Source organism: Sphingobacterium wenxiniae (genome assembly GCF_900116225.1).
GTDB classification, from domain to species: Bacteria; Bacteroidota; Bacteroidia; order Sphingobacteriales; family Sphingobacteriaceae; genus Sphingobacterium; species Sphingobacterium wenxiniae.
On sequence record NZ_FOZZ01000001.1, the window covers coordinates 1 to 115343 of the forward strand.

The 115343-nt window shown below is 40.6% G+C and carries 100 protein-coding genes, 1 tRNA gene, 1 pseudogene and 1 riboswitch (1 of these 103 running past the window's edge); of the genes and pseudogenes, 29 read left to right on the top strand and 73 right to left on the bottom strand.

The window, feature by feature from the left end; genetic code table 11:
* From BM375_RS00005 to radC, 6 genes and pseudogenes are all read right to left on the bottom strand, one after another.
* Window positions 1-244: pseudogene (locus BM375_RS00005) on the bottom strand (IS256 family transposase); the annotation flags it as partial.
* Between the two features lie 86 nt (window positions 245-330).
* A complete protein-coding gene (locus BM375_RS00010; RefSeq protein WP_139227460.1) occupies window positions 331-1191 on the bottom strand; it encodes a hypothetical protein in 861 nt (286 codons plus the stop codon).
* A gap of 5 nt (window positions 1192-1196) precedes the next feature.
* Complete coding sequence (locus BM375_RS00015; RefSeq protein ID WP_093363131.1) at window positions 1197-2423, bottom strand: DEAD/DEAH box helicase; 1227 nt, start codon at window positions 2421-2423, stop codon at window positions 1197-1199.
* A 36-nt stretch (window positions 2424-2459) separates the two neighbouring features.
* The gene (locus BM375_RS00020) at window positions 2460-2663 is read right to left on the bottom strand and encodes a hypothetical protein (RefSeq protein WP_093363132.1); all 204 of its coding nucleotides are present in this window, start codon (window positions 2661-2663) and stop codon (window positions 2460-2462) included.
* Between the two features lie 10 nt (window positions 2664-2673).
* Window positions 2674-3501 (bottom strand): carboxypeptidase-like regulatory domain-containing protein, encoded by an 828-nt coding sequence (locus BM375_RS00025; RefSeq protein WP_093363133.1) that lies wholly within the window; start codon window positions 3499-3501, stop codon window positions 2674-2676.
* On the bottom strand, window positions 3485-4174 hold the full coding sequence (radC, locus tag BM375_RS00030) for a RadC family protein (RefSeq protein ID WP_093363134.1): 690 nt from the start codon (window positions 4172-4174) through the stop codon (window positions 3485-3487). The genes BM375_RS00025 and radC overlap by 17 nt, the downstream gene beginning before the upstream one ends.
* 162 nt (window positions 4175-4336) lie before the next feature.
* Here radC and BM375_RS00035 point away from each other — a divergent pair, with 162 nt between their 5' ends.
* Together BM375_RS00035 and BM375_RS00040 are read left to right on the top strand one after the other, a co-directional pair.
* A complete protein-coding gene (locus BM375_RS00035) occupies window positions 4337-4795 on the top strand; it encodes a peptidylprolyl isomerase (RefSeq protein ID WP_093363135.1) in 459 nt (152 codons plus the stop codon).
* A gap of 13 nt (window positions 4796-4808) precedes the next feature.
* On the top strand, window positions 4809-5213 hold the full coding sequence (locus tag BM375_RS00040; RefSeq protein WP_093363536.1) for a DUF5606 family protein: 405 nt from the start codon (window positions 4809-4811) through the stop codon (window positions 5211-5213).
* Window positions 5214-5377: 164 nt separating this feature from the next.
* Here BM375_RS00040 and BM375_RS00045 read toward each other — a convergent pair whose 3' ends face one another.
* Complete coding sequence (locus BM375_RS00045) at window positions 5378-6445, bottom strand: PA0069 family radical SAM protein (RefSeq protein WP_170852539.1); 1068 nt, start codon at window positions 6443-6445, stop codon at window positions 5378-5380.
* 43 nt (window positions 6446-6488) lie between these two features.
* Window positions 6489-7208: a carboxylesterase family protein gene (locus BM375_RS00050; protein WP_093363137.1), complete on the bottom strand. Its 720-nt coding sequence runs from the start codon at window positions 7206-7208 to the stop codon at window positions 6489-6491.
* Window positions 7209-7317: 109 nt separating this feature from the next.
* Between BM375_RS00050 and BM375_RS00055 the strand changes: the two genes are divergently transcribed.
* Entirely contained in the window at window positions 7318-8478 is a 1161-nt protein-coding gene (locus BM375_RS00055; RefSeq protein WP_093363138.1) for an MFS transporter, read from the top strand.
* A gap of 4 nt (window positions 8479-8482) precedes the next feature.
* Here the strand turns inward: BM375_RS00055 and BM375_RS00060 are convergent, their stop codons facing one another.
* Both BM375_RS00060 and BM375_RS00065 read right to left on the bottom strand, forming a co-directional pair.
* Complete coding sequence (locus BM375_RS00060; RefSeq protein WP_170852540.1) at window positions 8483-9577, bottom strand: DUF3810 domain-containing protein; 1095 nt, start codon at window positions 9575-9577, stop codon at window positions 8483-8485.
* Window positions 9561-10616 (bottom strand): nucleoid-associated protein, encoded by a 1056-nt coding sequence (locus tag BM375_RS00065; protein WP_093363140.1) that lies wholly within the window; start codon window positions 10614-10616, stop codon window positions 9561-9563. Before BM375_RS00065 ends, BM375_RS00060 begins: the two co-directional genes overlap by 17 nt.
* A gap of 166 nt (window positions 10617-10782) precedes the next feature.
* Here BM375_RS00065 and BM375_RS00070 point away from each other — a divergent pair, with 166 nt between their 5' ends.
* Together BM375_RS00070 and BM375_RS00075 are read left to right on the top strand one after the other, a co-directional pair.
* A complete protein-coding gene (locus BM375_RS00070) occupies window positions 10783-11826 on the top strand; it encodes an AI-2E family transporter (RefSeq protein ID WP_093363141.1) in 1044 nt (347 codons plus the stop codon).
* Window positions 11827-11888: 62 nt separating this feature from the next.
* Window positions 11889-13136, top strand: coding sequence for a PQQ-dependent sugar dehydrogenase (locus BM375_RS00075; protein WP_093363142.1), 1248 nt, complete (start codon window positions 11889-11891; stop codon window positions 13134-13136).
* Window positions 13137-13182: 46 nt separating this feature from the next.
* On the opposite strand, the gene BM375_RS00080 is transcribed toward BM375_RS00075, so the two are convergent.
* On the bottom strand, window positions 13183-15528 hold the full coding sequence (locus BM375_RS00080) for a hypothetical protein (RefSeq protein WP_093363143.1): 2346 nt from the start codon (window positions 15526-15528) through the stop codon (window positions 13183-13185).
* Window positions 15491-16477, bottom strand: coding sequence for a hypothetical protein (locus BM375_RS00085; protein ID WP_212611591.1), 987 nt, complete (start codon window positions 16475-16477; stop codon window positions 15491-15493). The genes BM375_RS00080 and BM375_RS00085 overlap by 38 nt, the downstream gene beginning before the upstream one ends.
* A gap of 135 nt (window positions 16478-16612) precedes the next feature.
* On the opposite strand from BM375_RS00085, the gene BM375_RS00090 reads away from it, so the two are divergent.
* From BM375_RS00090 to BM375_RS00100, 3 genes are read left to right on the top strand one after another with little or no spacing between them, the layout of a single operon-like run.
* Complete coding sequence (locus BM375_RS00090; protein ID WP_244525773.1) at window positions 16613-17362, top strand: 5'-nucleotidase C-terminal domain-containing protein; 750 nt, start codon at window positions 16613-16615, stop codon at window positions 17360-17362.
* Window positions 17337-18302: a bifunctional metallophosphatase/5'-nucleotidase gene (locus BM375_RS00095; RefSeq protein ID WP_093363144.1), complete on the top strand. Its 966-nt coding sequence runs from the start codon at window positions 17337-17339 to the stop codon at window positions 18300-18302. Before BM375_RS00090 ends, BM375_RS00095 begins: the two co-directional genes overlap by 26 nt.
* Before the next feature lie 15 nt (window positions 18303-18317).
* Window positions 18318-19523, top strand: coding sequence for an MDR family MFS transporter (locus tag BM375_RS00100; RefSeq protein ID WP_093363145.1), 1206 nt, complete (start codon window positions 18318-18320; stop codon window positions 19521-19523).
* A 12-nt stretch (window positions 19524-19535) separates the two neighbouring features.
* Here the strand turns inward: BM375_RS00100 and recR are convergent, their stop codons facing one another.
* Window positions 19536-20150 (bottom strand): recombination mediator RecR, encoded by a 615-nt coding sequence (gene recR, locus BM375_RS00105; RefSeq protein ID WP_093363146.1) that lies wholly within the window; start codon window positions 20148-20150, stop codon window positions 19536-19538.
* A gap of 160 nt (window positions 20151-20310) precedes the next feature.
* Here recR and BM375_RS00110 point away from each other — a divergent pair, with 160 nt between their 5' ends.
* Complete coding sequence (locus BM375_RS00110; protein WP_093363147.1) at window positions 20311-21015, top strand: LOG family protein; 705 nt, start codon at window positions 20311-20313, stop codon at window positions 21013-21015.
* 40 nt (window positions 21016-21055) lie between these two features.
* Here BM375_RS00110 and BM375_RS00115 read toward each other — a convergent pair whose 3' ends face one another.
* The 7 genes from BM375_RS00115 to BM375_RS00145 all read right to left on the bottom strand — a co-directional run bounded on the left by BM375_RS00115 (window position 21056) and on the right by BM375_RS00145 (window position 27910).
* Window positions 21056-21853, bottom strand: a complete 798-nt coding sequence (locus BM375_RS00115; protein WP_093363148.1) for a siderophore-interacting protein — start codon at window positions 21851-21853, stop codon at window positions 21056-21058.
* Complete coding sequence (locus BM375_RS00120; protein ID WP_093363149.1) at window positions 21850-22797, bottom strand: siderophore ABC transporter substrate-binding protein; 948 nt, start codon at window positions 22795-22797, stop codon at window positions 21850-21852. Before BM375_RS00120 ends, BM375_RS00115 begins: the two co-directional genes overlap by 4 nt.
* A 7-nt stretch (window positions 22798-22804) precedes the next feature.
* Window positions 22805-23587: an iron ABC transporter ATP-binding protein gene (locus BM375_RS00125; RefSeq protein ID WP_093363150.1), complete on the bottom strand. Its 783-nt coding sequence runs from the start codon at window positions 23585-23587 to the stop codon at window positions 22805-22807.
* On the bottom strand, window positions 23560-24513 hold the full coding sequence (locus BM375_RS00130) for an iron chelate uptake ABC transporter family permease subunit (protein ID WP_093363151.1): 954 nt from the start codon (window positions 24511-24513) through the stop codon (window positions 23560-23562). The genes BM375_RS00125 and BM375_RS00130 overlap by 28 nt, the downstream gene beginning before the upstream one ends.
* Window positions 24510-25475, bottom strand: coding sequence for an ABC transporter permease (locus BM375_RS00135; protein ID WP_244525774.1), 966 nt, complete (start codon window positions 25473-25475; stop codon window positions 24510-24512). Before BM375_RS00135 ends, BM375_RS00130 begins: the two co-directional genes overlap by 4 nt.
* A gap of 213 nt (window positions 25476-25688) precedes the next feature.
* The gene (locus BM375_RS00140; protein ID WP_093363152.1) at window positions 25689-26735 is read right to left on the bottom strand and encodes a YncE family protein; all 1047 of its coding nucleotides are present in this window, start codon (window positions 26733-26735) and stop codon (window positions 25689-25691) included.
* 38 nt (window positions 26736-26773) lie between these two features.
* On the bottom strand, window positions 26774-27910 hold the full coding sequence (locus BM375_RS00145) for an alpha/beta hydrolase (protein WP_093363153.1): 1137 nt from the start codon (window positions 27908-27910) through the stop codon (window positions 26774-26776).
* A gap of 168 nt (window positions 27911-28078) precedes the next feature.
* Between BM375_RS00145 and BM375_RS00150 the strand changes: the two genes are divergently transcribed.
* Window positions 28079-30466: a TonB-dependent receptor plug domain-containing protein gene (locus tag BM375_RS00150; protein ID WP_170852541.1), complete on the top strand. Its 2388-nt coding sequence runs from the start codon at window positions 28079-28081 to the stop codon at window positions 30464-30466.
* Between the two features lie 23 nt (window positions 30467-30489).
* Complete coding sequence (locus BM375_RS00155; RefSeq protein ID WP_093363155.1) at window positions 30490-31755, top strand: hypothetical protein; 1266 nt, start codon at window positions 30490-30492, stop codon at window positions 31753-31755.
* Window positions 31756-31809: 54 nt separating this feature from the next.
* Here the strand turns inward: BM375_RS00155 and BM375_RS00160 are convergent, their stop codons facing one another.
* Together BM375_RS00160 and BM375_RS00165 are read right to left on the bottom strand one after the other, a co-directional pair.
* Window positions 31810-34035 carry an alpha-L-fucosidase gene (locus BM375_RS00160; protein ID WP_093363156.1) on the bottom strand — a complete coding sequence of 742 codons (2226 nt, stop codon included), beginning with the start codon at window positions 34033-34035 and terminating at the stop codon, window positions 31810-31812.
* Entirely contained in the window at window positions 34035-34850 is an 816-nt protein-coding gene (locus tag BM375_RS00165; protein ID WP_093363157.1) for a glycoside hydrolase family 16 protein, read from the bottom strand. The genes BM375_RS00160 and BM375_RS00165 overlap by 1 nt, the downstream gene beginning before the upstream one ends.
* Window positions 34851-35001: 151 nt before the next feature.
* On the opposite strand from BM375_RS00165, the gene BM375_RS00170 reads away from it, so the two are divergent.
* Window positions 35002-35853, top strand: coding sequence for a universal stress protein (locus BM375_RS00170; RefSeq protein WP_093363158.1), 852 nt, complete (start codon window positions 35002-35004; stop codon window positions 35851-35853).
* 5 nt (window positions 35854-35858) lie between these two features.
* Window positions 35859-36095, top strand: a complete 237-nt coding sequence (locus BM375_RS00175; RefSeq protein ID WP_093363159.1) for a hypothetical protein — start codon at window positions 35859-35861, stop codon at window positions 36093-36095.
* Window positions 36096-36423: 328 nt separating this feature from the next.
* On the opposite strand, the gene BM375_RS00180 is transcribed toward BM375_RS00175, so the two are convergent.
* Window positions 36424-37281: a bestrophin family protein gene (locus BM375_RS00180; protein ID WP_244525775.1), complete on the bottom strand. Its 858-nt coding sequence runs from the start codon at window positions 37279-37281 to the stop codon at window positions 36424-36426.
* A gap of 159 nt (window positions 37282-37440) precedes the next feature.
* Between BM375_RS00180 and BM375_RS00185 the strand changes: the two genes are divergently transcribed.
* Entirely contained in the window at window positions 37441-38568 is a 1128-nt protein-coding gene (locus tag BM375_RS00185; RefSeq protein ID WP_093363161.1) for a Gfo/Idh/MocA family protein, read from the top strand.
* 761 nt (window positions 38569-39329) lie between these two features.
* Window positions 39330-40259 carry an alpha/beta fold hydrolase gene (locus BM375_RS00190; RefSeq protein ID WP_093363162.1) on the top strand — a complete coding sequence of 310 codons (930 nt, stop codon included), beginning with the start codon at window positions 39330-39332 and terminating at the stop codon, window positions 40257-40259.
* 672 nt (window positions 40260-40931) lie between these two features.
* On the opposite strand, the gene BM375_RS00195 is transcribed toward BM375_RS00190, so the two are convergent.
* The 6 genes from BM375_RS00195 to BM375_RS17070 all read right to left on the bottom strand — a co-directional run bounded on the left by BM375_RS00195 (window position 40932) and on the right by BM375_RS17070 (window position 45875).
* Window positions 40932-41687 carry a hypothetical protein gene (locus tag BM375_RS00195; protein ID WP_093363163.1) on the bottom strand — a complete coding sequence of 252 codons (756 nt, stop codon included), beginning with the start codon at window positions 41685-41687 and terminating at the stop codon, window positions 40932-40934.
* Window position 41688: 1 nt separating this feature from the next.
* Window positions 41689-42450 carry a DUF805 domain-containing protein gene (locus tag BM375_RS00200; RefSeq protein WP_317614810.1) on the bottom strand — a complete coding sequence of 254 codons (762 nt, stop codon included), beginning with the start codon at window positions 42448-42450 and terminating at the stop codon, window positions 41689-41691.
* A 183-nt stretch (window positions 42451-42633) separates the two neighbouring features.
* On the bottom strand, window positions 42634-43218 hold the full coding sequence (locus BM375_RS00205) for a thermonuclease family protein (RefSeq protein WP_093363541.1): 585 nt from the start codon (window positions 43216-43218) through the stop codon (window positions 42634-42636).
* A gap of 10 nt (window positions 43219-43228) precedes the next feature.
* The gene (locus BM375_RS00210; RefSeq protein WP_093363164.1) at window positions 43229-43894 is read right to left on the bottom strand and encodes a response regulator; all 666 of its coding nucleotides are present in this window, start codon (window positions 43892-43894) and stop codon (window positions 43229-43231) included.
* A gap of 13 nt (window positions 43895-43907) precedes the next feature.
* Entirely contained in the window at window positions 43908-45596 is a 1689-nt protein-coding gene (locus BM375_RS00215) for a tetratricopeptide repeat-containing sensor histidine kinase (protein ID WP_139227461.1), read from the bottom strand.
* 102 nt (window positions 45597-45698) lie between these two features.
* Complete coding sequence (locus tag BM375_RS17070; RefSeq protein ID WP_170852542.1) at window positions 45699-45875, bottom strand: hypothetical protein; 177 nt, start codon at window positions 45873-45875, stop codon at window positions 45699-45701.
* Window positions 45876-46323: 448 nt separating this feature from the next.
* Between BM375_RS17070 and BM375_RS00230 the strand changes: the two genes are divergently transcribed.
* The 3 genes from BM375_RS00230 to BM375_RS00240 all read left to right on the top strand — a co-directional run bounded on the left by BM375_RS00230 (window position 46324) and on the right by BM375_RS00240 (window position 48119).
* On the top strand, window positions 46324-47175 hold the full coding sequence (locus BM375_RS00230) for a hypothetical protein (RefSeq protein WP_093363168.1): 852 nt from the start codon (window positions 46324-46326) through the stop codon (window positions 47173-47175).
* A 103-nt stretch (window positions 47176-47278) separates the two neighbouring features.
* Window positions 47279-47485 (top strand): DUF6965 family protein, encoded by a 207-nt coding sequence (locus BM375_RS00235; protein ID WP_093363169.1) that lies wholly within the window; start codon window positions 47279-47281, stop codon window positions 47483-47485.
* A 106-nt stretch (window positions 47486-47591) separates the two neighbouring features.
* Window positions 47592-48119: a YceI family protein gene (locus BM375_RS00240; RefSeq protein WP_093363170.1), complete on the top strand. Its 528-nt coding sequence runs from the start codon at window positions 47592-47594 to the stop codon at window positions 48117-48119.
* A 259-nt stretch (window positions 48120-48378) separates the two neighbouring features.
* On the opposite strand, the gene BM375_RS00245 is transcribed toward BM375_RS00240, so the two are convergent.
* From BM375_RS00245 to BM375_RS00270, 6 genes are all read right to left on the bottom strand, one after another.
* On the bottom strand, window positions 48379-49539 hold the full coding sequence (locus tag BM375_RS00245; protein WP_244525777.1) for an ABC transporter permease: 1161 nt from the start codon (window positions 49537-49539) through the stop codon (window positions 48379-48381).
* A 12-nt stretch (window positions 49540-49551) separates the two neighbouring features.
* Window positions 49552-50508: an HlyD family secretion protein gene (locus BM375_RS00250; RefSeq protein ID WP_093363171.1), complete on the bottom strand. Its 957-nt coding sequence runs from the start codon at window positions 50506-50508 to the stop codon at window positions 49552-49554.
* Between the two features lie 6 nt (window positions 50509-50514).
* Complete coding sequence (locus BM375_RS00255; RefSeq protein WP_244525778.1) at window positions 50515-51909, bottom strand: TolC family protein; 1395 nt, start codon at window positions 51907-51909, stop codon at window positions 50515-50517.
* A 71-nt stretch (window positions 51910-51980) separates the two neighbouring features.
* Entirely contained in the window at window positions 51981-52541 is a 561-nt protein-coding gene (locus tag BM375_RS00260; RefSeq protein ID WP_170852543.1) for a Crp/Fnr family transcriptional regulator, read from the bottom strand.
* 48 nt (window positions 52542-52589) lie between these two features.
* Window positions 52590-53150, bottom strand: a complete 561-nt coding sequence (locus BM375_RS00265; protein ID WP_093363173.1) for a DUF1543 domain-containing protein — start codon at window positions 53148-53150, stop codon at window positions 52590-52592.
* Window positions 53151-53279: 129 nt separating this feature from the next.
* Entirely contained in the window at window positions 53280-53603 is a 324-nt protein-coding gene (locus BM375_RS00270; protein ID WP_093363174.1) for a hypothetical protein, read from the bottom strand.
* A gap of 346 nt (window positions 53604-53949) precedes the next feature.
* Between BM375_RS00270 and mazG the strand changes: the two genes are divergently transcribed.
* The 3 genes from mazG to BM375_RS00285 all read left to right on the top strand — a co-directional run bounded on the left by mazG (window position 53950) and on the right by BM375_RS00285 (window position 56556).
* Window positions 53950-54753: a nucleoside triphosphate pyrophosphohydrolase gene (gene mazG, locus BM375_RS00275; protein WP_093363544.1), complete on the top strand. Its 804-nt coding sequence runs from the start codon at window positions 53950-53952 to the stop codon at window positions 54751-54753.
* Window positions 54754-54811: 58 nt separating this feature from the next.
* Window positions 54812-55810 carry a tryptophan--tRNA ligase gene (trpS, locus tag BM375_RS00280; protein WP_093363175.1) on the top strand — a complete coding sequence of 333 codons (999 nt, stop codon included), beginning with the start codon at window positions 54812-54814 and terminating at the stop codon, window positions 55808-55810.
* A gap of 131 nt (window positions 55811-55941) precedes the next feature.
* Window positions 55942-56556: a deoxynucleoside kinase gene (locus BM375_RS00285; RefSeq protein ID WP_093363176.1), complete on the top strand. Its 615-nt coding sequence runs from the start codon at window positions 55942-55944 to the stop codon at window positions 56554-56556.
* A gap of 34 nt (window positions 56557-56590) precedes the next feature.
* Here BM375_RS00285 and BM375_RS00290 read toward each other — a convergent pair whose 3' ends face one another.
* The 5 genes from BM375_RS00290 to BM375_RS00310 form a co-directional block, all read right to left on the bottom strand.
* Window positions 56591-57097, bottom strand: a complete 507-nt coding sequence (locus BM375_RS00290) for a GNAT family N-acetyltransferase (protein WP_093363177.1) — start codon at window positions 57095-57097, stop codon at window positions 56591-56593.
* 119 nt (window positions 57098-57216) lie between these two features.
* Window positions 57217-58656: a TolC family protein gene (locus BM375_RS00295; RefSeq protein WP_093363178.1), complete on the bottom strand. Its 1440-nt coding sequence runs from the start codon at window positions 58654-58656 to the stop codon at window positions 57217-57219.
* 12 nt (window positions 58657-58668) lie between these two features.
* Window positions 58669-61830 carry an efflux RND transporter permease subunit gene (locus BM375_RS00300; RefSeq protein WP_093363179.1) on the bottom strand — a complete coding sequence of 1054 codons (3162 nt, stop codon included), beginning with the start codon at window positions 61828-61830 and terminating at the stop codon, window positions 58669-58671.
* A gap of 33 nt (window positions 61831-61863) precedes the next feature.
* The gene (locus tag BM375_RS00305; protein WP_093363180.1) at window positions 61864-62946 is read right to left on the bottom strand and encodes an efflux RND transporter periplasmic adaptor subunit; all 1083 of its coding nucleotides are present in this window, start codon (window positions 62944-62946) and stop codon (window positions 61864-61866) included.
* Between the two features lie 718 nt (window positions 62947-63664).
* Window positions 63665-64570, bottom strand: a complete 906-nt coding sequence (locus BM375_RS00310; protein WP_170852568.1) for a histone deacetylase family protein — start codon at window positions 64568-64570, stop codon at window positions 63665-63667.
* A gap of 109 nt (window positions 64571-64679) precedes the next feature.
* Between BM375_RS00310 and BM375_RS00315 the strand changes: the two genes are divergently transcribed.
* Window positions 64680-65339 (top strand): YceH family protein, encoded by a 660-nt coding sequence (locus BM375_RS00315; protein WP_093363182.1) that lies wholly within the window; start codon window positions 64680-64682, stop codon window positions 65337-65339.
* A gap of 182 nt (window positions 65340-65521) precedes the next feature.
* On the opposite strand, the gene BM375_RS00320 is transcribed toward BM375_RS00315, so the two are convergent.
* The 4 genes from BM375_RS00320 to BM375_RS00335 all read right to left on the bottom strand — a co-directional run bounded on the left by BM375_RS00320 (window position 65522) and on the right by BM375_RS00335 (window position 69921).
* The gene (locus tag BM375_RS00320) at window positions 65522-66862 is read right to left on the bottom strand and encodes a Na+/H+ antiporter NhaC family protein (RefSeq protein WP_212611592.1); all 1341 of its coding nucleotides are present in this window, start codon (window positions 66860-66862) and stop codon (window positions 65522-65524) included.
* Window positions 66847-68328: an alanine/glycine:cation symporter family protein gene (locus BM375_RS00325; RefSeq protein WP_093363545.1), complete on the bottom strand. Its 1482-nt coding sequence runs from the start codon at window positions 68326-68328 to the stop codon at window positions 66847-66849. Before BM375_RS00325 ends, BM375_RS00320 begins: the two co-directional genes overlap by 16 nt.
* A 602-nt stretch (window positions 68329-68930) precedes the next feature.
* Window positions 68931-69302, bottom strand: coding sequence for a hypothetical protein (locus BM375_RS00330; protein ID WP_093363184.1), 372 nt, complete (start codon window positions 69300-69302; stop codon window positions 68931-68933).
* Entirely contained in the window at window positions 69280-69921 is a 642-nt protein-coding gene (locus BM375_RS00335) for a hypothetical protein (protein ID WP_093363185.1), read from the bottom strand. The genes BM375_RS00330 and BM375_RS00335 overlap by 23 nt, the downstream gene beginning before the upstream one ends.
* 110 nt (window positions 69922-70031) lie before the next feature.
* Here BM375_RS00335 and BM375_RS00340 point away from each other — a divergent pair, with 110 nt between their 5' ends.
* A complete protein-coding gene (locus tag BM375_RS00340) occupies window positions 70032-72038 on the top strand; it encodes a M13 family metallopeptidase (protein ID WP_093363186.1) in 2007 nt (668 codons plus the stop codon).
* Window positions 72039-72073: 35 nt separating this feature from the next.
* On the opposite strand, the gene BM375_RS00345 is transcribed toward BM375_RS00340, so the two are convergent.
* Window positions 72074-72520 (bottom strand): DoxX family protein, encoded by a 447-nt coding sequence (locus tag BM375_RS00345; RefSeq protein ID WP_093363187.1) that lies wholly within the window; start codon window positions 72518-72520, stop codon window positions 72074-72076.
* A 134-nt stretch (window positions 72521-72654) separates the two neighbouring features.
* On the bottom strand, window positions 72655-73356 hold the full coding sequence (locus tag BM375_RS17385) for a DUF1801 domain-containing protein (RefSeq protein WP_244525779.1): 702 nt from the start codon (window positions 73354-73356) through the stop codon (window positions 72655-72657).
* Window positions 73357-73602: 246 nt separating this feature from the next.
* Between BM375_RS17385 and BM375_RS00360 the strand changes: the two genes are divergently transcribed.
* A tRNA-His gene (locus BM375_RS00360) sits at window positions 73603-73676 on the top strand.
* Between the two features lie 1082 nt (window positions 73677-74758).
* On the opposite strand, the gene BM375_RS00365 is transcribed toward BM375_RS00360, so the two are convergent.
* From BM375_RS00365 to BM375_RS00395, 7 genes are all read right to left on the bottom strand, one after another.
* Window positions 74759-75694, bottom strand: a complete 936-nt coding sequence (locus tag BM375_RS00365; protein WP_093363188.1) for a carbohydrate kinase family protein — start codon at window positions 75692-75694, stop codon at window positions 74759-74761.
* 255 nt (window positions 75695-75949) lie between these two features.
* Window positions 75950-77461, bottom strand: a complete 1512-nt coding sequence (locus tag BM375_RS00370; protein WP_093363189.1) for a glycoside hydrolase family 32 protein — start codon at window positions 77459-77461, stop codon at window positions 75950-75952.
* Window positions 77462-77510: 49 nt separating this feature from the next.
* Complete coding sequence (locus BM375_RS00375) at window positions 77511-79106, bottom strand: glycoside hydrolase family 32 protein (RefSeq protein ID WP_093363190.1); 1596 nt, start codon at window positions 79104-79106, stop codon at window positions 77511-77513.
* Between the two features lie 128 nt (window positions 79107-79234).
* The gene (locus BM375_RS00380) at window positions 79235-80344 is read right to left on the bottom strand and encodes a DUF5018 domain-containing protein (RefSeq protein WP_093363191.1); all 1110 of its coding nucleotides are present in this window, start codon (window positions 80342-80344) and stop codon (window positions 79235-79237) included.
* Window positions 80345-80400: 56 nt separating this feature from the next.
* Complete coding sequence (locus tag BM375_RS00385; RefSeq protein WP_170852544.1) at window positions 80401-82083, bottom strand: RagB/SusD family nutrient uptake outer membrane protein; 1683 nt, start codon at window positions 82081-82083, stop codon at window positions 80401-80403.
* 35 nt (window positions 82084-82118) lie between these two features.
* Window positions 82119-85244: a SusC/RagA family TonB-linked outer membrane protein gene (locus tag BM375_RS00390; protein WP_212611593.1), complete on the bottom strand. Its 3126-nt coding sequence runs from the start codon at window positions 85242-85244 to the stop codon at window positions 82119-82121.
* Window positions 85245-85319: 75 nt separating this feature from the next.
* Window positions 85320-86648, bottom strand: a complete 1329-nt coding sequence (locus tag BM375_RS00395) for a sugar porter family MFS transporter (protein WP_093363192.1) — start codon at window positions 86646-86648, stop codon at window positions 85320-85322.
* 297 nt (window positions 86649-86945) lie between these two features.
* Between BM375_RS00395 and BM375_RS00400 the strand changes: the two genes are divergently transcribed.
* Window positions 86946-89702: a substrate-binding domain-containing protein gene (locus tag BM375_RS00400; protein WP_139227462.1), complete on the top strand. Its 2757-nt coding sequence runs from the start codon at window positions 86946-86948 to the stop codon at window positions 89700-89702.
* Between the two features lie 36 nt (window positions 89703-89738).
* Here BM375_RS00400 and htpG read toward each other — a convergent pair whose 3' ends face one another.
* Window positions 89739-91628: a molecular chaperone HtpG gene (gene htpG / locus BM375_RS00405; RefSeq protein ID WP_093363194.1), complete on the bottom strand. Its 1890-nt coding sequence runs from the start codon at window positions 91626-91628 to the stop codon at window positions 89739-89741.
* A gap of 211 nt (window positions 91629-91839) precedes the next feature.
* A riboswitch (SAM-I-IV-variant riboswitch) is annotated at window positions 91840-91934 on the top strand.
* 67 nt (window positions 91935-92001) lie between these two features.
* On the opposite strand from htpG, the gene BM375_RS00410 reads away from it, so the two are divergent.
* A complete protein-coding gene (locus BM375_RS00410; protein ID WP_093363195.1) occupies window positions 92002-92265 on the top strand; it encodes a hypothetical protein in 264 nt (87 codons plus the stop codon).
* 19 nt (window positions 92266-92284) lie between these two features.
* On the opposite strand, the gene BM375_RS00415 is transcribed toward BM375_RS00410, so the two are convergent.
* Window positions 92285-93403 carry a DUF2891 domain-containing protein gene (locus BM375_RS00415; protein ID WP_093363196.1) on the bottom strand — a complete coding sequence of 373 codons (1119 nt, stop codon included), beginning with the start codon at window positions 93401-93403 and terminating at the stop codon, window positions 92285-92287.
* Window positions 93404-93469: 66 nt separating this feature from the next.
* On the opposite strand from BM375_RS00415, the gene BM375_RS00420 reads away from it, so the two are divergent.
* Complete coding sequence (locus tag BM375_RS00420; RefSeq protein ID WP_093363197.1) at window positions 93470-94126, top strand: DUF937 domain-containing protein; 657 nt, start codon at window positions 93470-93472, stop codon at window positions 94124-94126.
* 52 nt (window positions 94127-94178) lie between these two features.
* On the opposite strand, the gene BM375_RS00425 is transcribed toward BM375_RS00420, so the two are convergent.
* The 14 genes from BM375_RS00425 to metA all read right to left on the bottom strand — a co-directional run bounded on the left by BM375_RS00425 (window position 94179) and on the right by metA (window position 107542).
* Entirely contained in the window at window positions 94179-95030 is an 852-nt protein-coding gene (locus tag BM375_RS00425; protein ID WP_093363198.1) for a 4-hydroxybenzoate octaprenyltransferase, read from the bottom strand.
* Window positions 95031-95651, bottom strand: coding sequence for a ribosome biogenesis GTP-binding protein YihA/YsxC (gene yihA, locus BM375_RS00430; protein ID WP_093363549.1), 621 nt, complete (start codon window positions 95649-95651; stop codon window positions 95031-95033).
* A 56-nt stretch (window positions 95652-95707) separates the two neighbouring features.
* Window positions 95708-96274 carry a CinA family protein gene (locus tag BM375_RS00435; protein WP_093363199.1) on the bottom strand — a complete coding sequence of 189 codons (567 nt, stop codon included), beginning with the start codon at window positions 96272-96274 and terminating at the stop codon, window positions 95708-95710.
* Complete coding sequence (locus BM375_RS00440) at window positions 96223-96900, bottom strand: DUF421 domain-containing protein (RefSeq protein WP_244525780.1); 678 nt, start codon at window positions 96898-96900, stop codon at window positions 96223-96225. The genes BM375_RS00435 and BM375_RS00440 overlap by 52 nt, the downstream gene beginning before the upstream one ends.
* Before the next feature lie 11 nt (window positions 96901-96911).
* Window positions 96912-97196 carry a hypothetical protein gene (locus tag BM375_RS00445; RefSeq protein ID WP_093363200.1) on the bottom strand — a complete coding sequence of 95 codons (285 nt, stop codon included), beginning with the start codon at window positions 97194-97196 and terminating at the stop codon, window positions 96912-96914.
* 78 nt (window positions 97197-97274) lie between these two features.
* Entirely contained in the window at window positions 97275-98036 is a 762-nt protein-coding gene (locus BM375_RS00450; protein WP_093363201.1) for a TIGR03915 family putative DNA repair protein, read from the bottom strand.
* Complete coding sequence (locus BM375_RS00455) at window positions 98033-99289, bottom strand: putative DNA modification/repair radical SAM protein (RefSeq protein ID WP_093363202.1); 1257 nt, start codon at window positions 99287-99289, stop codon at window positions 98033-98035. Before BM375_RS00455 ends, BM375_RS00450 begins: the two co-directional genes overlap by 4 nt.
* Before the next feature lie 92 nt (window positions 99290-99381).
* The gene (locus BM375_RS00460; RefSeq protein ID WP_093363203.1) at window positions 99382-101019 is read right to left on the bottom strand and encodes a PepSY-associated TM helix domain-containing protein; all 1638 of its coding nucleotides are present in this window, start codon (window positions 101017-101019) and stop codon (window positions 99382-99384) included.
* A gap of 10 nt (window positions 101020-101029) precedes the next feature.
* On the bottom strand, window positions 101030-101311 hold the full coding sequence (locus BM375_RS00465) for a hypothetical protein (RefSeq protein WP_093363204.1): 282 nt from the start codon (window positions 101309-101311) through the stop codon (window positions 101030-101032).
* A gap of 6 nt (window positions 101312-101317) precedes the next feature.
* Window positions 101318-101650: a hypothetical protein gene (locus BM375_RS00470; RefSeq protein WP_093363205.1), complete on the bottom strand. Its 333-nt coding sequence runs from the start codon at window positions 101648-101650 to the stop codon at window positions 101318-101320.
* A 331-nt stretch (window positions 101651-101981) separates the two neighbouring features.
* A complete protein-coding gene (locus BM375_RS00475; protein ID WP_093363551.1) occupies window positions 101982-103202 on the bottom strand; it encodes a DUF4374 domain-containing protein in 1221 nt (406 codons plus the stop codon).
* Window positions 103203-103238: 36 nt separating this feature from the next.
* The gene (locus BM375_RS00480; protein ID WP_244525781.1) at window positions 103239-105566 is read right to left on the bottom strand and encodes a TonB-dependent receptor domain-containing protein; all 2328 of its coding nucleotides are present in this window, start codon (window positions 105564-105566) and stop codon (window positions 103239-103241) included.
* A 143-nt stretch (window positions 105567-105709) separates the two neighbouring features.
* Entirely contained in the window at window positions 105710-106420 is a 711-nt protein-coding gene (locus BM375_RS00485; RefSeq protein ID WP_093363207.1) for a DUF4198 domain-containing protein, read from the bottom strand.
* 183 nt (window positions 106421-106603) lie between these two features.
* Complete coding sequence (metA, locus tag BM375_RS00490; RefSeq protein WP_093363208.1) at window positions 106604-107542, bottom strand: homoserine O-acetyltransferase MetA; 939 nt, start codon at window positions 107540-107542, stop codon at window positions 106604-106606.
* Between the two features lie 186 nt (window positions 107543-107728).
* Here metA and BM375_RS00495 point away from each other — a divergent pair, with 186 nt between their 5' ends.
* Window positions 107729-110161, top strand: a complete 2433-nt coding sequence (locus BM375_RS00495) for an alpha/beta hydrolase family protein (protein WP_093363209.1) — start codon at window positions 107729-107731, stop codon at window positions 110159-110161.
* A 113-nt stretch (window positions 110162-110274) separates the two neighbouring features.
* On the opposite strand, the gene BM375_RS00500 is transcribed toward BM375_RS00495, so the two are convergent.
* Window positions 110275-111249 (bottom strand): 1-acyl-sn-glycerol-3-phosphate acyltransferase, encoded by a 975-nt coding sequence (locus BM375_RS00500; protein WP_093363210.1) that lies wholly within the window; start codon window positions 111247-111249, stop codon window positions 110275-110277.
* Between the two features lie 55 nt (window positions 111250-111304).
* Entirely contained in the window at window positions 111305-113089 is a 1785-nt protein-coding gene (locus tag BM375_RS00505; RefSeq protein ID WP_093363211.1) for an ABC transporter ATP-binding protein, read from the bottom strand.
* 105 nt (window positions 113090-113194) lie between these two features.
* Between BM375_RS00505 and kdsB the strand changes: the two genes are divergently transcribed.
* Entirely contained in the window at window positions 113195-113932 is a 738-nt protein-coding gene (gene kdsB / locus BM375_RS00510) for a 3-deoxy-manno-octulosonate cytidylyltransferase (protein ID WP_093363212.1), read from the top strand.
* A 291-nt stretch (window positions 113933-114223) separates the two neighbouring features.
* Here kdsB and BM375_RS00515 read toward each other — a convergent pair whose 3' ends face one another.
* Both BM375_RS00515 and BM375_RS00520 read right to left on the bottom strand, forming a co-directional pair.
* Window positions 114224-114574, bottom strand: coding sequence for a hypothetical protein (locus tag BM375_RS00515; protein WP_093363213.1), 351 nt, complete (start codon window positions 114572-114574; stop codon window positions 114224-114226).
* Window positions 114575-114986: 412 nt separating this feature from the next.
* Window positions 114987-115343: the 3' portion of a hypothetical protein gene (locus BM375_RS00520; protein WP_139227463.1), read on the bottom strand. It continues 165 nt past the right edge of the window; the window shows 357 of its 522 coding nt (coding positions 166-522); its start codon lies beyond the right edge, outside the window — the gene reads right to left on this strand; its stop codon occupies window positions 114987-114989.

The following is a 115343-nucleotide window of genomic DNA, read 5'->3' on the forward strand; positions in this document are numbered from 1 at the left end:
GTTCAAAATGACCCGATTGGAGGCTTCTTACGGTCTTTTTTGTCTTCCCGTTTTTACGGTTCGACTCTCCGGAAGCTTTATTCTCCTGCAGGTGGTGATCAAGCTCTCCTTCTAACATCGATTCCAATAAGTGTTTTAGCATAGGGGCAAAAACACCGTCTGTACCACCCATTTTCTTGCCTTTATAAAGGCCTTTCATTGCTTCTTCCTTGAAGCGCTCAAAATCAAATTCCTCTTTTTCCATTTGCTGTGTCTAATATAAAAATTCTTTATTTGACACAGTTTACTTTACACCCTCCTGTTATTGAGCTTTAAGAATAGATATTCTCCTTATTCATACACCATAACATCTTCCATGTTCTCTTGTTGGAAATGCACCATTAACTTTTGAAACAGCTGGTCGAGACTATCTGGTTCTAAAAAAAGACACATAAAGAAAATACTTGTCATCACATCGCCTCTATTTTCCAATTCATGATACGCATTCAATTCACTGTCTTTATCAAAATTAACAGGAACTGTTAAACTAGCAATAAGATTATCCTCTTCAAAAACGTCTATTTTTAAAATTCCGTTTGGCTCTGAAATATGTAGTTGTACCGGACTTTGCATCTCCGTAACTATGAGCTGTCCATCACTTTTTGTAAAGGTTAACCTGTTAAAATAATGCATGGCGAAGAGATTAACATCAAAAGCATTGATTTCACCTTCTTCATAGTAAAACGTATTTAATCTTTCCCGACCAACAAGTTTATAATCCGGACCGTTAACAATACGGCCGTCTTTATATGTAGTCTCTTTGTCGTAGATATAATGCATATAGCCTTCCAATTGCTCTAAAAGCTCAAAGGAGTAACGGTATTTTAACTGCCCTTCTTCATAATAATCTATAAGCTGGATATCATCAATCAATCTATACAGCTTAAAGTATCCAGAAAAAGGCGCCCCACCTTGATAGATACCTTCATAAGAGTCCTGCGGGTTATCCGCAATCGTGAAGTCGTAATAGACTACCGATTGGAGCTGATCGTCTACATAACGCTCCAACAGTTGAACCGTTTCCGGCTCAAATCTGGACATTACTTTCTTTTCAGCTATGCGACCATCATCATGATACGTATAAAGCGTGTCTTGTGCCATAATATGCAGGTAAAATGGTACGAACAAAAATAGAAATACCCATTTTTTCATACAGCTTATCCTTGTTTTGGTTTCCGATTGTATTGCTGTGGCTTCTTCTTACGAAACGGTTTTCTATTACCATTGTACCTTGACCCGGGCGCATATCGAGGACCTTCCGGAAAGCCTTCCGGCAGCGGACGTTTTTCAATTTCATATTCCACCAGTCTCTCGATTCGGGAAAAACGATTCTGATCCTTCTCATTGATAAAAGTAATTGCGGTTCCTGTCGTAGCAGCTCGTGCTGTACGTCCTACCCGATGCACATAATCCTCTGGATCTGGTGGAACATCATAATTCACGACCAGGCTTATGCCAACAATATCAATCCCCCGTGATATCACATCTGTTCCGATAAGGACGCGCAAACGACGTGAACGAAACTGGTTAATAATATTTTCACGCTGGCTCTGTTCCAAATCCGAGTGAAACCCTTCGGCTGCAATACCTTGTTTCGCCAGATCCCGCGCAAGCGTTTTGACAATACTTTTTTTGGAAGCAAAGATGATGACACTTTCATAATCCGGATTTTTCAGCAAATGATGAATAAGTGTATCCTTCTGCGGATCATAAACCATGTATGCATGCTGATCTATGCCTTCCGATGGTTTAGAAATCGCAATATTAACTTCTTCAGGCTCATGCAGGATTTTCTTCGCTAATGCTCTGATTTTAGGTGGCATGGTCGCTGAAAACAACAGGCTTTGTCTTTTTTTCGGCAGATAGCTGATGATACGGATGATATCATCATAAAATCCCATATCCAACATGGTATCAGCTTCATCCAATACCAAATGCTGCAGATGGCTGAAATCAAATTTACCCGAAGACATGTGACTGATAAGCCTTCCGGGAGTTGCCACAATGATATTTACACCTTCGCGCATGGCACGCTTTTGTTGCTCATACCCCATTCCATCACCGCCACCATATACGGCAATAGAAGTTGCACCTGTAAAGTATCCCAAGCCCATAATCTGTTGGTCTATCTGTAAGGCTAACTCTCTAGTAGGTGCTAAAATGAGGGTATTTATACGTTCTTGCGGATTTTCAGCAAGTTTGTGCAAAATGGGCAACAGGTATGCTGCTGTCTTTCCTGTACCTGTCTGTGCGCAGGCAATGATATCTTTATGCTGTAAAATAACCGGGATGGTCTGTTCTTGAATGGGGGTTGCATCGGCAAATCCCATGCTGTCTAAGCCTTCTTCCAATGTGGAAACAAAGCCAAATTCACTAAATTTCAATGTGCTTTATGCTTAATTTGTTAAAATTACACTAAGTTAAGGATTTTTATTGGAAGGCCAATAATCAAAAGGCAGCATATTGGATAATTTGGAATGCCAAGACCAATATCCCTGCAACATCCAGTCTACACCTGGGTAGAAATTCCCCTGCGGATCTATCCATATTTCCTGAACTGTAATAATAGAGAGTTCAGAGTGCCCCATCCCATCTCGATTTTGTTCAAAATAACCATTTTCCATCTCAAGGTTATTATGGGGTATATTGTACGATCCTATTAACTACTTTCAAAATACTGTCAGCCTCAAATTTGTCTTCGTTTCTTAACTTCTTTAATGCTCTAACGGTATAACCATCTTGCGCCCAATGTGCATTGTATATACTGCGAACAAACTTCATAAATGAACTATTATAGGTCTTCTCCCTATTCCTTCTTATACTTCTCTTATCGCTCAGCACCGTATAATTCGCATAGCCTGAATACTGAATGGTACGTTCTGCAAAATCTGATTCATAATGCCCCAAATCATATTTGATATGGTAGCCCAGCGCTTTATTCTCGATTTGCAGTGTCTCAACTGCCCATACACGCAGCTTCTTTGCTGCTTTATTGTACCGGAAACGAAGCACATCAGGATTGAGAATTTTAGTCTTTTCAGCATTTTCCCCCAGACCTATAAAGGTTTCGGTAAAATACCTGCCCCATTGTTGCCAACCGTCTTTATCATAAGCCTGTACTACAACTTCCTCAATTTCGATAGATTTGGGTTGAAGGACAATTTGAAGAGATTGGTCGGTAGGCAACACCAAATTCACGGTTTGAGTTTGAAAACCGATACTACTTATCACCAGCTCGATATTGCCCTGCAAATTGGTGACAAGCCGAAAACGTCCATCCTTATCGGAGCTGCTACTCACCGTACTGTTATTTATATAAACAGATGCACCAGCTACCGGCACACCCCGCGCATCGATAACCTTACCTTCAAGCCCTTTTTGTGCAAACGAACTAGAATAAATCACTATCCCTAGAAATAAGATGAACCATCGGAGCATTTGCGCGCTAAAATAATCCCTCATCTCTAAAACTTAAATAAGCCGTATCGGTAAAAATAATATGGTCATTGACCCTTATGTCCATAAGCTGAGCAGCCTTAACTAATTTATCGGTAATATCCCTATCTGCGCGGCTTGCCCTCAACGTTCCAGAGGGGTGATTATGCACAAGAATCATCGAGTGTGCCTTGGCCATCAATGCATGCTGTAACACCATGCGTATATCTACAGGTGTAAAATCTGCTCCACCACGACCTATCAACCGACGGTCAACTAATTTACATCCAGCATTTAAATAAAGTACCCAAAATTCTTCATGGGGTAGGTCTTGCAACTGATCCCTAAAATATTCATACACGCGTTTGCTACTGTTAAGAACAGGCTCTTTCACTTCTTCTTCATCCCGCCTCCTACGCCCCAGCTCCAATGCTGCAACAATACTAATCGCTTTCGCTTCGCCTATCCCTTTGTACTGGCAAAGATGCTCCACATCAAATTTCGAAAGCACACTCAAATTATTACGAGCATCCGAAAGGATACGACGACACAATTCGACCGCAGTCTCATCCTTTGAACCGGAGCCAATCAGAATGGCTAGCAATTCTGCATTTGTAAGTGCTCTCCTGCCCTGTTCCATTAACTTTTCACGCGGACGGTCTGCTTCATCCCATTCTCGAATAATCAATTTACCTTGCATAGGCTCGAATCTTTGTCAGTCCTTCTAAGATACAAAGATTTGCCTAAAAACAAAAATCAAAGACCTGTACACAAACACCTTAACAATTCTTAACCTCTTGAGAACTCCCTTTTCGGCAAGAAATTTTATCTTTGCAGTTTCGTAGGTTAAAAATTAAAGATTATGAGCAAAGCAATTATCAAGACAGAAAAAGGCGACATGACTGTGCAGTTCTACACAGAAGACGCTCCAAATACAGTTGCTAATTTTATTAAATTGGCAAAATCAGGTTATTACGACGGATTGACTTTCCACCGTGTTATCCCAGATTTTGTGATTCAAGGCGGTTGCCCCAACTCACGTGAAGGTGCTACAGGCATTCCGGGAACAGGTGGTCCCGGTTATCATATAGACTGTGAGTTGACAGGGGAAAACCAATACCACGATCGCGGGGTGTTATCAATGGCGCACGCAGGTCGTAATACAGGTGGTTCTCAGTTTTTTATTTGCCATAGCCGCAATAATACTGCTCACTTAGATAGAAACCACACTTGTTTCGGTAAAGTTATCGAGAATGTTGACGTAGTAGACGATATCCGTCAAGGCGATCGTATTTTGAGCATTGAAGTTATTGAAGATTAAGAGCAAATACGATATGAATTTAAGAGCTTTAGTTTCTGTAACCGGAAAACCGGGATTGTTTAAGTTAGTAGGTCAAAATAAAGGCGGTTTTATCTTAGAATCGTTGGACGAGAAAAAAATCAAAACTTCTGTTAATTTGTCGACCACTAAAATGGCGACTTTGGAAGATATTACCATCTATGGTGATGAAGAAGAGATCCGTCTACTGGATATCTTTGAGGCTATCAAAACAAAAGGTGGAGAGACACCAGATGTAAAAGCTGATGGAAACACACTTCGCGAGTTTTTCCGTGAAGTTGCTCCGGGCCACGATGAATCGCGCGTGTACAGTTCGGATATCAAGAAAATTGTCACTTGGTATAACATCATCAAAGAATTACCTCTATTTGAAGAGGAAGCTCCGGCTCCCTTACAGTAAAAGAATAATGAGGATGTCCGAAAAGGTTGTTAATCATTAAAAAAACGCGTTCCCGAAAGCATTCGGGACGAGGAAAAATGACGAAGCAATCTGCGTTTTTACCGTCATCAGATTACTTCGTTCCTCGCAATGACGATGACGGCGGACTTTTCGGACACCCTCGTTTAAAACAACCTCAACTGCCCACCAGTAGAAGGCCGTTCAAAGATATCCGTACGGAGTACAGGCAAATCATCCTTTCCCATATATTTCTTAACGCCCATTTTAAAAAGCTGTCGAATACCCTCGGCTACATTACCATCTCCTCTAATCCTTCTTCCCCATTCGGAATCATTTAGTTTTCCGCCATGACAGGACATGATACCATTGAGTACTTTATCGGCTCGATCCGGATAATTCTTGTGTACCCAGTCTTTAAAAATATCGGCTATCGCCCCGTTTAACCGTACAATGGTATAACCAGCCCATTTTGCTCCGGCATCGGCCGCCTGCTGAATCAGATACGGCATTTCATCACTGTTAATCCCTGGCACTATAGGTGCAACCATCAGGTGTACCGGAATCCCGTTTTTACTCAATTGTTCTATCAGTTTCAGGCGTGCTTGTGCCGTGGCTGTCCGTGGTTCCATTTTTCGTCGTACTTCTTCACGCAGACTGTTGATAGTAACAGATATGGAAATCAACTGCAATCGAGCCAATTCGGTAAGTATATCCAAATCCCGTAACATTAGCACGTTTTTACTTATCATGGACACCGGATGTTTATAACGTAGCATAATTTCCAATAGGGATCGTGTCAGTCCTAATTTACGCTCAATGGGCTGATAACAATCAGTATTACCCGACAGGAAAATCACTTCAGGTTTATAGCTCTTCTTATTAAACGTTTCTTCTAACAATGTCGGCGCATTGTACTTAACCAAAATCTTTCGTTCAAAATCCAAACCTGCACTATACCCCCAGTATTCATGCGCATTGCGCGCATAGCAATATATGCAGCCGTGTTCACAACCTTGATAGGGATTTAAAGACTTGTAGAACCCAATATCCGGACTATCGACCTGACTTAATATCGACTTGGGATAAGTAGCAATAAGTTGGGTTTTCGTTGCTTCAAGAAAAGGTTCGTCCAACCCTTCTATATGCTCCTGCACATATTGGTTCGTAAAGAATTTGTTATTGGGATTGATCTGTGCTCCCCTACCTTTGAAATATTCCGACGATGTATCCATACTCAAAAATACTAAAATATTTAGTATTTTTGAGTATAATTATTTAATTCCCTTTACTGTATTGGAACATCCATTCGTATATATCATCTCTGTGGAAAAGCCGTTCGACACTACCGTGTGTTCCACCAGGGATGATGGTTAGTGTAGCGTCAGCTTTGGGATCAGCTTTTTTTATGGCATTGTATATTTTCTTTGACTCGGAAGCAGGAACAGCTCTATCGGCACTGCCATGTTGAATCCAAATAGGCACTTTTGCTAAGTTTTCAGCATATTTAAGTGTACCACCACCACAAATTGCAACCGCTGCAGCAACCGATTCAGGATATTTCCCCACGAAATCCATCGTGCCATATCCGCCCATACTCATACCACATACATACACTCGGTTAGGATCTACATTATAGTTTGCCAGAACATAATCCAACACGTTTTTCACCTTATCCGGATCCCAGCCATTAGAGGTCTGTGGTGCAATGATAACTGACGAGGGAATATCTAAACCTCTATTCTTGGCATATAATACACCATAGCGTTTGACACGGTTCAAATCATTGCCTGACAAACTCCGCCCATGCAGGAAAATCAATAAAGGTCCGGCTATATCTTCTTTATAATTATCTGTATCGATCAAGAAGTTGTATGCAGCTTTACCTTTTACAGCCTCTTGCTGTCCAAAAACCTGTCCTGCAGTCAAAAAAGCAAGTAGCAGTATATATTTAGATATAGCCGAAACTGATAATATATTAAACACAAATCGTAACATGATGTTAAAAGGTTATGTCTACTTTTTTTCGCTTGCGAAAATACGAAAGTTAAAGCATAAATTCTTCCCAAATAAAGATTACCTTTGTCGGCTTATTATCGTAGATACTATGAATAAAGGATTAATCGCCTTGGCATTCGGGGGCTTAGCTATAGGAATGACGGAATTTACCATGATGGGAATTCTTCCCGATGTCGCCAAAGACTTAGGTATCAGCATTCCCAAAGCCAGTAATCTAATCGCATTGTATGCTTTGGGTGTAGTTGTAGGCGCTCCAACATTGGTCGCTTTCACTTCGAAGTATTCCCCTAAGAAAGTCCTTCTGTTTTTGATGCTGTTGTTTTTTATCTTCAACGGATTGTTTACGCTTGCACCGAATAACTTGACTCTTTTTATCTCTCGTTTCATGTCTGGCTTACCACATGGCGCTTTTTTCGGTGTCGGGTCGGTGGTGGCTGCACGCCTGGCTAAGCCAGGGAAAGAAGCACAGGCCATCGCGATGATGTTTACCGGAATGACGATTGCCAATCTTGCCGGCGTACCATTGGGAACATATATCGGACACCATTATTCTTGGCGGTTTACCTATGCGGTTATTAGTTTCTTAGGGCTAATTACATTTCTGGCCATCTACCTTTGGATGCCTGATTTCGAAGCACGGAAAAACAATAATATCTTTCAGCAGATACGTTACTTTACCCGCTGGGATGCTTGGCTGATGGTAGCGGTAATCGCTATCGGTACAGGTGGTTTGTTTGCCTGGATGTCTTATATCGCTCCCTTGGTGACCACCGTATCTGGTCTTGCTGAAGATAGAGTTCCGCTCATTATGATATTGATTGGCTGCGGGATGTTCTTTGGGAATATTTTAGGCGGAAAAATGGCTGATACTTTTTCACCAAGCAAAGCCGCAATTGGTTGTTTTTCGGCTATGGCCATCTGCCTGTTAATCCTATTCTTTATATCGCCAATAAAAGCTTCGGCCTATCCTATGGCATTTATTACAGGGATGATATCATTTACTATTGGTTCACCATTGCAAATGATGCTTATCAACAATGCAAAAGGTGCAGAAACATTTGCTGCAGCTGCAGGGCAAGCTAGCTTTAATATCGGAAATACACTGGGGGCTTATTTTGGCTCTATTCCTATTACCTTGGGGTTTGCCTATAACTATCCTTCTTTGATTGGTGTAGGAATGGCCTCGACGGGTGCATTGCTTGCTTATGTGTTCTTGACAAAGGTTGTCCGTCCGCAAATGAATCGGTAGGGTATTACGGCTTCATTTCCCAAGCGACAACCAATCTGCTCATCATGGAATAACGGGCCATGCCTTCAGGCTGGTTGTTGTGTTTGAGGTAACCGCTATAAAAGAAATCGGAAACACGGTTGATCCATCCGGAATAGGATAACCATAATGCTCGTTCAGCCTCATAATCTGCTTTTACTTCATCGGATAATTTGCCATAATATGCTTGATACTTTTCCTTACCTCTAAAGTAAGGTGCGCGCAAAAGGTATTTTAGTGTTTCATAACTTACCGAATATGCATACCATGGGTTAGGATGATTCTTTAACTTTAGGAAGGCGATAAAATTACATTCATCTTCAAATCCTATGCCCATCTGATGGCTCAACTCGTGCACAACCGTAAACGGATAGGATGCTATATAGATTTTTTCGTTTACCTGCACATCATGGGTAAAGGGATTGAAATAACCGGCAACCGTAAAATGGGATACCAGTTCGCTGGAAAGCGGAGATTTCACCTTGACTTGGGTTTTGCTCAATGTACCGGCAAATGTACTGTCGGTTTTCATCGTATTGACCAATATTTCCTTCGCTTCTTCCTTGTTCAAATCTTCCAAAACAATTTGTGCTCTTAAATGATTTGCCTGTTGGATATATTTATCCACTACACGCAGGTAATCCTCTTCTTCGATATGTTCCGGAATATGTAATCCCATTTGCTGGTGTAAGGGATGTCTATAATAATTCATCCCCCAGCTTACATAGAAATAGGCATACAAAGAGGCCGAAATGCACAGAATCAACAGCAGCTTATCCAGCCCTTTTTGCCAATGCTTTTTAAAGCAAGAAATCAGCAACATGAAAAAATGATAGCAAAGGAAGCCAACTATCACTCCATAAAAAAGGTCGCCCATGCTAAAAGGCAACCAACTAAATAACAGCTTAGGCAGATAAGAAAAATAAGGATAAAAGCCCCTGCTGTAGAAATTCTCTACGACAGAAGGAAATTGTTGCAGGACAAAAAGCAAGATAAACAATATGGCATTGCCGACTAATATCCAGCAATAAATTTGTCTCTTTCTGAAATTCTGTATCTGTACTTTAACTTTCGTTCTCAAAGTATAACTTATAGTAATTCATCCCTTTATCTTCATCAAAACCTGTTTCCAGATATTCTCGTTTTCCATGCACGTATATGTGGAAATTCTTATCCAGCTTGATTACGGATTTATACGCTGAAGACATTTTTTTGACAGCGGGAGAAGCGATTTCAAAATTAGTTTGGAAAGGGCTGTCAAATTCCTCTTCAAAGTTTTGTTGATAGCTTTTGAACAGCGATATGGCATCCGGATTACCAATCACTTCTTCTTCAAACTCCTTTTGATCGAATGTTTCCTTGGATTTAAAATAATCCATCGAGCGATTCAGCAAGTCGATTTTATCTGCTTTTTCCAATTCGAAGGTGTCATCTAGTTTTTCGGTCACAAAGTTTTTGTACACCTTCATGAAATTACCTGTTTGCTGGAAATTATCATTCCGCGTTTTAATCTTTAGGAAATCATCTTTCCAGTATACAGCTTCGGATTGATTGGTTTGGTCAACGACCAGCACCTTGTAACCTTCTTCTTCCTCCACATTAACAATTACAACACCTTTATCTAATTTGTTGATATTAATCGCTTCCTGCTCATAATCCAACTGGAAACCTCCCGCATTCGGGTAAACTTTTAGATATGCTTCTTTGTTCTCGGATTTGAAAACACCGATAGCATCATGCTCCTCACCTTCTATCTGCACATTTTTTAAAGCAACGACATATACCTCTCCAGCCTTAATCTTAGGATGCTCAGAGACTTCGTACAGGTGTTTGCTCAACTGCTGTGACATCTCATGAAAAGAAATCTTTGCATCAAAATATTGCTTGGCAAAATAGTAGACTTCATTCAATTGCAAATCATCATTAGGGTGGTAAAAACGGTAAACCTCATTGGCCTTCGCAAATGGCTTCATGAAGTACTGCATCAACAGATCAGGCAATACTTCATCATTGCTTAAATCAACAGGTTCATCCGATAGGATATAAAACTCGTCCTGGGCTTTATTACCTACCCGGTGTATAGAAAGTTGCTCAAAAGTGGCGTCTTGGTGAAAAAACATGGTTCAAAGTAAAACTTAAAAATTCAGTTATCCAAATGCTATTGTTAGATGTAGATATACAAAACAAGGAGTGCCCACAAAAACAGGGACATAAATTCAAAGAGATCACAAACTTAACGACAATCAAATTGTTATATATCCATAGCATTCTCATTCACGCAGACATATGAATAACGAGGTTTTCTCTCAAAAAGAACGGAATATTATCATCCTAATAATGATTATCGTATTAGGTGCTCTATTACTATATGCCACAAGAGGCCTATTTGGGGCTTTTTTGGGTACATTTTTGATGTATACCCTATTCCGGGACATGAATGTCTTCCTTATAGAACGTTGGAAATGGCCTCGCCCCATCGCCGCCGTAACCATTATTATTCTTTCTCTCCTCATTATTGTACTTCCTTTCTATGGAATAGGGAAAATGTTAGTCAGTAAGGCTATTGAAATACAGCAGAACCCAGCTTGGATTACAAACCTTGTCAGTAGCGTGAACGAATTTGTGGGCGATAAATTAGGTAGAACCGACCTCATTGAGAAACAATTAGAATCGAGCACTACTTATCTAGGTGGATTGCTGACCACCACTTTAGGAGGTGCTGCCAATCTTTTTCTGGAAATTACGGTGATGTATTTTATTCTCTATTTCCTTTTCGTAAATTACATATCCTTTGAGAAAGGATTGGTCTATTACATGCCGTTCGACGAGGAAAATGTCGCTGTATTTGCGCAAGAATTCAAAAATGTGACCTATGCCAACGTAGTTGGACAAACCATTATTGCCATCGTACAAGGAGCATCGCTGTCTTTAGGATTTTGGATTTTTGGTGCTAACGACCCGATATTTTGGGGTGTTATCACGGCCATATTAGCATTTATCCCACTTTTAGGGCCACCACTTGTTTTTGTACCAGCTGCGCTTATCTTGTTCTCACAGGGAATGACCTGGCAACCAATAGGCTTATTGATATGGGGATTTGGCTTAGTTATCAATATTGATAATGTCATGCGTTTTGTCATCGCCAAAAGACTAGGCGATATCCATCCTATCATCACCGTTGTTGGTGTGATTATTGGATTGCCCCTATTTGGACTGATTGGTTTGGTATTCGGACCGCTACTATTGGTCTATTTTTTGATAACCGTCAAGATATACAAAACCAACAAAAGACTCTCGCGAAAGCGGGAACTGGCAGAGCAAAAAGAGTAAAATTATAGGTAGTTTAAGAATTATAACTATATTTATACATCTTGAAAAAACAAATAGATAATATGAAAAAAACAATTCCAGCATTTTTATTTTCTGCGGCTACATTGTTGACCGTTGCGTGCAATAACAATGCAGCGACTACAAATGCGGGCGATAGCGTTACTCCCTCGGATAGCGTATATCCTCCTGTTGAGAAGAATAAAGCTAATACAGACTATAAACCTGCATTTGAAGGTCAGACCCGCATTGCAGGAGTCAAGACAACAACACCATACGGTCATACTGTTCTGACCGACAAACTAAAGTCACCATGGGGCATCGCCGTACTGCCTGATGGTCGTGCTTTGGTTACGGAGAAAGAAGGTACTATGCGTATCGTGAGTGCCGACGGCACCGTTAGTGAAGCTATCACGGGTATCCCTAAAGTAGATTCACAGGGTCAAGGTGGCTTACTTGGGCTAACCTTAGATCCTAATTTTGCTAGCAACAGAATGGTGTATTGGGTATTTTCTGAACCGGTAAACGGTGGAAACCACACCGCTGTAGGAAAAGGTAAGCTGGCGGAAGACGAAAAATCAATCGAAGGTGCTACTGTGATTTATCAAGCACTTCCAACTTATGATGGCAAGCTGCACTATGGCGGACGTATTATTTTTGATAAATCAGGAAACTTATTAGTAAGTACAGGTGAACGTTCTGACTTGGCTACACGCCCGCAATCTCAGGACTTGAAATCTGCTTTAGGTAAAATCGTTCGCATTACGACCGATGGTAAACCTGCTGCAGGCAATCCTTTTGCAAGTGATGCTAACGCTTTACCGGAGATCTACAGCTACGGACACCGTAATGTACAAGGTATTGCCCTACATCCTGAAACAGGAGATTTATGGGAAACGGAATTTGGCCCACGCGGAGGTGATGAGCTGAACCGTGTGGAAGCTGGTAAAAACTATGGCTGGCCAACAATTACGTACGGTCTGGAATATAGCGGTAAAGAAATAGGTACACCTCCAATACAGCAACAAGAAGGCATGGAGCAACCTGTTTACTATTGGGATCCGGTACTGTCTCCTTCAGGCTTAATGTTCTATACAGGAAATGCCATTCCTGAATGGAAAAACAACTTATTTATCGGTGGATTGAGCAGTACGCATATTGCACGTATTATCATCAAAGACAACAAAGTTGTTGGTGAAGAGCGTTTATTAGAGAAAGAAGGACAACGCTTCCGCGATGTGATCCAAGGAAAAGATGGTGAGATTTTGGCGATTACAGACGCCGGACGTCTGTACAAAATCAGCAAGGATTAAAGTAAACACAAAAAAGGCATTCTAAAATAGAATGCCTTTTTTGTGTTTACTCCATCCCTACATATTTCCTAAAATACCCGCATTCTTTGATTACCTCCTGATAATATTTGGTATCGGCGTAATTTTGTTTCAGCTCCTCAAAACCTTTCCAGGCTTTAAAGCTTACCAGGTTGTCACTATACGGATAAAAATACGGCTGACTAAAATACTGTATTGCATAAAAATCATTCCGTTCCACTTTGGCAAGCAGATAATTGATTTTTGCACCTTGTTCCGCATTTTGCACATGTTTTAATGCCAATTCGTAATATTTACCGGCATTTTCCATGTTATGGAGGGCAGGTTTATTAGCTTCTTCAATATAATTGCTGCCATATTCACCAATCACATTGTTGTAGTAAAAACGTCGGGCATTACCGAAATATGATGTATTGTAAAAGGCATTACCTACTAACAGGGCATTGTTATAAACATCTTCATCCTGCGCAATCTTTTCTTTCATTTCTTGTACCTTTTTCAAAAAAGACAGTTGCGAATATTTGACCGGTTGCTTGTCTTTATGGTCACAGTCATTGCAATCTTTGATTTTACCATTAAACGGGTTTCCAAGTAGTTCCACTGTTTTATAATCCACTTCTTTGGTTTCATATTCCTGCGTTTCCCAATTGTATTCACGCATCTCAAAAGGGGTAATTCTCTCAAATTCAGCAATAGCTTCTTCTATTTTATCTTCGTAAAACAGATAAATACCCCGGCTTTCGTAAATATCCGCCAGTTTATACGGGTAAATACCAGCGAAAACGTCCTGCCATGCCGTTCGCGTTTCGCTCAACAGCAACTTCTCCATAGCCACACTCCGGTTCTGATCTTTGAAAAAACCTTTTACCGGATAGGTCAGTTCAGCCATCAACGTATTGCCTTCGCCCTTGTATATCGCACTCAGATATTTTTTCGTAAACATCTGCAAATAGTTAATTCTTTTGGGCGAAGTATACACGTCATACTCCGTATTGGACGGATCATAAAACAGCCAGGTCACATCGGCAATTAATTTCTCCTCGCCATTTTTGTCGATTTTGTCCAGGCTCAACAGGTTATTCAGTAAGCGTAAGCTTATGACCTGTGCTTTCTCTTCCTCATTTTTTGCCAATTGATAAGCCTCCCCCAATTGCTTTGCTGATGTTTGGTAATCACCTACAAAAGAGTTGAAATAAGCCGCAGCCGCCTTCCAGATATACGGATTGGCAACCTTTTGCTCCTCTGCTGCCCGATTGATCCATTGCAATTCGGAAGCATCGACCTTGCTTTTTAACTCTGATTTTGCCTTTTGGGCATCAATAATATCCAAAGTGGCATATTCGGTATAGATATTAATGCTTTGCTCATCGATATTTACCCAACGCGACAGCAGAAAATCCAAATGCTTCGATGCCGGGTTGATTTCATACAACGCTGTCATCTTCTCAAAACCATTGGTATAGTAACCTTGCAAAGCATATAGCGTTTCTTTGGTCGATGTATTCGAAGCCAATTTCACAGATTCTTCAAATTCCGTTTCGGGAAGCGGTTTATAATCAAACAAAGCCGCAGGCATCAAGGGTTCAAATTCGTCAAAGATTTGTGAAAACAAAGCATTAGATTTTTTATAATTCCCGGAATGTTTATAAGCCCCTGCCACATAGCTCAATCCCTGGTAATAAAGTGAGTTTTTGGGTTGATCCTTAGCGGTTTTCTCAAAAAACTCAATAACCGAAGCTTTATCCTCGGAATAAAATTTAGCACGCAATACCTGAAACCACAGGCGATTCTTATAAAACTTGTCCCTTTTGGATGCTTTTTTGTATACGCGCTCTTTTTCATCTACAAAATCCTGATCAGCATGACGCGTAATCCGGTCATTATAATCCCAGTAGTTATAAGTCTGATTGGAATAGGTTTCAAGACCTCTCGACAGTAAAACAAACGCGGCGAAGTTTTTGGTTTTCTGCTTGCTGAAATCCAATGCGTAAGTGCTCAGCACATGCTTATTCCACTCTTTGGCGAGGTTCTTGGATTGTGAAATATCTGCCAACACCTCGGTCAATTCCTTATCATAGAGATAATAAGCCACTGTTTTTTCATCATATTGCTCCAGGTAGCTCGTCCACTCCTTTATTGTCTCTTCCTTGAACAATTCCGTGCTCCTTTCAATGCTATAGCCGTTATAGAACGTCGTATAATCATCGTAGAAAAAGGGTTCGTACTTCTTGTTATTGACGGTAATTTCCGGTGAAAATATTGAGTTATATCCCGGCCCCCACCAATCGCTGGCACAGCCGTAAGCATAAACCCCAAAGGCTATTGCAGCAAAGGTACTACCAGTAGCTAACAGTCTGATAAACATCTGTTTCATATTCTGTTAAATTTTGTTCGTTTAAATCGTAAAGAATAATTTCTTTAGGTTTATTTTTTATACTTTTTCTGAGATCCGCCACCATCTCTTTTAATTGCTTTGCGGACGGTTCTTCTATTTTAATAATATCACCCTTAGCAAGGTAACGTCCTTCGTACATAAAATCTTCCGTCACCTGAAACTTATGGTCGGAGAGCTTGTCAAAATGGTCGTTTTGCATATCTTTCAAACGCATTCCGCCAATAAGATTCGTTACCTGATTTTTCCGAATATGCACTCCCCAACTGAATATGGGTAACGCAATATCCAAAGGTAAGGGATATTGTGAAAAAGATTGGATATACCGGTGGGCAATATTTTGATCGTAAATCGAATTTTGGTCACCCACGTCGATTGTCCCCATATTATAATACATCAGAACCCCATGCTGCACAGCCGGAACTCCCGTTTTTTTGGAGTATTTGACTTGGTGCAGCCGAATCGTTGCTGAGAGGTTCGGCTGTAGCTTCTTTGCTTCCTCAATAAACTGAAAGTAATGATCTTTGGATTTTAAGCTCCAGTCACAATCAAACTGAACTTCGTTTATCTGAATATTATTTTTCCGATTGATCTGCCCGATATAGTCCATGATTTTCGCCGCCAAGTCCTTCGTGTCAGAATTTTGAAGAAAAACTTCATTTTTGATATATACGACCGGAACTATATCTATATTTTCGGGAGATTCATTAAACACCACAGATGCTACGGGAATGGCTTCACCGTTTTTTAATGCCACATCACAATAGCGCACATATAATTTACGGACATCCAGCTCCTGCAAATAATCTTTTTCCGTTTGGGAAAGCTGAAAAGAGGTTCGCCAGAAATAAAAAGAAAGAGGTGTCTTTTCAGTATCGGGAACACACGAAGCTAAAAGAAAAACCGATAAGATAGCCAGCCACTTTTTCATATAGTCAAAAATACAGAAAGATGTTCGTATGTTGAAAAGCTGTTAATCTATGCACCTAAGAATTTACAAACATTTCATTTGAAAGTCACACAAAAGATAGAATAAGTCTGTACATTTGCTTCAAAATTCAAGTTTATGAAAGCATCTTTTCGTTGGGGTTCTCTCCTACTGAGTGTGTTTTTTCTGGCTTCCTGTAAAACGCAGCTTCAACCTTCTGTACAGCATCAACGGTATTACCAAATGGATGGTACTATTGCTGCCGATAGCGGTATAGTAAATTATTATACACCATTTAAAGCACAGTTGGAGGCCGAAATGAACCGCGTTATCGGTTATGCCGAGCAGCAAATTTCCAAGTCACGCGAAGCGGAAAGTTTAGCAGGCAATTTCTTCGTCGACGCCTTATTATGGAAGGCTAAACAATTAGATCCCGAAGTACAGGCCAGCTTTGCGACAAAGGGCGGTATTCGCGCGGGTTTAAATGCCGGAAATATAACCATTGGAAATATCTTCGAGATGATGCCCTTTGAAAACAGAATAACTATTTTGAAACTCAAAGGTACAGATATGCTTCGCTGGGCGGAATATATGGCCAAAACTCATGGGCAACCTGCGGGGGGGATAAAGTTAGTCATCCAGGAAAACGCCGTAAAAGAGTTCTTGATTGATGGCCGTTCTATCGATCCCGATGCTACCTATAAACTGGCAACCTACGATTACTTAGCCAATGGTGGCGATTATGTGGATTTCTTTAATCACGTGGTAGCACGTCAAGATTATGATCAGAGAATCCGCGAAACATTGATTGAATACGTGGAAGCATTAACAAAAGAAGGTAAAAACATTCAAGTGCAATTAGATGGAAGAGTTCGTATCATACAATAGACGTCGTTTTATCAAACAAAGCCTGGCATTAACTGCCGCAGCGGCTTATACAACTGTACCTGCATGGGCAAAGCCCGAAGGAAAAGAAATCAGGCTTACCATCTTGCATACTAACGATGTGCATAGCCGGATAGAGCCTTTCCCGATGGATGGCTCACCCTACCAAGGCTTGGGTGGCGTAGCGCGTCGTAGCACTCTTATCAATAAAATACGGCAAGAAGAGAAAAACGTACTGTTGCTCGATTGCGGTGATATGTTTCAAGGTACGCCCTATTTCAATATGTTTGAAGGACGGCTTGAGCTTGAATTGATGTCCAAACTAGGTTATGAAGCTGGTACATTTGGCAATCATGAATTTGACAATGGCTTGCAGGGATTGGTCAAACACCTTGATAAGGCTAATTTTCCGTTTCTCACGGCTAATTACGACTTTAAAGGCACTGTATTGGAAGGACGAACAAAGGATTTTATCATCCTTGAAAAGGGTGGTATCCGGATCGGGCTAACGGGTATCGGCATTGACGTTACGGGGTTGGTAGACCCGAATAGCCATAAGGGCATGACTTACCTCGACCCAATTCCTGTGGTCAATCGCATCGCTGCACAGCTCAAACAGGAAAAGAAATGCGACCTGGTTATCTGTCTTTCGCATCTGGGTTATAGTTATCAGGACGATAAGGTTTCCGATTTGCGCTTAGCCGCAGAAACCCGAAATGTAGACCTTATTTTGGGCGGACATACCCATACCTTTTTAGATGAGCCAACTCTCGTAAGAAATTTGGATGGTGAAGAAGTATGGGTGAACCAGGTCGGGTTTGCGGGCGTTCGTTTGGGCAGATTAGATATTTCCTTCAACAAGAAAACGAAGAAGAAAAACCTACAGGCTACGAACTATACAATAGACCACCAAATAATTGCTGATAAAACGATTACTGTCTAAAATCATACAGTTGTTTTGCGGAGAATAGTTCAACTCTATATTGACTCTTATAAGGGGCTTTCCAAAGAGGCTTGGTTATTGGCATTGGTCATGCTCATTAACCGTATGGGCTCTATGGTACTTCCTTTTTTGAGTATATATATGTCCACAGAGTTACATTTTTCCAAGCAACAGGTTGGCATTGTACTCGGATGCTTTGGTCTCGGATCCGTATTTGGTTCATGGTTGGGCGGCTGGCTCACCGATAGGTTAGGAAGCTTTAAAATACAAGCAACAAGCTTAATATTGACCATTCCACTATTTTTATCCCTACCTTATTTTCGAGAGTTTGAGGGATTGGCTGCAATGATTTTTGTTATGACACTTGTAGGTGATACATTCCGACCTGCCAACTCCGTTGCAGTAGCGCGTTATGCCAAACGTGAAAACCTGACGAGAGCTTACTCTTTGAACCGCATGGCGATCAATTTGGGTTTCTCCATCGGACCTGCCCTTGGCGGTGCTTTGGCTATGATTTCCTACAATTGGATTTTTATCGGGAATGCATTTGCTGCATTCATCGCGGCAGTTGTGTTTATTTATTTCTTCCATAACCGCAAGCCCCGGAATGCACATCCTTCCGTGCCAACGCTAAAAACGACCGTCACTACCCAAGACAGAAACGCTTATCTGGATGGTCCTTTCATCGTATTCAATATTTTTTGTTGTCTTTTTTCGATGGCATTTTTTCAACTATTGAGCACACTCCCACTGTTTTACAAGGAAGTAATGCAGATGAGCGAAGGCGCTGTGGGAATGATTTTAGGATTTAATGGCTTCGTTATTGTTCTCTTTGAAATGATTTTGATTCACGGCATCGAAAAGCGGTTCAGTCCTCGGCAGATTATGATTTACGGTACAGCGATTGCTGCACTCTCTTATTTAATGCTCAATGCCCCATTTGGTATCGCTTGGCTTTATTTAGCTATGGCAGTGCTTTGCGTCGGCGAGATGCTGACCTTGCCCTTTACAGCAACAATCAGTGCTTCCCGCGCCACACCAAATACACAGGGTGCGTACATGGGCTTCAACTCGCTGTCTTTCGCTTCTGCTATGATCTTTTCGCCCTACTTAGGCACTTATATTGCCGAGCATTACGGCTACGAAGCTTTGTGGTATTCGTCGGCTATTGTCCTTGCTGTGGTTAGTTTAGGCTTTAGCTGGATATTAAGGCGGTTCTAATAACAGCAGCTATTACCCTACATTTCGCTCGTATGGCACACGGGTAGCAATCGAACGTCCTAATGTAATTTCATCGACATATTCCAGCTCCCCACCAAAAGCAATACCCCGGGCAATCGTACTGATCTGTATATTAAAGTCCTTAAGTTTGCGGTAAAGATAAAATATAGTGGTATCCCCTTCCATTGTTGCACTTAAAGCTAAGATAACTTCCTTAACTTCAAACTGTTTTATCCGTTCAATTAAAGGTTCTATCTTTAAGTCAGAGGGTCCAACTCCATCCATCGGCGAAATCAATCCACCCAACACATGGTACACACCTTGATATTGATTGGTATTCTCGATCGCCATTACATCCCGGGTATCTTCCACCACGCAAATAGTTTGATGATCCCTTTTCAACGAAGCACAAATTTCACATTCTTGATTATCCGAGATATTAAAGCAGGTCTTGCAATACTTGATTTGTTCCTTAAGCTGATTGATTGCCCCTGTAAAACGAGCGACTTCGCCATCCGACTGCTTCAACAAATGCAGCACCAAACGCAAAGCCGTTTTTTTACCTACACCGGGCAGACGGCCAAACTCATCGACAGCCTGTTCCAATAATCGGGATGAAAAGTTCATAATGCAAAATTACAAAGATTAACGTAAAATAAAGGTTTTTTGTTTTCCTGATACATCCTATTTTTCATGTTTGCCAAATAGACAGATATTTTATATATTGCTTTCATGCTAACTATTCCTATTAAAATAGTTAATTTTTAAAGACGTTAATTCTGCATTTATGACAAAAGACGATAAAATCAGACATTCATTCGCCAATAAAACCTGGCAAGAAATCAAGGTAAAAGACTCTTGGCAGATTTTTAAAATTATGGCCGAGTTCGTCGATGGATTTGAGAAACTCGCAAAAATAGGTCCTTGTGTATCAATTTTTGGTTCAGCACGCACGCATCATGAACATAAATATTATAAGATGACGGTAGAAATCGCTCGCCTATTGGCTGAGCGGGGCTATGGCGTTATTTCGGGTGGTGGCCCCGGTATTATGGAAGCGGCCAACAAGGGTTCTTACGAAGCCGGAGGTAAATCCGTTGGATTGAACATAGAATTGCCCTTTGAGCAATTTCACAACAAGTACATAGACCGCGACAAGCTGCTGGAATTTAATTATTTCTTTGTTCGTAAGGTTATGTTTATGAAATACTCTCAAGGTTATATCGTGATGCCGGGTGGCTTCGGAACGATGGATGAGCTGTTTGAAGCCATTACATTAATCCAAACAGGGAAAATCGCCCGTTTTCCAATCGTATTGGTCGGAACAGATTACTGGCAAGGGCTTTTTAACTGGGTAGAAAAAACCATGTTAGGAAATGCGTATATATCCGAAGAGGACTTGAAACTCTACCGTTTTGTCGATACAGCAGAAGAAGCCGTGGAGCATATCTTCCGTTTCTACGATAAGTATCTGCTAAAACCAAATTTCTAAATAATATCTTTCTGGCAGGTTTCGACCTGCCAGAAAGATATTACGTTCCGCTCTTTTCCTCTTGCCTACTCTTCACAGAAGCGTCTTCAGCCTCTCCAGCTTTCCAATAAGAAAAAGCATATAATTCTTTATTTGACCAGCCTAACTTTTCTCGGAAATAGTGCCTAAGCTGTTTTACACTGCTGTATTCGCTTGCAACATAAGCAAAGCGATTCGCTTCCGCAGGTATTTGTACTTTCATTGCCTCTTCTGCTAATGTGCTACCCAATTCCGGGTGAGGATTGTATAGCCATTGTACCGTAAAACCGGGATGTTGAACCGCAGGCAATATATCCGCGGTTGAAGCAACTTCAATGATGCAATGCCCTTTAGCTTCCAACGGTAAGCTTTCCAATATACAAGAAAGCACAGGCAGAGCCGTAGCATCACCAATAAGAAAATACCAGTCTGCTTGGGGGTACAGCGGTTTGCTGACCAGTTTCATCGCTACGCCTAACGAATCTCCCTCCTTTGCATTCCTTGCCCATGCAGAAGCCGGGCTGCTTTCTCCATGGTCAACAAAGTCGATGGTGATTTGATTTTTTGTCAAATCTATTGCACGGTGGGTATACGTCCGAACAATGGGCTTTAAATCATCTGAGTCAATGCCCGATGTAGGAAATATGACTTCCGAAGCACTGTCTTGTGGGATAAAAATCTTGTTGTTTACACCCAGCGTGCATGGGGCAAAATCCTGCGCACCGTCACCCCGTAAGTGGATACGGATATAATGCGGGGTTAATCGCTCCTTTTGAACAACCTGAAAAACATGTCGTGCGATCTTTACATCCGTTGTCATTTTACCTCCAGCTTCTTCACGATGTCATCCACCATCAAATCGACCGATGTCAATCCACCACCGGAAATAAACCATAGATTCGGATCCAAATAAAAGATTTTCTGGTTCTTATAGGCATTGGTCTGCTTAACCAATGGATTTTCGACTTCACTAAGATTGGCTTTCTTACCGACTACGGCAGAATTTCGGTCCACAATGAAGAGATAATCGGGATTGGCTTCCGCAATAAGTTCATTGGAGACCTTTTGACCATGTACCGATTCATCTTGCAGTTCCATCACTGGTTTGATATGCAATACATCGTGTATAAAGCCAAAACGGCTCCCCTGACCGAATGCACTGAACTTACCATTATTATAAATTAAGAAAAGTGCTTTACTAGAATCTTGTTCAAATCGTTCCTGTGCGGACTTAATTTTCGCTTCCAAAGCTTGCAATTTTTCATTGGCCACATCTTCCTTATTAACGATAGAAGCCAACAGCATGGTATTTTCCTTAAAGGAAGGCAAGTAATTTTTATTATCCGTACCGATAAAAATGGTAGGTGCGATATGGCTCAACTCTTCATAGAACCTTTCCTGGCGCGTAGACATTAAGATGAGGTCCGGAGAAACCGCATTGATGGCTTCGAAATCCGGTTCGATAACCGAACCTACATCGGCAACATCTGCATTGTTTTTTAACCCATCCAAATATTCAGGCATATATTTCTTCGGAACTCCAACAGGTGTTACCCCCAAAGCAGTGAGCGTTTCCAAAGCGCCAATATCCAAAGTCACAATACGTGTAGGCAGTTTTTTGATGGGTGTCTTGCCAAGTTTATGGGTTATTTCTACAGAATCTGTTGTATCACCTGTTTGCTTATTATCCGAGTTACAGGCTGATACAAAAACAGATACAGCAATTATATAAAGTGCTAATATAATTATATTGTGTTTTTTCATGTGTTCTTTAAAGGTTAAAGTAATTACAAATTTTTCTATCGTTCTTTTCAATAATGTCAAATGCTATCCCAAAGATTTCATGTAAAATATGTGGGTTGATAACCCGATGTGTGGTATCGTTGTAACATATTTTACCATCCTTGAGGGCGATAATATAATCGGAATATTGCGCTGCAAAATTGATTTCATGGATGACAATAACAACCGTCTTTCCTAATTCGTCGACCAACCGACGCAGGGTTTTCATGACATGTACCGAGTGTTTCATATCCAGGTTATTAAGCGGTTCATCCAAAAGGATATAGTCCGTATCCTGTGCAATAATCATGGCTATAAAGGCTCGTTGACGTTGTCCACCGCTAAGCTCATCAATATACGCATCGGCAAAATCCTGTAAATCAGAGAATGCAATTGCTTCCTCTACTTTCTGCCAATCTGTTGCAGTCAATCTTCCTTTACTATATGGAAAACGTCCAAAAGCAACCAAGTCCCTAACCGTAAGCTTCACATCCATCTGATTGGACTGCTTAAGGATGGAAAGCTTTTTCGCCAATTCGCTACTTTTATAGTCTTGTAGCTTCTGCTCCATAAAAAAGACATCCCCTCCGTCCTGTTTTAACAAACGGCTGAGAATGGAAAGCAAAGTACTCTTTCCGGCCCCATTTGGACCAATAAGTGAAGTAATGGCGTTGTCCTTTATCGCACCATCCAGCCCATCAACCACTTTTTTCTTTCCGTATTCCTTGACAATACCTTGAAAGACTAACTTATTTTCTTTCTGGTTCTCCATATTAGATACATAAAATATACACCGCCAATAAAGTTAATAACAATACTGACTGTCGTGGAAAAGCTAAGCACATGTTCTATAAAAAACTGCCCTACAATCAAACAGATGCAGGATACAGCGCTACATAACCATACGATATGTATATGCTTCTTAGCCTTAAATAGTTCGTACGTCAGATTAGTCACCAGGATTCCCAAAAATGTGATTGGCCCGACAAGCGCTGTAGAAACGGACACCAGCAAAGCAATAATCAGCATGTACAAGCGGATTAATTTATTATAATCCAATCCTAAATTAATTGCATGGTCTTTCCCCAGAGCAATAACATCTAAGTACTTGATGTAACGAATCGCAATCACCAAAGCAACAAGTAGCGTTCCGGAAGCAATCCCTAACAATTTTACATTCATCTTAGCGAACGATACGAACATAAAATTCTGCACGATGGAGAATTCGTTCGGATCAATCACCACATGCATAAACTGGCTTAGTGTATTAAACAGGGTTCCCATCACCATTCCTAACAGCAAAAGATAGAAGATATTTTTCCGCTGGCGACCAAAGATTAAGAGGTACATAAAAACCGAAAAAAACAACATCAATAATACCGCATAGAAAAAGTTTTCCTGCTGGGAAATAACGTTGAAGGCTTTATCACCATAAACATAAACGATAAGCGTCTGGAAAAGAATAAAGATAGACTCATAGCCCATAATAGATGGGGTAAGTATCCGATTGTTGGTTATGGTTTGAAAAATAACCGATGAGAATGCCACACTGATGCCTACGATAATCATGGTAGCCAATCGTATTCCACGACGGCTTAACACGTAATCGATGTTATTCCCCATGTTATAGGTAATGAACAGGATTACCGCAATGACCAGAATAATTAATGTTATTATAATCTTCTGCCGCTGCTTCATTTACTTCTTTTTAAAATCAAGATAAAGAATGTTACCCCGCCGATTATTCCTACGGTCATACCAATCGGAATTTCATACGGGAACACCAATAAACGGCCAAGAATATCGCAGACCAATAATAATACAGCTCCCATAAAGGCTGTTAGAGGCAAAGCCCGTCTGAGATTGTCACCAATTAACATACTTACTACGTTAGGAATGATAAGCCCTACAAAAGGGATAGCCCCAACCGTCACTACCGAAGCGCTCACGACTAAGGATACCGAAAGTAGACCTATATAAACAATCGTGTGGTAGGATAATCCCAGATTTTTGGCAAAGCTCTCGCCCATACCTGCAATAGTAAAACGTTCTGCATAGATGTAGCTAATAACAACGACTGGCAGAATGATATAAATCGCTTCATACTGTCCTTGCAGCACTGCAGAGAAGTCTCCTAAGAGCCATTCCTGTGTGTTCTGCACAATATTATGCTTAAAAGCGAAAAAAGTCGATACGGACGCTAATATACTCCCGAACATCAGTCCGACCAAAGGAATAAAGACAGTGTTTTTATGTTTCACCTGTTCGACAAAGAAGATGAACAGCAGCGCACAGAAGAAAGTAAATACCAGGGCAGATAGCATTCGAACGGTCAACGAGGCTTCGGGAAATAAGATAAAAGCAAACAGTATCCCCATCTTGGCTGCCTCAAGCCCTCCTGAGGTAGTTGGAGAGACAAAACGATTTTGCGACAACTGCTGCATAATAAACCCGGAGATACTCAGACCTGCACCAACCAATATCAAAGCCAATGTACGGGGAATACGGCTTATGACAAATACCATAAGTTTATCCTCATCTCCCAATAAGTCCGTAAATCGAATATCCTTCACCCCTGTAAACAACGAAATCCATGCTAAAAGCAGGATACACGCTATACAGACAATATAATAGACTAAACGCTGGTTCTTTATCTTCAAGTTATTTGTGTATAAAAATGGGGGTGTTTGAAAAATAAATCGTCACCGTCATTGCGCGGAGGAAGAATAACGACAAAGCAATCTCGTGACAATAAAAATGCAGATTGCTTCGTCGTTGCACTCCTCCATCGCCAGAGGCGAGGCACGGCGCAATGACGCATTTTTTTACGTTTTGAGCGTCTTTTCCAAACACCCCCAAGAACCACAAAGGTATTAATTAATTTTTGTTACGGTGTCACCATTGGTATCTACCACAACAGGCTGTCCTTCAACCGGACGTCCACCTTTCGTCTTATTGATGACATACGCAGCACCTTTAGCATCCACTTTCACGTGGTTCGGGTGCGAACCTGTAGGCAGATCGGCTAATACAGCATACGTATTGGCATCAATAACGGTAGTTGTACCAGTTTGACGGTTCGCCGAATAAAGACGGTTTTTCACAGGATCGTAAGCTATACCAATAGCACCGGCACCTGTTTCAATGCTTTTCAAGACTGTACCTTCTGTATCCAGCACAGTTACTGTACCTGATTTCTGGTTGGTTACAAACAGACGCTTGCCATCACTCACAATATTCACCGGTGCTTCACCGCCCGAAGGAAACGATTTTTCGATCGCTTTTGTCTTCGTATTGATAACTGCAACCGCGTTTTCACCCATATTGGTTACATAGATTTTATCTTTTGAATCTACGAAAGCCATACCTGTAGTGGTCTTTCCTGTATTTGGAATCAAGTGCGAGAAAGTATTCGTTTTACCATCTATTACCCAAATTGAGCTTGGATCACCTACATCACTGACATATACCAGGTTATTATCCTCATCAACCAACACTTCGCGTGTGTGCGATTTTTCACCGCCGTGGTTGACTGTCGCTAACAATTTACCTGTCTTCAGGTCAACTGCACTTACGGAATTGGTACGGGTATTCGTAGTATAGGCTATCTGCGTTTTGGTATTGATACCGATACCGAATGGTGGATTATCTTTCAGGCTGATGCTGTCCACAATCGCTAAGCTTGACGGGTCAACTTTATACAAAGCGCCGCCCGGATTTGTTCTGGAACCTGCACCTGTAACATATAAAAGGCCGTCGTTCGGATTAATTACTGCTTCGTACACACCAGTGCCGGCACGTGAAGATTTATCCACAGTCTGTGCGTTAACATTTACCGTTGCTATAACCGCTAATCCGGTCGCTGCAAGCAACCAGGCGAATTTGCTCTTTTTTGCTGCAAAATTATTCGTTGTCATCATAAACTATAGTTGTTAAGTATTAAAGTGTATATAAATAATTAATTAAAAAATTCTTTGGGTAATCCTGCGTAAAAACGCCTAAAAGCACCCTGCCAGTAAAATGCTCCGTGTTTTCCTTTCGGGTCTATATCGACAGCCTTATCCAAGGCAACAGCTGAATCGGCGAATTGAATAAATTCCTGCATATCCTTTGACAGACTTGCATATTCGCCCTGTCCCATCCGTTTGATTTCCTTCTCTCCGGCATAGAAATAATATCGTTGTTGTTTCAGCAAGTGACTATGCCTCTCCACAGCCTGTGCAAAGAAATGATGCAATTCGTCCTTACCGACCCAGATCGACGGCGAAAACACGCCTAAGACACCAAAGTGCTCCGGGTATTGTAGTCCGGCGTATAAACTTAAAAGACCGCCCAATGAGCTACCGACCATTCCAGTGTGCTCTCGATCTTGAAGAGTCCTAAAGTTATTATCGACATAGGCCTTAACAACTTCCACAATATCCTGTAGATACGACCAACCTAATGACTGTTCTATACCCTTATACGGATGTACGATATATTGCTTTTCCCGCTCTGAAAATTCAGTAGGATGTTCAATCCCTATAACGATACAAGCCTGCGCGGAACTATCAATAGTCTCGTCTACCATCCATTCTACCGGCCCGGACCTCCCTACGGCAAAAGCTTCGTCAAAAAGATGCTGTCCGTCATGCATATAAAGGACAGGATAACGTTTTCCTGAAGTGTAATAATCCTGCGGAAGGTACAACCATATTTTCCGGTACACATTCAAACGCGGAAAATAAAAACGCTCATCCAGTACGCTTACCTGTGGACTTGCCGTAGATGCTGAAAATTCATCGCGCCATGCATCGATATGCATATGTACTTCGCTATCCTGCTGTACGGTTATTTCATGAGCAGGCAACAAATGACCGTCCTGGCCACAATGCAGGGTCTCCCAACTTCCACGTGTTAATTTGAGCTCCAACTCCCCTGCAGGAATATTATTTAACGTAACCTGCAAATTTTCGCCTACTGTAGGAATTGCCCCTATTGGTAAACCGTCCGCTTGCCAACGATGCACATTACTTGCCAAATAACAGGTTTCACCGATAAAGCTTTCGCTGTTATTGTGCACATGTACGGTTACGGTAAACGTTTCTTTTGACATGAACTTCTCTGTTTATTGCTTATCTATTGAGATTGATAATTTAATATGGCCTCAATAGCTGATTAAAAACGCAGCTAATTTAGATAGATTCTAAACAAAAAGCAACATTTATCTGTAATTAATCTAAATTACATTATATTTGCAGGAAATTTAAAGCAAAACATGTACATGAAGTACAGATTATACAGTATTATCTTTTTAGTTTTCAACATTGTCTTTGCACAAGCGCAAAGTGTAGGCGGTATCCATGGTTCTATTTACACCGAAAAAGGTCAGCCTTTGGCCGATGCTACGGTAAGAATCGGTTCACAAAGCACATCGTCTTTGAGCAATGGGGCTTTTAGCATCAACAACATTCCTGCAGGAAAACATGCTATCCAGGTATCAGCTATAGGCTATCAGACTTTTCAGGACAGCATTCTGAAAACCGCACAGGACGATTTAAAACTGGAAATCCGCTTATTAGCAAATGGGCAAAGAATCCAGGAAGTCAGTGTGACAGGCAAGTCGGAGACGCAACAGGTACGCGAGCAGACGATACGTGCCGTTGTGGTCGATACTCGCGCGGTCTCCACGCAGGCTACTACTCTTACCGACCTCATGAACCGAAGTACCGGCGTGCGTATCCGTCAAAATGGTGGGTTGGGCAGTCGACCGGAAATATCCATTAACGGTTTTCAGGGAAAAGCAATCAAGTACTTTAAAGACGGCATTCCTATTGATTATATGGGCGACGGTTATAATATTGCCAGCCTTCCTTTAGAAGTATTAGAACGCATCGAAGTGTACAAAGGTGTATTACCGGTTTCTTTAGGTGCAGACGCCTTAGGCGGCGCGGTTAACCTTGTCCCTGCCAAACGCAGAGGTGCACAGCTAAACGCTTTCTATGAAATAGGTTCATTTAACACGCATCGTATAGGCGTCGTCGCATCACGCGAGAGCAACGACCAAAAATGGGCATATGGAACGGAGTTATTCTTCAACCATGCGGACAACGATTATAAGGCTTTAGTTGGCGTACGCGATCCTAATACCGCCAATCTGGAATATAAACGCATGCGCATGTTCCATAATGGCTTTGAAAACTTTTACGGAGAGGCATTTGTTGCCCTTCAAAACAGAAGCTGGGCGGATGAGCTGCGCCTGAGTGTGGCGGGCTTTGCTTTAGAACGCGAACAACAGCACCCGGCATTGATGACCGATGCTTATGGTGCAGCAATGGGTAAACAACAAACTGTCGTACCGAGCCTGCGCTATAAGAAAAGCTTTCTGGACGGAAAATTATCCGTAGATCAATTTGCTTCATACAATAACCTGAAAACCCGTCGCATAGACACCTTGATGGGCAGGTATGATTGGTATGGTGAATTTACGCCAAACAGTACACGTGGTGAGAGCCGTCTACCTTCGCTCTCCCGCGTCAATGAAAATCAGTTGATTCTTCGAACCAACATCGGTTATCAAATTAACCCAACCACTAAATTGGATTTTAACTATGTCTTTACCGATGCCCAAAGGGACGGTGAAGATCCATACGGACCTCGATTGGATGGTACAGATATTGATGTACTTTCTTTACAATCTACTTATCAAAAGCAGGTATTCGGCGTATCCTTGGATAAATACTGGCTTGAAGAGAAGCTACATAACCAGTTGATGGGTAAGTATTACCGTTACAATGCTTCAGGTATACAAAACACTTGGTTTTCCACGAATATTACCGAGGCTGACAAACGCAACGTATCTGGAAATTACTGGGGTATTGCGGAAGCCTTGCGCTATCGAATAACACCACAGGCTTTTGTAAGGGGTTCTTTGGAATATACCTATCGTTTACCGGAAAGAGAAGAACTCTTTGGCAATAATATTTTTGTGGTACCGAACTTTGAACTGGAAGCGGAGAAAAGCCTTAACGCCAGTTTAGGTTATCAGCAGACCTTTGCCGGGTCGTTGACCGTAGAAGCCAACACCTTCTACCGGAATACAAAAGGGCTGATCTTATTGGTTCCTATCCAAGCGCCCAATGCACAGTACCAAAACCAAGAAAATGTTCGAGGATTTGGTTTCGATTTAGATATAAATTACCGTTTTGCGAAGCATTATAGAGCCATGGCTAATGCCACATGGCAGAATTTACGTTTACACGGCATTACCAATGCGCAAGATCTTTGGAAAAACGATGCCCGCTTGCGCAATACACCTTATTTCTTTGCTAATGCCGGGATACAATCTGATTATAACAATGTCTTCTCGACCAATGATAATCTGAAGGCCTTCGTCAATTACAATTTCATGCGGGAATTCTATCTGGAAACCATTCCGAAAGAATTAGAACCGGGCGGTTTCTTAGGGCTGTCAGGACAGGCGAATATCAATTCTAACCTGCGTATCCCTAACCAGCATTTGCTGAATGCAGGCTTCACCTACAAATTACCTACTGGCCATATCCATCTAGGTGCGGAAGTACGTAACCTTCTGGACAAGGATTTGTACGATTATTACCGTGTACAACGTCCGGGCAGAAGTTTTCATCTTAAATTGAGTTATCAACTTTAAATAGTCAAATAAATATAAATATCATGAAATCATTAACATTAAAAACAGGATTACTGGCCGTGGCGATGGCAACCCTTTTTACAGGGTGCTCGGATGATGATACACCGGGGCCTGGCAATCATGGGACAGACAAGTATGTATTGATCACCATGAGCGAAAATAACTTAAATAAACCTGGATTCGCTACCGCATTTGATGCCTTGCCTACCGGTAGTATCGTTAACAATAGTAGCCAAAGTAAGCAAGGTATGGGATTTGGTGGTTGGCGTCCTTACGGCAATTGGTTGCTAAAGATGTTCAGTATGGAATCCAACGCTTTAGGTATTGAACGCTTAAAAGTAGATGCTGACAGAACAATAAGTAGTGATAAATTTATTGCCACAGCAGATAACAAGACCAATGGTTCCGGAAACTTCGCTATTGTGAATGAAACCTCCGGTTACTATTGGGATGGTGCGAAACCTTTGGCTATCCAGACTTTCAATCCAACAGCCATGAGCAGAACCGGCGAAATTGACTTAACAGCTGCTGTTAACGAACGTGGTGAAAACGAAGCAGATATTAAGTTTCGTTCTATCGGACAAAAGTTTCTTGCTGTTAAAGGTGGTAAGCTCTATGCCAATATTACTTATGCCAAGACTGATGGTCCACAAAAAGGTTTCTGGGACGATTTTTATGAAGACGTGTATATCGCTGTTATTGACATAGCGACAAATAAATACGAGAAGACCATTAAAATCGAAGATACAGGTTCCATTGCCTATATCAACGACAACCACATGTACGATTTTGACACCAATGGTGATTTATACATTGTTACCCAAGGCAGAAGTGCTCTTGGCGGTAAATCTAAAATCTCCCGTATCAAAGCCAATGAAACAGATGTTGACAAAACTTGGGGCCTGAATATGGATGATATTCAAACAGGTGGTAAATTCGTTTCGGTATTTGCTAAAGACGGAAAGATTATCACAGTTATTCCTAACACCGCTCTAATCCCAGGAGGTGAAGGAGTAGGAAACATTAATTTTGAAGATATTTGGGAATTCTATAGTATCGACATTGCTTCCAAAGCACGTACAAAGATTTCAGGAATCCCTGCGGTGACTAACCCAGGCGCAGCATTCTGTGCGATTGAGATCGATGGAAAAGTATTACTTCGTGTAAACACCAAAGATGGAAGCAAGAACGGTTATTATCAGCTGAACGGTACGCAGGCGACTGAATTGTTCAACGTAACAGCAGGTGGTTCGGTATCGGGCTTATATAAAATTACGGTAGAGAATTAATTCCTATTATAATTAAACGGAAAAAGCTTGGCAGTCGCCAAGCTTTTTCCGTTTTTAGAACAAATCCAATTCAGCAATTGCTAATAGCGGCTTCTCCCCTGCCACCTCCGTTGCTGTTATGCGTACATACCTTGCAGCGATTTTCTTTGCGAAACGATGTTCTCTCTTTGAGGGATCATTCACCAGATTCCCAAACTCAAAATCAGAAGCTTTCTTCCAGACTTTACCATCTCTGCTAACTTCGATGAATCCCTTTGCCATCATACCACCATTGTAATAAGTTTGTGGTGTGTAGATCATCCCCTCTAATTGATGATTTTTCCCCAAATCTATCGTTAGCATTTGTGGCGTTTCACTATCCGCTATTTGGAAGAAAGTTTTCGTATCGGCATCAAAAGCCTGTTCTGCAGGATATCTTTTACCAACACGTGCATCCACAGCTTTCCAGTCTTTTTTAGGGATACCAACCGTTTCGGTGGATACTGCTCCTATCTCACCGTTAAAAACAGCAACAGCACTCACTTTTGCCTGGGCTTGTATAAAAGGGCCATTATATTGCGGTGATTGTACTGTCGGGATGGTTCCATCCGTCGTGTAATGCACAGTGTAACCCAAATTCAGGTTTTCTGAAGCATTCTCACCATGCGGTTTCCAATTGAACTCCTGTTTCAATGGTGCAATAGTTACCATGCCATCCACATCTTGCTGAATCTGCAGTTGTGGAGGCCTTGTACGGTAGTAATGGGCTGATACCGTACTGAGGGCTGATAGCAAGCGAGCCTGCGTTATACGCAATCGAATTTTATCTGTCGTCACTTCAGGAAATCGAAGAATACGTTTATAACCAATATTGGTCGCTTTGGCAATCTGTTTCCAAGTACCGTCAACCCAAGCCTCAACAACATGAGCTTCTATGCGTTCACTATGGGTTGCGACCGCCTCCTGCAGCAACAATCTATTAAACGTTATCGGTTTTTTGGTTTCTATGACTAAAGATTCTCCTTGGTTTAAGAGTACAAAACTTTCATCATTATTATCCAATAACTCCTTTGCGGTATTTGCGCCTTTTAGCAGATTCTGTCCGTAGGTTTCTTCAATCCGCTTTCCTGTCTCCTGTAATACGCTGACATCTACGTCAGAGAACCTGCCTTCCCTATTGGGCGGAATATTCAATAAGAAGGTAGAATTTCCACCTACTGACCGTTCGTAAATATCGAATACATCGTCCACACTTCTTACCTTTTGATGGGTGTTGTCCCGATAAAACCATCCCTCACGTATAGAGGTATTGGTTTCTGCCTGTTGGTAATGCAAGAGTGAAGCTCCATATAAGTTTTTACGACTACCGATATCATCACTTTCCTCACTATCAACGACAGCAATCCGCTTCAGTGAATCCGTAAAAGGCAATACATTCCATTCCGTTTGTCGCGTAGCCCCCGACTCATTCCCGCACCAACGTATATCTTCACGGCCAAAAACCACCGCCTCAGGTGCTAATATACGGATAACTTCCATCCAGGCCGCATAATTATATTGCTGGTTTCCTTTACGCTTAGGATGCGCACCGTCAAACCACACTTCATGTATCGGACCATACTCGGTCAATATCTCAAAAAGCTGGTTCAGAAAGTATTCATTATAATCATCCACCTCAAAAGTGAACGTTTTCTTATTGGCAAATGGTCTGTCTCCTACCAAGCTCGGTATGGTTCTCTTCGTGTATTTGCTCAAATTACCATATAACCCTTCCGGGTTTTCAATCTGATAAAGATCCGCTGGAGATAGGTACACCCCCAATTTGAGTCCATACTTTTGACAAGAAGCGGAAAGGTCTTTTAAGATATCACCTTTTCCACCCCTGAAACCTGTCGACATGACTCCATGGTCCGTGTAACGGCTCTGCCACAGCACGAACCCATCGTGATGTTTTACCGTCAGGATAACCATTTTCATCCCTGCAGCTTTCAATGCTTCGCACCATTGATCTGTATCAAGTTCCTTAAGATCAAATATTTTAGGGTCTTCCATACCGTTCCCCCATTCCATACGGGTAAAGGTGTTAGGGCCAAAATGGATAAACGCAATAAACTCATTGCGCAAAGCCTTCAACTGATTAACCGTAGGAACCACATGTGCAGCTTTCTCTATAATCTTTTCTTTACTGTCCGTCGGGTCTATCTTAATGGTATTCGAAATGTTTATTCCACTATCTTGTGCTTGAGCACAGAACAGCATTGCTGGCAAGGTCAAAAAGCTAAAATACGTCTTCAATTTCATTATTTTCCTCCTTTTGTATACTGGTCAAATCCATAAAATTTCACCCAATCTATTTCCATTTCAATGGGCAATTCTTCTGCCTCCACTTTTCCTGCCCAAGACCCACCCAATTGCATGTCCAATAGCAGATAAAACGTATGATCTTTGAAAGGAAATTGCCCTTCTTTATCGGTTTCTATTCGAGGGTACGTATGGGTTTTCTGCTCATTCACAAAGAAAACCAAGCTATCCGGATGTATTTCGACCGCGTAGGTGTTAAAGCCGTTCGGGTCAATCTTTCCGGTTGATCCTTTTTTAGGTTCATTTATTCCAAGGACGTGGGTATAATGGCTGTGCACGGTCTGGTATACAAAATCATCGTGATTTAACCGTTCCATGATATCCACTTCGCCGCCTCCCGGCCATTTTCCATCCTGAGGCAATAACCAGAAAGCCGGCCAAGCACCTTTCGCATCCTGCAATTTGGCACGTATCTCCCAGCGCCCAAATCCAAAGAAGACCTTGTCCCTGGAATATACTCCGCCTGTAAGAAAAGGCGCGGTATCCTGTGGAGCGAGCGTGTTCGCCATGCCGCGCAGGATCAATTTACCATCACGCATCGCATACAGTGTGTCTTCATCACTCATATAATTATTCCAATCGGATGTCCCTCGAGGTATTTTCGACCAGTTTTTCTGATTAAAGCTCCCCTTTTCCTTAAAATGCTCTTGCCAAACAAGTTTACCTTTCGATAATTGCGAAGGTGTTGAACAGGAAGACCAAAGCATCCCTCCCATAAGAATAAGTGTATAACTTAAGTTTACAATTTTTTTCATATAGCTAATTTTAGCATATTATCCTGTTCGGTCAAGTCTTGAGGTAACAGCAACCGATTGTGTAATAAGAATATTATTAAGTAGTGATTTACGTCACAGTGCTTGCAAAAGCAACAGATTATGGGTAAATTCAAAGAAAAATACGATAGCCATGAGAAAGATATTATTCCCCACCGATTTTTCAGAAGCCGCAAACAATGCTTTTTTATACGCCCTGAACCTCGCTAAAGAGATGCAAGGCGAGTTATATGTCCTGAACACCTATATGCAACCCGTATTATCTGCCAATCATGCGGGGCAGCCGGAACTTATCCCAGAGGTTTATGAAAATTATGAATTACAGCAGTTTGAAAACTTCAAAAGGCATTCTACTAAATTGCGTGAATTAGCAAGTGAACATGGATTAGCCGATGTGGGCATGACCTTTTTATTCCAGGAAGGAACGGTAGTTTCGAATGTACAACGAGTGATTGACAAGGAAGACATCAAACTAATCATTATGGGTACAAATAGAGCTGAAGGTATTATCGACAAGCTCTTCGGTTCTAATACAGTGGGCGTTATCCGTGGTGTTAAGATTCCGGTACTTTCCGTACCGAAAGAAGCCAAATTCCAAGGAATTAAAGAGATAGCTTTCACCACCCTATTCCGTGAAAAAGACGAAGCTGCATTACATGAAATCATGGAAATAGCACTCAAATTTGGTGTTAAGGTGAAATGTATCCACGTGGTCAAGGATAATAGCGCAGATGTAATCGGTATAGCAGAAAAATGGCGTAAAAACTATCGTGAAGAAAATCTAGAATTCATTTTCCTTGATCTAGAAGAATCAGTAGCCAAAACACTCAACAAGTACCTTTCCGAACATCGGGTTGACTTACTTTGTGTGATTCGGCGGAACCGCAATCTTTTGGACTCCCTGTTTCGCTCAAGTATCAGCAGTAGTCTAAGAATACACACCAATACAGCAACCATTGTATTCAACGAAGGGCAATTTAATTAATCAAGATGCAACAGATCATTAAATTGGTACAGGAGGCCAAACTTGGAACTGAAAAAGTTACCAAGCATACTTTACTTATTGACGATAAACAGCAAGAACACGGAGCCTTATTCTTTATTGAGGTAAAAGGAAAAAACTATAAGATTTTGGTACCTCCTCCGCACCATGTAGCCCTCTTACAAGAAGGAGGCCCTACCTACCAACAGGTGCTCCAACACAAAGAGGCTATGTTGCTGAAGTAAAGCTTACAGCAATAGGCTGTAGGCATTAAGCTTTAAATAATTATACAGATGCCTACGGTTTATAGCTTACAGCCACAACCTTTATTTTAAAAACCTATAAGGTTTTTATATATCCATGAGAAAAATAGGGTCTCACGAACACCTCCATATCAGGAAAACCTTATAGGTTTAAATAGAAAACTTTAAAATAATATAAACAAATAAGACTTAAGCCGGGGAGACTTAAGTCTTATCAAAACTAACCAATTATAAACCTAATTATGAATGTACAATAGTATAAACAACATCTATGCCAAAATGGAATTATTAATTAAAACCTAATTTTAAACTACAGAATAAAGAAAGTCTTAGGCTTTAACGGTTCCGGTAGTTCTTCTTCGCCAAGCAATTGTTTGATGTTAATCTCAATATTACGGGCTATAGCTGTGACAGGTGTATCACTGGGACGATTACGAAAGGGGTCTTGCAGGTTATAAGCTGTTTTATCAGCAAGAAAAAATAAGGCTGCGATAAGTACCAGTAGCGGGATTTCGAAAACAGCATGCACATCCTGTATAGCAATCGACAAAGTAATCAGGAAGAGATAGATTGCAAAGTGTAGAAAAAGACGATATGTTACAGGGAACACGGTGGTGTTTATACGTTCCGCTTTACCCATGGAGTCCACAAGACGTACCAGCGTCTGATCCAATTGCACACGATAAAATTCCGGAATGGGTTGTTCAGTCGTCACTTTATTGATCCTTTGTGACTGCATTTGGGTAATGGCCAACGGTACATTCTTATGAAGGCTGAGATTCTTGAGTTCCTCGGACGTGAAATCAAGTTGTCTTGCGAGTGGATTCAGTCCCCGTAGAGAATCGCCAAGTGCATAGCACCACGCAATCTGTTTATAAGCAACATATCGGATAGTGTCAGTATATCCCGCATCGAGGTAACTTTGGAGCTGTATAACAAGCGAACGGGAATCATTGACAATAGCACCCCAGATTTTTCGTGCTTCCCACCAGCGTTCATACGACTGGCTCATTTTAAAAGATAGTAATACGGATATAGCTGTACCCAAAAATGCAGGTACACCTAAAGGCATATCCGGTAGCCGATCACCCAAAAAATAGGTAAAGGCATTAAAAATAAGACCTACGATGGCAACTAAAATTACTTCCCGCTTTACTTTACTAAGCATGTAACGCACGGGAATCCGAGAAGAGTTCAATATCATAATCTTACAAACAAAGATTTTTTGGATGTGTTTTTACTTCTGCTATTTTTTTACTGAATATGTGGAGAATAGCTAAAAACCGAAATGCCCTAATTTTTGTTCTTTTAAATAAAAAACATCGTTATGACTACAAACTCACGTCGATATTTCCTACAAAGGTTGCTAGCCTCCTCAGTTACTATCCCTTTTTTGTATTCGTCAGTAGCATCTGGCAAAACAAGCGTACTTACTGCCAATCAACAAGGTCCTACACTACGAGTTGCACTTATGGGGCTCGGAGATTACGCGTCGCGGGTCGCTGAAGCCATGCAATCCTGCAAGCGTGCTAAGATAACGGGATTGATTAGCGGTACACCAGCCAAACTACAACAGTGGGGCGAGAAATATCAAGTGCCGGAAGATAGCCGATACAGCTATGAAAACTTTGATAGTATACGTGACAATTCGAATATCGACGTCGTTTATGTCATCACGCCGAACGCTCTGCACCACGAACATACCATAAGAGCGGCTAAGGCAGGGAAACATGTAATCTGTGAAAAACCAATGGCTCTCGATGTGAAAGAGGGTCAGGAAATGATCGATGCTTGTGCGCAGGCTGGTGTAAAATTATTGGTAGGATACCGCATGCATTTTGAACCGAATACACTAGAGATCATACAGATGCGGGATAAGGGTGAGTTGGGTAAAATAACTTTTTTTCAGGGATTATCCGGTTTTCGCATTGGTGACCCGAGCCAATGGCGGCTTAACAAAGCTTTAGCAGGTGGAGGTTCACTAGTGGATATTGGTATTTATTCAGTCAACGGTGCGCGCTATATGGTGGGTGAAGAACCGATATGGGTTACGGCACAGGAAACCAAAACGGATACCATCAAATTCAAAGATGGTGTAGATGAAACGATACAATTTCAGCTAGGGTTCCCAAGCGGTGCAGTGGCTTCCTGTCTTTCCAGTTATAACATAGACCATCTTGACCGCTTTTTTCTTAGTGGCGATAAGGGCTTTGCTGAATTGCATCCTGCCAATGGATATGGCCCTATTAAAGGACGAACACATAAAAACGAACTTCGTATGCCTCACGGGGCTCAGCAAACACTACAAATGGATGAAATGGCGGCGATCATTCTCGATGGTAAGCAGCCTATAATACCTGTAGACGGTATAGAGGGGCTAAAGGATGTAAAAATTATGGAGGCCATATACCAAGCCTGCGCAACAGGGCAAAAACAGGAGTTGAAATTGCTTTGATCAGTCTTCATATAATAGCATTCTCATCACTGAGGGCAAGCAGGGCAAACGCATCTTATTTTTATATTTAAAATATATGGAGGTTTTGTTTCGGCAATGTGTCGATTTTTTCCCATCGCACAGCCTTTCCGTCCCTCGCCGGGACAGGGCATTACTTTTGAGACCAAAAGTAATCAAAAGTCTTCGTCCCATCCGAGGTGGCCTTTCGCACGGTTCCAGCGCACACAAAGGAAATCCCTCTAAGGCTGAAACCACTGTCCGAAGCTTTTTAGATTGCTTCGGACAATAGTTTCCAGGCCTTTTCCTACCCACGATTCCCTCGGTATTTCCTTTGTTTGTCCGCCACTGGGATGAGACGGAGAAGCGCTTTCGCGCCTTTGCAGTATGTACTCAAACCTACTCGCACTAACTTTTCCTTAACACCAAATGTCGCATCAAAAGTTTTGACCATGTAGAAGACTATTTTTTGCACCATCCTTCTGGTCAAAGCTTTTCCGCGACGAGTTTATGAACTCTTGTTTATTTTTGGTGTTCATGAGCTCCCTTCGGTCGGTTTGGGTACTTTTGCGGAAAAAGTACCATGCCCTTCCGCTGTGTCCCGAACGCATTCGGGGACATAGAGGACAAAAACTGTTTAATAAAACCCTCCATTTCACCTCAACACAAATCCCATTAAAAACAATTTATAATGGTTTACCCTGTGAAGACGGGCTATAGTATATTCAAGAGATAATTTGATTTCGTACATTTATCTTTTCATTATGGCAAACTTACCTCCGAAACATATCCATTATACGGTATATGAACCGCATGAAATCCCTATAAAAGCAGCCATTCTCCTATTGCATGGTATGCAGGAACATAGTGGGCGATATGCTGGTTTGGCAAATTATTTAAAAGATTTAGGTTACGCCGTAATAACCTATGATCATACAGGGCATGGACGTACTGCAAAAAATGATGCACAAATGGGTTTCTTTCAAAAGGAGCATCCTGAAAAGCTTCTCATTTCGGAAGCCAAACAAATGGCTTATTTTATGCGTAATCGTTTTCCTCATGTATCTTTGATATTGATAGGGCATTCCATGGGGTCATTTATTGCCCGTTTATTATTAGGAGAAAGTTCTGCAATTTTTAGTGGAGCAATTCTAATCGGTACCAGAGACTTAAATATTATGGCAAATCTTTTTCTTCCTATCCTACGTATCGCCAACATGTTATCCCCTACAAAACGAAGTAAATGGCTCAACAAGCTTTTTTCATCCATAAATAACCAAAGATTCAATCACGAAAAACCCAATGACGGTACGAATTGGTTAAGTATTAGTAAAGCGAACAGGAAAACTTTCTTAGATGATCCATTATGTGGCGTAGATTTCAGCAATAATGCCTTTTTCGGATTAATATCACTGCAGGTAAAAGCAACCAAACCCAACTGGGCAAAAGAGATCGATAAGGCTTTTCCCATACTCTTTCTTAGCGGTACAGAAGACCCTATCGGAAACTTTGGTAAAGGTGTCGAACAAACCGTACGAAAATTACGGCTAAATGGATTTCAACATATAGCGCTAAAATTTTATCCAAACATGCGCCATGAAATTCTTAATGAAGATAACCGAACTATCGTTTTTCAAGATATTACACAATGGTTGGAAGAGCTTCTAACCCCAAATTCCACTACCCGGTTTTAAGTATTAGCCACTATCTCCTATTGTTCTATTGCCGTATTACTAAGGAACATGGGCTTAGTAGCCTTTTGAGCAACTCTCATTTTATCATAACTCTTTAATACCCCTTTTAGTAGAACAACCGTACCTATACTATATTTCATCTGTCTGTCCGTTGGGTGGTTGTTGGCTTTTTGCTATGCGATTCTTTTATACAGACAGTTCTTAGAAAGGTCTTAGACAAGGTCAGACTGAGTCTATCTTTAGGCATTTATTGTCTCGTTATTGGGTGTTTCTTGTGTCGTTCTTGTGCCATCCTTAGGTTGGGCGTGTGTCGTTATAGGGCTGAAAGCCTTTTCATACTTTACATATCCAACATTGAACAATCCATTTCTTCGACTATTCTCTTAGTCTTCTTCGAGTTGCCTTCGACTCTGCTTCGGGACAGGTTCGAGACAGGTTCGGGAATTCTTCGACAGTTGTTCGACTATTCTTCGACTGCGAGTCGAAGAATAGTCGAACAACTGTCGAAGCCCAGTCGAACAAGACTCGAAGAAGTCCCGAAGGAATCCAAACGAAGCTCCGAACAATAGCCCATGCTTTTACCAAAGATAAGTCGAACAAATTGTTAATTATCGGCTATGCATACCGACCGCATTAATCTTTCGAACAAAATCACTGGGGAATTGCTTTCGCTCATTGATTTACTGACATTCGACAAAACTTTAGTACCTCGGCTATCTCTGCGGCTTTTTTATTACCCAAATATTTTATGAGTTCATAATAAGAAAATAAATTGTCTTTATGTACTGAATATATACAGTCCGAAAACAGAACCGATAGTGTGTCTGGAGATGTCCTGCCCAAGATTTGTTGGAATATTTCGTTAATATTACTATCTCCTGAATCTGGATCTCCAATAGTATTCCCAGATAAAATCATAGGATAATCTTCGATACTACCTTCAACTTTTCTTGGTTTGATTTTTTTATTTACAAAATAAAAATGGATATTTTCTTCTTTATAACCGTTGGATTTTAATTCTACGATGACTCTTGTCATTGCATTTTTTAACTCGGTATTTCCTTGTACAAACCCAAACATACTGCCTGAGTTTTCCATATAGATATTCACAACCTTTCGGTTCAGATTATCGGCTTTCTCTTCTTCTATTATAAATCCTGATTTTAGAATATATTGTTCTAATTTTTGTTCATCCAATATCCCTTGCGTAAAGAACCGACTAAATTTTCTGTCCGTATTATACAGGTTTATTTCATCTTTCAGTTCTTCCCACTCTTCTGCGATTATCTTTCCGTCACTTTTTCCAAAATTTTCCATTTTCCCGTTGAAAACCGAAAAATTATCTCCTCCACAAGACTGAGAGAGAAAAACAAAGCAAAAGGAAGTTACCAAGAGACTGAAAAATATAGTTAATTCTTTTTTTGCCATTTCATTTTAAATTTACTGTAATACTTCCGTTTATAACTTCCAAAACTTGGATATTGGGCATAATGGTATCCAGATCTTCCAACAATTTTTGGCTGCTTCCCTTATGGTCAATGATGATATTCCCTGTTGTGCCGATATATTCATAATTGAGTTTATGAACACGTTCTATTGTTCGCAGTCGCCTCATAATATCCTGAATACTACTATAGTTTACATTTTGAGCAGTTAGGCTCGTACTACCTATATATTCATCTTGTATAGAGGTTTCCACTTCAGTTTTATTGATCGTTGGAATGGGTGGCGGATAAAGATTATTATCTTCAGAAGAAGGCGGTACAACACGATTTTGTTGGCTCTTCTGAATAGTCTTGGGTATTTCACCATAGTGATTTGTTCCATTTTTACCATCTTCGAATAACATCCAAAAAATATAAAACGGAATGATCTGCCACCATCCACTATGGCCCAAATCATGGCATCTCTTTGCTCCTTGAGCCAATAAAAACCATATCAATGGTATAAAGGCTACTGCGATAAAATCAAATGCTTTGGATGATTCGGCAATACCAACAATAACAATATAAATCAACCAATAAATCATCAAACTAAATCCATATTCTGATCGCCTTATCCTCCCTCTAAATGAAAATGGTCTATTGAACATACCTATTTTAATAATTAGTTTTACTTTTCCTATTTCTATTTGTTCTGTATTCCTAAAATGAATATGTATGACATACATTTCTTCATAGCTTAATAACATCCTTTAACGCTCTCTAACATTCTATGGCATATTATTCATTAGCTATTAGGAACTTGGTATAACAAAGTTATCCCATTAAGACATCTTGTTTTTACGGCTTCCCGTAAAACGATGATTTTGTACAGAAAATAAAAAAGACCGCCGGTTGTGGCAGTCTTTAACTATAGTTAATAATTGAAAATATTATTCGGACAATTCTTCCCACAGCCCCTTTTGCGTCTCGCGAGCCTGTTTTTGCAAATCAGTAAAGAGTTCTACATATTTCACATTCGGTGGATAAGTGTCTACCACCGCATAACCTTGTTCTACCAAAGAGGCATTTAAAAATGTGCCATCCTCCAAATGGATGTAAGCAAGTTTACGTTTATACTTGTCCATAGCTTGCACATCAAACTCCAAACGTACCCATTGATGCTCGGTCTGCGATCTAACATACTCCTTAGCTTCTTGGGCGTAGTACCCTTTCTCTTTCCAACGAGAGTTCCGGATTTCCGGAGCATCAATCCCGATGAACCGTACTTTGAAAGATTCTGTACCGTTATCCACCCAAAACGTATCGCCATCGATTACCTTTGTTACGTAGGCAAAGCCTTCTTTCCAACGTCTTTCTTTTTCGGTTCGGGAGGGTTCATTTTCATAGAGAAGGTAATTTACCTCTCCCTTCGTTCCTGTCGCATAGTCGGATTGGCTTTGACAAGAGACGGCAAAAATAAGAACAGGAGTACAATAGATAAAAACAAGCAGAATTATACGCGCAAATGAGCCCATGGGGTTATTTTTAAATAAGTTCTTTTTCTTTGCAATAAACGACAAGTTGTTCGTTCTTGGTAAATCCAAATGCCTCTTTCATCAAGTTAAGTCTCTTCTCTACACTACTCAAGCTAGATGGTTTAATATTTCGGCGTTTAAGACATTCAGGAATATTTTTTTGGAGTTCGCCCTGATACAATAAGGACACTATTGCAATATCTACTGTGGTAAACTCATATGCGTTTTTATTCCGTATCGATTGTTTCATATCGTCCGGTAAATAATATTTATTTTTATATACTGCTTGTAAAGCTTCTTTGAGGTGATCAGCATCATGTCTTGCCTTGCGAACATATCCGTCAATTGCATGCACCTTAAATAAATCATCGATAACACTTGAACGACTCTCGACCGAAAATACAATCACCTTTAGATCAGGTTGGATAGCTCGGGCTTCTTTGATGAGATCTGTTCCGTTTAAAATTATTTGTGTATTATTATCTTCCTCGAAACTGAGGTCCGTAATCAATACTTCATAAGGATCCTGAGCGCGAATAGCATTCTTTAGCCATGTCAAAGCGTGATCGCAGTAATATACATAATCTGCGTTCTTGATATCTAAATCATGAAGTGTTTTTTGCACTGAAATATTAGAACTTTGGTGATCTTCAGCAATGAGTATTTTCTTAAACATACATTATCCTCTTTTAAAGAAATGGAATCGTGATCTTTATTTTAAGTCCCTTTACCATTTCATCGACAAAGATAATTTTGCCACTTAAACTTTTAATACGGGAAACCGTATTTGTCAATCCATTACCGTGAGGGGTATCTTTTTTTATACCAATACCGTCGTCACTGTAATTTATACTTAAGTGATCGCCTTTCTTCTCAAAACGAATAACGACATTCTCCGCTTGACTGTGTTTATCCATATTCACCATTAATTCTTGCACCACCTGTCGGATATGTTCTTTACTTTGCTCGCCTATAGACTTCCATAGTTCAGCTTCATTACCAATGATGAAGATCTCACGACCGTCGTTAGAAAACGATTTGAGAAGCTGGTTTAAGCGCTCATAGTAAGGTTGATCAGTTTTTACTCCTTCTTCGCTCTCATATGATATATCTCGAGACTTGTTGTACATCTCCTCCAACTTATCAAGTGTATATTCTCGATCAATAACCTGCTTATACTCGATTTCTTTCATGACACGGTAAAGGCCATTAGCAACCACGTCGTGTACTTTTTTAGAAGTTTCTAACTTATTGGCTTTGATTTGATTCTCTGCTTCAAGTTCAAGTCGCTGTTTTCGTTTTTTGTAATAAAATGTCCCAGTTACTGTAAATACAACAAAAAGAATAGTAACACCTCCTGTTATAACTCGCTGTCGTGTGAGTTTATATGTTTTTTCTGCATTATCCTTTTGCAGCAGTAGGTTGTCTGCCTTATTTTTTTCAACCTCGTAACGGATAAGCGCAAATTGATTTTTGGCCGCCGCACGTGCAAGTTGAACGCTATCACTCAGTTGTTGATAGATTCTAAAATAAGCTTTAGCGGAATTTTCAGGGCTAAGTTCTATGAGTTTATGTAATGCTTTCAACCTATCGGTTGGGCTTTGTAATCGTTCAGCTACCTCATACATCCTTTCTGCGTAGAACAATGCGGAATCTTTTTTTTGCGTTATATAGTAATCAGCTAAATGAGAAAAACTCGCATTCTGCCCCCAAAGGTCTTTCTCATATTCACGAATTTTTAAAGCTGCTATAAACTCAGCGATTGGATTATAATCTTTATTTTTATGCCACTTGAATCTAGCAAAATTAGATAATACACGAGCATATTCCATCGATTTTTTATTAGTCGTTTGTATGTTAAGCTCATATAGAATATCTAATGCCTTATCGTATTGCCCTATATTCTGATAAGCTATTGCTATATTATTTTTATAAATATGGGTTAAAATCGTATCATTAGAAAACATAATTGCAGAATTATAGAAAGAGATAGCATTTTTATAATCCTTTAAGAAATCTGTTGCTGAAGCAAGATTATTATAATTAGAGCTGAGATAAATACGATGTTCAGGGTTACTCTCATCAAGATAGGTTGATGCTTGTAAGGAAGTCTCTTGTGCGCCATAATAGTCTCCCTGCTCTTTTTGCGTAATCGCCATGTTAATTAAACAGTTTGCCGTATTTAAACTATCTCCTGCTTCAATAAATAAATCCTTTGCTTGGCTAAAAGCGAGAAATGCGCTATCTGAAATTCCCCTATCCAAATAAGAGTATGCGGAATCATAATATGGATTGTCTATATATATTACTTGTTTATAATTCTCCCTTACACAAGAAATTAAACAAAAAAGAAGGAGATATATTATTTGCTTTTTCAATAAAGGCTACTTTTTCCAAAGTAAAGAAAAATATGCTAAACAAAAGTTTTATTTAAAAAAAAGGCGACACATGTCGCCTTTTCTAAAAAAACATATTGAATGTTATCCTTCTGGATTCGAAGGTCTTGGTGGGCGTGGTGGGCGAGGCGTGCTTGTTTCACCACCTGTTGTTCCTCCATTGTCATTATTAGTCGTTTGTGTAGTCGGCTGACCGTTATTACCAGACTGATTTGCTTGACCGCCTTGGCCAAATAAAAGTGCTAAAATTAAATACCACATTTTTCAAAAAATTTAAAAGTCAAAAACTTGGTAGGTCCCCGTACTCCATGTACGGGCTTGCTACGATTGTTTTCAGAAGGCCTTCTGAATTTTTTGGGAAGTGTGAGTGTCTATCGCGGGAGTCAGTAACTGCTTCCCAAACCGGCTAAAGACTACCGCGACATCTTCTCTTTTTATAATCTATTTTGTATCTTTAACTGACCGAAGCCAATGGAGATATCATTGGATTACGAAAGCAAAATTATGGGGTGACTGAGGGCTCAGGTGTGCAATTTTCCAGTCTTTCTATCCTTTCTAATCCCTTTCTAAATTTTCTACTGTTATGGTACAAACGAGAAACCAGCCAAGTCAACATTATCATTACGGTTTTCCGTATTTTTCCGATCGATGTAGAATTTAATTTTGAGACATGACTTCATTTGACCTTTTCAGAAATAGCGTATTAAAAATGTATCAGAAAAAAAAATCGCAAGATTTGTTAGATAGTTGGTTGAGCAATCCTTCTCCAGCTAATCTCAAGAAATATTGTTTGGTGCGGTTAAATGAGGGACTTAATGTGGATGATACCAAAGTTTTTGAACGTGTCTTTGTATCCAATGGGAATGTTGATGATTTAGAGCGAACAATCAACCGGACAGAGCCTGAAAAATTAAAAACGTTGCAGTATTTTATTATCGGCAGAACAAAAACTACAGATGAAAATCTAGTCAAGTTGTTAGCAGTGCTGATTGACTTCCAACCAAGACCATTTCGTCTAAATGATTGGTCAAAAAAAGAAGAGGGAGGTACTATATTATGCGACTATCCCACTGACCAAGAAGCTAAATCTAATAATCAACCTCAAAAAAACAATGATGTACTGATCGTCAATGATTTTAAGGACAAATTTTATAAAAGAAAAAAAAGTGTCGTATACGCCATCGGTTCAGCAGCTCTAGGGTTGGGGATATGTTTTAGAATAATTGATTGGCAAGCCGAGCAATGTATGTTATGGCAGGATGAGCAGTATATTGCTGTACACTGTAAAGACAACTATCCCAATACCATCGCGCTCAATCCAGGGGTACTCCATACCTTCAGAAAGATCACTCGACCAGATACATTGACCATACGGCATGAAAAAAGGGTTTGGTATTCGAAAATTGATAACCATGTAGAATTCTTTACAACAATAGGGCACGGATTTCATCCAGAATTTATGGATAGGTCATTAAAGGCTGCAACCAAAGAGATATTGGAGAAATATGCAGGTAAAAGTATGAAAGGAAATGGAGAAGATATTCCTACAAATGAAAAGTAATCCAAGGGAAAGGTCAGTTAACATTGTGTTTTGAAATCTACTTTGGAGCGCTTATAAGCCACTTTCATCACTATTATTCTGTCTTTTTTCCTACCTTTGAGCTATGACGATAGACGAATTGAAACAAGCATTACTAACAACAGGCAAAACATACACACTCCCTATCAAACTCAGCATAGACCAGACTCTTACAGAGAATGTGGATCAGTTTCTGAAGGTTCAGTTCATAGAAGCCGAGGCTTGGAAAAAGGAGCTCTCCAAATGTCCCGCTTATTTACGTCTCTTGAAATTCTATGAAGCAACCCGATAAATCAGGTTATTCTTGACTTTTTTTATTTCTTAACATACATCAATGCGTACCCTTATTTATTCTTCTACTTTTGTTTCCATAAGAACAAAACAAAAAAGAAATAAATATGGCAACATGGAATTTAGATAACGCGCATAGCGAAATCGAATTTAAAGTAAAACACATGATGATTTCTACCGTGAAGGGTCAGTTCCAAGATTTTCAAGTGACGGTAGACAGTGCGGATACAACACTATCCGATCAGACACGAATCTTAGCTGAAATTAAGGTCGAAAGCATCGATACCAAAAACAAAGATCGCGACGCACATCTTAAAAACGAAGATTTTTTTAATACAACAGTTTTTCCGAACATCACTTTTCAAGCTACAGCTATTGAGAATAAAGGCGATGGCGAGTATCAAATCACCGGTGATTTAACAATTAAAGACGTAACCCGTTCCGTTGCTTTTGATGTAGAATTTGGAGGATTGGCAAAAGACCCTTGGGGCAACCAAAAAGCAGGTTATACAGTTACTGGAAAAATCAATCGTAATGATTTTGGGTTGACGTACAATGCTGTATTGGAAACTGGCGGGGTTATGCTGAGTGATGAAGTGAAATTCCAAGCAGACCTACAATTTGTTATTGCGTAACTCTTCAAGTTTATATTAAAAAAGTGCCATTATACGGGGTTTCAACAACGTAATAATGGCACTTTTTGTTTATTGTTATAAGCTATTGCACATTCTGAAATAAAAAGTCTTCTAATTGTCACTCTGAGCTTGTCGAGGAGCGACATGTCTATCCTTCGACGAATGTCAGGCTGAGCCTGTCGAAGCCTCAGGATGACAAAAAAGTGCTAATACACAACAGATTATTATACATCTTTCCTTTACAGATCATAACCGGCTTTTAAACCAATTCCTTCCGTACCTTTCTTACTTTCACACTAAGCACGATCCATGCTGCCAAAAAGGAAACCAAAGCTATCCCTATCAGATAATACAGAGCCGTGTATGTATGGTAATTCTCAGCATGCTGTATAAACATCAGGCGGAATATGCGTAAGTAATGCGTAGAGGGAATGACATTGGCAATAGCTTGAACCCAAACAGGCATCAAACTGGATGGCCATGTAAAACCACTGATAATAAAAGCCGGTGTAGCAATGACCATCAGAATCTCTGTAGCTTTCAACTGTGAAGGAAGAATGACGCTCACCAAAATCCCTATAAAACATACGGCAAGCAAAAACACAAAGGAACAGAGGGTAAACCACCAGAAGTCAGTCTGTAAAGGCATTTGATAGTATTTACCCAAAGCCCAATACCATACAAATATACCTATAGACATCAAGATATAAGGCAAGATTTTCACCATGATAAGTCCAAAGGCATTCGGCATTTTTTGCACCAGTTCACGGAAACTATTGCTTTCAAACTCTGAAGCAAATGATAGAGCCAATCCCAACAGCAAGACCTGTTGAAGTACTGTAATCAATACTCCGGGAAGCATAAAGTACAAGTAATTTCCGCTTCTTATATTCTGCTTAATAATAGTAGTCTTAAAAGGTTCATATTGCTGGGTGGCTACATACTCTGGCACACCTCTTTTCATCTGTGATTGAATCTGCACCCCTGCCTTCATGGTCATCGCACATACATTGACAGCCATCATGGCGGTGTTAGAGGTCAACGTATTAGCTCCGTCTACAAAAATGGTTACCTCAGGAAGTCGATTCTGCTGTATGCCAGAAGAGAAACCTTTCGGTATATGTACAATCGTAGTTGCCTCATGCTTTAAGGCAATATCCTTAGAATTGAAGAGGGAAGGCAATATCTCCGCAATGGAAATACTTTCATTATCATTCAGCATATTGATGAAAGTCTCACTCATAGGGCCATGGTCTTCATCCACGACAATGATTGGCATTTCGGTAACCTTACCCTTTTGGTAAACATGACCTATCAACACGCCATATAAAATAGGTGCGCCCACAAACAACATTAATAATACACTGTTGTTGAAGAACAGCTTGAATTCCCGTTGTAATAATGCTATAAATTTCTTCACAACCTTTGCCTTTTATTCTACATGTAAAGTCACCATGGTCTTTGTCAGAATGTCCTCTGTCGTGGAGAAATCCTCCGGCACGACCTTAACCTCAAACAAAGCCAATTGATTATCATAATCCGGGTAAGCCGTTGCAATATTGGCGTAAGCATTCAAGGCCTTTATAGCAACCACTTTACCTTTGATTTCCTTATTATTCTGATAAGGGACTTTTACCGTTACCTCTTTGCCTTTCTGCACCTTTGCAATATGGTCTTCTGCTAGTGTGAATCTGAAATAGACCGAATTATGGATATAGCCATTGACAATAGGATACCCCGCCATGGCCAACTCTCCCACTTTAAGATTAATAGTCTCCACGCTCATATCCTGCGGTGCAATAAGGTATTTCTCCCGTGCCGCAACCTCCACTTCGGACACCGCTCCTTTTGCCCGCTCTTTCTGCCCCAGAGCCATCATCTGTTGCTCGCGTCTAGCTCCTTCTTTTGCTTCGGCAAGCTCCGCTTGAGCAGCTAGATATTGATTCTTAGCACCTTGGTACTTCGCGTAGGTCTCGTCGTATTTCTGTTGTGACACCAAACTGTCCTTTAAAAGATTATCCAATCGCTCAATGGATTTTTTGGCAAAATTATATTGCTCTGTCAATCCATCTACTTTAGCTTGCAATTGGGTCAACTGCCCAGCAGTTGCTCCTTTAACGGCCATATTATATTGGGCATCAGCCGACTGCAAAGCGCCTTTGGCCTGTTCTGTTTTCGCATCCACCTCGGGAATATCTAAAATAGCTAAGGTATCACCTGCGTGGACAAAATCGCCTTCAGAGACCAAAATTTTCTCTACCTTTCCAGGCACTTTGGTCACTACGGTAATTTGCTCGCGTTCGACCTTACCGTCCAATGTCTTCTCTTTCTTGTCCTGCTGACAAGCAAAAAATGTAAAAATAAGCGGGATGATGTATATTCTTTTCATGATGTATTATTCTAATATGGTATCCAACAATTTACCTGAACTATGTAACAGCTCCACTGCAGATAAACGCTGTTGTAAAACACTACTATAATATGCCAAGTTGACCTTATACCAGTCATTTTCTGTAGCCAACAATTCCGTCACGTCAATCAGTTCGGCTTCATATTGTCGGGAAGCCATTTTTAGGTTGTTTTCTGCGACCTTAACTTGCTGTTCTCCTACACGCAACTTTTGGTTACTGGTATTATATGACAATTTATTCTTATCAAGCAGAAGCGTTAACTTCTCTTCCGCATCCGCACGTTTTGTTTCATTAATCGCCTGATCCAGTTGAACCTGTTTGATTTTCGATTTATGCTCTCCTCCTGTAAAGATATCCCATTTCACACCTAAACCTACCATAAGGTTTGGCCGGCCTTTCAGATGATTGGTAGATAGGTTGATATCTCCGACAACAGGTTTATCCTTAATTTTAATGTTACTATCGAAAATATTTAGATAGTTTGCGGAACCAAAAGCAAACACAGTAGGTAAACCTGCTCCTTTCTCTTTCTTATATAGATATTCCATGGCCTTTGCCGAGGCGTCCAACGCTTTCAGTTCGGAGCGCTCCTGTACATCCGTGGGCATCTCTTCCAGCATAATAGGAGAAAGCTGATAAACGATAGCTTGAATATCCGCTACAGCCAGACCAGCTTCCTGCTGTATCTTTTTTTGTAGCAGCTCTCTATTTCCGGTGAGTTCAACTTTTTTCTCTTCCAATTCGAGCAAGGCTAATTTTAATTTATCACGATCGTAAGGAATAGCTAAACCATTGGCAATAGCTTTGTTTACCTTTTCCTGTTCCTTCTTCAACCGTTTTTCAGAGTCAACAATCAGTTTTTCGACTTCATCCAATAGCATCAATTGGTCGAAAGAAGCTAAAATATCTTTTGCTATACTTTCACGGCTCGCATCCATGAGGTAGCCTTGTGCTTTTGATTTTTCCTGCAAAGCACGCTGTCCATTGGGGATTTGTAAACCCGAAAAAATCACCTGCCTTACGGAAATACCGGCATAGGCTATTTGAGAAGTCATGGTAAAATCCGTGGCTCCTTCAAATAATCCTAGATTCAGTGCTGGCAGATTGAGTGTCGGCAAATCCAGACTTCCATTATTGTGTGTATACCCATATAAACCGGTAGCCGCCACATGCGGAAGCTTTTTTGCTCTGACTTCATCAGCTTCCAACAAGGTTTTGTTGGCATCCATGGATTTGACTTTCAAATCTTTATTAGCTTGGAACGCATTCTGAATAACGGTTTTGAGCTGAGGTTCAATAATTGTTTGTGCATAGAGATTTTCTCCTGCAAATAAGCAGAAAATCCCCAGCATTGCATAACTCCATCTTTTGTTCATCATGTCAGTTATTTATTGTGAAACAAAAATCGGTAAAAGAATGTTTAATTTTTTTCAGATATCTTAAAAAAGCACTATCGCTGAGCACGAATAACGCTCAGTGTCTGTTGTGATATACCCAAATAGGACGCGATGTCCCCTAATGGTGCTCGCAACAGGATACCGGGATGCTGTGTTAATAAATTTTGGTAGCGCTCTTGCGCTGTTTCAAATTGTAGACTTTGCAAGCGTGATGAAAAACCCATCAATGCTTCCACTAGAATAGTTTGTATTAATTGATTAACAGCGATGGTATCCTCAGCCAGTTTCATGATTACAGAAAGCGGGATACGTGTTACGGTAGAGGTTTCCACCGCTTCTATACCATATATGGATTGCTTATCGTAAAACATGCTATCGGTCGCTCCGGCAAATGTCATCTCCGGAAAAAAATAATGTGTGATATGCTTTCCTCCTTTGGGGTAGAACATGCGTACCAATCCTTCTTGCACGAAATAAACATTTTTGGAATAGTGGCCCGGTTGTAGAATGATTTCCTTTTTAGGATATACCTTGGTTGTACTTGCTTCATCTATCTGCTGAAGCACCTCATTGGAGAGTCCAAAATTTGTTCTTAGGTATACAATAAGCTGCATTACGCTAAAATAAGGCATTTTAACGTAATGCAGAAGGAAAGCTATAAATTAAATTTTCTCTAAATCCGAAAATTTAAGATAGCCTATATGAAGCTTATCTTCCACGGTATTTCCATCCGCGGCCGCGGTCAATACAATACCGAATTGTTGACGGGAGCTTTCGTCCATGATGTCTTCAACCGGATATACATCATCCACATCTATACCGTATTTATCATCGATGTGCGGTGAAATATGTTGGTGGTAAAATGGGCTTTGTTTTGCATTTCGGGAGGCTTCATCTATATCTTTAGCAACAATCAGTTGTTTATAATGATATTCTTCAAAATCGTTATCCTTATAGCCCCCTAAATTCACAAAAAATAATTTCAGCTCACCAGACTCCTCCCCGATTTCAGCACGAGGGCACACCTCAACCCTATATCCGTCGACTCGGGTTACTGGACGCCATACATCCACATGCATCTTCCCAGCATCTGGCCAGGACGATTTCATCGCTGGAACCAATCCATTTATTGAGTCTGCAACGCCAAAGAAAATATCATGCTGTTCTGTGTGTCGCCCTGATGGTTTACAACCCATCAATACCATAAAAAGTGTTTTAGACATTATTATTCTTATTATACTTTAGTACATGACAAAAATGTCCTCGTCATTGCGAGAATACGAAGCAATCTAATGACATCAAAAAAGCAGATTGCTTTGTCATGCTTCCTCGCAATGACGCTTTTTTGTTAATTATTGAGTTTTGTCATGTACTCTATTCTTATATTTAATTTCTAAATTAAGAATAATATCTCGTTTTTTCCCCTCGATTAAAGAAAGGTTACCTGCCACAAATACACCTTTTCGTCCATTTTGACTATTGGATATTCCATACACAGTAGACTCATCATCTGGATTGGATTCTCCTTCATAGCGGTATAGATAGTCTATGGTATAATCATCGGCATCTTGTGAGATTTCATCAAATTCCACATTAAAGTCAATGGTATACCCCATTTCTTGTAATTTGGCTAAAGCCACATCCGCTGTTTCGTAGTTATGCCTTGTCTGTTCCATAATTATTTATTTTAAAGTTTTCTATTTCAACCTATAAGGTTTTTCAAGATACGGAGGTGTTCGTGAGCCCCCGTTTTTCTCATGGATATATAACCAAACCTTATAGGTTTTTATTTTAAAGTTTGTGGCTGTAAGCTATAAACCGTAAGCATCTGTATAGTTTATTTAGAACTTATTGCCTACAGCCGATTACTGTAAGCTTTATTTTAACGTTACGAAGTGACATGAGACTTCCGAAGTCTTCTTTTGCTATCTTCAACTTTAAAACAATCATTTAGCCCTTACGGTTTTTATCAATTCATAAATGCGTAATTTTACCACCAAAATTAATAACAGGAAACAACACATGGCACATATAGCACCAGAAGCACAGCATACCGTAGGATTGGCATTTGAGCGTTTGACAACCATTTTGGATACGCTCCGCGTAGAATGTCCTTGGGACAGAAAACAGACAATGGAATCACTTCGGCATCTGACCATTGAAGAGATGTACGAATTAACAGATGCCATCTTGGATAAAGATTATGCCGAAATTAAAAAAGAGCTTGGTGATGTCATGATGCATTTGGTGTTTTATGCAAAAATAGCCAATGAGCAGGGAGAGTTCACCTTAGTGGATAGCCTCAATGCTGTATGCGATAAGCTTATAGCGCGCCATCCCCACATCTATAGCGATACTGAGGTCAACAATGAAGAGGACGTAAAACGCAACTGGGAACAGATCAAATTAAAGGAAGGCAATAAATCGGTTCTCTCAGGAGTTCCAAAAGGATTGCCCGCTTTAGTGAAAGCCTACCGCATACAGGATAAAGTACGTGGAGTAGGATTTGATTGGTCCGATAAAAACCAAGTTTGGGAAAAGGTCGAAGAGGAACTTCAAGAATTCAAAGATGAATTTAATATTGGCTCAGCACAGGAAATCAATAAGGAGAAAGCAGAAGCCGAATTTGGTGATTTATTGTTTTCACTCATTAACTATGCCCGTCATATCGGCATTAACCCCGAGAATGCATTGGAACGAACCAATAAGAAATTTATATTCCGGTTCAACCATTTAGAAAAAAGAGCACAGGAAAACGGACAAGAGCTGAAAGACATGAGCTTGGAAGAAATGGATGTGTACTGGAATGAGGCAAAAGGCTTATAGTCATTCTCTGGGAGAATTGTTTCATTTAATGCCCAATTAATCGTAAATTCGCGACAATATGGAGACTGTTGTTAGCGGTATCAGAAGTACCGGAAAATTACACTTAGGAAACTATTACGGAGCGTTGAGCAATTTTGTGAAAATGCAAGATGATTACAACTGCTTCTTTTTTATAGCTGACTTACATTCACTGACCACCCACCCTACTCCCGGCGATTTAAGCCGCACAGTTCGGGAAGTGGTTGTGGAATATTTAGCCGCAGGAATCGACCCTGAAAAGTCGACCATTTATGTACAATCGGATGTTCCGGAAGTAGCTGAATTGTATCTTTACATGAATATGAATGCCTATTTGGGCGAGTTGGAACGTGCTACAGCTTTTAAAGACAAGGTACGTGCTAATCCAGACAATGTAAACGCCGGCTTATTGACTTATCCTGTACTTATGGCCTGTGATATCCTTATCCATCATGGAACAAAGGTGCCGGTAGGTAAAGACCAGGAACAACATTTGGAAATGACCCGTACTTTCGGCAATCGTTTTAATCGCCTGTACGATGTAGAATATTTCAAGGAAGCATTTGCATTTTCATATAGCGATAAATTAGTCAAAATCCCGGGCTTGGATGGCAACGGAAAGATGGGAAAATCGAATGGGGAAGCAAGCTGTGTCTATCTGAGCGATTCACCGGAAGTGATACGTAAAAAAGTGATGCGTGCTGTTTCAGATTCAGGGCCTACAGAAATGAATCAGACAAAACCGGAAACGATACAGAACCTCTTCGACTTAATGAAAGTAGTATCCACACCAGATACTGTTCAGCATTTTGACGATTTATACAATCGCTGTGAAATCCGCTATGGCGACATGAAAAAGCAATTGGCAGAAGACATGATCACAGCTACAGAACCTGTTCGTTCGCGCATACAGGAAATCTCTGCGGACGAGGAATATATCAAGAAAGTCATTCGTTTAGGAGCTGAAAAAGCAGGTGCCAGTGCACAGAAAACCATTCGTGAAGTACGCGAAATTATTGGTATCAGAAGACTATATTAATTTGAGCATGGGAGAATTTGAAGATTTGAAAATGTAGAATTTCCAGCCTGTATACAGGTAAAAAGTTCCCATTCTTCAATCTTTGCTTTTTCTTCTTGGCTCTTTACTCTTTTTTAACTTTTTACTTAATTATGCATATAGCCGTTGTAGGTAATATTGGAGCAGGGAAAACGACCCTTACGGAAAGGCTTGCCCGCCATTTGAATTTCGAGCCACAGTACGAGGCGGTCGAAAACAATCCCTATTTGGAAGATTTCTACAGCGATATGAAACGCTGGGCATTCAACCTCCAGATATTCTTCTTAAATAGTCGTTTCAGACATATCGTTGATTTGCAGAACCGCGGTATCAATATGATCCAGGATCGTACGATCTATGAAGATGCTTACATCTTTGCAGAAAACCTTTACGACATGGGGCTAATGAGTGCTCGGGACTTTGAGAATTATAGCAACATCTTCCAAAGCATCGTACACTATATCAAACCACCAGACCTGCTGATCTACCTTCGTGCGTCCGTCCCTACTTTGGTTAACAATATTCAAAAACGCGGTCGGGACTACGAGTCGGCTATACGTTTGGACTATTTATCAAAATTGAACGAGAAATACGAAAAATGGATTGGCAATTACAAAGAAGGCAAGCTCTTAATATTAGATAAAGACAATTTGGATTTCGCCAATAATCCAGAAGATTTGGGTAAAATCATTGAAAAAATAGAGGCTGAAATGTTCGGTTTGTTTTAAGGAAAAATTCCCTTAAAACAAACCGAACATTTGCCTATGTCAACACCTTTTCATACGCTCTTCGTGCGCTACCCCGGAAATATACCTCACCGCAATAAACATAACCTAATCGCTCAAAAATACTTAGCATAGCAAAATTATCATGATTGGTATCTGCCCGAACACTATCTATCCCATGATTTCTGGCAAATTCTTCAACAAAGCGTAACATCTTCTTCGCAAGACCTTTTCCCAAGTAGTCATCAGCGATTGCGACACGGTGGTACACCACAAAATCACCATCGGTCAGCCATCGCCCTTCTATTTCTGCATAAGCTGGCTCATCGTTAATCAGCACGGCACAATATCCCACAATCACATCACCAAAAGTCAATACATGTCCTACTCCTTTTTCAATGTCCCGTGTAATTACTTCCGTATTAGGGTAACCATCCTGCCATTGCGTACTGCCATCTTCCTTTCTTCTTACAATGGCCTGTTGTAAAATATCCCATATCTGGGGGATTTCGGTTTGGGTAGCTTTCCTAAAGATATACTCCATGATTTATTGCTTATTTGTTTGTGTAATATAGCCATAAATTTAGAATAAAGTGTGGTACTCTCCTATTTTATAGAAGACGTACCACACTTTAAACTTTCAAATGAAAGCAAGGTGGATGGTTAATGCCACCCACCTCCTAAGGCTCTATAAAGATTGACTTTAGCCATGTATTGATCCCTTTGGGATTCAACCAGATCCATTTTACTTTCCAAAGCATCCCGTTGTGTCATCAGCACCTCCATATATTCGGCATGCGCTGCATTAAAGAGATCATTAGCAATGTTTATCGATTGATCCAACACCTCCACCTGCTTCGTTTTGTAATGGATACTTTGCGTGATATTCTGATAGCCTGCCAACTGATTAGCGACTTCAACATACGCATTCAGTATCGTCTGTTCGTATGTATAAACAGCTTGTATCTGTTTCGCATTTGCATTCTTATACTCGGCTTTGATCGCATTTTTGTTCACTAAAGGTGCCATTAAGTCCCCGAAAAGGGAATAAGCCAATGACTCCGGCGTTTTCAAAAGATAAGCTGGATTAAAAGCTTGATAACCTACTGCAGCAGAAATACCGATGGAAGGATAAAAATGGGCTTTGGCAACTTTGATATCCAAGTTTGCAGCAGCAATTTCCAACTCCACCTGCCGTATATCGGCTCTATTTGTAAGAAGCTGGCTCGGAATACCGGCAGCTAATGACATCAAGCCGGATCCTGTCGCAAAATCGGTCTGCTTTCTTTCAATATGCCGTGGATAAACCCCTGCCAAATAGTTTAATTTATTTTCTGTTTCCACAATCTTTTGCTGCACCTCATATTGCAGACTCTGCGTCTTTAGCAGTTCAGCTTCAAACTTTTTTACGGCCAGTTCATTGACACGTGTCGCAGCCTTTTGAACCTTTACAATATCGTATGCCTGTGTTTGTAATTTGATATTCTGCTGAATAATCCGTTCCTGTTCATCTAGGGTCAATAGCTCGTAATACGATCTTGCAATCTCAGCTACAAGATTGGTCACCATGAAATTTTTGCCTTCAATCGAAGAAAGATAATGAAGTTGTGCCGATTTGGTTGCATTCCGCAGCTTCTTCCAGATATCAACTTCCCAATTAGCCACCAAGGCGACGCCCAGTTCGGGCATAGGTTCTGGGTTTTCTTTCCCTTCCCGAATATCTACCTGGCGTTCCATTGCCCCTAATGGCGTATTCTCACTACGTTTTTCTGCACCTGCACCGACCTTAACACCTACCGAAGGAAGATATTCACCCTTACGCGCCGAAACCTCATTGGCCGATATTTCAATCTCCTGCATCGTGATGAGCAGTTCTTGATTATGCTGCAACGCCGTATCGATAATATTTCCTAAATAAGGGTCATTAAAGTAACTCTTCCAATCGATGTTGGCCAAGTTTGTCGTGTCGGCAGTACCATCTCCCCTATATTCCTCTGGAAGATCAGCTTTGACTTCCTGAGAAACTATCTTCGGGACATGACACCCTTCGACCATGACAGACACCGACAATAAGAGAGTATATATTTTATGTTTTCTTTTCATTTTCGTATAATTCTAATTCTCTATTCGCTCCGATAAGGGCATTTTTTCTTCGTGCTTAATCAATTTGCGTTTATTTGCCATGCTGCCGAAAAGGAAGTAAAGCCCCGGTACGATGATGACTCCGAACAGCGTCCCTAATAACATTCCTCCCGCAGAGGCAGCGCCAATCGTCTTATTACCGATGGCACCAGGACCATGTGCAAACAACATCGGAATCATCCCTGCAATAAAAGCAAAAGAAGTCATCAGAATATGGCGGAAACGTGCCCGTGCACCGTGGATTGCGGATTTATATACCGATAAGCCCTGTGCATTTTTCTGCATTGCAAATTCGACAATCAACACGGCGTTTTTACCTAAAAGCCCGACAAGCATAACCAGTCCCACCTGTGCGTAAACATCATTGGATAAGCCCATTAATTTTAACAGAAAAAAAGTTCCAAAGACGCCTGCAGGCAGTGAAAGCACAACGGCAAATGGGATAAGGAAACTTTCATATTGCGCGGCCAATACCAAATAGACGAAAACCAAGACGACACCGAAGATATAGATCGCTTCATTTCCACGGGCAGCCTCATCCTTGGTCAGTCCCTCCCATCCGATGTCATATCCGCGCGGAAGCGTTTGCGCAGCCACTTCCTGTATGGCTTTAATGGCCTCGCCCGTACTATAACCTGCCGCCGGTTCTCCTTTAATGGAAGCTGATGGATACATATTGTAGCGGGTGATTTCGTTCAATCCGTGCGTCTTGTTCATTTTCATGAACGCCGAATAAGGCACCATCTCATCCCGGTTATTCTTCACATATAGCTTCATAACATCATCCGGCAATGCACGGTGTTCAGGAGCTGCCTGCACATATACTTTATAGAAAGTACCGAACCGTATAAATCCTTGTTCGTATGTACTTCCTATCAAGATCGACAGATTATTCATTGCAGTCTCAATATCGACCCCTTTTTGCATAGCGGCTTCGTTATCGATCTCTAGTTCGTATTGCGGATAGTTGGCACTAAAGAACGTAAATAAACCTGTAAGTTCCTTACGTTGCTCGAGTGCGTGCATAAACTCATCATTGATTTGTTCCAATTCCTTGTAGTTGTCGGAATTTGTCTTATCAAGCAGACGCATCGAAAAACCTCCGGCAGCACCGTAACCCGGTACCGCAGGCGGACCAAAGAATTCGATAGTAGCACCTGTTATTTCCTTGGTATGGTGTTCCAGTTCCTCTACAATCTCTGGTGCCGTATGTTTTCTTTCTGACCAGCCTTTTAACTCGATCAGACACGTTCCTGCATTGGAACCACGACCTTCGGTCAGCACTTCATATCCCGCCAAAGCGGTTACTGATGCGACATCATCGATATGTTCCGCAATCTTTTGAAGATGTGCCGTAGCTTCATTTGTACGCTCCAATGTAGATCCAGGCGGCATCTGTACGATTGCATATATTATCCCCTGATCTTCATTAGGAATAAATCCGGAGGGCAATGTTCCGCTCGTTATCCATATCGCAACAGCAAACACGGCAAATAAGAGGAAAGTGATTCCGCGACGGTTGACAATGCGTTTCATCAATAAGGCATAACGTGTCGTCGTCCGCTCAAAACGTTTGTTAAAGCCGTCCAACAACTTATCCATGAGGCTTCTTTTATTCGGTTTGCCGTGTTGATTTTTGAGCAACATGGCACAAAGTACCGGCGTCAACGTCAACGCAACAAAACCGGAAATGACAATCGAGCTGGCCATCGTAATGGAAAACTGCCTAAAAAACACACCGACCGGACCGGTCATAAATGCTACAGGTACAAACACGGCCGTCATCATCAACGTGATGGCGATAATAGCACCGCTGATTTCTTTGACTACTTCCATCGTTGCCGGATAGGCGTGCATGTGCTTCTCATGCATCTTGGTATGCACGGCCTCGACAACCACAATGGCATTATCGACCACAATACCGATCGCAAGTACCAGTGCAAATAGCGTAATCAAGTTTATCGTCAGCCCAAATGCCTGCATACAGAAAAATGCACCAATCAAAGACACGGGCACAGCGATAATCGGAATCAAGGTAGACCGCCAGTCGCCCAAAAAAATAAACACCACTAATGCAACCAGAACAAAGGCCTCTACCAAGGTATGAATAACTTTATCAATAGAAGCATCCAAGAAGTTGGATACGTCGTATGTAATTTTATAGTCCATACCCGGAGGGAAAGAAGAAGTTTTGATTTCTTCAAGTTTATTTTTGACTTCTTTGATTACCTCGTTGGCATTACTTCCGTAGGTCTGTTTTAGCGTGATGGACGCGGATGGAAGCCCATCTAAATTCGAATAAATATCATAGAACTCACTTCCGAGTTCAACCTCGGCGACATTCTTCAGCTTAATACTCTCACCTTCCGGATTAGCACGGATGATAATATTCTCATATTGTTCCGGTTTATTATAACGTCCCTGATAGGTCAGCACATACTCTAAGGCCTGCGAACGCTTACCGGTACTTTGTCCCAACCGGCCCGGAGTTCCGATAATGCTTTGCTTAGCCATAGCTTCCATCACTTCTTCGGTCGATACGTTGTATGCACGCATACGATCCGTATTTAGCCATACCCGCATCGCATACGTACGGCTACCTAAGATCTTGGCACTACCGACACCATCCAAACGGCTGATTTCATTGATGATATTGACATTGGCGAAGTTATAGAGGAACTTCTGATCAGCATTAGGATCTTTACTGAACACATTAACATACATCAACATATTCGGCGAAGTATAACTCACCACCAATCCTTCACGCTGTACGAGTTCGGGAAGATTGTTCGTAACCTGTTCTATACGTGTTTTAACATTGACCATGGCGAGACTAGGGTCTGTCCCCAGATTAAAATACACCATAATAGCCGCTTCACCGGCACTTGTCGCATCCGAGGTCATATACTTCATGCCAGGCGTTCCGTTAATCGCTTTTTCCATCGGAATCAATACAGATTCGGTAAGGACATTGGCACTCGCGCCCGGATAGGCAATATTAACAACGACTACCGGTGGAGCGATATCCGGGAATTGAGATATCGGCAAGCTGTTTATGGCTAACAATCCCATCAGCACAACGGCAATGGACATGACGATAGCTAAAACAGGGCGTCTTAAAAAATTTTCAAACATAATGTTGTTTTTAAACGTTACACAATTTGCTCCTTATTCGCTAGGTAAGGTTAGCGCACTTAATACTTTATTGGGCTCTTCATAGCGGGTTTTGATCTTATCACCATCTTGGACTTTCCGTATGCCCTCCAGCAATATTTTTTCTGTCCCCACCAAACCATTTTCCAGAATATAGAGATCCGGAAGCTGGGCCTTAACCGTAATAGGTGTTAACTTCACCGTACCGTTCCCATCGACAATGTAGACGTATTTTTTATCCATAATTTCGAAAGTCGCTTTTTGAGGGATAATCACACCGTGATGGATGGGTATTGGCATCAATACCGTTCCGGTCTGACCATTTCGGAGCAAATTAGCAGGATTCGCAAAAGTTGCCCGGAAGGCGATGTTTCCTGTTTCGTTATTGAAATCCGCTTCGATAGCTTCCACTTTCCCGATTTCTGAAAAGGTTTCATGATTGGCCAACAACAGCTTCACATTGTTCATATCTTGTTCATCTTCATGCGACTTAAAATCGAGATATTCGCTTTCCGTCACGTTGAAATACACCCACATTTGCTTGTTGTCGGACAATGAGGTCAGCAATTCCCCCTCATCCACCAGACTTCCAAGTTTGAGTTCCAGATGATCGACATAGCCGTCGTAAGGTGCTACAATTTTAGTAAACTGCAAATGTGTCTTCGCCAGTTCCATTTCTGCTTCTGCCCGTTTGAGTTTTGCTTTTGTGAGCGCCAGTTCGTTTGGCGCGATGATATTTTTTTCAGATAGCGTTTCGGCGTTACGTACTTCTAGCATAGCGGCCTCCACTTCGGCCTCTGCCTTAAGGTATTCGGCTTGATATATCTTTGGCATAATCTGGAACAACAACTGTCCTTTATGAACATACTGTCCTTCATCAACATAGATATGTTCTAAAAATCCGCGTTCCTGCGAACGTATCTCAATATGTCGGATAGCACGTATCTGACTGACATATTGCTTGGTAATCGTTGTGTCCTTAATCACCGGGGAGGTTACGGAAAAGGTTGTTTCTTCCTCTTTTTCTGTCTCGGTATGGCAGGCGGAAAAGGTCATCAAACCACCTACCATCCATAATGAAAGGGTGTTGTATCTCATGGATTATTTTAATATAGAAATTATTATCACGTTAATTGACGCAAATGGAAATATTTGCGAAACAGCAAAATAGACCGACATCCCGGAGCAAGCCTGCTCGTTGCACGTTACCGGAAGTAATGCTATTTACTGTAATGTCGTAAGATTCGAAGTAGGAATCCTCCTAAATTCTAAAATTGGAATAGAGAATATATCTGCAAGAAGAATAAATGGGGTTATTCTCACAGAATCCAGACAAGATTCTGTTCCGTAAACATAATTCATAAGCACACAACAAAAAACCAACAACAAGAATCAGCGTGACTTTTGCGTATGATAATTTACCACTTAAATCGATATCACTATCTTGAATAATTTCTGATATGTTTTTGTGAAAAAGTGGACTAGAAAGTTTATATACGGTATGCTGTGAAGTGAGATGTTGTTGTGAATGAGGGGCGTGGAGGTGGGTTTCGGTTGCAGAGGTTGAAATCGATGAAAAACATAGGGCTGTGTACAAGTCCGCACTCCCTATTATCTGTAGCAGGAGTAGCAAGATGAACGCCATATATTTTTTGAAACGTTTACTCATTCGACGGAGCAAAGGTAATAAAAAGTGAAATATTTCAAAATGCTATATTTGTCGTGTTTGTAAACTTGCTGTTACGTGTCATGATTGGGCTATCCCATACTTAGCATCGCACTATATATTACCTACTATTATTGAGACTCAACCCATTTAAAACCCATAGACATTCACCGCTATGCGATAGGTCTCCACATGGGCATTGACGATATCCTTGATATGCGTAGAATATCCACCTCCCATACTAACCTGTACCGGGATACTGCGTTCGTGACAGTACCTAAACACCATCTCATCACGCCTACTGCAACCTTCTGCTGTAAGTTTTAGTTTGCCTAATTTATCGGTCTCCAGCACATCCACACCTGCTTGGTAGAATACAAAATCAGGCTGAATGGAGGCAAACAGCGTATCGAGATGTTGTTTTAGCAAGGCGAGATAAACTTCATCTGTTATTCCATCTACCAACGGAACATCCAAAAATGAACGCTCTTTAATAAACGGGAAATTCTTGTCTCCATGCATGGAAAAGGTGAATACAGAAGAGCTATCTTCAAAAATATGGGCGGTACCATTTCCTTGATGTACGTCCAGATCGATAATCAGTACCCGTTTTGCGATACCTTTCTCCACCAGATAGGCTGCTCCAACAGCTTGGTCATTCAGCAGGCAAAAACCTTCTCCAAAATCTCTCCCCGCATGATGTGTACCTCCCGCCGTGTTAAACGCTACACCATTCTCCATTGCATAATGGCAAGCTTGTATCGTTCCATCAACCAGATACAATTCTCTTTCCACCAAAGATCTTGACAAAGGAAAACCTATACGGCGCACCATCTTTGCATCCAGACTAAGGTCAAGCAAATGTTGAACATATTGTCCATCATGCGCCAAACAAATCACTTCTTTCATCGCCAGTTTTGGCACAAAGAAGCTATTAGCCTGCACCACACCTTCGCGCATGAGTTGCAAAGGGATAAGTTCATATTTGAGCATTGGAAAACGATGTCCTTCACGGAGAGGATGGACATAAGCTGGATGATGGGCGATTCGCAACAGGTGTTTCACTTCCTGCGAAGTTAAGAAAAGTTCTGCCGAACGAAAACCTATTTCAAAAACCCGTGATTTTTTCTATATTCGGTCAGAATTAACCACAAAGCAAGGAAGAATGGAAGAAAATAACAGTTTACCTATTTTAAGTGCTGAAGAACTACGGGTATTGGGCTCTCTATTGGAAAAATCTAAAACCACACCTGAATATTACCCGATGACGTTAAACAGCTTACAAGCTGCCTGTAACCAAAAGACATCCCGCAAGCCCGTTGTTTCGTACGATGAGAACACCATTATCCAAGCGCTGGACACTTTGAAAAAGCGAGGATTAATTTCAACAGTAGTTGGTGGCGGTAGCCGTGTAACTAAGTACAAACATAATCTGGCAATACAATACCCACTCATCCCGCAGGATTTGGCAGCTTTATGCCTACTCATTCTTCGCGGACCACTCACCGCAGGAGAAATCAACACCAATGCCGGTCGCTTGTTTGATTTTGAAAGTATAGAAGAGGTTCAGGAAGTATTAAACCGTTTAAGTGAAAATGAACCTCCTTTTGTCCAACAATTAGCGAAACGCCCCGGCCAAAAAGAAGTTCGTTATGTACACCTTCTGGGCGAAGTAAATGAAGAAGAGGAAAGCTTTTCTACTGATCATGGCAATGGTACTTCCTCAACCAAGGTACAAGAATTAGAAAACCGGGTAGCAAGCTTAGAGGAGCAACTTGCTCAATTGCGACAGGAATTTGATGGCTTGATGGATCAATTGAGGTAGAAGAAAAAGAGAAGAGGATGTCCGAAAAGGTTGTTAATCATTAAAAAAAACGCGTCATTGCGAGGAAAAATGACGAAGCAATCTGCGTTTTTACCGTCATCAGATTGCTTCGTTCCTCGCAATGACAATGACGGCGGACTTTTCGGACACCCTCGTCTTAATAGCCGAGGCACAGCATGATATTAACTAAGAGCTTTCCGCTTCCTAAACAAGATAAATAATATTGTTGCTAATCCAATAAGGAATGGATAGTAAAGGTATTGGATAATATCCAAGGGAGAAATCATGGCTTGCAGATTATCTTGCTGTTCAAAATAAATCTTTGCCGCAGCCAGTGCCGCCAACATCTGTGCACCATAGGGGATTATCCCTTGTGCAAAACAAGACATCGTATCCAGAATACTTGCAACCCGCTTTGGTTCTAGCTGATTTTTATCAGAAATATCTTTGGCTAAAGGTCCTACGATAACGATGGCTATCGTATTGTTTGCAATACAAATATCCACAAGCATCGTTAAAAAAGCGATACCCAACTCGGCACCCCGTGCATTTTTAATACGTTTAGACACTTGGTGCAGCAGAAATTCTATACCGCCATTATATCGAATGATTCCGACAATACCGCCGATAATCAGACAGAGCAAGCTCAACTCAAACATTCCTGCAAAACCGATGTTGATAGCTTGCAAGGCCTCCAAAAAATTGATGGATCCTGTTCCAAGACCAACCAATGAAGCTGATAAAACACCAATCCCCAAAGTCCAGATAACATTCACGCCCAACAACGCAATGACGAACACCAATATGTAAGGAATTATTTTCACAAAGCTAGATTCTCCTACCACTATATTGGTTCCTTCCCCAAAAGACCAAAACCCAAGGCCTACATATAAGCAGAAACAGATAACAGCGACAGGAAAAACAATCCGAAAGTTTACCCGAAACTTATCTCGCATCCCTACTCCTTGCGTTCGCGTAGCCGCGATCGTTGTATCGGATATAAAAGACAGATTATCACCAAACATAGCCCCACCAATCACAGCTGCCAACGACAGAGCCATCGATCCAGGCAGATTGTCCTCCAGTCCTACGGCAATTGGAGCCAGTGCAACAATAGTACCAACAGAGGTACCCAAAGAAGTTGATATGAAACAAGCGACCAGAAATAGACTAGCGATAATAAACTGTGGGCTTACATAAGAAAGAGCAAAATTAATAGTCGAGGAAATGCCGCCAATGGCCTTGGATAATTCTCCGAACGCACCGGCCAGCAAAAAAATAAGAATCATCACCAAGATATTCTCATCGCCAGAACCTTTTGCAAAATGTTTCAATTTTTCAGCAAGAGGCTTTTTAGCTGACTGAAAGAGCGCTATAAAAAGACAAAAAACGAATACAACCAATGTAGGAATAGCGTAGAAGTCATTCAGGTATAAAGATCCCGAAAAATAAATGACCACAAATACAATCAATGGCAATAAAGCCCAAAAATTCCCCTTTTGCATTCCTACTTTTCCTCCCAAAAATCCGCATTTTTAATTCCCAGTTCTTTAGGGTTAAAATCCGGATCCTTAATACCCGCTTTGCGTTTCGTTTTGTAGTCATTCCAGACTTTCAATGCCGTTTTGCTCATCAATAGGATTGCGATTAAGTTAACATAGGCCATTAAACCAACACCGATATCACCCAAATCCCACGCCAGATTCGCCGTACGAACCGTTCCAAAATATACTGCAAAAAGAAATACTATACGCAAAATCCAAATAACTCCTTTGGCACTCTTACCTTTAAATATATAGGCAATATTGGTTTCCGCATAGTAATAATAAGCCATGACGGTCGTAAAAGCAAAAAAGAACAACGCTATTGCCACAAATTTGTGACCAAATGCTGGGAAATGATCCGCTACTGCTGCTTGCGTGAATCCATCCGCTCCCACTCCAGAAATATGTTCCGTGACATAAGTTACAGCATCCCCTTTAGCATCAAAGGTCTCTCCCACATTGTACATACCGGTAAATAAAATCATCAACGCTGTGGCTGTACAGACAAAAAGAGTATCGACATATACCGAAAACGCCTGCACCAAACCTTGCTGTGCCGGATGCTTCACCTCTGCTGCTGCGGCTGCATGCGGTGCAGTACCTTGACCAGCTTCATTGGAGTAAACCCCTCGCTTAACTCCCCAAGCTATGGCCATCCCAACAATACCTCCAAAAGTGGCATCCATACTAAATGCCGAAGTAAAAATAAGTTTGAATACAGCAGGTATCTGCCCAAAATTCAACCCAATAATAACCAATGCCATCAAAATATAAGCCCCGGCCATAAGCGGTACAATATACTCCGCAGCCTGTCCCAACCTCTTCACACCTCCGATAATAATAATCGCCAATAATACAATCACAGTAATCCCAACCCAACTAATCGGAAGTTCAAAGCTTCCCAATGTCCAGGTCGTATTCTCAATACCAAATGCGTTTGACATCGTACCGCTGATAGCGTTACTCTGAACCCCCGGCAACAGAAAGCCCGTACTTAAAATAGTAATAACGGCAAAGAGTACCGCGTACCATTTAACACCAAGACCTTTCTCGATATAATACGCAGGGCCACCACGAAACTCACCTCCTCTCACCTGTTTATAAAGTTGTCCCAATGTAGCTTCAACAAAAGCAGAAGAGGATCCCAAGAAAGCAATAAGCCACATCCAAAATATAGCGCCGGGACCGCCCATAAAAATCGCTGTAGCGACCCCTACGATATTACCTGTTCCTACCCGCCCTGAGATAGCCAGAGCAAAGGCTTGAAAAGAGGAAATGCCTTTATCTGATTCTCGCTTTTTAAAGAGTAACTGAACCATTTCTTTGATATAGGTCACTTGTAAAAAGCCCGTACGTATAGAAAAATAAAGTCCCGTGAATAAACATAAATAGATAAAGAAATCGCTCCAGACAAAATTTGAAATTGTTTTAATTATACTCTCCATAAAGGAATCGTTCAATAATTAGTTTAATTTTTTACTTGGGGGATAAAGAAAGGGTTTTTTGACTAAGATTCCTAATTTTTTTGATAGAATTGAAGAGTAAACGCATCAAAAATTGTTTTTAAAGGAGAGTTTTCTCTATCCTACACAAAGGAAATACCTCCATCTCGTACTCGTTTGAACAGAGTGGAAACGAGTATGTGGATACTAAATAATGCATCCTCGTTTGAAAACGAGGACGAGAGACGTCTGTTAAAGACGCTATAATTTAAATAGATCCCTCCTTTGTCGGGATGACAAAAACAACTCAACAGATTCCTAGTTTCACTCTCTCTTTCAAGTTTTACGAAGTGTAACTTGGAAGGATAATAAAGCAAGTTTGCAACTTGCTACTCTTATCGTTTCTAAGTTGAAAACTTAGGCTATTTATCCTCCCCATCTCGTACTCGTTTGAACAGAGTGGAAACGAGTATGTGGATGCTAAATAATGCATCCTCGTTTGAAAACGAGGACGAGAGATGTCTGTTAAAGACACTATAATTTAAATAGATCCCTCCTTTGTCGGGATGACAAAGACAACGCAACAGATTCCTAGTTTCACTCCCTTAATTATTCAGTTCCCAATTAAAATAATGTGCTGTAGCCCTAAAGTCTTCCTGTAGATATTCGAACTTAAAATCCACATAATCCGTTCGACAAGCTTCAATATCCGAACAACAAAATCGACGGTTAATCATAAAATGAAGTCGGAAACTACCTTGACCGTTCTCTTCTTGATACTTTAAAGCGTGTATACGCATTTCATCAATTTCAGGACTACCGTCTTTATCCTGCAACTGGTCAAAGAGGTATTCCTTCAGATTCTGTTTCTGTTCCTCGCCCATCAATTCCAGTAGAAGTTCCGGTTTCTGCAAAACAGAAGAAAAGAGCATCTTTGGTATAGCGATATTCAATTCAAATGTATTTGGGGTATTCATAGCATAAAATTTTATAGTGATTATTCCAATTTGGGAAGTATTTGTCCAACAACTTTTCCTCTTCATCCTCTGATAAATCCACGTACTGTACCATAGCTTTAAAAACAGCATAGGCCAACGATTCTAAAGAAAGATTTTTCAACGATTTGCTAAACGTGATTTTTTCGCCTGCTTTAGTGATAATAAATGGGGTACTATCATTCTTTCTAAAAAGAATTTCGGGAACCAACACCTGCAACAAATCCTCCCAGCACCCCACCTCCCTGTATATTACATCTTGAAAAAGCGTTGTTTGAATCTTTCCAAGAAATACAGGTGATATACTTTTCCGATCTGTAAAACAATAGATTATATTATTTTTAAAATAAGGCTTTCCTTTCCCATACTTTATTTTAAGCGGCCATTTTTTGTCAAAAAACTCCAAATAGGTTATTGAATTAATCTCGATCTTTTCTTGCTCCTTATCAAGCATTTCCTTAATGAGATAACGCACTTCCTGCTGGGGAATGTCTGCACCAACAGCCAAAATCTTCTCTTCCTCAGTCCAGCGAACAGTACGCACTTCCCTTTTATCGGAAGCGATAATCTCAATAGCATGACCGTTTACATCCCATAGCATAGTTACAAAATAAACAAAAATATACTGTTTTACTATGCAATCGTTACCTTTTTTACGAGCAACTTTTCCTATGTTTGCATAGGTATTTTAAACACTAAAAACAGTTATATATGAAAAAAATTCTTGCTATAGCCTCTGTTATGGTTGCTACAAGCGGGTATGTTACTGCTCAAACGCATCAGGCTATCGATTTATCCCACATGGATAATTCGGTACGTCCGCAGGATGACTTTTACAATTTTGTAAACGGGAACTGGATGAAAACCGTCGAAATCCCATCGGACAGAGCCCGTTGGGGTTCTTTTGACGAACTTCGCGAGCATACGGATCAAGCCGTTATGAAAATCCTTCAAGAGTCCTTGAACCAACAATTTGAAAAGGGTTCTGACGGTCAGAAGATCGGTGATTTATACAAATCATTTGTTGATTTTGACACACGTAACAACCTTGGTATTAACCCTGTAAAACCTTACCTTGATAAGATTGATGCTATTCAAAACATGAACGATCTTTACAACTACCTAGTAGAAGTAGGTCCAGAAGGCAACAATCCATTCTTTGGTGGTTATGTGTATGCGCACATGAAAAACAGCGATGTAAACGCCGTGTATTTAGGTGGTGCAAGCTTAGGCCTTGGACGTTCTTATTACCAAAAGGTAGATGAGAAAAACACTGAAACTTTAGCACAATATTCGGAGTTCGTTTCTTCGTTATACACCTTTACAGGCCAGAAAACTTTTGATCTGAAAGGACCAAAAATTGTAGCTTTTGAAAAAGAATTGGCAGCAAACCTATTAACCATTGAAGAGCAACGCGATGCGCAAAAACGCTATAATCCTGTTGCTGTAGCCGATCTAGGTAAAATGGTAAAGAACATCGATATTGCCAAATATCTTAAACAAATTGGTTTTACAGCGGACACGGTGATTATCGGCGAGCTTAAATATTACCAAAACTTAGACAACATCCTAACTGCGGAAAACTTGCCTTTAATCAAGGAATTCATGAAATTCAACATCATGGATAATGCAACAGGCTACTTAACCAAAGAATTGGACGAGCTTTCTTTTGATTTCTACGGTAGAAAACTTCGTGGGCAGAAAGAGCAACGTGCTTTGGACAAAAGAGGTTTGGAGTTTGTAAGCGGTTCTTTGGGCGAATTGTTGGGTAAACTTTATGTTGCAGAAAATTTCCCACCTGAAGCGAAAGCAGCTTGTGAGGAGATGGTTCAATACCTTATCAAATCTTTCCAAGTACATATCCAAGAGTTGAATTGGATGTCTGACGAGACAAAGGTAAAAGCATTGGATAAATTGTCGAAGTTCAAAGTGAAGATAGGCTATCCAGATAAATGGAAGGACTATTCAAAATTGGCCGTCGGCAATTCTTTATTTGAGAACGTACAACAAATCAGCCGTTGGGCATTTGAACAAAACTTGGCAAAACAAGGTAAACCTGTTGACAAATCAGAATGGGGAATGAGTCCACAGACTGTAAACGCATACTACAGTCCATTGTTCAATGAAATCGTATTCCCTGCTGCAATCCTACAAGCACCATTCTACGACTATAGAGCTGACGCAGCGGTTAACTTTGGTGGTATCGGCGCCGTTATTGGCCACGAACTTTCCCATGGTTTTGACGATTCAGGTTCTCAATACGACGGAAACGGTAACTTAAACAACTGGTGGACACCGGAAGATAAAGAAAAATTTGATGCAGCAGCAGATGCCTTGGTTGCACAATTCGAATCTTACGAGCCTGTTCCGGGGGTCTTTGTAAACGGGCGTTTCACCTTAGGTGAAAACATTGGTGATCTTGGCGGCGCTTCTGTAGCTTTCGATGCATTAAAAATGTATCTGAACGACAAGGGCAATCCTGGAAAAATCGATGGTTTCACACCGGAACAACGTTTCTTTCTGTCGTGGGCGACCATCTGGAGAGCAAAAACGACAGATGAGTTTGTGGTTAACCAAGTGAAAACTGACCCTCACTCCCCTGCTGAATACCGTGCTTTTGCACCTATTATCAACATAGATGCCTTCCACGAGGCTTTTGAGACAAAACCAGGTGACAAGATGTACAAACCAAAAGAAGAACGAATCAAAATCTGGTAAAAGATTAACAAGGGGCGTATATGCGCCCCTTGTTATTAAATCTGTCTTTTATAACCTGGCTTATCCATCATATTGTCCAAAGAATACTTTCCAGAACCGACCACCAAAAAGATCAATAGAAGAAGTAATACCAAGATAGACAACCACAGTTCCGAATTCAAGAAACTAAAGCCTTGGGTTATATTCACAAAAAATACAGCTCCAATTAGGATAGGAAGCTGAAAAAGTACCGCTAAACGTGTTTGAAATCCTAACAGGATAAAAACTCCCCCAACCAAATGGGCAAAAACGACATAATGCACGGCCGACCAAATGGATAACTGGAAGTTTGTTTGCCGCACCAAGTCAGCAACCGTATCACGATCAGCAATAAAACTTACGCCTTTCGCAAATAGAATAATCCCCAGAATTATTCTTAGAATATCTAACCAACGCGGGTGATGGGCATCTCCCCAACGTTCAATTTTTTGTACCAGATTCATGATAACCTCCTTTTATAAAATGAAAAAATATATGATTGTTCATTCTTGTATCATGATTATACTGAATTTACAGCAAAAATCATGCTTGATTATACCCAAAAGGCTCTAAATCTTGTCTCTTCCTTAGATATATCTTATTTCAATCGCTCTAATTTTCCTTTTCTTTTGACCAGGTTTTTGTAATCCCATTGTATATCCCGAGACTTCTTTAACCAACGTTTTAAGTCTCTTTTCTTTATGTCGGAAGTCTTCAGATAGAAAACAGAAGCATCCTTGAACTTTTTGCCCCGAACAGATAATCCCGGTTCCTCAAAGCCACCACCACTCCAGAACATCAGTCTCATACCTGCTTTTTGCTTACTATAGCCCACAATAGGATTACCATCCAAAAACCAAACTGGATGCCCATGCCACACTTTATTTTCTGCTTCTGGAAGAGATTGCATTATTTCCTCAAGCAACATTTCTGCAATAGCCTTATCCTCGACAGTCAATAACGCATGGTAAGTTGATATTTCTTCATTTATCTTTGATATAACCTTTTTGGCCTCCTTAAAGTTCAGTCCTGCATCTGCCAACAGTGTCCGAAATATGGGTAAAGACGTCTTCCCTATCCCATGAAGGCTGAGAATCTCTTTCTCTGTAAAATTAGAGAGCTTCTCCAGCGTATCAATACCTTTCGCAAGCATAGCATTACGCACAGGACTACTAAAAAAGCTCAAAAAACCTGTTGTAGGTTTATTTTCTTTTTCACATATCGGACAGGTGTCGCAATCACTGCTCTTATAAAATATATGCCCTTTCTTACACGTTTTCCTTGATCTCTTTTTTTTCATATTTGTTAGCACGTATTTCTGTTATTTTTAAAATCGAAAGATAAGGGTTATAAATACTATTTTATCTTTGCTTATGGCAAGAAATATAGCCCTAAAGCAATTCGCTAAAAACAAATATGCATAGCCCCTTCTTGATTGAAAAAATTATCTTATTAAAAATGAGCTTATTTACACTCTAACCTTGTTTTTTAATTAGAAATATTTGGAGGATTTCAAGAAATATTCTACTTTTGTAGCACAAACACGGTAGGTATAGCTCAGTTGGTTAGAGCACTAGATTGTGGTTCTAGGGGTCGTCGGTTCGAGCCCGATTACTTACCCGAAAAGCTTCTCTGAAAAGAGAGGCTTTTTTTTGTTTTATGAATTTAATTTCCAATTAGTTAAACAAGCCATATTACCATAAAAGATTGATAAATTCTGTTAATTAAAGTTTGTGTTTTGCTGTAAAAAGAATAGAAATCAGAGGCTTTTGATGCTGTTCTGTCTCATTTCACGTCTCATTTTCATTTGTTGAATTGCCATTCCCTTATCAATCGATGAACCGTAGGGAATCCTTGATAAGCTAAATTTCTCCATTATCGGCAAAGCTATAATAACCATCATCACTTATAATTAGATGGTCTTCTCTCTCGCAAGATTGAGCACAGCGGTATCTTGTGAGGATAAACAGCCTAAGTTTTCAACGTAGAAACGATGGGAGTAGCAAGTTACAAACTTGCTTTATTATCCTTCCAAGTTACACTTCGTTAACCGACCGAAGGGAGTTCTACGAAGTAAAACTTGAAAGAGGAAGGAGTATGAAATACTTTTTCTGTTTTAGTTTGATTTGACGTAAAATCTGACAACAATCTTCAAAATTGTAAATATGTGCCATATTTCCACTATTTTGCAAACAAGGTTTGGCACGATTTTACAATTTCAAAAGTTGTATTTTTCGCTATTTTAAAGACAAAAACAGGGTTTAAACCACCATTAACACAGTTTTTATTCTTAAAACCGACACTGAATCCGAAAAAGCAAACGTTATCGTTTTTGTTGCAAACGTTATCGTTTATGATGTATACGTTATCGTTTCTCTCTGAAGAGATGACGTGTATTTATCGAACGTTATAGTTTGTGACCTACACGTGAGCGTTTCTATCAGAAAAGATAACGTGTATCTACCAAATGTTATCGCTTATGATGGACACATTATCTTTTCTCTCTGAAGAGATAACGTTTATGATGTAAACGTTGACATTTTCTTCTAAAAAGATAGCGTTTCTATTAAAAACGTCATCGTCTGTGTTTTACAAGATAACGTGTCTAATAGAAACGCTGATATTTTTTGTTCATACCTTGTCGTTTCTTGTAGAGAAATCACTAAAAAACTACACAAAATAAAACAGTAATACAAATTGATTTATACGGAGAAAATCGGGTTCATCCATTGAAATCTATTGATTGTTGCTGCATCGTAGCTCGGACACGCACCAGCACTCTGGGTGACAAAACCACTTAAGGTAGCTGCGAATTCCAAAATCTCCTCCGGTAGCATCTCTTTATCCCGACGGCATCGCTGGGAAAGAAAAGCAGCTAAGAAAGAGTCGCCACTACCAATCGTATCCACGACATCTATCTTCATAGCCGGAAAATGGAAACTAAAACCCTTGATGGTAGAATGATATATAGCTCCAGCGGCACCAAAGGTAACAATCAACTCGGGGATCTGGAAAGCATCCATGATGTGTTCGGCCTTTTCACGGTCATTGAGTCCATGTGGCAGTGTTAACCATTCAGCGATTAGATCCTGTTCTTCCTCATTCATTTTAACCAAGTCCGCATAGCGCAATAATTCAAAAATACGTTCCTGCGTATAGAAAGGCGGACGCAAATTGACATCCAAAACCTTATACTGTGCTTCCATAAGCAAAGTCTTAAGACTTTGGTAAGTAGGATCATTTCGGGTAGACAAGCTGCCAAAGACAAAAAAATCAGCATTTCTCACGGCTTCTATTTCCTTTTCACCACAAGTGATGTTATCCCATGCGACAGGAAAAACGATCTCATAACGAACATCTTTATTCGGCTGTATATGCACTTCCACAGTAGATGTGGGGAGTTCGGTATCTCGCTGTACCAAATCCAATGGAACACCTAATTGTGTCGATAATTCTACGATATCATCACCGTTCGCATCCGTTCCTACCCTACTCAACATTTTGGCGTGAATCCCTAATTTATTCAAATGATAAGCAACATTAAACGGTGCTCCTCCCAGTTTTCTACCTTCTGGCAGATTATCCCACAATACCTCTCCAAAGCAAACCCCATTCAAATTTAGTTTTTCGTCTTTCATTTTGTCTTATTTTATAATACCCAACAGGTTATTTTACATTCTTAGTATCGCTTCACTAAACACAAAGAATAGGATTTACCGGGTAACAACACGACCCGTACCCGTAGTCAAACCTATAAGGTTTTCGAAAACCTTATAGGTTTTTATTCAAAAACTCCTCTACTATCCATAGAGTTCCGCAGGGTCTCTACGGATTTTTTATGAAAAGGAGTTTCCGGACTCCGTATAAAACTATTTTATAACACACAACAGCTTTTAATATACAGATTTCACCTGAAAATCCTCCAATATACTTGTTTCAACGGTATTTACCGTCATCTTCGTAAATGGCTTTTTCGTAAAAAACAAAGCACTCATATTGGTCTTTCCGCCATCGGCAAATAACTCGATTGAATTCTTATCAAGCAAGAAACGGATGTCCAATCCTTCGTTTTTTGTCAAGCGCGGTGCAACTGGGCGATGGATAAACTTCTCGCTGAAATTAGCATCTCCAGTCTTAGACCGATCAATGAAATACTGACCTTTATCTTTCTCTAAACCAAACACTAAAACATCGCCATCTTCATTGGATAATGTAACAGTAAAATCGACAGCTTTCGCTTGTTTAAACGAAGCATCAAAAGTATTTAGAAGTGTGGCAATCGCACTACTTAAGTCAACTTCATTTTCTACTTTTACTGACTTTGGATCAACTTCTTTCTTACTTACTTTGTCAATTTCTTTAGCAGGTGTAGAGGTCAATAACCATGCATTACCTTCTTTTGTTAAACCCAGTTCACGTACAACCGTATTTCCGCTACGCCAAGTTGATGCCGGCACATTGTTGGCATATTCCCAGTTGCTCATCCAGCCGATTAATAGTTTGCGGTCACCTGTATTGGAAAATGTCACTCCTGCATAATTATCGGGTCCAAAATCCATCCACAGGATTTCCTTTTGTGACGATGTGAACGTTCTACCATCAAAATCACCCACAAAATATTGTGTAGCCGAACCTGTATTTGGCCCTCCGGGGTTTATACTTACCAAAAGCACCCATTTCTTACCTTCAGACGTCTGGAACGGCAACAGATCCGGACATTCCCAGACACCACCATGCGCTCCTACTCCTTCACCAAACTCACTCAAGCGGTTCCATTCTTTCAAATTCTTGGACCCATAAAATGTTATGGTTTGCTTCGTAGCCAAAGTCATAATCCACTGTCCACTATCATCATGCCACATGACTTTCGGGTCTCGGAAATCCCAAATGCCGGGATTGGGTAATACAGGATTACCTTCATACTTTGTCCAGGTCTTGCCCTTGTCCAAACTATAGGCTATGCTTTGCGTTTGGTGTAGACCTGTTTTCTGCTCCTCAATCTCATGACTATGGTTGGTATAAATGGCGATTAAAGCATTTGCTCCAAAACCTGCTGTATTGTCCTTATCAATCACGGCACTACCGGAGAATATGGTACCCAAACTATCCGGAAATAAAGCTATTTCCTGCTCTTCCCAATGTACCAAATCCGTACTGGTGGCATGTCCCCAATGCATTGGACCCCACGTCGTTTTGTCCGGGTTATGTTGGAAAAACAAGTGGTATTCTCCATCTAAATAGACCAAACCATTTGGATCATTCATCCAACCTTTTTTCGGTGTAAAGTGGTATGCAGGGCGATATGTTTCCAAGCTATCTATGGTATTATTCGTGCTTTTAGATTGCTGTTGTCCGCATCCGACTAAAATAAGGGCTAATAAACCCATTGTTATCGTATTCTTCATAGTCACTTATTTAGTAATCTGTTTATAAAAAGTATTTTTCAATAATATATTAAGATTTTGATATTGCCAATCCTGATATTTTTATCGTGCCGTTATCTGAAAAAATCGACCAAGGATTTTGGTTCATTTTAAATATACGATTTGTAAAGGCAACATTATTATTCACATACACCACACATATAGAATTTTCGATTATAATCTTAACATCGAAAACTTTATTTGCAGGAACGATAAGCGGTGTAAAGTTAAGTTCCTTTTTCCCTGTGCTGTTGGTTTCCTGGTTCATAAACAGCGAGGGCATTCCCCAACGATTAGAAGAGGTCAAATCAAAGGCAATGCTGTATACCTCCGACATATCACCACATGCGCCAAAAGAAAAACCAAAATGATTGGACTGCGATGCATCAACTTTCATTGATATTTTCACAGATGCCGTATTGCGGTTAAACAACGCATAGCTACGGGAGGAAGATGAAGCGGAAATAGTATAAGCATCTTTATCACCGGTAACATTACCTTCTGATTTTATCTTAGCAAAAGCCGTTTCTTTATTGAATTTTGCATTTAAAGCATCTGGAATCGTCGGATACAATTTACCACTTGGCTGCCTTTCCAATTTATGCGTAATCAAAGAACCCGACCAGTGCAGCTCGTTGTTGTTATTCACGGTTTGCCCGGTAGAGCACCATCCAGATAAGTAACGTGCTGTGCCATTACTTGCGGTCTTTCCGGCATAAAGGTACAATCCATCAAAAGTTTCGTGGTGTCCGATCGCGTCCCGACAGATTTTCCAAGGTCCATCCGGCGAATCAGATACCCGGTAAAAAGTTTTGCGATGTTCATCACGGTTGATGCGGGAAAAAGTCAAATACCATTGATTCCCTATCTTGAATATATCCGGACATTCCAATATTTCTGCATCTGTTTCAATCTCATATCTTCCGGGATTGTCAGAAGTCGTTGCCAGCAAAGGCTCAATAAGCGACCAGTTATTCAAATCGGAAGAGGTGTAACGCGCAAGCGCACCTTTACCATCTTTGCGGGTCGTCACTAACATGACGTAACTGCTCCGAGCCTCATCCCAATAGACATTCGGATCACGAAAGTTATTTTGATCATACCCAATCACGGCCTGAAATGTAGCGTTAGGCTGCTTCGTCCAGTTCATCAAGTCTGTTGAAGTCGCCATCATCACTTTTTCTGCCGGACTTAGATTAGCATTATGCCCCGTATAAAAGCTGTAATATGTATTATCCTTTTTTATAAAGCTCCCTGTGCCTATCCACTCATCTTGACTGCCTACGGCTCCGGTGGGCAATACTTCCGTAAAACCCTCGAAAGACGCGAAATCGGCAGACTTGGTTAAATAAACAGGATGTCGGTTTGCATTTTCATAGAGATAAAACAAATAAAATTTATTATCATCCGCATTGAAATAAGGCATAGGATCGCCCACGAAACCTTGCTGTGGCTTATAAAACACCTGATAGCCTCCCGCTTCTTGCTTGTCAATACAGGTTGTGGATACATCAACTTCCGAAGCCGGCGTCGTAGGCGTAATGGGCGAAGGGCCATCATCCCCTCCGCATCCCGTCAACACAGATATAAATAGTAAAAACGGAGATAAAGTGATCATTATTTTCATATCATGTTACTCTTTAAAATTTGAAGAAGGGTGTCTAAAAAGATCCACAAACCGTAAAAACACATCATTGCTTCGTCACCTCCCAATGACGATGATATTCCCCTTTTAGACACTCCCTCAAATTTAAATTATTCCTTAGGGAGTGCTTTCAACTCATCCCAATACATCCTTTGTGTCTCGAAAGCTACAGGTTGACCGTTAGCATGCTCGTGTGGCATCACCAGGATATTATTAATAATCGCGGTACGGCCTTCCGGAATTTCAAAAATCAACTCCTGCCATTCGCCAAGATTATCCTCCGAATACCAAGCCCTTAACCAATCTTTGTTAGCTTCACCATCGGATTGTATTTCAAGCTGCACATCACCCGCGACCTCTTTGAGCACCATAATGGAGAAACGATTATACTCGGCAGGATCGATATTTACCTTATGCTCATTCCAGAGCGCTCCTCCATGCCAACCTTCACCTGTAGAGGCATTTCTAACCATAGAAACACACATAGGAGAAGAATTAATACCATCTGTTTTAGGATTCGCAGTCTGATTGGTAACAGCTGTCCCCAAATCACCCCACAATGGCGCTATATTTTCATTATTTGAAATAATCAGCGGTAACTTAGGCTCATCGCCCAATATGACGGTCACTGTGTAGGTGAACGTTTGTCCCATATAAGTCACCTTATAGGTAACAGGTGAAGAGAAATCAACATAGCTTCCTTGTACCGGGGATATTTCTGCACCTTCGGTATATTCTATAGCAGGGCTAAGCTGACCTACACCCGTTCCCTCCGGCAGATAAATCATCACAGTCTTATCCGTCTGGTCAATGATACCAGCTTTATCTCCGATACGGAAAGCCGTTATTTCACCCTTGATTTCTTTAACCGTCACATGATATGTATTATACAAATTCCCATTGTACACGCGATACACTAATGGTGTGGTTGCCGAAAACATAAAGTTCTGCGGTGTTCCTGATGCAGGTTTTACGGTCGCATTAACCGGCAAATCGATAACAGGAGCTATTTGGGATAAATCAGTACCTTCCGGCACCATCACGGTGATAGTACCAGTCTCGTTATTGATCTCTCCATTGACATTGCCTACTTCGAATGCCAAGACATTGACCTCAGCATGCAGATCAAGCGAATTCGCCACATCGCGTTCACAGGCACTAAATAAGCCCACAAACAGTAGCATCGCTCCTATCTGTATTATATTTTTAAAAGTCTTCATACGATTTTTATTTTTTAAAGGCCTAGATTATAAGTTTACTCTTCTGAGTAGCTTCCTTAATATCCCGGATTCTGTTGATACAAATATTTACTTAACCGAATTTGATTTTCAGGAATAGGCAGATATTCATGCTTATCAGCCGAAAATTGTGCTGAAGCATAATACGACCGACGTGGCTGCTCAGCCTGATAATAAGCATTCATAGTCTGAGCGGCAATCCCCCATCGTACCAAATCAAAGAAACGTCCATTTTCCATAGCCAGTTCCAAGCGGCGTTCCCATCGCAAAGCTTCTCGCGCAACAGATTCACTCCAGTTGATATTTATACCATTTTTATACGTTTCGATAAACATTCTGTCCGATGCATAATTTGTAAATTGAAGACTGCTCTTTGCGCGACTGCGTATAGCATTGATTAATGGCAGAGCCTCTTGAGGTCGATGCAGTTCAATAAGAGCTTCTGCACGCATCAACAATACGTCCGCAAAACGGATTAAAATACGGTTTTTCGTATTCGCATAAAACGGCACCATAGGTACAAAACAATCACAGTCAGGATCTACATTTTCCTTCAAAGAAGCATATACCGAGTAATCTGCAGGATTACGGTTCCAGCTTTCTTCGTACAGACGGTTTGCATTGTATTTATATGGCAATCCAGGAAGAGCCACGGTATGGAAAAGCCTTGGGTCATATTTCTCCGTATTGCTGTACGCATCCAATGTATTGTAATTTTCAAGCGGCAGTCCATTGCCCGTAGTACGGAATGCATTAACCAAACTCTGGCTCGGCTTGTTGAAATCACAACAACCCAAACCCATTGGTACGGAAAGAACATCAGAAAGATTTACACGACCGAATTTAGTTCCGTCATCTTTTGAATATTGTACCGAGAAAATTGCCTCTTTACCATTTTCATAGCTTCCCGGCAAAAAGTTAAAAGCAAAGTCTGTTTCCAAATTATAATTTGAGGCAAGCACAATTTCCGTATTCTGCAAGACTTTCTCTAAATCCGTTGGGTTGATGCTTGTAACCGCGTTACGATCCGGAGTATCCTGCCTATAGGCTTTGTACAAAAATATCTTAGCAAGATAGGCCGCCGCTGCAACGCGATTAGCACGTCCAATCTCAGCCTGAGTCTGCGGTAAATTATCTACGGCATATTGAAAATCATCGGCTATTTTCTGCCAAAGCTCATCATTTGATAACGCCCGATTTGATACGCTTTCGTAATCATCAATAGGGGTATTCTCATCCACATAAGGCACATACTTGAAGAGTATCTTCAACATAAAGTAAAAATGTCCACGCAGAAAACGAGCTTCTGCCAATTTCATTTCTTTATCGGAAAAATCTCCCGTTTCTTGTATTGTCCGAATCGTATTGTTTGCCCGCGAAATAGCAACATAACATTGAAACCATAAACGATCTACTTCTCCATAATTGGTCATTATATTATTCGATACTTCAAGGAAGTGGAACACTTGTATATCCTGTGGACCTGAACCACCTTTATATGCGTCATCCGACCGAACGGTACCATAGGGCCAAAGGCTAAAAGGCACATCGTAATGATCGTTTCCCAAGGATGAATAGGTAGCCGTAAGCAGTCTATCCACATCGTTTACCTGATCCGAACTCAACACACCATTAGGTGTCTCGTTCAGAAAATCGGCACATCCGGTCAATAAGCCGGTAGCCAAGAACATCGTAATTATTTTATTAAATGCTTTTTTCATCTCTAATAATGATTTAACGTTTACCCCTCAAATGATTAAAACCCGACATTCAAGCCTACAGTCCATGTGGTAGGAATCGGATAACCCCAACCTACATTCTCAGGATCCACACCCGTGAAAGCCTTTGATTTCGCGGTGAATAGGTTTTGACCTGTAGCATAGACGCGCAAGCGACTCATGCGAAGTCGAGAGACCACATCCGTAGGAATAGTATAGCCAAATGATAAATTACGAAGCTTCATATAGGAGCCATTTTCTATAAAATAGGTCGAGAACCGTCCTTCATCATTATTGTTGACCGTTTGTAGAGCAGGGATAGTTGAGCCACTATTTTGTGGAGTCCAAGCCTGCAATAACCTAGTGCCCTTATTGGAATTAACATCATCAACACTCCAAAAATCTGTTTGCTTTTTCAACCAATTCTCAACATCAATACCTTGCACACCTTGGAAATAAGCCGACAAATCGAATCCTTTATACTTAAGCGCTATATTTAAACTATATGAAAAATCAGGGTGAGGATTCCCTATCCACGTACGGTCGAGGTCAGTAATCTCATTATCCGAATCATACACATTCACATAACGCAGACGGCCGATACCTTTACCAGTCTGATTAATATGGGCATTGACTTCCTCCTGGTTCTGGAAAATGCCATCAGTGACGAATCCGTAGAATGAGCCCAATGGACGACCGATAATATTATCTCCCTGACGCCCCCCGTAAGAATTTTCAACGGCCTCTGGCAAATGTGTAACCTTATTTTTATAGGCAGAAATCACCCCAGTCAATTCATAATCCAAACCGAAAGTTGTTTTATTACGGTAGCCTGTAGTGACATCGATACCTTTGTTTTCCATCGATGCACCATTTGCCCAGCGATATCCTCCCTCGCCCACAACACCAATATAGGCTGGATTTATCAACATATCCTTCGTTTCTTTGACATACCAATCGACAGATCCAAAGAGATTTTGTCCGAAGAGTGAGAAATCAAGACCAATATTCGTCTGTGTTGTCGTTTCCCATTTCAAGTCGTCGTTTTGCGTTTGGATTTTGCGGTAACCCGATGGCAAAATCCCTGAACCTCTACCTGAAAGGTCATAAGCTGTACCGTCTACAATAACCCAAGTTGGGTCACCAACCCCATATTCCGGGACAAAGAGTGCATAAGTCGCTAAATTATCGATACCTTGATTTCCGGTCTGCCCCCATCCCACGCGTAGTTTTAAGTCAGAGATAAAACCTTTGGTGTTTTCCATAAAGCGCTCTTCCGAAATACGCCAACCAGCTGTTATAGCAGGGAAAGTCGCAAAGCGGTTGTTCTTTCCGAAACGAGAAGATCCATCGTGCCTAACAGTAAAAGAAGCCAGATAACGATCATCAAACACATAGTTTATTTTCCCGAAATAAGAAAGTAAAGAGAAGCCTGTAGATCCTCCGCCTACTGCAGCCGTTCCGGTGCTTACACCGGGCCACATATATTCCGGCGTTTCGATAACAAATGCACCTTCACCCGCAGTATATGCATTAAATGCGATGTCCCGATGACGATTCATTTCCATACCACCTAATACGTCAAAAACATGTTGGTCAATTGTTTTTCTATAGTTGGCTGTGTTGGACCACGTCCACTTCATCCCATGGCTTTGCTCCATATTTACTCCGGTTCTACTATTGTTCATAAATCCGGATTCATAGGAAACTTCCATGTGGCGTTTATAGAAATTACTATAATCAATGCCATAAGTGGTTCTTAGGTGTAAACCTTTAATAACTTCTAAGTTCGCATACGCATTTCCAAACAATCTCCAAAAATTGTAGGCATTATTTCGATTATCATGAAGCAAACGCATAGGGTTATGCCTATCGTTCATTCCTTGTGAAGGTCCACCCCATCCTATTCCATCTACCGTATGCACAGGAATAATCGGTAAAGCTTTCAGCGACAAGTCCAATACATCTCCTGGTGCTTGAACTTCGCCAGTATTGTTAACAGTGAAATTTTCGCCTATCACCAACTTTCCATCGAAAAATTTGTAATCCGTATTCAAACGTGCTGATATACGCTTAAAATTACTGTGTTTCAACGTTCCATTATTATGGAAGTAACCTAACGAGAAAAATGAGCTGCTTTTATCGGTTGCAGAACTAAAGGAACCATTATACGATTGAACCAGTCCCGGTTTGGATATTTCATCAAACCAGTCAGTATCCGAGGCGCGCATACTCTGTTTAGCATCCAAAAATTTGGACACATACACACGATCAAGTTGTGCCTGACCATTGGCATCGTTGCTCCAATCAAACTGATAACCAATATTATTGCTATTGGGGTTCGCTCCACTGTTAAGCATGGCTTGCCACATCGCCTGACCATATTCCTCTGCATTAAGGACTTTCATCCGATTGTTGAAATAAGTACTTGTTCCATAAGCATCAAACGTGAGCTTTGGATCTCCGGATTTCCCTCGCTTGGTTGTAATGACGATAACACCATTGGCTGCTCTCGACCCATAAATACTTGCCGAAGAAGCATCTTTTAGTACCTGTATGCTCTCAATGTCATTTGAATTCAATTCATGCATTCCTCCTTGGGTAGGCACTCCGTCAATAACATACAGCGGATCCTGACTACTATTTAGGGAACTAATCCCGCGCATACGTACTGTCGCAGCTCCACTAGGATTACCATCTGCGGTCACCGTCATTCCCGACACACGACCTTGTAAGGCTTTGATTGGGTTGTTTTCAGGAGCTTTCATGATTTCGTTCACATCAACGACAGAAACAGCACCCGTCAAATCTTTCTTACGCTCTACCTGATAACCTGTAACCACGACCTCCTCTAATCCCTGATCAACACTCACCAAGCGAATTTCCAAGAATCTGGAACTCCCGACAGCAATTGTTTGCGATTCGTACCCGACATAGGATACACTCAACGAAGCGTTATTACTCGTCAAGGACAACGTAAACTCGCCATTTTCATTTGTTTGGGTAGCTTGTTCTGAACCTCTAACTACCAAAGACGCACCCACTATGGGCTCTTCTGTACTGCGATCTGTCACTCTTCCCTGTAAAGTTACCTGCTGAGCGAAGCCAGCAACAGTAAAGAGAATCATCGACAAGAGCAGTATTACTTTCCCTCTTGTAATCATATAACTGGTTTATTAAAATGGATAAATATTTAAGGTTTATTTAGTATTTTCTTTTCTTAACTATTCCGTTATCAATTAATGCAAAGGCATCGTATCGCTCATGTTTTCCAATGACTTACCTTTTGTCTCAGGCATAAGCTTCCAAACGTAAATCAATTGTAGCACCATAAATCCAGCAAAAATCATAAACGTATACCCTCCACCTAATAATTCGGTAAGCGCAGGGAAGAAAAACGTAATGATTGCGGCCATTACCCAATGGGTCAAACTTCCCAATGTCTGCCCTTTCGCACGGACTTCATTCGGAAAAATCTCTGAAATGAATACCCAGATAACCGCTCCTTGGGAAAAAGCGAAAAAGGCAATGAAAAACATAAGATAAATTGTCACCGCTATTCCTTCCGTATTACCAGAGAAAAAAGCATAAGCAACTAACGACAAAGAAGCTATCAATCCAAAGGATCCGATGAACATAAGTTTGCGGCGACCTACTTTATCTATAAAATTGATAGCAATTAAAGTAAACACAAAGTTTACGATACCAATCCCCACAGTTGAGAGCAGAGAACTCTGTCCTCCCAGCCCAGCCATTTCAAATACTCTCGGCGCATAGTAAATAATAGCGTTAATACCCGATACTTGATTGAAAACGGCAAACAAAACAGCTAATATTACCGGAAAACGATTCGCTTTAGAAAATAAACGACTTTCTCCTTTTACTTTTCCCTCTTGCTGGTTTTCCAATATTTGCTGAATTTCTCTTTCAGCATCTTCACCGCTCACCTTCTGCATGATTGCATTGGCCTCTTCTCTTTTATTGCGATGCAATAACAACCAACGAGGACTCTCCGGCACAAAAAATATTAAAATAAAGAAAATCAGTGCTGGAAGCGCTTGAACCCCCAACATCCAACGCCACGATTCATCACCTGTCTGACCGATAAAATAATTGGATATATAAGCGACTAATATCCCAAATACGACGTTAAATTGAAAAAGCCCAACGAGTTTCCCCCGAGATTTGGCTGGTGAAATTTCAGATATATATATTGGAGCTGTCACTGAGGAAACGCCGACTCCAATACCACCTAAAAATCGGAAAATAATAAATGTGTTCCAATCTTGCGCGAACGCTGTTCCGATAGCAGAGAAAAAATAAAGTGCCGCTACCAGAAATAAAGTTGTCTTACGACCGAGCCTGTCTGAAGGATAAGCTCCCATTGCTGCGCCAACAACAGTTCCTATCAAAGCGATAGCCATGGTCAAACCATGTTGAAACTCGGTCAAGGACCAAAATTGCTGAACCGCTTTTTCTGCTCCAGAAATAACGGCTGTATCAAAGCCGAATAAAAAGCCGCCTAAGGCCACTACAAACGACCAAGCTAATACTGTGTTTTTGTTCATGTTACTTTTGTTTTACAATTGATTAATCCAAAATTAACGGGAACTTGCACAATGAATAAAATACCGAAAAACAAATTACATCAAATTTGTTTCATTTAAAAAAATAACATAAAACACTGTAAATAAGCAAAATAAAAAATATATAAAAATTCAAAACCACTATTTTTAAACGTTTTATATAGATTATGTTACATCAATCATATTTTTCAAAATTGTGTATTTTTAACACTAAGTTAACGTACATTGTTAGAAAAAAAACGAAATGACGTATATTGTCATAAAAAAGCAGAAAAAAGCATGTCGAAGATTTATAGTGTCTGTACCGCACTCATATTCCTGTTATTTCAAGCTTGTGGATCTCATGAAACAACAAGTCAGAAATTCATTATTGCATTTTCGCAATGCACCGGCAACGACGCATGGCGGGAAACCATGCTGGACGAGATGAAAAGGGAATTATCATTCTCCCCTAACATCGAGTTTATATATCGCGATGCCCAAGGAGATAATGAAAAACAAACACAGCAGATCAAAGAGCTACTGGATCACGGTATCGATCTGCTGATCGTCTCTCCTAATGAAGCTGAGCCACTTACCCATATCGTAGATTCTGTATTCCAAAAGAATATCCCGGTTGTGGTAACTGACAGAAAAACATCCTCGGGCTTATACAATGCCTATGTAGGTGCTGACAACCATGCAATTGGAAAATTAGCAGGGCAGTTCATTCTACACACACTTGATGGAGAAGGAAGTATTGGGATTGTGACCGGACTGAAAGGAACTTCAGCCTCTATAGAACGTAAAAAAGGTCTTATGGAAGTGTTAGATAGTGCCAAAACAGTAAGAATAGGTCTTGAAATACATGGAAATTGGGAAAGACAAACATCGTATAAACTGGCTAAAGGGGAGATAGATCGAATCAAACGACAGGATATTATTATAGCATTCAACGATCAAATGGCTTTTGGTGTTAAGGATGCGCTTCAGGAAATTGGTGAAAATAAAAAACGGGTAATTGGTATTGATGCCCTTCCTGGAGAAGGCAATGGCTTAGAAGCTATTGTACACGGCAATCTTTTTGCTTCTCTGCTATATCCTACTGGTGGAACTGAAGCTATACGCACAGCTATGGCAATCTTACAGCTCAAGCCATATAAACGAGATAACCTTCTTGGAACCTTGGTCATCGATCAGGATAATGCAGGGTTGATGCTGCTGCAATCCAATAAAATACAACAGCAACAACATGATATTGATAAGCGGCAAGAACTCATCAACACGCAAAACAAGATATACAAAGGCCAAAAAACTACTTTAAACATTCTGGTGACGAGCCTGGTATTAGCTGTCGTCTTTGGCGGAATTTCAATCATCGTTATTCGGAGCAACTGGAAAAAAAACAAGCATTTGAAGAAACAAAACGAAGAGATTCTATCCCAGCAACAACAAATTGTTGAAATGAACCAACAGATCCGTGATGCTTCGGAAGCACAAAGCAAGTTCTTCACCAATGTATCCCATGAATTCAAAACTCCACTTACACTGATTTTAGCGCCAATGGAAGAACTGGAAAAAGAGAAGAACCTATCTGGTGAGGGAAAAGAACAAATAACTCGAATTAAGCGCAACGCAAAGAAACTACAACATCTAATTACAGACTTGATTGATATCCACCGAATGGATAAAGCCAAGATTAAATTACAGGCTGCCCCCCTCCAGATCGATATATTTATACAGCAGATATTAGGCAATTTTAAACCTTTATCACAAAAGAAAAGAGTGTCCCTCAGTTATGTAAGTAAAACACCATTAAAGGAAATTTGGATAGATGAATATCTTATGGAGCAGGCTCTATCCAATCTCTTATCCAATGCATTCAAGTTCACCCCTAATGGCGGAAAGATAGAAGTCGTAATAGAAGAAAATACTTTTGGGGATTATGTTTTACTGCGTATTCTTGACAATGGAAGCGGTATATCCATTGTTGATATGGATCATATTTTTGACAGTTTTTACCAAGGCGAACAACACCTTAACGGTTCAGGTATAGGGTTAGCCTATGTAAAGGAAATAGTTGAGTTACATCACGGACAAGTAACGGTAAGCAGTAAGAAGGATGTGGGGACATCCTTTACCTTACGTTTACCAACAGGACATTTACATCTGACTGATGAGGAAAAGAGGAATACATCTGGGGGAACTCCAGTCCACTATAAAGACCGCGATACCGATATCTTGAGCCTTGAAGATTTTGAGGAGGATGAGGTATCATTTCACTCCAGCAGATCCGCAACCATTCTTATTGTGGACGACCATCAGGGGATCCGATCGTTCCTTAAGGACATCCTTTCCAAAGAATACAACATCGTATTTGCCAAAAACTATAAAGAAGCATTTTCAAAAGTGGAGAAAAATTATCCAGACTTAATAATAAGTGATATTATGCTACCGGATGGGAATGGTATGGAGTTATTAAAAACCATCAAAAATACGCCACAATTCCATCAGGTTCCGGTCATGTTGCTAAGTGCTTTGGATACTGACGAGAGCAAAATCGAAGGTATGCGCCTCTTAGCAGATGCTTATTTGACAAAACCGTTCCATGTCGACCACCTCAAAGCAGTCATCAACAACCTACTGACTTCCCGCAAACAATTCAAAAACCATTATCCGCGTGTTTTGGGTGACATTGAAAACTCAGAAGACAAACCACAAACAACGCAAGACAAACGTTTTATACAAAACCTGTCCATGATTGTAGAAGAACGGATGAACGAAAAAACATTAAGCGTAGAAGATATTGCCAACGCATTAGGAATATCCAGGGTACAGTTATACCGTAAAACGAAAAGTTTACTGAATAGCAGTGTGAACGATTATTTGTTGCAACAGCGTTTAACAAAGGCTAAACACTTATTATTGGAAGGATTGCATGTGAATGAAGTCGCTGATAAAGTTGGGTTCTCTTCAAGTGCATATTTTACTGCATCTTTTAAGAAGGTATTCGGTACAACACCTACGGCATTTAGGAAAGAAATATTAAAACGGTAGGGATGCGATTAATCGCATCCCTACTGTTTTTTAATATTAAATCATCTCCACGCTTCGCTTAACGAACGAGGTCAGATCAGACCCGGTCAGCAAGCCTCTCGACAATAAAGCAAGGTCAAAAGCTTGTTTCGCAAGCTTAGCCCCTTCTTCATCAGGACTCTCCACAATACGTTTAACTAATGGGTGGTTACCATTAACCGTAACTTTATAATTATCTGGAATAGTACCATAGAAACCCATACCGCCGCCACCGGTCTTAGCCATGTCTTTCATACGACGCATAAACTCGTCAATGGTTACTGAAACAGGCAGATCATCGGTATGAAGCGCATCTACCTCTACTTTCATATCTGCTCTGGAGATAGCTTTTTCAAAAATATCCGAGGCTTTCTTGGACTCTTCTTCCGACAAAGAAAGTGCTGTCTGTTCGTCTTTCTGGATTAACTTATCCACGACATCAGCATCAACACGCTTCGCTTGGATTTTCTCACCTCCTTTTTGTTCTACGTAAGCAGCAAAATGGGTATCAAGCGGGCCATCCAATACCAACACATCATAACCTTTGGCTTTTACGCTCGAAATGAAACTGTCTTGCTGAGAAGCATCATTGGTGTACAGATAGATAATATTACCATCTTTGTCCACTTGAATATCTTTTACCTTCTCGTAGTATTCTTTTAGCGTATAGCTTTCTCCTTCTGTATTTTTCAATAAACAGAAATCATTCGCTTTTTCAGCAAATTTCTCATCACTTAACATCCCGTATTTGATGAACAAGCTAATGTCATTCCATTTATCTTCAAAGTTTTTACGGTCGGCTTTGAAGATTTCATTTAGTTTATCCGCTACCTTCTTCGTGATGTAGCTGTTGATTTTCTTCACGTTACTATCCGCCTGTAAGAAGGAACGCGATACGTTCAACGGGATATCCGGTGAATCGATGACCCCTTGCAACAGCATCAGGAATTCTGGAACGATGTCCTTCACCTCATCGGTAATGAATACCTGACGGGAATACAACTGTATTTTATTGCGTTGTATATCCATTTCGTTTTTCACTTTCGGGAAATACAAAATCCCTGTCAAGTTGAACGGATAATCTACATTAAGGTGAATCCAGAATAGAGGTTCGTCCATGGAATATGGATAAAGCTCGCGATAGAAAGCCAAATAATCTTCATCCTTTAACTCAGATGGAGCTTTAGTCCAAGCAGGATTGGTGTTGTTAATAATATTATCAACCTCTACCGACTTATATTTTGGTTTACCTTCTTCGTCTTCACCGTCGGGTTCAGATTCAGTTCGTGTACCAAAACGTACAGGAACAGGAAGGAAACGAGCATATTTGTTTAGAATTTCGGTTAATCGAGATTTGCTTAAGAACTCTGTTGATTCTTCATTAATATGTAGAATCACATCAGTACCACGCTCAGTACGTGAACCGGCAGAAATCTCATACGATGTACTACCATCACAAGTCCAGTGGGCTGGCTCAGCACCTTCTTGAAAAGATAAGGACTCAATCTCTACTTTATCCGCTACCATAAAAGCAGAATAGAAGCCTAAACCAAAACGACCGATAATCTCGTTAGCATCATTAGCTTCTTTGAATTTCTCCATGAACTCTGTAGCTCCGGAGAATGCAATCTGGTTGATGTATTTTTTAATCTCTTCGGCGGTCATTCCGATACCTCTATCGGAAATCGTAATAGTTTTCGCCTGCTCGTCAAACTTTACATCAACCGTCAAATCGCCCAACTCACCTTGAAATTGTCCCAATGAAGATAAACGCTTTACTTTTTGGGAGGCATCAACCGCATTGGATACCAACTCACGCAAAAAGATTTCATTATCAGAATACAGGAATTTTTTGATTACCGGGAAAATATTCTCGGTATGAATCGATATACTACCTTTTTCTTGCATATGTCTTTAGATTTTTTTTACAAATTTTCCAAAGACTTATCAAGGAGTATTCCAAAGCTTATATTACGACAGGATGACAGTCCGAAAGGGATTTTTTGTCACATTAAGACGCTATATCTATTGCTGAGATTAACATGGACGATCGGACGTATGATTAAATAGAAAACACATGAAAGAATATTTGTATTGTTCAGAATTATCTACTAAATTTGTAGAGTATTCAGAATTGCAATAGCAATACCAACCGAGTGCAGACACCGCGGTGGTAAAATAATACGGGTTTCAGGCCAAAATAAACGTATGCAAACGCTTATTAAATAACCCTTGGATTTCTGAATACAATTTATGGTTAAACACTTTAATTTTAAATTGTATGTCAACACCTTCTTCCTTTTCTCAATTTCTCGTAGAACAGTTCTACGGTTATTCCACCGATGAATTAATTAACTTAAACAACGACATTGTTGAAAACAACGTCTGGGGTTCATCAAGATCCGCTTTTAGAAATGCGGTGCTCAAAGCTCTATCCAAAAGGGGCATCGACCTCTCTCCTATTATTTCCAAAGAGGATGGGTTCAGTATTATCCATATCGTTAAAGTTCGTCTGGAGAATAATGTATTAATCCCTGTCCATTAAATAGAAAAATAATGGGAAGCTATTCGTTGGTCAAAGCCAACAAAGCAAAAGAACCCAGCCAATGGCTTCCCATGTAATCGTCGTCCGAAATATTCTTCAACGAAAAATCGATGTGTTCATTTCCTAGAGGTACCAAAGTTTCTTTTAACTCGGGAAGCACCTCCGCTAAACCAAACAAACAATGCGCACGGCTGAAATTCAGTCCATCCAGATGTACCAATTTGCCATCTGTGCGATCGCTTACCAAAGCTGGTTGAAGCCCCTTGACCTCCTGCTCAAATAAGCCAGGCATAAAATTTAACAGCCAATCTTTATAGGTTTCCTCCTTCATCACCTTGCTCATCAAATAAGCTTCTTCCAAACATGGGGAAAGAAAGTCATAACCACTCGGTTCATAAGCCAAATCGCAATTTTTGTCTTCTTCATAAAGTCGTATGGCATTCGTTTTGATGGCATTAGCCAAGGCCACATCCTTGGTTGCATTAGCATAATCCAGCATCAACGATAAACTAAAAGCAGTATTATCGTGTTGCCCTGTTCGGATAGGATAAACTAGTTTGCCTAGATAGGCCTGTGTACGTTCGGACAGGAGATCAACTAATGGTTGGAGTACCTTCGCCCATCTTTTGGCGTCGACATCTTCCCAGTCCGATAATTCCTCCTGCAGCTTGAATAACCATGCCCATCCATACGTACGTTCAAATCCAAGATTGTTCTTATCATTAAAAAAGGCCATTTCCACTTCCAGATTTTCAGGCGTAATATGGGCGTTTAATATCTCACGCACTCTTCTATCCTTATCCAATTGTGGATATAGCTTTAACAACCTCACAATAGACCAATAGCCATGTACGGCAGAATGCCAATCAAAACAACCGTAGAAAATGGGGCGTAACGTTTTAGGTCCCTTCAAATCAGTTGTACTACCTAACACCTGTCCTAATTTATTAGGATATTCGATGGTTAAACAATGCGTTGGTAATTCAAATATACGGGAAGCTACCTCTTCCGTCAATGCATGAGGTATTGGCAAAGGTCTGGAGGTAAAATCCCCGATATCCTTTACCGAACTTCGGCTACAATTTGAAAAATAAAGTCCACAAACCGTACAGATAAAAACAAGAATTAGTCTTTTCATTTTGTAATTTAGTAAGCAATAAATCTAAAAGACAAGATAAAACAATTTAATCAAAAATCGAACAGCATGAATATTACAGACTTAATAAGTGGCGGAATAGGTGAAAAAACAGTATCCTCCATAGCGAACAACTTAAGTATCGACCAAGATAAAGTAAAATATTTGGTTGCTGCAGCAGTTCCCCTAATGGTATCCGCATTGAATTACAATGCACAAAAAGATGAAACCCAAGCGGAAAGCATTAACAATGCGCTTCAGTCCAAGCATAACGGAAGTATACTGGACTCTTTAGGTGATTTCTTAGGACAAGGACCATCCGACGATGAAAACAAAATCGTACAGCACATGTTCGGTAAAAATACGGACTACGTTACCAACAATCTATCTGAGAAAACCGGATTGTCATCGGATAAAATCAGTGCTGTTTTAGCTACGCTGGCCCCAATTGTCATGGGTTTCTTGGGGAAACAGAAGAGTGGTGCCTCGGGTGGTGGTATCGGTGATTTGATCGGCAGCGTACTTGGTGGCGGTCAAGGTTCCTCTGCAGGCGGCGGTTTATTAGGCAATATCCTTGGCAGTGTATTAGGTGGCGGAAGCAGTTCACAGAGTGGTACGCCTAACATGGGAGGAATCGGTGACCTTGTTGGTGATTTCTTCAACAAAGACAAGAAAAATCAAGCTGGAAATATCTTAGATTCTTTAGCAGGTATGTTTGGAAAATAAATGCTCTTGTAGAGACGTAGCATCTCGTCAAAGACGAGATGCTACGTCTCTACTACATAAATAGCACATCCAACAAATAGAAACCTGCAAACACAACGGATGCGATACCATTGGTTGTCATAAATGCCCGATCTACCCTACTGAGATCCGTCGGACTTACAATACGGTGCTGATAAATTAACAATCCTCCATAAAAAGCCAAACCTGCATAATAGAACCATCCTACAGGCATATAAAAAACGGGCAACAGCACGAATAAGAAAGAAAGCACGTGCAAAAATTCTGAAATCCGCAATGCCTTTTTTGCACCAAAATATGCTGGTATTGAATTGAGACCGTTTGTCCTATCAAACTCCTCATCCTGTAAGGCATAAATAATATCAAATCCACCTGACCAACACATCACCGCTATACCATAAAACACAGGAACAATATCAAATTGATTGGTCACGACCAAATAAGCCCCTATGGGCGCCAGTCCCAAGCCCACACCCAGTACCAAATGACACAGGGGCGTAAAACGCTTCGTATAACTATAAAACAGAACGACAAAAAGTGCGATCGGCGATAGGTAAAAGCACAACGAATTGATAAAATATGTAGCGGCAATAAAAACTGCACAATTGATAATGGTGAACATTAGGGCGTTCTTCGCACTGATCTTTCCGGCAGGAATATCACGAGTTGCCGTTCGCGGATTTTTAGCATCAATATCCCGATCCAAATATCGGTTGAATGCCATAGCTGCATTCCGTGCAGTTACCATACAAACCAACATCAATAATAGTTTTTTCCAATCAAAACTATGTTCTGTAGTCTGTAAAGCCAAAAAGAAACCAATAATCGCAAAGGGCAACGCAAATATGCTATGCGCAAAAAGCACCAAAGAAAGATATTTTTTCATCTATTGTTCTTCGAGAAGCGGCGGTTGAAAGTTAGCATTTATCTCGTCGATAGTTTGTAATATAGTATCCGTTCCCATACGAGTTTCAGCGGAAGTCAAAAAATACTGGGGCACTTCTTCAAACCATTGCAACAAGGCTTTACGGAATTTAGCTATATTCTGGTCGGATTTCACACCCGACTGTTTATCAGCTTTAGTAAAGACCAGCATAAAAGGTAGCCCATTCTCTCCCAACCAGTAGCAGAAGTCCAAATCAATTTTCTGGGGCTCATGTCGACTGTCAATAAGGACAAAAACACATTGTAAATTTTCTCTACGGGTTAGATATTTACGGATGAAGCGTTCCCACTCTACTCTATTCTTTTTGGAAGTCTGTGCAAAACCATAGCCAGGCAAATCCACCAGATACCAATCCCCATTAATAATAAAGTGGTTTATCAATTGGGTTTTACCAGGTTTCTGCGAGGTTTTAGCTAGCCCTTTCCTACTGGTCATGGCATTAATCAAGGATGACTTTCCAACATTGGAGCGTCCTATAAAGGCATATTCCGGCAAGGTTGGGGCTGGAAGTTTATGTACTTCTGTATTACTGGTGACAAATTCCGCTGATTTTATAAGCATAAACAAAGGTAAGCTTTTCCACATTAACAGCCAAAGGACGGGAAAAGCATAAGCGCCTATTTTATGCATTCTTGCAACCAATCATATAAATCTTTCAAAAGGTTATTACAACAATCAATAAGAATATCGCTTGCTTCTCCTCCGAATTGCCTTTTGAAGATTTTCTTCTGCTGTTGGTATTGAAAAGCATAGTAGACCGTACCTATTGGTCGTGTCTGTTGTGGATTACTACTTTCAAAAGCAAGCCCTGTGATACTAATGAATACGGTATTGAGCTTTGCTAATTTTGAAAGACCGTCAAGCATCCTTAAAGTGACAACCGCAGATTCAGCACAGTATTTTTCGATTTTTTGCTGAGGAACAACTAAAAATTGGGTTTTCATGCTATCATCATAGCATATCAGAGAGCCCAGAAAATAATCACCACTATGGACTTCCAATGCCCATATACTACTAAGATAGCCTGCAGTCATACTCTCTGCGCAAAGCAACTTTAATCCATTAGATCGCAAGAACTGTCCACAATCATCTAATATTTTGGTGTGGATTTGCCGCATAATATTATCTCCTTTTAGCTTATCCGTTCCGTATTTAAAGCTTTTGCCCAATGTTGATATTGACATCGCGGACAGTAACCATCTGCTGTTATGGTATAGGCACAAATTACATAACCGCAATTCATACAAGCAAAGGGACCATGTTCCGTAGAGATATCAATCTTGGTATAGTGATCAGGAAACAATGGTAAGCCAAACTTTACTTCTTCATCTGAATAGAACAGTACACTCATCGACCCATCAGTTTCCAATACCGCTAATTTTACTTGTCCTAAATGTTCAATAGATTGATTCCGTAGTTCAGTAAAAAATTCCATAGTAGAAAAGTCAGTATCTTTTTTGTGCTTCAGATCAAACATTCCTTCCCGAACTACTATGGTTTCTTGCCCCTCCAAAACCCTGTGGACCCGTAATGACTTAGAAGCCAACCATGTCAATGATTTGTATACCACAAGGGTCACAGAAAATACAATTACTGCATATATAATGGGAATGTCTTCTTGGAACATAGGATCTCCAGCAGCAGAACCCAATCCTAAGATAATTGCAACTTCAAACAAGGATAATTGTCGGACACCTCGTTTTCCAGATAAACGCAACACCAACAAAATCATTAGGAACATGACCACTGTACGACCAATGATCTCTCCAATAAATTGCCATTCTACGCCATTAATAAAGAAATTTCCCACAAGAGAACATGTTATAAATCATCACTCTGTTCCAGATCTTCGTGGTTGTCGCCTCCTAGGCTGTAATAATTGTTCTCTTCATCTTCCGAACCTATTTCCTCCTGTTCATCGTCCAATTCAGCACCTGGGATATCCAAACCATCATCCAAGGAGGAAGACTTACTCTTTGGGATTTGCCCTACCCGCTCATCTTCTATTCTTTTCTCTTGTTCGAAAATATCCTCTCGTTCATCATAATGCGGATAGTCAGGAAAATCTTCCTGATTGTCTTGTCTATTTTTCTTTGAATCTTGCATAATATTGTTGTTTTACATTTTTACATAAAGACAAACAACAGCAGAAAAAGTTTCAAATGTTACGTGCAAACAGACTCATCATCCTTCTTTTTCATTGAGGTATTTCCAATATCGTTTAGGGACATGTTGTACATGGAGCTTGGTATTCTTTCGTTCTACAATATTCGTACTTTGAAAGTAACGCTTCCACAACCTATCGTACAATTGCTCTTCCGTACTGCATACCGCTTCCAACTGCTTTACATCAATGGACTTATCAAATACAATCTCCCTAACCGTAGACTTATCGTAATGCAATCCATATTGCCGTTTTACATCATAGATAATCCACAGCTGATCGGCATAGCGATCTTTGAAATGGGTAGAAATGAGCGGTAGAACATTAAAATCTGGTTCAATTAACGCCAAGAAAATACCATCTGTACTTTCCCTAAACCGTACAAAAGCTTTGAAACGATGGCGCTCCCGCATAACTGACTTATGGATCTTCTTAATTTGCAAGACATCCTCATGCGCATAGTTGCTGTGTACAGATTTTTCACCTGCCATATAATATTGAACAACACGTAATATAAGTACTTCGATGCCTTCCTTTTCCGATAGAAAAGCACAATAAAGCTCCTGCAGAGCGACTTTTCCAACGTTCTTTAGCAGTCCATTCTTAACACGTAACGCTTTCTTTTTATCTGTATATACCTGATGTGTACGACCAAAAAGTGATTGCGTAACCGCTGTGCCCGATTTAACGATAATACAGCTCTGCAAACGATATTCATAATCTTCAAAAATAGCCGTTAGCAATCCCTGCCACGTGCCATCGTAATAGACAGTCGTACTCAAAACAAAGAAAGTTGACTACTCAAAGCCTTCTGATATTTGGATTGTGACTCTGCTAAGATATATTGCTTCAGTAACACCGCAGGCTTATCCGATTTTAAGGGTAAAAAACCCTCACAAATAATAAAGTACCGCACTTTATTTAGTGAGACACCAATCTTTTGAAGATGTTCCAAACGCAGCTTACCAAATTTTCTGGCTGCAACAATCTTTTTTGCCGAGGTAACGCCTATTCCGGGAACCCGTACGATAAGCTCATAGGGCGATTTATTAATATCCACCGGAAACTGATCTAAATGACGCAGGGCCCAACTCAGTTTTGGGTCGATATCTAAGTCCAGGTTGGGGTGTTGTTCGTCCAATACTTCATCGTGACGAAAACCATAAAAGCGCATTAACCAATCCGTTTGGTACAATCGGTTTTCACGGATAGCGGGAACTGCGGCACCTATTCCCGGTAATCTTTTATCATGAGAAATAGGAATATAACCGGAGTAATAGACACGCTTAAGTTGATAGGTAGCATAATAATGATTGGCCGTCTGGATGATGTGTCGATCTGTCTCATCAGCAGCACCGATAATCATCTGTGTACTTTGTCCGGCCGGCGCAAATTTAGGGGTAGACTTGATGATTTTCTTTTCTTCTTTTGTCCGCACAATTTCGCCTTTCAGATAATCCATAGGTTCATCCATATCCTTCCGGTTTTTCTCTGGCGCCAAGAGCTTTAATCCACTCTCGGTAGGAATTTCCAAATTCACACTAAGTCGGTCGGCATACAGTCCCGCTTCATACAACAGTTCATCCGACGCACCGGGAATGGTCTTAAGATGAATATAACCGTTAAAATGATGTTCCTGTCGCAATTTCTTGGCCACCAACACCAGTCTTTCCATGGTAAAATCTGCATCTTTAAAAATACCAGAACTCAAGAACAGCCCTTCAATATAATTACGGCGGTAAAAGTTTATCGTCAAATCGACTACTTCCTGCACCGTGAAAGCTGCTCGTTTGATGTCGTTACTACGTCTGGAGACACAATACGCACAATCAAAAATACAATGGTTTGTCAGCAGTATCTTTAGCAAGGATACACATCGTCCATCCTCCGTATACGTATGACAAATACCGGCACCTGTATTGCCCAAACCTCGTTTGGTATTCTTACGGTTGCTACCACTGGAACTACAGCTCACATCGTATTTTGCTGCATCCGCTAAAATCTCCAACTTCTCTTGTATACGTTCTGCCTGCATCGCTATTTGAAATTTCTTGAATTCAAATATACGACAATTTACTAATATTATTAGCTTTTTTGATGCTTAAAAAAAGATTTCCTCTCTTCCTCTCATACACTTACTTTAAAAGCTTTTCCATCTTTCTTTACTTTATAGTAGGCAAATGCACATCCCAAACCAAACATCATGAAAAGTAAATCAATAAAAAAGATATCATAGGCCCGAACGGCAAAGGTGTTCCATAGCCACTGTCCAGTAGACAGACCATTTGCAAGCGGAACAAGAAAACACAAAACAACAGAAAGCAAAAGTGTATGCTTATTAATGCGGGTAAGATTTCTCAGCACGACCAGATAAACACTCAACACCAACCAACTATAAAAATATGCCGAATATATAACAGATTGATCGACTTTGTTTAACATTTTGACCATAATCAAGGTGAATGCTGTTACCGGCAACATGGCTAAACAAATCGCCAGAAATACATTGGCTGCCCAAAAGTTGAATCTCCGTTTATACACGGGGATATTCGGTTTATCCCTTGCCACAAGCCATATCATAATCCCCGACAGGATAACGACACAACCTGTCAGACCCAATAGAAAAAAGACTATACGCAACGGTCGACCACCAAAATCTCCAAAGTGCAAGTGATAGACCAGACTCTTCACGCGATCAATATGGTTGGTATCGTAATTCGGTGATTTTGTTTCTAGAACTTTACCATCCTTCATTTGTACACGTGCATATCCTGAACCAGCAAAATTCAATCGGGAGTCTGGTTTAGATTCGATAATCACTTCCATACTCTCATCCATATAGTTACGGATATACAGACGGGATATTTTGCTACCATTCCATTGCTGTTGCCAATCTGCGACAAAAGCATTGAAATCGACAGTTTTATCTAAAGGGCGATAGATGTAATCTACTTTCATTTCCCTGTTATATTGTAAATCTTGATAGAGTTTAGCGTCCTCTCCAACATACAACAATTTGCTGAATGGCGATATAATGAAAAAATTGACAATCAAGACTACACCTGTAATAGCAAAAACCAACTGGAATGGGAAACCGATAATTCCCAACACCGTGTGCATATCAGTCCATACGGTTTTCCATTTGCTCCACGGGCGGAACAGGAAAAAGTTGCTTTTTATCTTATCCCAATGCAGTAAAAGACCAGTTATCAATGCAAATAGGAAGAGAAAGGAAACAATTCCTGCTAATAAATAACCGAAAGGTGCTCCTAACCGAATTGGCATAGGAACTTGATTCAACTGTGCCAGAAAGTGTAAACGGTAAAGAAACTCACCCATATCGTATCCTTCGGCATAGGAACTTTGGGTCTTATCGGTAAAAAAATGTAGAAAATAAGCCGAATCACCATCGTCCCTCCCCCTTCGTCCTCGCCCCTGTTGTCCCTCGGCCTTTGGCTTGGGTTTGCTGATCGTTGTATCCTGTGAAGTACTCATATTCACATAAGTCCCGTGTCCCTGTTTTAGCAGAAAAAAGTCAAAGTTACGACCACGCAGATTGTACTTGCTGCCTAGTGAGTCAATAAGGTAGTTATAATCCTGACTATAATCTGTTGCGACCACAGATTTCCCTTTCTGCCATGCGGAAATGTCATCTTTAAAAAAAGAGAGTGTGCCGGCAAAGAATATGACATAAAGCAATACTGCAATGATAATCCCACTAATTGTATGGGTATGAAAATAGATATTATACCGCCTTTGGTTCATGATTTAGTAATTATTGGTTCAATAGATAAGGTAACATAAACAACAAAGCAAGAACGACATAGGTGATACATAATCGCCAAAACTTCGGTTCTAAAAAAGCCCACAGTAAAAGTACAGCCCATAACACATAACCTGTAAAGAAAGCTGTAGCAATAACATTTTCCTTAGGCCAGATATAGGTAAGGCATAGATGAAAACTAATCATAACGACATATCCTCCAACCGTCCCCATAAGAATTTTACCCAAGCGAAGCCAAGGTGATTTCGTTAAATATTTTTTATTCGCTGGCATGATGATTTATCGGATAAAAAGTTCGATGAAAAGAGAAACAACGTAAAGACCAAAGATCCAAGACATAGACACATAACGAAAAGGAAAAAACAGGACGATAACACTCCCCATAGCCATTAAAATCACGATAGCAGCAAACAAACCACTCCCTACGCCTAAATGTAATATTGCCAATATAAAAGCAAACAGCATCAATATGACGGATATAAACTTTGCCCTTTCGGGCTTCGCGGCCAACCTCTCGCCTAATTTTGTTCTGTCTTTCCAGCCTATCCGCTTAGAGGTCAACATCCAAACCATAAAGGCAAGGAAAAACAAAAAACATACAGTACTAATCATAACGTAATGTGTAAAAGAGGGTATCCGAAAAGCCCAATAAATTATGTCTTTTCTCGCCTTGGGCGAGACTCAAGATGACAGTTTATTGATTTTCAATCACTGTTAAGTCTTTCCCGCTTGAGAAGCTGTTTAAATTTCTGTTTTTGCCGCACTTCGACAGAGCTCAGCGTGACAAAAAACGCTCATGTGTCATACTGAGCTTGTCGCTGTATCTCGCCTCTGGCGATGGAAGGATAGACAAACGAAGTTTTTTTAATCTTTAAACAGCTTCTGAAGCAGGACTCAGACTCACAGAATTGACGACTTTTCGGACAATTCCCCAACTAAATTCTTAATCAACACGAGTTACAGCAGTGATAGAACCACCTTCGACGCGTAGTCCTTGTGTCGCTGTAGCTGAGGCGGCATTCACCTTATATACATAGCTTACACCATCAGTCAAAGCTACCCCGATATAAGCATTTCCATCTTTTGCAGAATAGTTATTATTGGTAACCGCTTTAATAGTACTTAAGTCAGGCATACCCGTAACATCTTTGTACGTTTTATTGTATACATCGATGATGGCCAATCGCTTCCCATTAGTATATTCACCTTTTTCCTCATCTGTCACCATCTGTGCAACAAATTTACCTTGACCTACGTAAATCCAGTTCGTAATACTTTTACCTCCGCTTGCAGCTTCTATATCATAGAAGAAAGATTTGTCAAACTCTGTTGTACCGGCAGCAATTTTGGTAATAGCAGATGGCTTAGTCGAGCTGAATTTTCCATCTTTTTTCGCCACAGAAGAAGAGAAAGCATATACATCGTTTCTCTCATCGACGGCCAATCCATCCGTGAAATATCTACCGATGAAACTTGTACGGTCATCCTTGATTACCTTTTCCAATTTCATGTCAGGATAGGAATATACCGCTATCCAGGCATTATCTGGAAACGATGTTTCAAAAGCGGCTCCACAACAAGCCTGCACAGACATATAAGGAGCAAATACTTTCGTGCCGACTTGTTTAATCCATGTGAAGAAAGCCGATTCCCCGTTTCCGGCTACCTCCTGCACATTCAATATACCTTCACCTGTAATGGTTAAGCTATTGGTATTGACACGGTAATAATTTGCTAATGGGTTAGTTATATTTCTTGGAATCTTTAACAACAAAATATCATCGTTGACCGGTGCAAAAGCTTGAACTGTTTCCGTTTGGAAGTTAGACAGCTTGTTCAGCTTTCCATCTACCACGTTATAGGTAGTTACAGCACCGGGATTTCCTTGTCCATACAGCATACTAAAGAATTTCTGATTATGGGTCACATAATAACGGTAGGTTCCATCCTGTTCAACACCTTGACCTGCCGTAGTCACCGTGCCCGATTCTAAACTTGAAGCAGTCAAAAGATAATCGGCGACACCAGTTGCCGCAACAGGTGTAACAGCCAAGACATAATTTCCTTTGGTGTCAGGAGCGGGTTCCACTTTATCATCTGAACAGGATAAAGTGAACGATGCCATGGTCAAAGCCACAGCTGTAGCGTAAATTCTATTTTTCATTTTTGTCATTTGTATTATTGAGTTAAACATTATTGATTATTTTGTTGTGCGCTGAAAATAATAGCGCAGGTTTAGGTAGAATGCACGTCCAGGTTTCTGCAAACTGAAATTGTCATAGAGTCGGGCATCATTTAGATTACGGGCTTCCAAGCCGATGTTGTATTTCCCGTTTGCCAAACTATACACCGCGTTAACGTCATGACTGACTTGTTTCATAATTTCCAATTTCTCCCCACCACGACTTGGCCAATAGAGGTAAAAATCATGCACATACAGTAAATTATAGCCTACACTTAATCTGTTGCCCTGCCCCCCTACATTATTGAAGATGACAGAAGCATCCGCATTTCCAAAGAAATAAGGTATATTCGGCATTTGGTCGTTATAAACAGGACTTACGCCAGTATATTCCGGTTCATATTTTTGCTTGTTCTGCAAGTATTGATAGGTTATTGAACCTCCTAACCGCAAATAGTCCTTATACGAATAATGTATTTCCGCGTCTGCCCCTCTGGTGGCTACTCCTTCTCTGTTATCAGCGACTAACTTGGATTGATTGTTATTGAATCGATTAAAGATGAAATCATAAGCATAGCGGTATATTAAATTACCAGCGATAGAAAAACGATGGTAATCCCCCGATTTCCAACCATAATTTGCACCCAGATTGATATTATGACTGCGTTCAGGTTTCAAACTAAAGTTTGCTTCTTGATTCTCCAAATCACCAAATATTTCATAAGCAGTCGGCATCCGGTTGGTCAATTCATAAGATGCTTTCACTTGAAGATTGGGCTGTAAGAAATAAGTAGAGGCTAAACCATAACCAAAACGGTTTGCCGTACTTGCTGTCGCATCGCCTGTCTGATTACGTTGATGAATAAACTTAGAAAAAACTGTTGTGCTCCAAACATCTTTAATATCGTAGCTATATCCTACCCCTAGCATATTCTTAAAGGAGCGTTGACCACGTTCATACATGCTGCTAAGCGGATCCAAAAGATTCTCCCCTTTTCTATTAAAGGTGCTGGCTACATTACTAAGCGCAAGTGAATGCCTTTCACCTAATTGATAATTTGCCGCTAAGGTAGCAAGCCCTTCATTATTACGGTATTCATATACCTGTTTACTACGCTCTCCTCCGGATCCATTAGGCTTGAAATTGCCAAACCAATCATAGCGTCTGTCAAGTGTATCGATATTTCGTTCTTTACCCAAGTTAAAATTTGCATTCAACGTAACGTCAAGACCAGGCAGAAGATCTTTTTTCTGATATTTTAATGTCGGCATCAAGGTATTTCCACGACGGTGCCACCCGCCAAACACCGAAATCATACGTGCCCCGGTCTGTATTTCTTTATAGTTTTGCCCGATCGTCATTCCAACCAATAAGCGGTCAGCATACGGTTTATTAACTACCCCCACCTGAGCAACCACTGCTTCATTATGATATTGATCGTGGAAACGTCTCACTACCGCATCTTTGGTATACGCTCCCGTATAAATATCCGCAGCATCTACCGTCACTTTGTAGTTGTTGTCTGAATAGTTTTGATAAGCGTTCAACAAGAAAGTGAAACCACTTTCGGTTGTTACACCTGCATTGATAACCGTACGATGTGTATTGAAAGAACCATAAGAGTATGAGGCATCCACATAATTCCGGGCTTTGGTAGAAGTCACAATATTGATAGCTCCGCCCAATGCATCCGAGCCCAACCACATTGGCACTACACCTTTGTATATCTCTACACGTTCTGCCATATTGATCGGAATGTTATTGATCTGGAAGGAGGAACCAAAATTATCCATCGGAATCCCGTCTATAAAGTAACGGATATGGTTTCCGGAAAACCCATTCAGAGAAAGGTTAAAATTGGAACCCACCCCACCCGATTCTCGCACACGAATACCAGCTACACGATCCAAAGCACCGGAGATGTTCAATGTTGTATTGTAGAGCTTTGTTGCGTCGATAGCCGTCACATTGTAAGCCTGTCGGTTAACCTCATTCACTTTAGTTCGCCCAAACACATCCACCTGCTCTATTTTCTTATCATCGGGTTGAAGCTCGAAAACAATAGGTGATACTGCAGATCCCAAAGAAATCTGTTTGGAAAAAGATTCCATACCGGTTGCCGTAATCCGAATATGTACAGTAGATTTTGAGGTTGTAAAAGTAAAAAGCCCGTTTTCGTCGGCTTGCTGTGTATTATTTTCGATATAAATACTAGCATTTGCAACGGGTTCACCTGCTGAGAGGACACGCCCAGTATAGGTTTGGGCCGCTTGCTGTGCCATGGCGGAAAATGCACACAGCAACAACATACAGATAGTTATAAAAATTTTGTTATTTTGCTTCATCTTTTTAATCGTAACACATTATGAAGATTCCTACTACTCGCTTAATGTAGTAAAGAGGGCAGCCTAATTGCCGTTAGGCTACCCGGGCGCCATATTTCGAATTGCCGTTCGATATGGCGCCTTTTTGATTCAGTGGTATGCTTTTACTGAACCAGAAAGCTCGTCGTGATTCCCTGCCACGCTCTTTTATAGGGTTTACCGTTCCAAATGCCTTCCTGCTCCTCTGCATGACCAAATTCGATCACATAGCGGCCTGGCCAAATAGCATCTACCTGAATTTGACCTTGTGCATCCGTTTTGTAGGTCTTGCTCCAACCCGCTTCCGACATTACCAAGATTTCTTGCCTAGCTATAGGATTGCCGTCCTTTTGAAGAGAAACTGGGATTTTGCTTTGAGCAGTATAATTTTTCGGGTCTACCTGTAACTGATAGTCCGACAATTTACCAGCTCGTTGAACGGATTTTCCGATCTGTACCGAAGCTTGCGCAACAAATTCAAAACGGGTTTCACCACCTAAATCTTTTGTAGGATGATTGGAGAAAAGTTGATAGATACCTTCCTGCTTGGGTACAAAAGTACCTTCCAGAAACTGACCTTTATCTTCTAATTTCAAGGTCTGTTGTTCGCCATTAGGGCTTACCCAATACAGCACCAATTCCCGAAGATCCGAATACCAGTCTTTGGTTTCTTCTAATTCGCCCGTAGCATATTCTCCATAATATACACGAACGGTGTGTGGTTGATTTGGATTACCCACAGGGTCACATGCCAACCAGACAGCATGCGCGGTGACTACTTGGTTGCCGCCAAGTACAATCGCCAGAAATAATAAAACTCGCTTAATAAAGAACATATTTATTTAGATTGATTTTAAATAATGATGCAAAGGTAATGCATCATTTCAAAAAAACAAGTTCAAAATCGGAAATAAACAGACGCAATCGGAAATAAAATAGCAATAATAAAAAACCTCATAGCTTTTTAAGCTATGAGGTTTTTTATTGAATGTTACGTTTGACTATACGAGATTCCTCTCCTATCTTTCAAATTCACTAAGATGAACAACATCTTTAAGGTCGAAAGGAGTTTCCTGATAAACGAAATAGTTCAGCCAGTTATTAAACAACAAATTTGCATGACTTCGCCAGCGGATTAATGGCGGATTGTTCGGATTGTCATCTTGGTAGTAGTTCTGTGGCAGCTCTATCGGTAATCCCTTTTCCAGATCCCGCATATACTCGTCGTGTAAGGTCAATGGCGCATATTCGGAATGCCCGGTGAAATAAAATTCACGACCACCGCGCGAGGCAACAATCGCTACACCGGCATCTGGAGATTCAGAAAGCAGAGTGATTTCCGATTTATCATCTAAATCGGTTGACCAAACTGTCGTATGTCTGCTATGCGGAATGAAAAATTCATCATCAAATCCCCGGAACAATGGATGTTTCTTGTCTTTAGCCGTATGTTTGAACACCCCCAGAAGCTTCTTATCCAACGGCCTTTTTTCCACGCCGTAGAAATGATACAACGCTGCTTGCGAAGCCCAACAGATATAAAGCGAGGAAGTGACATGATTGCGCGCCCAATCAAAAATACGCGTAATCTCACTCCAATAAGTCACCTGCTTAAAATCAATCATCTCCACTGGAGCTCCAGTAATAATCAGACCATCATAGAAATTGTCCTTGACTTCGCTAAAACTTTTGTAGAACAGTTCCAGATGCTCTTCCGATGTATTTTTCGGCGTATGGGTTTCCAAACGCAAAAACTCAATCTCCACTTGGAGTGGATTATTGGAAAGCAAACGGATAAAATCCGTTTCGGTAGAGATTTTAAGCGGCATCAGATTGAGGATAAGCACACGTAGCGGACGAATATCTTGTTCGTTAGCCCGCAAGTCGCTCATCACAAATATATTCTCCTTCTTTAAAAGGTCGATGGCAGGCAGGTTGTCTGGTATCTTAACTGGCATATCCTAATTTTCCTTCTTCTACTTTTGAGGTGGTAAAAATAGAAAGAATATATCAGATATAAAAAAACCGTCGTTCTTGAACTTTATTTCCATATTGTTACAATAGTCATACATAAAAAACAATAAATTAGAATCTGTATAATACAGACTAATACACAAACCGCATCGAAAATAAATACTGAACACATGCAATATAGAACAAAGAAACACTGGATCAAGGTAGTTACCTATCCGCTTACAGTAACGATAGCGCTATTTTCTACCGGAAATAATACCTACGCTCAACAGCAGATTCCTTACAACCCACCTCCGCAAAGTATTGTGGATTTAGTGGATGCTCCCCAAATCCCACAAATTAATATCAGTCCTAACGGTCGTTGGATGCTTATTCTTGAAGCACCGGGTTTTCAACCTGTAGAGCATATCGCACAACCGGTACTTGGGGTCGCTGGATTACGCATAAACCCGATAACGTATACCACCGTAGCCGAAAATGCGGGTACTTTCAAATCTATACGAATCAAAAATCTCAAAAACGGAGAAGAGTTTACCTTAAAAGGTTTGCCACAGGAGCTACAATTGTCGGATCTATCGTGGTCTCCCACCGAAACAGCTTTTGCTTTTTTAAATAAAACGCTTCAACAGACCGAATTATGGATTGCGGATTTGGAAGGTCGTGCTGTCAACAAGCTTATGGACAAAGTAAACGACACTTTTGGGAAGGCTTTTCAATGGAAAGATAAGGACACGCTTTTGGTACAACGTATAACGCATGTAGGAAAGTCCGTGCCACAAGCCAACCCTGTGCCTACGGGGCCTATCGTGCAGGAGAACCTGGGCGGAATCACACCATCTAGAACCTATCAAAATCTTTTGGCCAATGCCCATGACGAAGATTTGATGGAATTTTATTTAACTTCCGATTTAGTGGAAGTGGATAATCAAGGGCAGATAAACGAAATAGGTTTATCGGGTATATTCAAAAGTGTAAGCTATTCGCCTGATAAAAGTCTTCTCTTGGCAGAAAGAATAGTCAGGCCATACTCCTACTTAGTTCCTCTTTATCTTTTCCCCACAGAAGTAACCGTTTATCAAACGAACGGAACTTTGGTAAACACACTGCATACCATTCCTTTAGCAGATAACCTGCCTATCAGTTTTGATGCTGTAGTCGAAGGTCCGCGAAATTTCACCTGGCGAAAGGATCAAAATGCTACACTGACCTATGTTATTGCTCGGGATAAAGGAAATCCCAATGAAGTGACCGATAGCCGTGACGAACTATTACAACTGTCCGCTCCATTTCGCCTAGAAGATGCCAAAGTCTTGTACAATAGTAAATACAGAATACGCCAGGTTAAATGGGCTACAGATTTTTGTATCATAGAAGAGAATTGGCGGAAAGACCGCACTTCCCGTCTGGTGTTACTTGATAAAGGAAAAGAATTAAAAGTCTTGGCAAATCGTAAGTCAGAAGACACCTATACTGATCCGGGCGACTTTTTATTGGATCAAAAAGGCTTATTGCGTACGGACAAAAAAGGCAATGTCTATACGCAGGGATTGGGCGCCTCTCCCGAAGGTGATCGTCCATTTTTACTGCGTTGGAATGTACTCAGCTCCAAACAGGACACCTTATACAAATCACAAAGAAATTATTACGAAGAGCCGCTTTATTATAATGAAGACGGCACAGTCTACATTTCAAGAGAATCTTCCACGGAATCGCCGAATATCTTTTCCATCACGTTAAAGGATAAAAAAGAGAAACAGCTGACTACGTTTGCCGATCCATATCCAAGCTTACAAAATGTAGAGAAAACACTGCTCTCCTATCCACGTAAGGATGGATTAAATCTTTCAGCGACACTGTATTTACCCGAAGGATTCAAGAAAGGTGAAGATAGCCCCTTGCCAGTATTGATATGGGCTTATCCGCGGGAATTTAAGACCAAAGCAGCTGCAGGTCAGGTCAAAGGATCGCCTCATCGCTATCCGCGATTAGCTTTCCGTTCTCCGGTGTACTGGGTTACACAAGGCTATGCCGTGTTGGATCAAGCGGATATGCCTATTGTTGGAGAAGGTGACAGTGAGCCGAACGATACTTTTATCCAACAGATTGAAGATAATGCCCATGCCTTGATCGATTACATTGTCGATATGGGCATCGCAGATCGAAACCGTATCGGTGTGGGTGGACATTCTTATGGTGCTTTCATGACGGCGAACTTGCTTGCACATACAGATTTATTTGCAGCAGGTATTGCACGAAGTGGTGCCTATAACCGCACGCTCACACCATTTGGATTTCAGGGAGAAGCACGCACGTACTGGCAAGCGAAAGAAACCTATGACGCCATGTCTCCATTTAACTATGCACCGCAAATCAAGAAACCGTTGCTCATCACCCACGGTATGGACGACGAAAACTCCGGAACCTTCCCCATACAGAGCGAACGGCTTTATGCAGCGATAAAAGGACATGGAGGAATTGTGCGGTTGGTATTGCTACCAAAAGAATTCCACGGCTACCGAAGCCGCGAAGGTGTGCTCCATACGTTTTGGGAACAACATCAATGGCTGGAAAAGTATGTTAAAAACAAAGGCAAAGAACAGTAGGCTTTAGTTAGAGAAGGCGTTGAAAGTGCAATGAATTGTCATATTGAGCATATCGAAATATACAATTCATTGCCTGTTTTGATGTTTATTCTTCTCTCAGCCCTCTTTCTAATTTATTTACTCAAGCGATTCCCTTTGTGCGTCTCCAAGTCAGTTTCCACCTTGATTTTTTGATATATCGCCATGCAATATGCTGTAGCCGGAAGAAATAAAAACACAAAAAGACCAATCCAAAAACCAGTCAATTTGCCCACAATAAAACTAATGAGGAACACAAATACAGGATAGGAAAACAACAACACACCGAACAGCAACGAATCGAAAAATATCGTTCCTTCCGTACGTTTACGGATATAATCACGCCATAATCTATAAAACCAAAACTGTGTATAATAACCGATCTTAGCTGGAATACGCAGTAAGGTCAGTGTTTTTTCATCTGGCAGATGAGGTTCCAAAGGGCTCTCCGTCATGTTTTCTTTTAAATTTTCTTTCACCACCTGTATAACTTCAGCCGATTGGACGGCATGACCACTAATGTATTCCGTTGTATCAATAACAGGCAAGGCCTTCAACGAAACCGATTTCGGCACATCCACAAAAGAATTATAGTTCAACACATAAGGTTGTATCTGCAAGGGGACCTCTGCCCAGTATGCACGTTCCATCAGCGAAGTCAATCCGCCGTTCATTAAAGGCTGCAAATACCACAGGTTATGCGAACGGCCTTCCGGAAAAATGAGGATATGCTTACCCGCCTGTAACTGCCGCATGCATTCATCAAATGTAAAATCATTCTTCACCGCATATTCGGGGTCGTCAGTCCGCTTATAAATAGGTAGCATATAAAGACTTCTTAATACCCAATTCGCCAACGGATGTTTGAAGATATCTCCTCGCGTTAGAAAACGAATTTCCACAGGCGCATTAACGGCGATAATCAAGGAATCAAAAAAAGAATTCGGATGGTTGGAAACAATGACAGAAGGCCCTTCATACTTAGCCTGTTCCAACTGATCCTTACGAAAGTCCGGCACATACCAATGCAACCCCAATCTTACATAAGCTCTTAATACCTGATACAGCATACGTTTAATCTTTGGTTAAAGATAAAATATTCTACTTAATGCGCACAAAAATTTTTTATTCCTCCCGCATAGATTCCGTTATTTTCTGTATATTCAAACTGTTAGCCATAGCCGAAAAAATCGAATGATACGTACCGTTCAGGTCGTAAAGTTCCTCATGTGTCCCATCTTCAACCACTCTTCCTTTTTCCATCACCACAATATGCTCCGCATCGATAATCTGGGAAATACTGTGCGATACGATAATAACGGTCCTTCCCATCTTGATAGCGTCCAAACTCTTTTTTATCTGTTCGGTAGCAATGGCATCGAGATTTGCCGTAGGTTCATCCAAGAAGATGATAGGCGGATTCTTTAAGAACATGCGCGCGATAGCTATACGTTGCTGCTGTCCGCCGGAAAGCAAATGAGCCTCTGCTTCGTATGCATTTGGCAATTCCAGTATCTGCTCATGGATATACGCTTTTTTTGCGGCAACGATCACCTCCTCCATCGAAGCATCAATCTTTCCATAACGAATATTTTCGGCTATACTACCTTTAAAAATATGATTTTTCTGCAACACCAGACCGATATTTTCACGCAGGAAATTCGTATTATAATCCCGCAAGTCCACACCGTCCAGCAAAATCTGTCCCGAGGTGGGTTCATAAAATTTATCCAACAGGTTGATAACGGTACTTTTACCTGCTCCGGACAGACCAACTAAGGCTGTGTTTTGATTTGGACAGATCGTCATGCTGATATTAGTCAATGCTTGATGCTCATTGGGATAGGTAAAATTGACATTTTTTATTTCAATCAAACCTTTTATGTGCTCAGGGCGATAGCTGCCCGTTTGTTCCCGTTGATTTTCTGCTTCCAGGATTTCAAAGAAGCTTTCGGAATAAATCAACGCGTCGTTCACCTCGTCGTAGATACGGTGAAGCTGACGGATCGGTGCCGAAACGTTGTTAAACAACATGATGTGAAACATGATGGCCCCTAAAGTCATCTGCTCATTCAGTACAAAATAAGCCGTGAGAATGATAACTATGACGACGCCTATCTGTTCGATAAAACTTTTCATGCTATCGAACAGGAAACTTGTCTTACGCGTAGCCATCTGGTTCTCGGTCATGTCGTATTGAATCTGTTTATGGCGTTCGCCTTCTATATCTTCCCGCACGAATGACTTAATCACATGAATAGAATCAATGAGATTGATAATCTGGTTACTCTTGTTTTCGCGGTAACGGCGCATGCTGCGACGAAACCCTGACAAACGCTGCGCCTGCAATTGGGAGACATAGAAATAAACGGGTATAATCATCAGCCCTACTAAACCTACGTAGAAATTTGCTAAGAACATACATACCAATGCGACAATAGCATTGGCAAATAGCGGAAGAATATCAATAAAGAAATTCTGCACCAGACGGGTCAGGCTGCTGATACCAGCGTCTATTCGTGTCTGCAATTTTCCAGATTCATTGCTGGTGGAGGTATAGAAAGCCATTTTATAGGTTAATATTTTATCCACAATAGCCTGGGAAAAATCACGGGCAATCATAATACGCAATTTCTCCCCGTAGAATTTCTGTCCAAATTGTACCGCTGCGTACAGAACCTCTTTTCCCAATAAAATAGCGGCAATGCTTCCCAACAGATAAAAGCCTTGTGAAAGCGGTCGATTATCGACCAGCAAATCACTGATCGTATCTACGGTATACTTTAAAATGAATGCATTGACCTGCGCCGCGAACGAGCCCACCAATGTTAATACAAAAGTGTAGAATATCAAGTTCTTGTAAGGCTTGCTAAAGGGAAGTATCTTTTTGAATAGCTGTTGAATGGTCATATGTAAAGTTAAACAATGCAGCATTGAAAAGGTTTAACCCGCATTGTGTATCGATCAGTTTATAAAATATTTTGCCTTTTTACTTTTTACTTTCTACTTTTAAGGATGAAAACGATCGGAATTATCCCCGCCCGCTATGCCTCGTCGCGCTTTCCCGGAAAGCCGTTGGTGGATATCGCAGGCAAATCTATGATACAACGGGTTTACGAACAGGTTAAAGGCTGCAGATGCCTGTCTGAGGTAGTCGTGGCAACTGATGACAAACGCATTGAAGACCATGTGCGTTCTTTTGCCGGTAATGTCGTGATGACCTCTCCTGACCATCAATCGGGCACAGACCGATGCGCAGAAGTCGTACAAAAAGTGCAAAGTTTTGATATTGCCATCAATATACAAGGAGATGAACCTTTCATCAGCCCGTTGCAAATTGATCTGCTGTCTTCTTTATTTGAAGATAGCCAAACGGATATTGGTACGTTGGTCAAAAAAATCGATAATGTGGAAGATCTCTTCAACGAAAACACACCAAAAGTTGTTTTTAACAATAAAAAACAGGCATTATACTTTTCGCGGCAGACCATCCCTTTCCAGCGCAACGTGAAGCAAAGCGACTGGCTTAACAATCAAGCGTACTATAAACATATCGGTATATACGGTTATCGGACTGAAGTACTGAAAGAAATTACCGCACTGCCCGTCTCCTCTTTTGAAAAGTCGGAAGCGTTAGAGCAATTGCGCTGGTTAGAGAATGGATATACTATCAAAGTCGCAGAAACAAAATTTGATACCATCGCAGTCGATCATCCAAAAGACGTGGAAGCGATATTGAAAGCTTATTTTTAAAAATTACTCACTGGAACTTGTGCGAAAAAATAATCTGAGTTTTCAACTTACAAGAGACAACCAAGGTACTTGCCTACCGTCAGGAAAACTTGCTTTATTTCAGTCACAAGCTACAAAGGCTTGCGACAACTGAGAGGATAGGGTAAAAAAAGCGCCAAATATAGTGCTCTAAAATTATCTCCAGGGGGCTATTCGGGTCAATTTGCCATGCAAAGTTGAATAGTTGTGAGCCGAATGACCCGCCTGCTGCTACTTTTCAATAAAAAACAACGTTTAATAGCCTTTAAAACCCTATTTTTCAGTGAGCAACCACTTACCGATGTGCATTAACAATGGACGAATGTTCATCACCAATGATCCAATGTTCATCACCAATGGACGAAAGCTCATCACCAATGGACGAATGCTCATCACCAATAGACGAATGCTCATCACCAATGAACGAATGCTCATCACCAATGAACGAATGCTCATCACCAATGGACGAAAGCTCATCACCAATAGACGAAAGCTCATCACCAATGGACGAATGCTCATCACCAACGGACGAATGCTCATCACCAATGAACGAATGCTCATCACCAATGATCCAATGTTCATCACCAATGGACGAAAGCTCATCACCAATGAACCATTGTACATTGCCAATGGAGTATCACAAATTGTACGCTAACACAGTCAGCTATAAGGCACTGTATATGAAAACGTGTGAAATCACATTAACAATGGAGCAACATATGTATTAAGCGCCTATTTAAAATTACTATTCAGCAAAAACAGCGTCGTATTGAGACTACTCGACACCTCGCGGTGACGGCCATTCTAGCGTCATTACGGAGAGGCAAAGTCTATCCCGAGAATGGCATATGACGTTAAATTAAGCGTTTTTTGTCACCCTAACGATAGGGAGGAGCTCAAAACAATTAGAGAATGTGTATACTATCAAAGTCGCAGAAACGGAATTTGATACCATCGCAGTCGATCATCCAAAAGACGTGGAAGCGATATTGAAAGCTTATTTCTGATATTCTTATTTGGCTATTTCGATTTTATACTAAAAATATATTCTATCAGACAGTCGTGAGCTGTTCAGTTCAAGGTGTAGATTATCTCTACTCGCGGTTTCTGCAACAAATTTAGTTTTTACAGTCTGATGCACCTTCGCTAACTGCTCGATTGTCAAAATGGTGTTTTTATCTACACCAAACCAGATATATAAAGGTTTACCTTTGGAATCGACAAACATTGTCAGATTTATATATTCCTTATTTTTACGAAGCTGGTGTATCTGTTCCGCAGTAAAATTTGATTTAACCATATTCTTTAACTGTTCTCGATTTGTTAATCGGGGACTTATCTCTACCGAAGGAACAGTATTATTCCGGACCATTTCCGGGTTTTTTGGAACCTC

What these genes read in the sequence shown, in the direction of transcription:
- BM375_RS00495 (WP_093363209.1), top strand. Translation starts at nt 107,729, where the DNA reads ATGCAATATAGAACAAAGAAACACTGGATCAAGGTAGTTACCTATCCG.
- BM375_RS00445 (WP_093363200.1), bottom strand. Translation starts at nt 97,196, where the DNA reads ATGCAAGATTCAAAGAAAAATAGACAAGACAATCAGGAAGATTTTCCT.
- BM375_RS00260 (WP_170852543.1), bottom strand. Translation starts at nt 52,541, where the DNA reads ATGCAGCTTATTGTATACCTAAGAACAAATTTTGGACTCTCCAATGAG.
- BM375_RS00035 (WP_093363135.1), top strand. Translation starts at nt 4,337, where the DNA reads ATGAGCAAAGCAATTATCAAGACAGAAAAAGGCGACATGACTGTGCAG.
- BM375_RS00290 (WP_093363177.1), bottom strand. Translation starts at nt 57,097, where the DNA reads ATGGAGTATATCTTTAGGAAAGCTACCCAAACCGAAATCCCCCAGATA.
- BM375_RS00285 (WP_093363176.1), top strand. Translation starts at nt 55,942, where the DNA reads ATGCATATAGCCGTTGTAGGTAATATTGGAGCAGGGAAAACGACCCTT.
- BM375_RS00070 (WP_093363141.1), top strand. Translation starts at nt 10,783, where the DNA reads ATGAATAACGAGGTTTTCTCTCAAAAAGAACGGAATATTATCATCCTA.
- BM375_RS00110 (WP_093363147.1), top strand. Translation starts at nt 20,311, where the DNA reads ATGACAAAAGACGATAAAATCAGACATTCATTCGCCAATAAAACCTGG.
- BM375_RS00080 (WP_093363143.1), bottom strand. Translation starts at nt 15,528, where the DNA reads ATGAAACAGATGTTTATCAGACTGTTAGCTACTGGTAGTACCTTTGCT.
- BM375_RS00460 (WP_093363203.1), bottom strand. Translation starts at nt 101,019, where the DNA reads ATGAACCAAAGGCGGTATAATATCTATTTTCATACCCATACAATTAGT.
- BM375_RS00085 (WP_212611591.1), bottom strand. Translation starts at nt 16,477, where the DNA reads ATGAAAAAGTGGCTGGCTATCTTATCGGTTTTTCTTTTAGCTTCGTGT.
- BM375_RS00420 (WP_093363197.1), top strand. Translation starts at nt 93,470, where the DNA reads ATGAATATTACAGACTTAATAAGTGGCGGAATAGGTGAAAAAACAGTA.
- BM375_RS00515 (WP_093363213.1), bottom strand. Translation starts at nt 114,574, where the DNA reads ATGTACAATGGTTCATTGGTGATGAGCTTTCGTCCATTGGTGATGAAC.
- BM375_RS00395 (WP_093363192.1), bottom strand. Translation starts at nt 86,648, where the DNA reads ATGAACAAAAACACAGTATTAGCTTGGTCGTTTGTAGTGGCCTTAGGC.
- BM375_RS00040 (WP_093363536.1), top strand. Translation starts at nt 4,809, where the DNA reads ATGAATTTAAGAGCTTTAGTTTCTGTAACCGGAAAACCGGGATTGTTT.
- BM375_RS00435 (WP_093363199.1), bottom strand. Translation starts at nt 96,274, where the DNA reads ATGTCAATATCAACATTGGGCAAAAGCTTTAAATACGGAACGGATAAG.
- recR (WP_093363146.1), bottom strand. Translation starts at nt 20,150, where the DNA reads ATGAACTTTTCATCCCGATTATTGGAACAGGCTGTCGATGAGTTTGGC.
- BM375_RS00055 (WP_093363138.1), top strand. Translation starts at nt 7,318, where the DNA reads ATGAATAAAGGATTAATCGCCTTGGCATTCGGGGGCTTAGCTATAGGA.
- BM375_RS00415 (WP_093363196.1), bottom strand. Translation starts at nt 93,403, where the DNA reads ATGAAAAGACTAATTCTTGTTTTTATCTGTACGGTTTGTGGACTTTAT.
- BM375_RS00235 (WP_093363169.1), top strand. Translation starts at nt 47,279, where the DNA reads ATGACGATAGACGAATTGAAACAAGCATTACTAACAACAGGCAAAACA.
- BM375_RS00425 (WP_093363198.1), bottom strand. Translation starts at nt 95,030, where the DNA reads ATGAAAAAATATCTTTCTTTGGTGCTTTTTGCGCATAGCATATTTGCG.
- BM375_RS00210 (WP_093363164.1), bottom strand. Translation starts at nt 43,894, where the DNA reads ATGTTTAAGAAAATACTCATTGCTGAAGATCACCAAAGTTCTAATATT.
- BM375_RS00150 (WP_170852541.1), top strand. Translation starts at nt 28,079, where the DNA reads ATGAAGTACAGATTATACAGTATTATCTTTTTAGTTTTCAACATTGTC.
- BM375_RS00330 (WP_093363184.1), bottom strand. Translation starts at nt 69,302, where the DNA reads ATGAATACCCCAAATACATTTGAATTGAATATCGCTATACCAAAGATG.
- BM375_RS00385 (WP_170852544.1), bottom strand. Translation starts at nt 82,083, where the DNA reads ATGAAAAAAGCATTTAATAAAATAATTACGATGTTCTTGGCTACCGGC.
- BM375_RS00125 (WP_093363150.1), bottom strand. Translation starts at nt 23,587, where the DNA reads ATGGAGAACCAGAAAGAAAATAAGTTAGTCTTTCAAGGTATTGTCAAG.
- metA (WP_093363208.1), bottom strand. Translation starts at nt 107,542, where the DNA reads ATGCCAGTTAAGATACCAGACAACCTGCCTGCCATCGACCTTTTAAAG.
- BM375_RS00500 (WP_093363210.1), bottom strand. Translation starts at nt 111,249, where the DNA reads ATGCTGTATCAGGTATTAAGAGCTTATGTAAGATTGGGGTTGCATTGG.
- BM375_RS00025 (WP_093363133.1), bottom strand. Translation starts at nt 3,501, where the DNA reads ATGAGGGATTATTTTAGCGCGCAAATGCTCCGATGGTTCATCTTATTT.
- BM375_RS00470 (WP_093363205.1), bottom strand. Translation starts at nt 101,650, where the DNA reads ATGATTAGTACTGTATGTTTTTTGTTTTTCCTTGCCTTTATGGTTTGG.
- BM375_RS00160 (WP_093363156.1), bottom strand. Translation starts at nt 34,035, where the DNA reads ATGAAATTGAAGACGTATTTTAGCTTTTTGACCTTGCCAGCAATGCTG.
- BM375_RS00485 (WP_093363207.1), bottom strand. Translation starts at nt 106,420, where the DNA reads ATGTTCTTTATTAAGCGAGTTTTATTATTTCTGGCGATTGTACTTGGC.
- htpG (WP_093363194.1), bottom strand. Translation starts at nt 91,628, where the DNA reads ATGCAAGAAAAAGGTAGTATATCGATTCATACCGAGAATATTTTCCCG.
- BM375_RS17385 (WP_244525779.1), bottom strand. Translation starts at nt 73,356, where the DNA reads ATGAAAAAAAAGAGATCAAGGAAAACGTGTAAGAAAGGGCATATATTT.
- BM375_RS00400 (WP_139227462.1), top strand. Translation starts at nt 86,946, where the DNA reads ATGTCGAAGATTTATAGTGTCTGTACCGCACTCATATTCCTGTTATTT.
- BM375_RS00250 (WP_093363171.1), bottom strand. Translation starts at nt 50,508, where the DNA reads ATGAAAAGAATATACATCATCCCGCTTATTTTTACATTTTTTGCTTGT.
- BM375_RS00390 (WP_212611593.1), bottom strand. Translation starts at nt 85,244, where the DNA reads ATGATTACAAGAGGGAAAGTAATACTGCTCTTGTCGATGATTCTCTTT.
- BM375_RS00175 (WP_093363159.1), top strand. Translation starts at nt 35,859, where the DNA reads ATGCAACAGATCATTAAATTGGTACAGGAGGCCAAACTTGGAACTGAA.
- BM375_RS00020 (WP_093363132.1), bottom strand. Translation starts at nt 2,663, where the DNA reads ATGGAAAATGGTTATTTTGAACAAAATCGAGATGGGATGGGGCACTCT.
- yihA (WP_093363549.1), bottom strand. Translation starts at nt 95,651, where the DNA reads ATGCTTATAAAATCAGCGGAATTTGTCACCAGTAATACAGAAGTACAT.
- BM375_RS00200 (WP_317614810.1), bottom strand. Translation starts at nt 42,450, where the DNA reads ATGTTATTAAGCTATGAAGAAATGTATGTCATACATATTCATTTTAGG.
- BM375_RS00325 (WP_093363545.1), bottom strand. Translation starts at nt 68,328, where the DNA reads ATGGAGAGTATAATTAAAACAATTTCAAATTTTGTCTGGAGCGATTTC.
- BM375_RS00195 (WP_093363163.1), bottom strand. Translation starts at nt 41,687, where the DNA reads ATGGCAAAAAAAGAATTAACTATATTTTTCAGTCTCTTGGTAACTTCC.
- BM375_RS00465 (WP_093363204.1), bottom strand. Translation starts at nt 101,311, where the DNA reads ATGCCAGCGAATAAAAAATATTTAACGAAATCACCTTGGCTTCGCTTG.
- BM375_RS00255 (WP_244525778.1), bottom strand. Translation starts at nt 51,909, where the DNA reads ATGATGAACAAAAGATGGAGTTATGCAATGCTGGGGATTTTCTGCTTA.
- BM375_RS00375 (WP_093363190.1), bottom strand. Translation starts at nt 79,106, where the DNA reads ATGAAAATAATGATCACTTTATCTCCGTTTTTACTATTTATATCTGTG.
- BM375_RS00270 (WP_093363174.1), bottom strand. Translation starts at nt 53,603, where the DNA reads ATGGAACAGACAAGGCATAACTACGAAACAGCGGATGTGGCTTTAGCC.
- BM375_RS00410 (WP_093363195.1), top strand. Translation starts at nt 92,002, where the DNA reads ATGTCAACACCTTCTTCCTTTTCTCAATTTCTCGTAGAACAGTTCTAC.
- BM375_RS00180 (WP_244525775.1), bottom strand. Translation starts at nt 37,281, where the DNA reads ATGCTTAGTAAAGTAAAGCGGGAAGTAATTTTAGTTGCCATCGTAGGT.
- BM375_RS00380 (WP_093363191.1), bottom strand. Translation starts at nt 80,344, where the DNA reads ATGAAGACTTTTAAAAATATAATACAGATAGGAGCGATGCTACTGTTT.
- BM375_RS00050 (WP_093363137.1), bottom strand. Translation starts at nt 7,208, where the DNA reads ATGTTACGATTTGTGTTTAATATATTATCAGTTTCGGCTATATCTAAA.
- BM375_RS00065 (WP_093363140.1), bottom strand. Translation starts at nt 10,616, where the DNA reads ATGTTTTTTCACCAAGACGCCACTTTTGAGCAACTTTCTATACACCGG.
- BM375_RS00120 (WP_093363149.1), bottom strand. Translation starts at nt 22,797, where the DNA reads ATGAAAAAACACAATATAATTATATTAGCACTTTATATAATTGCTGTA.
- BM375_RS00115 (WP_093363148.1), bottom strand. Translation starts at nt 21,853, where the DNA reads ATGACAACGGATGTAAAGATCGCACGACATGTTTTTCAGGTTGTTCAA.
- BM375_RS00365 (WP_093363188.1), bottom strand. Translation starts at nt 75,694, where the DNA reads ATGAAAGACGAAAAACTAAATTTGAATGGGGTTTGCTTTGGAGAGGTA.
- BM375_RS00045 (WP_170852539.1), bottom strand. Translation starts at nt 6,445, where the DNA reads ATGGATACATCGTCGGAATATTTCAAAGGTAGGGGAGCACAGATCAAT.
- BM375_RS00010 (WP_139227460.1), bottom strand. Translation starts at nt 1,191, where the DNA reads ATGAAAAAATGGGTATTTCTATTTTTGTTCGTACCATTTTACCTGCAT.
- BM375_RS00145 (WP_093363153.1), bottom strand. Translation starts at nt 27,910, where the DNA reads ATGTCAAAAGAAACGTTTACCGTAACCGTACATGTGCACAATAACAGC.
- BM375_RS00315 (WP_093363182.1), top strand. Translation starts at nt 64,680, where the DNA reads ATGGAAGAAAATAACAGTTTACCTATTTTAAGTGCTGAAGAACTACGG.
- BM375_RS00295 (WP_093363178.1), bottom strand. Translation starts at nt 58,656, where the DNA reads ATGAAAAGAAAACATAAAATATATACTCTCTTATTGTCGGTGTCTGTC.
- BM375_RS00190 (WP_093363162.1), top strand. Translation starts at nt 39,330, where the DNA reads ATGGCAAACTTACCTCCGAAACATATCCATTATACGGTATATGAACCG.
- BM375_RS00300 (WP_093363179.1), bottom strand. Translation starts at nt 61,830, where the DNA reads ATGTTTGAAAATTTTTTAAGACGCCCTGTTTTAGCTATCGTCATGTCC.
- mazG (WP_093363544.1), top strand. Translation starts at nt 53,950, where the DNA reads ATGGCACATATAGCACCAGAAGCACAGCATACCGTAGGATTGGCATTT.
- BM375_RS00165 (WP_093363157.1), bottom strand. Translation starts at nt 34,850, where the DNA reads ATGAAAAAAATTGTAAACTTAAGTTATACACTTATTCTTATGGGAGGG.
- BM375_RS00130 (WP_093363151.1), bottom strand. Translation starts at nt 24,513, where the DNA reads ATGAAGCAGCGGCAGAAGATTATAATAACATTAATTATTCTGGTCATT.
- BM375_RS00230 (WP_093363168.1), top strand. Translation starts at nt 46,324, where the DNA reads ATGTATCAGAAAAAAAAATCGCAAGATTTGTTAGATAGTTGGTTGAGC.
- BM375_RS00140 (WP_093363152.1), bottom strand. Translation starts at nt 26,735, where the DNA reads ATGATGACAACGAATAATTTTGCAGCAAAAAAGAGCAAATTCGCCTGG.
- BM375_RS00095 (WP_093363144.1), top strand. Translation starts at nt 17,337, where the DNA reads ATGGAAGAGTTCGTATCATACAATAGACGTCGTTTTATCAAACAAAGC.
- BM375_RS00305 (WP_093363180.1), bottom strand. Translation starts at nt 62,946, where the DNA reads ATGAGATACAACACCCTTTCATTATGGATGGTAGGTGGTTTGATGACC.
- BM375_RS00335 (WP_093363185.1), bottom strand. Translation starts at nt 69,921, where the DNA reads ATGCTATGGGATGTAAACGGTCATGCTATTGAGATTATCGCTTCCGAT.
- BM375_RS00480 (WP_244525781.1), bottom strand. Translation starts at nt 105,566, where the DNA reads ATGAAGCAAAATAACAAAATTTTTATAACTATCTGTATGTTGTTGCTG.
- trpS (WP_093363175.1), top strand. Translation starts at nt 54,812, where the DNA reads ATGGAGACTGTTGTTAGCGGTATCAGAAGTACCGGAAAATTACACTTA.
- BM375_RS00505 (WP_093363211.1), bottom strand. Translation starts at nt 113,089, where the DNA reads ATGACCATTCAACAGCTATTCAAAAAGATACTTCCCTTTAGCAAGCCT.
- BM375_RS00455 (WP_093363202.1), bottom strand. Translation starts at nt 99,289, where the DNA reads ATGCAGGCAGAACGTATACAAGAGAAGTTGGAGATTTTAGCGGATGCA.
- BM375_RS00090 (WP_244525773.1), top strand. Translation starts at nt 16,613, where the DNA reads ATGAAAGCATCTTTTCGTTGGGGTTCTCTCCTACTGAGTGTGTTTTTT.
- kdsB (WP_093363212.1), top strand. Translation starts at nt 113,195, where the DNA reads ATGAAAACGATCGGAATTATCCCCGCCCGCTATGCCTCGTCGCGCTTT.
- radC (WP_093363134.1), bottom strand. Translation starts at nt 4,174, where the DNA reads ATGCAAGGTAAATTGATTATTCGAGAATGGGATGAAGCAGACCGTCCG.
- BM375_RS00340 (WP_093363186.1), top strand. Translation starts at nt 70,032, where the DNA reads ATGAAAAAAATTCTTGCTATAGCCTCTGTTATGGTTGCTACAAGCGGG.
- BM375_RS00205 (WP_093363541.1), bottom strand. Translation starts at nt 43,218, where the DNA reads ATGGGCTCATTTGCGCGTATAATTCTGCTTGTTTTTATCTATTGTACT.
- BM375_RS00475 (WP_093363551.1), bottom strand. Translation starts at nt 103,202, where the DNA reads ATGAAAAATAGAATTTACGCTACAGCTGTGGCTTTGACCATGGCATCG.
- BM375_RS00370 (WP_093363189.1), bottom strand. Translation starts at nt 77,461, where the DNA reads ATGAAGAATACGATAACAATGGGTTTATTAGCCCTTATTTTAGTCGGA.
- BM375_RS00155 (WP_093363155.1), top strand. Translation starts at nt 30,490, where the DNA reads ATGAAATCATTAACATTAAAAACAGGATTACTGGCCGTGGCGATGGCA.
- BM375_RS00240 (WP_093363170.1), top strand. Translation starts at nt 47,592, where the DNA reads ATGGCAACATGGAATTTAGATAACGCGCATAGCGAAATCGAATTTAAA.
- BM375_RS00075 (WP_093363142.1), top strand. Translation starts at nt 11,889, where the DNA reads ATGAAAAAAACAATTCCAGCATTTTTATTTTCTGCGGCTACATTGTTG.
- BM375_RS00265 (WP_093363173.1), bottom strand. Translation starts at nt 53,150, where the DNA reads ATGTCTAAAACACTTTTTATGGTATTGATGGGTTGTAAACCATCAGGG.
- BM375_RS00345 (WP_093363187.1), bottom strand. Translation starts at nt 72,520, where the DNA reads ATGAATCTGGTACAAAAAATTGAACGTTGGGGAGATGCCCATCACCCG.
- BM375_RS00170 (WP_093363158.1), top strand. Translation starts at nt 35,002, where the DNA reads ATGAGAAAGATATTATTCCCCACCGATTTTTCAGAAGCCGCAAACAAT.
- BM375_RS00185 (WP_093363161.1), top strand. Translation starts at nt 37,441, where the DNA reads ATGACTACAAACTCACGTCGATATTTCCTACAAAGGTTGCTAGCCTCC.
- BM375_RS17070 (WP_170852542.1), bottom strand. Translation starts at nt 45,875, where the DNA reads ATGTGGTATTTAATTTTAGCACTTTTATTTGGCCAAGGCGGTCAAGCA.